The sequence below is a fragment of the Streptomyces sp. NPDC093568 genome (assembly GCF_044764945.1).
Taxonomy (GTDB): Bacteria; Actinomycetota; Actinomycetes; order Streptomycetales; family Streptomycetaceae; genus Streptomyces.
In genome coordinates, this window is sequence record NZ_JBIWJD010000002.1 from 726,245 (window position 1) to 812,985 (window position 86,741).

Here is an 86,741-nt window from a genome sequence, read left to right on the forward strand (position 1 = left end):
GCACCCCGCAGCTGCGCGGCAGCGCCGCTAATCCGGACGAGCGATGATCTCCACGGTCGGATCCAGGCACCAACCGAGCACGGCCGGCCAGGGACCGTAACCCGCGTCCCGGTCGAGGTGCGCGGCGCCCGGCAGGACGTCGGTGGGAAGGCCGAGCGGGGTGCCGTAGACGGTGTCGGCGCCCTGCGCGCAGTACGGGTCGTTGTCGCTCGCGACCAGGCGTGTGGGGCCGGGGAGGGTGAACTCCAGGGCGGGCGGGGCGAATCGGGCGACCGCCGGGTACCGGGCCAGCGTCTCGCCCGAGGGCGGGGCGACGAGCAGGACCCGGTCCACGGCGTCGAGCCCCGGCATCCCCCGCGCGGCGGCGTGCAGCCACAGCACGGCGGACAGACTGTGGGCCACCACGACCCGCTCCGCCCCCGCGTCCAGCCCGGCCAGATGCCGTTCCAACTCGGCCAGCCAGACCTCCGGTTCGGGAGCGTCCGGGTCCGGCAGCTGCGGGTAGGTCACCCGGTGGCCGAGCTCGGTGAGCCGGTCGGCGAGCCAGTGCTGCCAGTGGTCCTCGGGACGGTGGTTCTGCCAGCCGTGGAGGATGAGGTAGGCGGTCATGGCGCAGATGGTCGCACGGCCGCCGGTCTCACCACCGGGCCCGCAGCGCCCCGAACTCGTCGTGGAAAGCGGGGAAGGTCTTCCGTACGCACCCGGGGTCGTCGAACGACACCCCGGGCACCCGCAGCCCGGTCACCGCGAACGACATCACGATGCGGTGGTCGCCGTACGACTTGATCTCCGCGCCGACGGGGGCGCGCCCGGCTCCCGGCCGGATCTCGATCCAGTCCGGGCCGGTGGCCACCTCCACCCCCAGCCGCCGCAGGTTCTCCGCGCAGGCCTCCAGCCGGTCGCACTCCTTCACCCGCGTGTTCGCCACGTCCTCGATCCGCACCGGCCCGGAGGCGAACGGCGCGATGGCGGCCAGCGTCGGCATGGTGTCGGAGATGTCGCGCATGTTGACGGTGAGGCCGCGCAGTTCGCCGGTGCCCCGCACCGTCGTCGCGTCCGCGCCCACCGACACCCGCGCGCCCATCCGCCGCAGTACGTCGACGAAGCCCAGGTCGCCCTGGAGCGCCCCCTCACCCAGCCCGGGAACGGTCACCTCGCCGCCCGTGACGGCGGCCGCCGCGAAGAAGTAGCTCGCGGTCGAGGCGTCGGGCTCCACCGCGTAGGTCGTGGCGCGGTAGCCGCCGGGCGGGACCACGAAGACGTCGCCCTCGCGCCGCACCTGCGCCCCGAAGGCCCGCATCATCGCGATGGTGATCTCGACGTAGGGCGCCGAGACCAGGTCGGTGACGGTGATCCGCAGGCCCTCGCGGGTCAGCGGGCCGAGCAGCAGCAGCGCCGAGAGGTACTGCGAGGACTGGCCCGCGTCCAGCGTCACCGCCCCGCCCCGGACTCCGGCCGCCGTCACGGTCAGCGGATGGTGGCCCTCCTTCTCCTCGTGCCGCAGGTCCACGCCCAGGTCGCGCAGGGCGCGGGTCAGCGGAAGCAGGGGGCGGCGGCGCATCTGGGGCGAGGCGTCGAAGCGGTAGGTGCCGTGGCCGGTGGCGGCGAGCGTGGGCAGGAAGCGGGCCGTGGTCGCGCCGTCGCGGCAGTGGACGTCCGCCTCCGTGACCGCGGGGCCGTGGGGACGGCCGTCGACCTGCCAGCTGCCCGGGGTCCGGCCGACCCGGTAGCCGAGCCGGGTCAGGCCCTCGGCGAAGCCCTCGGTGTCGTCCGAGCGCAGCGGCCGTACGAGGGTGGTGACACCGTCGGCCGCGGCCGCCAGGAACAGGGCGCGGGCGGTGATGGACTTGGAGCCGGGCACGGCGACTTCGGGCATGCCCGCATGATCGCCCGCCGGCCGCCCGGATCGCCGGACCGTCCATGGGCTGGACTCTCCGCCGGCCCCCGGTCCCCCCCGGCCCCCTCCAGCCCCCGGCCCACCCGTCACGCTGAACCCCGCCTTACCAACTTCGCCGATTCCGGTCGCCACCGGGAACCCAGCCCCATCCCCGCTCGTCCAACCCGCAAGCTGCCGGAGAGTCACCGTGGTGCGGTGTCGGCCCTCGCTGCTGGCTGCGATCGCTGACCACCCTCTCCGCCGTGCCGCGGCCGGCAGCACGCCGTCATCGGCGCGCCCCCCTCCAACTGCGCCGATGGCGGCCCCTTTCCGGTGACGGCCCCTGTTCCGGTTGCGGCCCATTCCCTTGACTGGCAGAAACTTCCCGGTTATTGGTGACTTCTCGGAAGTTTCCTTCAGCGCACCACCTCCGGAAGGAGCGCACGTGCCCGACACCAGCACGGGAAGCACGGGAAGCACGGGAAGCACGGGGTACACCGCAACACCTTCGAGACGCACGATCCTCGCGGCCACCGCGGGCCTCTCCGGCGCGCTGGCCCTCGGCGGCACCGCCCACGCGGCCCGCCCCGACGACCGGAAACTGCGCGCCCTCATCGCCCGGATGACCCTGCCGGAGAAGGTCGGCCAGCTCTTCGTGATGCGGGTCTACGGCCACTCCGCGACCGCCCCCGACCAGGCCGACATCGACGCCAACCTCAAGGAGATCGGCGTCCGCACGGCCGCCGAGCTGGTCGCCAGGTACCGCGTGGGCGGCATCATCTACTTCACCTGGGCGCACAACACCCGCGACCCCCACCAGATCGCCGATCTGTCGAACGGCATCCAGCGGGCGTCCCTCACCGAGCCCCGCGGCCTGCCGGTGCTCATCTCCACCGACCAGGAGCACGGCATCGTCTGCCGCGTCGGCGAGCCCGCCACCCTCTTCCCCGGCGCCATGGCCATCGGCGCCGGCGGCTCGCGCGGCGACGCCCGCACCCTCGGCCGGATCGCCGGGCAGGAACTGCGGGCGCTCGGCATCCGGCAGAACTACTCCCCCGTGGCGGACGTGAACGTCAACCCGGCCAACCCGGTCATCGGCGTGCGCTCCTTCGGCTCCGAACCGGCGGCGGTGGCGGGCATGGTGGCCGCGGAGGTGGCCGGATACCAGCACGCGCGGCAGGTCGCGGCCACCGCCAAGCACTTCCCGGGGCACGGCGACACCGCCGTCGACAGCCACTACGGCTTCCCGGTCATCACCCACACCCGCGAGCAGTGGGAGTCCCTGGACGCGCCGCCCTTCCGGGCCGCCGTGCGCGCCGGCATCGACTCCATCATGACCGCGCACATCATGGTCCCGGCCCTCGACGACTCCGGCGACCCGGCCACCCTCTCCCGCCCGATCCTCACCGGCATCCTGCGCGAGGAACTGGGCTACGACGGGCTGGTGGTGACCGACTCGCTCGGCATGGAGGGCGTACGGACGAAGTACGGCGACGACCGCGTCCCCGTCCTCGCGCTCAAGGCGGGCGTGGACCAGCTGCTCAACCCGCCGAACCTCGCCGTCGCCTGGAACGCGGTCCTCAAGGCCGTCCAGGACGGCGAGCTGACCGAGGCACGCCTCGACGAGTCGATCCTGCGGATCCTGCGGCTGAAGGCGAAGCTCCGGCTGTTCGAGGAGCCGTACGTCACCCAGGGCGGCGTCGACCGGACCGTCGGCATCCCGTCCCACCTCAAGGCCGCCGACCGCATCGCGGAACGGACGACGACCCTGCTGGTCAACGAGCAAGGCCTGCTCCCGCTCTCCCGCCGGACCCACCCCAGGGTGCTGGTCGTCGGCGCCGATCCGGCCTCCCCGTCCGGGACGACGGGCCCGCCGACCGGCGTGCTCGCCGCGGCCCTCACCGAGCTGGGCTTCACCGCGACGGCCCTGTCCACCGGTACGTCGCCCTCCGCCGCCACCATCGCCCGCGCGGTCGCCGCCGCCGGGGAGGCGGACGCGGTGGTGGTGGGGACGTACAACGTCACGGCGAGCAGCGCGCAGAAGACGCTGGTCGAGCAGTTGCTGGCGACGGGCAGGCCGGTGGTGGCGGTGGCGATCCGCAACCCGTACGACGTGGCACACCTGCCGGCCGTCCGCGCCTGCCTGGCGTCCTACTCCTGGACCGACGTCGAACTGCGGGCGGCCGCACGGGTGATCGCCGGGCGGGCGGCGCCGCGCGGGAGGCTGCCGGTGCCGGTGCAGCGGGCGGACGATCCGACGCGGGTGCTGTATCCGGTCGGCCATGGCCTGTCGTACGGGAGCAGGTAGCGCCGTATGGCTCCTTGTACGTAGCACGCGTACGCCACACAACGGGCGTACTCCTCCCCAACCGACGCAAAGGACCCCGCACGTCTGGCGTGTGCCCGCCGCGACGGGCCACGCTGGACGGGGGTACCCGGGGGGAGTGCGATGCGTGGGAGAAGTGCTGTGGGGGCGGCCTGTGCGTGGCTCGTGCTGCTCACCCTGCTGTTGACGGGGTGCCAGAGTCCGTCGCCGGCCGCGGAGGAGGACGGGCGGCTCAAGGAGAGCGCGAGCACGACCGCGGGCGGACGGCAGGTGACACCGACGCGGGCTGCGGGCTACGGCACCGTGTTCCTCGGCGTCGACGAGTGCAGTTCGTTCGGCACGACGAGCTTCACCGAGGTGCCCTGCACCGGCGAGCGGGCGGCGGCGCGGGTGGTGGCCCGGCACGACGGCCGGGTGGGCGACGGACCGCTGTGCCCGGCGACCACGGACTTCGTGCTGCACATCAGCGAACAGAGCCGGACGTCCGACGAGGACGGCGACGGCGCGATCCCCCAGGGCTACGCCTGCATGCGCAACCTCACCGCGCCCCACCCGGGCGACCCCGGCGGCGGAGGCGGCCCCCGCACGATCGTCGGCGACTGCGTCTACAACTCCGGTGACGGCCAGGTCCGCGAGACCTCGTGCGACGGCAAGGCCGAGCAGAAACCGGAGTACAGAGTGACCAAGTCCGTCACCCGGCGCACCGACTGCCCGCTGTCGACGGCGCTGTACGTCCAACTGGGCGGCGACCGGCCGGTGGGGTGCGCCCGGCCGGTGTGAGAGCCGTCAGGCGCTCAGCACAGGATCCAGCCCTTGCTCACCGACCCCCGCCCCACCCGGCCCTTCACCCACACACAGCGCTGTCCGGCGTGAACGGTGACCGGGCCGGCGCGGCGGGTGTACAGGCCCTCGTCGATGACGGGGTTGGCCCGGTACGCCTGCACGCTGACCATCATCCACTGCTGCCGCCCCGGGTTCTTGGGGAGCGTGATGGCGCAGATGTGACCGCGCTTCTTGTAGACGTACAGGGTGCCGGTGGAGAAGGGGTACGTCTTGACCTTGCGCCCCGCACAGCTCGTGGGGGCGGCGGCCTGCGCCTGAGTCGGGGCCGCGACCGCGAGCAGTCCGGACGCGGTCAGCAACGCCAGGCCGACCGCCACCCGTCGGCGTATCGCACCTCTGTCCACTGTTTGTCCTCCCCGCACACCGGCAACGAGCGTACTGGTGTACGGACGCACGGCGTATGCCGGATGGTTGCACGCCCGTCAGGCCGGCACGGTCACCGGATGGCCCCGACCGGCTCCTCCGGCTCGGACTGCCCGAGGAAGGTCCGCCACAGCTCGGCGTACCGTCCGCCCCGGGCCAGCAGCTCCTCGTGGGTGCCGTCCTCGGCGACCCGCCCGTGGTCCATCACCACGACCCGGTCCGCCCGCGCCGCCGTCGTCAGCCGGTGGGCCACGACGAGGGTGGTACGGCGCCCCGCGAGGCGGTCCGTCGCCTGGTTGACCTGTGCCTCCGTGGCGAGGTCCAGCGCGGCCGTCGCCTCGTCCAGGAGCAGCACGTCGGGGTCGACCAGCTCGGCGCGGGCCAGCGCGATCAGCTGGCGCTGCCCGGCGGAGAGGTTGCGGCCGCGCTCGGCGACCTCGTGGAGGTAGCCGCCGTCGAGGGTGGCGATCATCTCGTGGGCGCCGACCGCGCGGGCCGCCGCCTCGACCTCGGCGTCGGTCGCCTCCGGGCGGCCGTAGGCGATGGCGTCACGGACCGTGCCCTGGAAGAGGTACGCCTCCTGCGGGACGACCCCGAGGCGGTGGCGGTACGACGTGAGGTCGAGCGCGCGCAGGTCGGTGCCGTCGACGGTGACCCGGCCGCCGGTCGGGTCGTAGAACCGCGCCACCAGCTTGACGAGCGTCGACTTGCCCGCGCCGGTCTCGCCGACGAACGCGACCGTCTGCCCGGCGGGGATCCGCAGGTCGATCCCGGTGAGTGCCTCCTCCTCGTCACCGTAGGCGAAGCGCACGTCCTCGAAGGCGATGTCACCGCGCAGCGACAGCACCTCCAGCGGCTCCTCGGCGCTCTTCGTCGACGTCGGCTCCCGCAGCAGCTCCTGGATGCGGCCGAGCGAGACGGTGGCCTGCTGGTAGCCGTCGAAGACCTGGGAGAGCTGCTGGACCGGGGCGAAGAACAGGTCGATGTACAGCAGGTACGCCACCAGCGCGCCGGTCGTCAGCGTGGCGTCGTCGATCCGGCCGCCGCCCACGATCAGCACCGCCGCCACGGCCGCCGACGACAGGAACTGCACGAACGGGAAGTAGACCGAGATCAGCCACTGGCCCCGGATCCGGGCCTGGCGGTAGCTGTCGCTGCGCTCGGCGAACCGCGCGCCGCCGTCCCGCTCGCGCCGGAAGGCCTGCACGATCCGCAGCCCGGACACCGACTCCTGGAGGTCGGCGTTGACCACCGACACCCGCTCGCGGGCGAGTTCGTACGCCTTCACGCTGGCCCGGCGGAAGTAGTAGGTGGCGACGATCAGCGGCGGCAGCGTCGCGAAGACGACGAGCGCGAGTTCGAGGTCGATCACCAGCAGGGCGCCCATGATGCCGAAGAAGGTGACGACCGAGACGAACGCGGTGACCAGGCCCGTCTGGAGGAAGGTCGACAGCGCGTCGACGTCCGTCGTCATCCTCGTCATGATCCGGCCGGTCAGCTCGCGCTCGTAGTAGTCGAGTCCGAGCCGCTGGAGCTGGGCGAAGATCTTCAGGCGCAGCGAGTACAGGACGCGCTCGCCCGTGCGGCCGGTCATGCGCGTCTCGCCGACCTGGGCCGCCCACTGCACGAAGACCGCGAGCAGGCCGAGCAGGGACGCCGCCCAGACCGCGCCGAGCGCCGCGGCGGTGACGCCGTCGTCGATGCCGTGCCGGATCAGGACGGGCAGCAGCAGCCCCATGCCGGCGTCCACCGCGACAAGACCGAGGCTGATCAGCAGGGGCCGACCGAACCCGCGGAGCAGCCGCCTGAGCCCGTAGGACTCCTCCGGGAGTACCGCCCGCCCCTCGTCGATACCGGGGGTGTCGGCCGCCGGGGGCAGCGCCTCGACCTGGGCGAGCAGCTCGGGCGTGGCCGGGGACTCCACGAGCGCCAGGTCCTTGGGCTCACGGTCGCCGGTCCACAGCCGCGGGGTCACACCGCGCTCGGCGTCGAACTCCGCGTCGAGTTCGTCGCGTACGGAGGTGTCCTCCCGGGGACAGGGGGGCTGGGCGTGGCCGGGTGAGACGCCGCCGAGCTCGTCGGGGTCGGTGAGCAGGCGGCGGTAGAGGGCGGAGCGCTCCTGGAGTTCGTCGTGCGTGCCGATGTCGGCGAGGCGGCCGGCCTCCAGGACCGCGATGCGGTCGGCGAGGCCGAGGGTGGAGCGGCGGTGGGCGATGAGGAGGGTCGTGCGGCCCTCCATGACGTGCTTCAGCGCCTCGTGGATCTCGTGCTCTACGCGGGCGTCCACCGCCGAGGTCGCGTCGTCGAGGACGAGGAGGCGGGGGTCGGTGAGGATCGCGCGGGCGAGCGCGACGCGCTGCCGCTGGCCGCCGGAGAGGGTGAGGCCGTGCTCGCCGACCTTGGTGTCGTAGCCGTCGGGCAGCTCGGCGATGAAGCGGTCGGCCTGGGCGGCGCGGGCGGCCTCGCGGATCTCCTCCTCGGTGGCGTCGGGGCGGCCGTAGGCGATGTTGTTGCGGACCGTGTCCGAGAAGAGGAAGGAGTCCTCGGGTACCAGCCCGATCGCGGCCCGCAGCGAGTCGGAGGTCAGCTCGCGCACGTCGTGGCCGCCGACGAGGACGGCGCCGCGCGTGACGTCGTAGAAGCGCGGCAGGAGGAGGGAGACCGTCGACTTTCCGGAGCCGGAGGAGCCGACGACGGCGAGGGTCTCGCCGGGGCGGATCTCGAAGCTGAGCCCGTCGAGGACCGGGCGGCCGTCCTCGTAGCCGAACGAGACGTCGTCGAACTCGACGGTGGCGGGGGCGTCGGCCGGCAGCGCCTTGGTGCCGTCCTTGATCGACGGCTCGGTGTCGATCAGCTCCAGTACCCGCTCGGTGCCGGCGCGGGCCTGCTGGGCCACGGTGAGCACCATCGCGAGCATCCGGACCGGGCCGACCAGCTGGGCGAGGTAGGTGGAGAACGCGACGAACGTGCCCAGGGTGATGTGCCCGCGCACCGCCAGCCAGCCGCCGAGCGCGAGCATCGCGACCTGCCCGAGGGCCGGGACGGCCTGCAGCGCGGGGGTGTACTTGGAGTTGAACCGGATGGTGCGCAGCCGCCCGGCGAACAGCCGCCGGCTGACCTCCCTGAGCTTCCCGGTCTCCTGCTCCTCCTGCCCGAACCCCTTCACCACGCGTACGCCGCTGACGGCCCCGTCGACCACGCCGGCGACGGCGGCGGCCTGGGCCTGGGCGTACCAGGTGGAGGGGTGCAGCTTGGTCCGGCTGCGCTTGGCGATCCACCACAGGGCCGGGGCGACCGCGAGGGCGACCAGCGTCAGCGGCAGCGACAGCCACGCCATGACGACCAGGGAGATCAGGAACAGCGCGAAGTTCCCGATGGTCATCGGGAGCATGAAGAGCAGGCCCTGGATCAGCTGAAGGTCGCTGGTGGCGCGGCCGACGACCTGCCCGGTGGACAGCTCGTCCTGCCGCCGCCCGTCGAGCCTGGTGATCGTCCGGAACATCTCGGTCCGCAGATCGTGCTGGACGTCGAGGGCGAGCCGGCCGCCGTAGTAGCGGCGCACGTAGGTGAGGACGTAGACCGCGAGGGCCGCGGCTACCAGCAGGCCCGCCCAGAGCGCCATGCCCCGGCTGTGGTCGCCGATGACGTCGTCGATGATCACCTTCGTGATCAGCGGCACGATCGCCATGACGGCCATGCCGGCGAGGGAGGAGCCGAGCGCGAGCACGACATCCCTGGGATAGCGCCAGGCATATCCCCACAGTCGCCTCGCCCACCCCTGCTGCGTCGCCACGCCGGTGCCCTCCGTTCGTCCTGATCTACCGGAAGGCACCAACGCGTCGGGCGGGGGATTTCATCCCTCCATGGCGCTCGGCGACCGATCAGATACGGACACGCAGGTAATAAAAGCGCGTGATCTGTGCCGCGTTCTGGTTGTCGTCGCTGACCAGCAGCACCTTCAGCCGGCCCGTCGCGTACCCGGTGACCGCCATGCCCTCGATGTTGTCGAGCAGCGGGTTCGGCTGGGGCTGCTTGGCGGTCGCTCCCAGTGACGGGCAGGTCACGAGGTCGGTGAGCAGCGTCTTCTTGATCAGGCGTACGCCGTCCTGCCCCGTGAGGTTCTCGACACCGCTGGTGTCCGTGGCGCGGCGCGGGTCGGCCAGATACAGACGGACGGTGTTGCCGACGCCGGCGGTGAAGCCGCGCTCCAGGACGAGGAGGCGGCCGTCGGGGAGGGCCTGGACCTCGGGGACGCCGAGGCCGGTGTCGGCGCGGTAGGCGTACTGCCGGCCGAGCTCGAAGTGACCGCCGTGGGTCCGCCGCCAGGTCTGGAAGCGGACGGTGCCCGCGCTGTCGCCGGAGAGGGCGTACTCCATCGACGCGAGCAGGGTACGGCCGCCCGGGAGCAGGGTCAGGCCCTCGAAGGTGCCGTTGGAGACGGCACGGCCGGCCGGGGCGACCCGCAGCGCGTCCGGCACGGGGAGACGGTCGAGGATCTTGCCGTCCGGGGAGTAGCGGCGGACGGAGGGCTCGGTCTCGCTGGAGACGAGCCGGGTGCCGTCGCGGTCGACGACCAGGCCCTCGGAGTCGAGGGCGGCACCGCTCTCGTCGGCGAGCGGGACGACGGCCTTCGGCGCGAGCGTCCGGGCATCGAGGCCGAAGAGGGCGGAGCGGTCGGAGACGGCCGCGAGCGAACCGTCCCGGTCGACGGCGAGCGCGGAGAAGTTACCGACGAAGGTGCCCTCGTACGTCTGCTTGTCGAGCGCGTCGGAAAAGCGGTCGATGGAGACGGTGGGCGAACAGTCGTTGCTCTGCACGGCGTTGGCGGGTCCGGCGGCCGTCAGGCAGGTGGCCGCCGCCAGGGCCGCGGTGGCGGTCGCGAGTACGGTTCTCAGGCGCATGGGGGTCACCGTAGGGCGGGCCGGTGAAGGAGGGGAGACCGGTTCGTGAAGCGTGGCCCCACGAAGGGTCAGTTCGCCGCCAGGTCCTTGTGGATGGCCTCGGCGACGCCCTGGATGGTGGCGATGCCGTAGTTCAGGGTGTCGCTGCCATGGGTGAGCACGGTGATGGTGTAGTCGTGGCCGCGCCCCTTGAAGGCGCCGACGCTGTGCACCCGCCAGCCCTGCGTGGCCCGCCGCAGCCAGCCGTTCTTGACGGCCACGGAGACACCGGACGGGGCTCCGTACGGCGTGCCCCAGCGCTGCGAGGGGACGACCTGCCCCATCAGTTTCAGGATGTAGGCGCGGGAGTTGTCGCTGAGCACCTCGTTGCCGGCCGTGACGAGCTTCAGCAGCTTCTGCTCGTCCTCGACCGTGATCCGGGTCAGGCCCCAGTACCCGTTCGCGCCGGGCTCGGTCCGGGTCATGCGGGCGGCGGCGAGGAACCCCTTGACCTTCTCCACACCGAGCTGCTTCCAGAGCACCCTGGTCGCGGCATTGTCCGACTTGGTGATCATCGCCCGGCTGAGGGCCACCTCGCGGTCGCTGAGATAGTGGTCGCGCCGCTTCGCGTCCCACAGCAGCGCGGCGAGCACGGTGACCTTGACGATGCTGGCGGAGTCGTAGGCGCTGAACGGGCGCAGGGCGCACGTGGTCTTCGTGGCACGGTCGTGCAGACCGACGGCGACCGTGCCCCTGCGGTTGGTCAGAGCGGAGGAGATCCCCCGCTCCAACTTGTCGGCGAGGCCGGCCTTGGCGGACGTACACGTGACGGATGGAGCGGCGGCGTCGGCGGCGGCTGCCGGAAGGGCGGCGGCGAGGGACGTCGCCATGACGAAACCGGCGCCCACACCTGTCGCGACGACGGCTCGCGCACGCCTGGAAACGCCTGTGGGCGGGGGTGACTTGAGCATCGCCGTCATGTTAGGGGAGCGGGGCCGTGAGCTCCGGGAACACGCCCGCCGGGGCCGTCACGCGCGGTCACCCCCCGCCCCGGCTCTCCGCGATACGCCGGACATCGGTCAGCGCCTCCCTCATCCGCGCGAGCAGGAACCGGAGCTGCGCGGGCGTCGCCCGTCTGTCGGCGAGTATGTCGGCCGCGTGTTCGAGGAGCTCGTCGGCCATCCCGAGTTGTACGCACTCGACGGCGTCGGCGACACGGGAGAGACGGCCGGTCCCGTCGGTGCCTAGGTAGCAGGGCTTGCCGCCCTCGCCGGTCCAGGGGAGCAGGCGTACGCCGTTCATCGGGTGATCACCATGCACGAGGCCGGGATCCCGCAGGAGCGCAGCAGCGGCGCGAGGAGGAGGGCGATGCGGTGGCTCATGTTGATCAGCTCTCACTTTCCGTAGCGAACTGCTCACAGCCTGCGTCACCCCGGGCTAGCCTCGCCAGAGGGGCGCAGGTGACAGGGGTTTTGTCGCAAGGGAGTTGATCCGGTGAGCACCATCTACGGCGACTGGCTGAAGCAGCAGCGGGAGACGGCGGGGCTGACGCAGCAGGAGCTGGCGGACCGGGCGTTCATGACGCGTTCGCACATCGCGCACATCGAGGCGGGGCGGCGGGTGCCGTCGAAGGAGGATGCTCGGCGGTTGGACATGGCGCTGGGTACGGGGAATGTGTTGAGCAGCTTTTTGCCGCAGGGCGACGAGGTGTCGATCGCGGACTACTTCGAGGCAGTGCTCGTACTCGAACAGCAGGCGGTGATGATTCGGGAGTTCGGCCTTACGTACTTCCCGGGCATCCTCCAGACGAAGGCGTACGCAACTGCGGTTCTGGCCTCGGCGTTCCCTCCGGTGAGTGAGGAGGAGCGTGACAGGCGGGTCGTCACACGACTTGAGCGCGCGAAGATTCTCGAAGACCCGGTGACGCCCGTCGTGTGGGCGCTGCTGGACGAGACACTGCTGCGGCGCCCGGTCGCCAGCGGAGAAGTCATGGCGGAGCAGCTCATGCACGTCGTCCGTCTCGCCGACGCTGGACGCATCCGCGCGCATGTGATGCCCTTCGGTGTGGGCCTGCATCCCATGATGCAGAGCATGCTCACGCTGATGTGGTTCGAGGACCAGCCGCCCCTGGCCTACACGGAGGGGCAACGGTTGGGGAAGGTGCACGACTCTCCGTCCGTGGTCCGCGAGTTGCAGAGTCGATACGATCTTGCGCTTAGCGACGCCCTGCCGTTGAAGGAGTCACTGGCCCTACTGAGGGCAACAGCGAAGGACTACGGAGCCCATGACTGACCGAACCATCTCGAATGCCGCCGCGCTGAGTGGCTGGCGGAAGTCGTCCTACAGCGGGAATGAAGCGGGCAGCTGCCTCGAAGTCCTCGACACCCACCCCGCCGGCATACCCGTCCGCGACTCCAAGGTCCCGAACGGCCCCGCACTGCTCTTCTCCCCCGCCCACTGGTCGGCATTCGTCAGGGCCGTGAAGACGAGATCGAGCGGTGACTCGACTCGTAGACCGTGACCGCTCTCTGGAGGAGCTTGAGCGCGTCCGTTGGCCGGCCCCGCCGGCTGATGCCAGTCGCCTGGTTGCGACGGTGCATGCCCTTCGGCATCGGCCGATCGGTGACCTGACCGTCGAGGACATGCGTCTGTTGATCGGGCAGAACGTGGGACTCAGCCATCTCCTGCCGCTCGCTCTGGAGGTGCTGCGCGACGATCCGATGGCCGAGGGCGACATGTACGAAGGCGATCTGCTGTTCGCCGTTGTGACCAGAAGTCCGGCCATCTGGAACGAGTGGCCCGAGCTCGGCCGAGAGCTGGCAGCGATTGTCTCGGAGTTGACCGATCTGTCGCCGTCCTTGACCCAGGTGACTGCGAGTTTCCTGGCCCAATAGGTGTTTGGCGCGGGCCGGCATGATCGCAGTGCCTACGAGGGCCACACAGAGGGCCGCCTGAACCCGTCGGACGTCAGCCGACCCACCCGACTCCCCACCCAACGGCCCCCGGCCCCCCCGGGGGGCCATTTCGTCACGTCAACTCGCGTAGACAAGAGGCGATTTGCCGCTCCCCGTCACCCAATGGACACGTGCGAGCCCTCGACAGCACACCATGTCCATGCCACGCTCCCGTTTGCCGCCTTCGCTCAACCCGCGTAGATCCCCGCGCAGATGGGAACCCCACATGCTGGCGACACACATACGCCACCGCCGCTGGAAGTCCGTGGCGATCACGACCGCCGCCGTCCTGGTCGGCCTCACCACCCCCGCGCTCACCGCCTCCCCGGCCGCCGCGACGACGACGGAGTACGACGACACCTACTACGCCGACGCGGTCGGCAAGACCGGTACGGCACTGAAGGACTCGCTGCACGCGATCATCAGCGACCAGACCACGATCTCGTACTCGGCCGTCTGGACCGCCCTGAAGGTCACCGACCAGGACCCGAACAACAGCAGCAACGTGAAGCTGCTGTACAGCGGCATCTCCCGCAGCAAGTCCCTGAACGGCGGCAGCACCGGCAACTGGAACCGCGAGCACGTGTGGGCCCAGTCCCACGGCGACTTCGGCACCTCCGCCGGCCCTGGCACCGACCTGCACCACCTGCGTCCCGAGGACGTCCAGGTCAACAGCATCCGCGGGAACAAGGACTTCGACAACGGCGGCAGCAGCTTCACCAACTCCGGTGGCAGCCTGACCGACTCGAACTCCTTCGAGCCGCGCGACGCCGTCAAGGGTGACGTGGCCCGCATGATCCTCTACATGGCCGTCCGCTACGAGGGTGACGACAGCTGGCCCGACCTGGAGCCGAACGACGCCGTCACCAACGGCAGCGTCCCGTACCACGGCCGTCTCTCGGTCCTCAAGGCCTGGAACGACGAGGACCCGCCGGACGCCTTCGAGGAGCGCCGCAACGAGGTCATCTACGACTCCTACCAGGGCAACCGCAACCCGTTCATCGACCACCCGGAGTGGGTCGAGGCGATCTGGTAGGCCACCGGGCCCTACCACCTGTACAGCGGAATGACCTGCGCCGATCCGCCGCCGTTGACCCGGCTATGAAGAAGATCAGCGCGCTCGCCGCGCTCACCCTCGCAACCCTCGTCCTCGCCACCCCGGCCCACGCCGACGACGGCGACCGCGGCCGCGTCAACATCGGCGGCTACACCACCGGCGGCCTCTGCCAGAAGGCACTCGCGCTCGTCCCCTGGGCCGTGCCGTGGACCGGCGCGGCCGTGAACGACGCCTGCTACGACCGCGACCACTACTACGCCGCGCGCGACGGCCGCTGAGGCATCACGTCCGGTCGGGCAACAGTCGACTCCCGGCAAGGCTCACAGCGCACGGCCCCCGACCCGCGACGGGTTCGGGGGCCGTGCGCCGTTTCATGCCCCCAGTGCCTGGTGCTGCGGGGAGGCGGAAGAGTGCTGTGTGGACTCGGCCCCGTGGCCCAGGCCCATGCGGTGGGCCAGGACGGCCGCCTGGACCCGGTTGGTGGTGCCGAGCTTGGCGTAGATGTTGCTGATGTGCTCCTTCACTGTCGCGCGGCTCAGCCGCAGTTCCCGGCTCATCTCGATGTTGGACATCCCCTGGACCAGCAGGGCCAGCACACCGCGCTCCCGGGTGGTCAGGGTCGCGGCCCGGCTGCGGACCTCGGCCGGCAGGTTCGTCGCCGACAGGCGCGCCAAAAGATCACGGAAGGCGGCGGGCGGCACGACGCTGCTGCCCGCGCACAGCACCCGCAGGGCGTGGACGAGGTTCCCCTCACTGATGTCGGGCCGCAGCAGCCCGTCCGCGCCCGCCAGCAGGGCGTCCGTGGCGAACCGCTCGTCCGCGGCCCGGGTCAGCAGGGCCACCCGGGGCCGCTTCCCCGTGCGGCGCAGCGCCGCGAGACGGGCGAGGGTCTCCTCCCGCGACGGCTCGTCACCGAGCAGGACCACGTTCGGGCGATGTTTCTCGACACTCTCCACGACGGCCTCCCGACGGCAGGTGTCGCGGACGTCGATGTCGTCGTGGTCCTCCAGGAGTCGGCGCAGGCCGGAACGGATCAGGTCTTCGTCGTGTGCGACGATCACGCACTCGGTGCCGTGCTGGCCCGGATGGAGACCGAACTCGCCTTCCCCGCGCTGCTGTCCAGGTTCCGCACGATCGAGTTCGCCTCGGACGAGGCTCTGCGGCCCACCATGACCTCGCTGAGTGGATACACCCGCCTGCCACTGCTGCTCGGCCGCTGAGCCCGGTGGGACCGCGGTGGAACCACGGCGCGAGGGGCCGGGAAAGTGATGGCACACACCGTCCCGGCCCCTCGCCCGTCGGAGCACCCGTCAGGACGTGGACCTGGTCTTCTTCTGCCGCGGGAACACGGTGTACGACCAGGACCAGAGGGTGTCGATGATCCAGATGGTCAGCCAGATACGGCCGATCCACATCAGCACGCCCCGCTCGTCCGGGATCGGCTCGTCCTGAATCCGGTACGCCAGCCAGTTGGCGTCCAAGGCCCACAGTCCCAGCTGCGCCACGGCGAACACCACCGTGTGGAACAGCCAGTCACGGCGTTCCTTGCGGGCGTGCTCCTTCGGTGACAGCGCGCCGGCCGATGGCGTGTTCTCGGTGCCCAACTCGTCGTCCTTATTCCTCACTCGGTCATGTTTCTGCTGCGGGGGCGCCGGCTCCGGCTCCCCCTGCCGTACGGATTGAGGTTCGGATCGCCGTACGGGTTCCGCCGCGGACGGCACGGACGCCCGCGGCCGGTCCTGCGCGGGCCGCTCGTGAGGTGGCCGCTCCGGCAGGCCCAGCACGTGTATCGCCCACGGCGCGGCCACGGCGGCCGCTGCCGACACCGCCGCCGAGGTCAGACAGGCCGCCGCCCATCCCCAGGCTTCGGACACCGTCCCGAGCAGCGGCGGTCCCACGAGCACCCCGGCCAGCCGGGCACTCTCGTACCGGCCCATGGCCCGGCCGAGCCGTCCCCCGGCGACTGCCGCGACGGTCGCCTGCTCCACCGGGATCTGCGCGGCGAAGCACGCGGCCACCAGCGTCCACAGCACCGCCACCGCCACCGGCGCCGAGATCACCGCCAGCCCGGCGGCGAAGAGCGCCGCCGCCGTGAACGAGACACCCATGGTCCAGCTACGGCCGACGCGGTCGGTGATCCGGTGGGCATGCTCGGGAAGCAGGATGAAGACCACGAATCCGGGGGCGAAGACCAGGGCGACCTCGGTGGGCGTCAGCCCGTACTCCCCCTGGAGCTGCAACAGCAGCAGCATCCACAGACCGGCCTCCGCCCCCGCCGTGACCGCGGCCAGCGCCATCAGCGGCAGCAGGCGGCGCGAGGGGCCGGCAGCGCCTGCCGCGGCACCGGACGGCTCCCCGGCATCCGCCTTCCCGGCGGCTTCCGACGGCCCTGCCATCAGCAGTACGGCGGCCACGGCACAGGCCGCGCAGCCCAGCCAGAACAGGGGCCGGTATCCGCCGCGTTCCAGCACGGTGAACGCGATCAGGTAACCGGCGAAGGCGCCCTGCCCGGAGACGGAGAGCAGCTTGCCGTAGGCGGCGGTGCCATTGCCCGCCGTGCGCCGTCCCGTCCAGGTGTCCAGGGCGACCCAGAACAGGGCACCGCCGACCCCGCCGAGCCCGGCCGCCACGAACGCCGTCCACAGCGCGTCCGCGACCGCGTACCCGGCGAAGGACAGCGCGTACAGGGCTGCGCCCGCGGCAGCCACCCGGCGCGGATCGAACCGGTCGGACAACTCGCCCGCCAGGGGGCGGACCACGAGCGACAGGACCGCCTCGACGGCGATCAGCGCGCCCACCGCGGAGGCCCCGGCCTTCAGCTCGGAGCCCGCCCACAGCGGGAGGAGGAAGTCCAGCACCTCCATCGGAGCACTGCCCAGCGCGGCCGCCGTGAGGACCCGCCGGCCGGACGCGTCGCCGGCGTCCGGCTCCTCGTCCGGCCCGGCCCCGCCCGGCGTGGCCCCGTCGGCAGTGCCCTTGTCCAAGGTGCTCACGAGGCCGCCACCAGCTTGGGAGAGATCACCCTGGTGGCGAAGGAGTTCTTGGTGATCCGCGCGAACACGGCGGGAAACCCCTGCGTGCCGGAGCTCGCCGTCCGCCCTGTCCCCGTAGTCGTTTCCCCGAAAGCGTTCGTCTCCCCGAAAGTGTCACTTTCCCCGAAAGTGTCAGCTTCCCCGAAAGCGCCCGTTCTCCCGAAGGTGTGCGAAGTCGTTGCGCCGAGCGGGCACGAACAGCGGCAGCCGTCGTCCCATGCGTCGTAATTACCCACTGAGCATTCCCCGTTTGGTCAGATACACCGGTCGGACATGGACTGGTCCTGTCCCGTCCGACCCGCACCACGGCTCCTGACGGCCCGATACATATCTCCGCAGGCAGCAAGACACTCGCACTCATGTTCGCCATGATCGGCAGTGTCCGCCCATGCCGTGGGCAGGTAGATGCGCCACTAGGTGATCACAGCCGTACGGGGTCTGTACACCCGCCATCAGGCGGGATCTGCACCCTCCAGATGCCCAGTGTGCGTCGCCGCGAACATCCGCAGCACCGCCGGGAGTACGACCACCGAGGGCCCCGGCGCGGACAGTGCCTTCGCGAGGTCGGCCTCCAGCGTCTCCGGGGTCGTACGGACCCCGGGGACGCCGAAGGACTCGGCGAGCGAGACGTAGTCCGGCCGGGTCAGCTCGGTGGCCGTCGCCCGGCCGAAGGCGTCGGTCATGTACTCGCGCAGGATGCCGTAGCCGCCGTCGTCGACGATGAGCCAGGTGACGTTCAGGTCGTACTGGCGGGCCGTCGCGAGCTCGGCGACGGAGTACAGGGCGCCTCCGTCGCCGGACACCGCGAGCACCGGGCGGGTCGGATCCGCCACCGCCCCGCCGAGCGCCGCCGGGAAGCCGTAGCCGAGGCCGCCGGCGCCCTGGGCGGAGTGCAGGCGGTTGGGGCCCATGGCGTCGAAGGCCGACCAGGCCCAGTAGGCCAGGATCGTCATGTCCCAGAAGGAGGGGGAGTCGGCGGGCAGGGCGCGCCGCACGGACGCCAGCACCTGCTGTTCCAGGGTGAGGTCCTGCGCGTCGATGCGCCCGGCGACCTTCGCGAGGACCGTCGCCACCCGCTCGGGTGCGGCGGGATCCGGGCGCTCGGACACCGTCTCCAGCAGCGCCTGCAACGCCAGGCGGGCGTCCGCGTGGATGCCCAGCGCCGGGTGGTTGGACTCCAGCTTGCCGAGGTCGGCCTCGATCTGGACGACCCGGCCGCGTGGCTTGAACGTGTGGTAGTTCGAGGACAGTTCGCCGAGGCCCGAGCCGACGACCAGGAGTACGTCGGCTTCCTCCAGGAAGTCCGTGGTGTGACGGTCCTCGATCCACGACTGGAGCGAGAGCGGGTGGTTCCAGGGGAACGCTCCCTTGCCGCCGGGGGTGGTGACCACCGGCGCCTGGATCAGCTCCGCGAGCTGCCGCAGCTTGCCGCTCGCGTCCGCCCGTACGACTCCCCCGCCGGCGATGATCGCCGGACGGGCCGCGTTCGACAGCAGGTCGGCCGCCACCGCCGTCAGTTCGGGGCGTGGGGGCAGTTCCTCCGGGAAGGCGTCGCCGCCCGTCACGACCGGGATCGACGTCTCGGCCAGCAGCACGTCCTGCGGGATCTCCACCCACACCGGGCCGTGCGGGGCCGTCAGCGCCGACTTCCAGGCCGCCTCGATCGCGGACGGGATCTGGGACTGGGTGCGGACGGTGTGGACCGACTTCACCACGCCCCGGAACGAGGCCGACTGGTCGGGGAGTTCGTGCAGGTAGCCGTGGCGGCCGCCGCCGAGGCCCGCCGTCGGGACCTGGCTGCTGATCGCCAGCACGGGGGCCGAGGCGGCGGCCGCCTCCTGCAGCGCGGCCAGCGAGGTGAGTGCCCCCGGGCCCGTCGACAGCAGCAGCGGGGCCGCCTCGCCCGTCAGCCGGCCGTAGGCGTCCGCCGCGAAGCCGGCGTTGTTCTCCACGCGCAGGCCGATGTAGCGCAGATCGCTGCGGCGCAGGGCGTCGAACATGCCGAGGGCGTGCTGGCCGGGGAGGCCGAAGACCGTCGTCGTGCCGAGCGCCGCCAGCGTCTCCACGACCAGGTCCCCGCCGTTGCGGCCGGGTGGAGGGTTCAGCGCGGCCTCCGTCTGGGCGGCGGTGGGGCGGAGTACCAGGTCGTGGTCGTGGGTCACTTGGCTTCCGAGTCCTTCCGGGCCGCCGCGATCTGGCGGGACATGATCGTGGTCAGTTCGTACGCGGTGTGCGAGGCCGCCACCGACGTGATCTCGGCGTGGTCGTACGCCGGGGCCACCTCGACGACGTCCGCCGACACCAGGTTGCAGGATGCCAGCCCGCGCAGGATCTCCAGCAGTTCGCGGGAGGTCATGCCGCCGGCCTCGGGGGTGCCGGTGCCGGGCGCGTGGGCCGGGTCGAGGCAGTCGATGTCGATGGAGATGTACAGCGGGCGGTCGCCGATGCGCTGGCGCAGCTGGTCGGCGACCTCGTCGGCGCCGCGCCGGTAGACATCGGCCGACGTGACGATGCCGAAGCCCATCTTCTCGTCGTCGGTCAGGTCCTGCTTGCCGTACAGCGGGCCGCGGATGCCGACGTGCGACAGCGCCGAGGTATCGAGGATCCCCTCCTCCACCGCGCGCCGGAAGGGCGTGCCGTGGGTGTACTCCGCGCCGAAGTACGTGTCCCAGGTGTCGAGGTGGGCGTCGAAGTGGAGCAGGGCGACCGGGCCGTGCTTCTTGGCGACCGAGCGCAGCAGCGGCAGGGCGATGGTGTGGTCGCCGCCCAGGGTCATCAGGCGGGCGCCGGTGCCGATCAGCTCGTCGGCGGCCGCCTCGACCGTCTCGACGGCCTCGTTGATGTTGAACGGGTTCACCGCGATGTCGCCGCCGTCCGCGACCTGCGCGAGGGCGAACGGGGAGGCGTCCTGCGCCGGGTTGTAAGGGCGCAGCAGCCGGGACGCCTCGCGGATGGCGTTGCCGCCGAAGCGGGCGCCCGGCCGGTACGAGACGCCCGAGTCGAACGGCACACCGACCACGGCGACGTCGGCGCGGCCGACCTCGTCGAGGCGCGGGAGCCGGGCGAAGGTCGCGGGTCCGGCGTACCTCGGGATGCGGGAGGAGTCGACGGGGCCGCGGGGCGTCTCGTTGCTGCTCATGAGGAAATACCTTCTTTCCTACGCTTCATCGCGTATGCGGGATATCTTCCTACGACTCTACTGGTGAGCCGGGACCGGTTCGGACACGAGTTCGGGATCCCGCCCGGCGAGACGCTCACGCCAGACGGCTAGTACGGCCGCGTCGGTCGGCTTCGTCATCAAGGAGACGGCGATGTACGCGGCGAGGGAAGACAGCAGGCCGTAGTAGACCGGTTCGTTGGCCAGGATGCCGTGGGTCGCCATCAGCGTGATCACCGCGACGCCGCCGACCACGACCGAGGCGAGCGCGCCCTGCACGGTCCCGCGCCGCCACAGCAGTCCGCCGAGGATGGGCACGAGCAGCCCGCCGACCAGCAGGTTGTAGGCCACGGTCAGCGCCTCGACGACGTTGTTGAGCGCGATGGCCGTACCGATCACGGCGATGCCCATGAGGAGGATGAAGGCGCGGTTGCCCTTGACCTCGTCGTGCGCGTCCCCGTCGGGGCGGACCACGCCGCGCAGACGTGACCAGATGTCGTTGTTGGCGACGGTCGCGCAGGCGATGAGCGCGCCGGAGGAGGTGGACATCACGGCGGCGAGGGCGGCGGCGAGCACCAGCCCGCGTACGCCGACGGGGAGTTCGTCCTTGACGATGGTCGCGAAGGCGTCGTCCGGGCTGCCGAGCCCCGGGTAGAGCACCTTGGCCGCGGTGCCGATCACGGCGCCGGCGAGGGCGTAGACGAGACAGTAGGTGCCCGCGACCGTGCCGCCCCACTTGGCCGTCCTGTCGCTGCGCGCGGTGAAGACGCGCTGCCAGATGTCCTGACCGATGAGCATGCCGAAGGTGTAGATCAGGACGTAGGTGAAGATCGTCTCGCCGCCGATGCCCAGCGGGTCGAAGTACTCGGTCGGCAGCTTCGCCTTCATCTCGCTGAACCCGCCGGCCTTGACGACGGCGATGGGCAGCAGCAGGAGCAGCACGCCGATGGTCTTCACGACGAACTGCACCATGTCGGTGAGGGTGATCGACCACATGCCGCCGAGCGTCGAGTAGGCGACGACGATCGAGCCGCCGAGGATGATCGCGACCGTGCGGTTCATGTCGAAGAGGACGTCGAAGATCGTGGCGTACGCGATGGTCGACGTGACCGCGAGCATGAGGGTGTACGCCCACATGACGAGTCCGGAGATGACGCCGGACCGGCCGCCGTAGCGCAGGTCGAGCATCTCGGAGACGGTGTAGACCTTCAGGCGGGCGATGCGCGCGGAGAAGAAGATGCTCAGCGCGAGCAGGCCGAGGCCGATGGTGAACACCATCCAGGCGCCGGAGAGTCCGTACTGGTAGCCGAGGCCCACGCCGCCGATGGTGGAGGCGCCGCCGAGGACGATCGCCGCCATCGTGCCGGAGTACATGGTCGGGCCGAGGCGGCGGCCCGCGACCAGGAACTCGCTCTTGGACTTGGCGCGGCGCATGCCCCACCAGCCCATGGCCAGCATGCCGGCCAGATAGACGACGATGACTGTGTAGTCGACGGCCATGGTGGGGCCTCCTTCACGAACATTCCGGTGGCGTGTCGTGCGTATGGGGGGTGGGGACGGTCGGCAGCGGCTCGCGGGGACATCCGCCCGTACCCGCGGCTGCCGGTCGGGAACGACAGTAGGTGGCCGGAAAGTGACTGCGAAGTGTACGTTTCATCCATTCGAGACTGCGCGAGTGTAGGAAACGTCCCATGCCGGATCCCGCTGTTCCGCCCACCCCACCGGTAGCGCTCTCGGCGCTCCTGGCCCGCGAGGACCTCGGCCTGCGCCAGATCGCCGGGCCGGACGACCGGGACACGGTCATCCACTGGGCGCACACCTCGGAGATGGCCGACCCCTATCCGTATCTGCTGGGCGGGGAGCTGCTGCTGTCGGCCGGGGTGCACATCCCGGAGGCGGCGGGGACGGGGACGTACTTCGACGACTACGTGTCCCGGATCGTCGCGGCGGGCGGCGCGGCCCTCGGCTTCGGCCTCGCCCCTGTGCACGACACGGTGCCGCGCGCCCTGGTGGAGGCCTGCGACACCCACGAGCTGCCCCTGCTGGAGGTCCCGCCGCAGACCACGTTCTCCGGCGTGGCCCGCGCGGTCTGGCAACTCATGGCCCAGGCCCGCCACGCCGAACTGCGCCGGGTGACCGAGGCCCAGCAGAGCCTGGCGGCGGCCGCCTCCCGCCCGGACCCGGTACGCGCGGTGCTGCGGCAGCTCGCCCAGCGGGTGGGGGGCTGGGCCGTGCTGTACGGGCCCGAGGGGGTGGAGGTCGCGTCGGCGGGGCGAGAAGTGAAGGAGACGGAGAGCGGTTCGCTGGCCGAGCTCGCCGATGTCGTCCGCCCCGCCGGCCCCGGGACCCCCACCTCCGCCACCGACACCGCGGCCGGCACCCACCTCGCCGCCTACGCCCTCGGTGCCGGTCAGGGCTTCGTGCTCGGGGTCGCCGCCCCGCACCGGGACACCGGTGACCACACCATCGCCTCCGTGGCGGCCGTGCTGCTCTCCCTGCTCACCGGCGAGCAACAGAGCGGATCCGGCGCCGCCCGCTCCACGGCCCTCGTGCGGCTGCTGCTGGGTGCCGAGCCGGAGGCCGTGGCCCCGCTGCTCGGCAGCGACCGCTGGCTGGTGGTGCACGGCAGCCCCGAGGCACAGCCCTGCGACCCGGTGGCGGCCTCCGCGCTGGGCGCCGCCCTCGGCTCCCCGCTGGTCGACCTCGCCCAGGACGTCGTACGCGTCCTCGTCCCGGCGGACCGCGAACCGGCCCCGCAGCCCGGCTGGATACTGGGCGTCAGCGCCCCCGCGGCCGCCCGGGACTGGCCGGCCGCCGACACCCAGGCGGCCCGTGCCCTGTCCCGCGCGCGGGCCACCCGCACGCCCCTGCACCGGCACGGCACCCACCGCCCCGCCCTCACCGACCTGCTCTCCCCCGGCGAGGCCGAGGCCCACGCCCGCGCGCTCCTCGCGCCCCTCACCCCGCCCCTCGCCGAGACGCTGCGCACCTGGCTCTCGCTGCACGGCAGCTGGGACCGCACGGCCGTGGCCCTCGCCGTGCACCGCAACACCGTCCGCCAGCGCATCGCCCGCTGCGCGGCACTGCTCGGCACGGACCTGGACGACCCGGACGTACGCATGGAGCTGTGGTTCGCCCTGCGGCACGGCGAGCGGTGATCGGCACAGTGACCCGCGTCGCACGCACCCCGGACGCGGCCGTTCCCGTAGTTGTCTGCCTCACAATGGGGACCATGCCGATACCCGGGACACCCAGCCGCGCCGAGCTCGTCGACCACCTCGTCAGAACCCGCATCGCGGGCGACGTCGCCACTCCCCGCGAGAACAACCTCTCCCACTACCGCAAGCTGGCGAACGGCGACCGCCACTACTGGCTCGGCCTGGAGCTCGGCGACCGCTGGACCGACGAGCAGGACGTCCTCGCGGTGATGGCGGAGCGCGTCGGCGTGAACGACGACGCCGAGCACCGCCACGGCCAGGACACCATCGACCCCGAGCTGACGGTGGCCGCGCTGGAGCGCATGGCGGCCCGGCTGCGCAAGGCGGCGGACGGCGGCCAGCGCGTCCTGTTCGCGACCGGCCACCCGGGCGGCCTGCTGGACGTCCACCGCGCGACGGCGGACGCGCTGCGCCGGACCGGCTGCGAGATCGTGGTGATCCCGGAGGGCCTGCAGACGGACGAGGGTTACGTCATGCAGTTCGCCGACGTGGCGGTCCTGGAGCACGGCGCCACCCTGTGGCACACCCACTCCGGCGAGCCCATGAAGGCCATCCTCACGGCGCTGGAGCGCGAGGGACGCCCGCTGCCGGACCTGGTCGTGGCCGACCACGGCTGGGCGGGCTACGCCGGGCGGCACGGCGTCGACTCCGTCGGATACGCCGACTGCAACGACCCGGCGCTGTTCCTGGCGGAGTCGGAGGGCACGGTCCAGGTGGTGGTGCCCCTGGACGACCACGTCGTCAGCCCGCGCTACTACGACCCGATGACGGCGTATCTGCTGAGTGAGGCCGGCCTGGCCGACTAGGGGGCACGGCCGCACCCCGCGTCACCGCGGGACGCGGACCACGCCCTCCTGGATCACGGAGACCGCGAGCCGCCCGTCCTGCGTGTAGATGCGGGCCTGCCCGAGGCCCCGCCCGCCGTACGCGGACGGCGACTCCTGGTCGTACAGCAGCCACTCGTCGGCGCGGAAGGGGCGGTGGAACCACATCGCGTGGTCCAGCGAGGCGCCGACGACGTCCCCGACCGCCCAGCCGCCGCGTCCGTGGGCGAGCAGCACCGAGTCGAGCAGGGTCATGTCGGAGACGTAGGTGGCGAGTACGACGTGCAGGAGCGGGTCGTCGGCCAGCTTGCCGTTGGTGCGGAACCACACCTGGGAGTGCGGTTCGCGGGGCTCGCCGAACCTCCCGTACGGCGGCTCCTCGACATAGCGCAGGTCGACCGCCTGGCGGGCCTCCAGGAACCGCTCGACGACCGCCGGGTCGAGGTGGTCGTAGCCGCGCAGCCGCTCCGCGGAGGTGGGGAGCGTCGCCGGGTCGGGCGAGGGCGGCATCGGGGCCTGGTGGTCCAGGCCCTCCTCGTACGTCTGGAAGGACGCCGACAGCGCGAAGATCGGCTTGCCGTGCTGGACGGCGACCACCCGGCGGGTGGTGAAGGAGCGGCCGTCGCGCATGCGGTCGACGTTGTAGACGATGGGCGCGCCCGGGTCCCCCATGCGCAGGAAGTACGCGTGCAGGGAGTGGGCGGGCCGGTCCGCGGGGACCGTGCGGCCGGCGGCGACCAGCGCCTGGGCCGCGACCTGACCGCCGAAGACCCGGGGGACGACGGCGGACCGGGACTGGCCGCGGAAGATGTTCTCCTCGATCTGCTCCAGGTCGAGCAGATCGAGGAGATCTTGAAGTGCCTCGTTCATGGCACCTTTTCTACTGGCAGGTAGTTGCAGGAGCCTTACAGGCCCATGTCCTTCGCGATGATCGACTTCATGATCTCGCTGGTACCGCCGTAGATGCGGTTGACGCGGTTGTCCGCGTACAGGCGGGCGATCGGGTACTCGTTCATGAAGCCGTAGCCGCCGTGCAGCTGGAGGCAGCGGTCGATGACGCGGTGCGCGACCTCGGTGCAGAAGAGCTTCGCGGAGGCGGCCTCGGCGGGGGTCAGCTCACCGGCGTCCAGGGCCTCCAGGGTGCGGTCGGCGACGGCCTCGGCCGCGTCGACCTCGGCCTGGCAGGCGGCCAGCTCGAACTTGGTGTTCTGGAAGGCGGCGACCGGCTTGCCGAAGACGGTGCGCTCCTGGACGTACTCCTTGGCGAACCGCACGGCGGCCTTGGCCTGCGCGTAGGCGCCGAAGGCGATGCCCCAGCGCTCGGAGGCGAGGTTGTGGCCGAGGTAGTAGAAGCCCTTGTTCTCCTCGCCGAGGAGGTCCTCGACCGGGACCTTGACGTCGACGAAGGCCAGCTCGGCGGTGTCGGAGGTCTTCAGGCCGAGCTTGTCGAGCTTGCGGCCGACGGAGTAGCCCTCGGACTTGGTGTCGACGGCGAACAGCGAGATGCCGTGGCGGCGGTCCTCGGCGGTGGGCGCCGAGGTGCGGGCGCAGACGATCACGCGGTCGGCGTGCACACCGCCGGTGATGAAGGTCTTGGCGCCGTTGAGGATGTAGTGCGTGCCGTCCTCGGAGAGCTTGGCGGTGGTCTTCATGCCCGCGAGGTCGGAGCCGGTGCCCGGCTCGGTCATCGCCAGCGCCCACATCTCCTCGCCGGAGACGAACTTCGGCAGGAACCGCTTCTTCTGCTCGTCGGTGGCGAGCATCTTGATGTACGGCAGGCCGAGCAGCACGTGCACACCGGAGCCGCCGAACTGCACACCGGCGCGGGCGGTCTCCTCGTACATCACCGCCTCGAACTTGTACGAGTCGATGCCGGCGCCGCCGTACTCCTCGTCGACGCGGATGCCGAAGACGCCGAGCTCGGCGAGCTTGTAGTAGAAGTCGCGGGGCGCCTGGCCCGCCGCGAACCACTCGTCGTAGACCGGGACGACCTCGGCCTCGATGAAGGCGCGGATGGTCTCCCGGAACGCCTCGTGATCCTCGTTGAACACCGTACGGCGCACGCCGTCCACCTCCACCGGTACATGTCTAAGCGCTTGCTCACTCAACCGTACCGGCGAGTATCCACAGGCGTCCAGGGGGCAAGGTCCGTAACGCTCGTCACGCTCGGAGCCGTGCGCCCCATGGGAGGGGACCACTCTAGGAGCGCCTCGCGGAATCCGACCCGGCCGTCCGCCGCCGCGCCCCTTGCCCCGCCCGGAGCAGCCGGACGGCCACGAAGGCCAGGGCCGCGACCGCCACGGCCGCCAGGATCACCTTGGAGTAGAGGCCGACCACGTCGGTGATCTCGTGCCAGCGGGCGCCGAGGGCGTAGCCGCCGGCGATGAAGGCGCTGTTCCAGATGAGGCTGCCCGCCGCGGTGAGGGCGAGGAAGACCGGCAGCCGCATGCGTTCGACGCCGGCCGGTATCGAGATCAGGCTTCGGAAGATGGGCACGAAGCGGCCGAAGAAGACCGCCCTGGTGCCGTGCCGGACGAACCACGCCTCGGTCCGCTCGACGTCCGCGACCTTCACCAGCGGCAGCCGGGCCGCCGCCGCGATCACCCGGTCCCGCCCGAAGAGCGCGCCGAGCAGATACAGCGCCAGCGCGCCGGCCACCGAGCCCGCCGTGGTCCAGGCGATCGCGGCGAACACATCCATCCGGCCCTGGCTCGCGGTGAACCCCGCCAGCGGCAGGATCACCTCGCTCGGCAGCGGCGGGAAGAGGTTCTCCAGGGCGATGGCCAGCCCGGCGCCGGGCCCGCCCAGCTTCTCCATGAGATCGGCGGCCCAGCCGGCGACTCCCCCGACCGGCGCCTCGGCAGCGGCAGCATTGATCATGCAGGCCACTTTACTAACTCTTGACCTAAAGGGGGCATGAGGAAGGGCGCCCGCCCAGCGCGCTCACTCCACCCCGGCCGCCGCGAAGGCCCCCCGGGCCATCCGGTGCAGCAGCACCGCGGTGACCCCGCGCCCCGGCAGCGACCCCGGCCGACCCAGGTGCGGTGTCGAGTTGAGCAGGCCGAACACCGAGTGCACCGCCGAGCGGGCCGTCGGCTCGGTCAGGTCCGGGTACACCTCGCGGACCACCTCCACCCACAGCTCGACGTACTGGCGCTGAAGCTGGCGCACCAGCTTGCGGTCGCTGTCGCGCAGGCGGTCCAGCTCGCGGTCGTGCAGGGTGATGAGGGGGCGGTCGTCGAGGGCGAAGTCGATGTGGCCCTCGATGAGGGAGTCGAGGACCGCCTCGGCCGGCACCCCGTCGGCCTCCGCGAGGCGCCGCTTCGCGCCGGTCAGCAGCTGGCCGCTGATGCCGACCAGCAGCTCCGCGAGCATCGCGTCCTTGCCGGCGAAGTGCCGGTAGAGACCGGGGCCGCTGATGCCCACGGCGGCGCCTATCTCGTCGACGCCGACGCCGTGGAAACCGCGCTCGGCGAAGAGGCGCGCGGCTTCCTTGAGGATCTGCTCGCGGCGGGTGGGGGCGTCGGTTCTGGTGGCCATGAAAGCAATTCTAGACAGGGAGGTTAGCGGTCGTTAACCTGAAGGAAATGGTTAACGCTCATTAACAGTCGATCACTGGGTGAGGGGACCGCAGGATGCATGAGGCACCGGAGCTTCACAGCGCGGCAGATCCCGCGTCGGAGGCCTTTCGGGCCAACGAGGAGGCCCATCGGGCGCTGGCCGAGGAGTTGCGCGGCAAGCTCGCCGCGGCCCGGCTCGGCGGCGGCGAGAAGGCGCGCGCCCGGCACACCGGGCGCGGCAAGCTGCTGCCGCGCGACCGCGTGGACACCCTCCTCGACCCGGGCTCGCCCTTCCTGGAGCTCGCTCCCCTGGCCGCCGACGGCATGTACGACGGACAGGCACCGGCCGCCGGTGTGATCGCCGGGATCGGCCGGGTCAGCGGCCGCGAGTGCGTGATCGTCGCCAACGACGCCACGGTCAAGGGCGGCACGTACTACCCGATGACCGTGAAGAAGCACCTGCGCGCGCAGGAGGTGGCCCTGGAGAACCGCCTGCCGTGCGTCTACCTCGTGGACTCGGGCGGCGCCTTCCTGCCCATGCAGGACGAGGTCTTCCCCGACCGCGAGCACTTCGGGCGGATCTTCTACAACCAGGCCCGCATGTCCGGCGCCGGCATCCAGCAGATCGCGGCCGTGCTCGGCTCCTGCACCGCCGGCGGCGCCTACGTCCCCGCCATGAGCGACGAGGCGGTCATCGTCCGGGGCCAGGGCACGATCTTCCTCGGCGGCCCCCCGCTGGTGAAGGCGGCCACCGGCGAGGTCGTCACGGCCGAGGAGCTCGGCGGCGGTGAGGTCCACTCGCGTGTGTCCGGCGTGACCGACCATCTCGCCGAGGACGACGCGCACGCGCTGCGGATCGTCCGGAACATCGTCGCGACCCTCCCCGCGCGCGGCCCGCTCCCGTGGGAGGTCACGGCCGCCACCGAGCCCAAGGTCGACCCCTTCGGCCTCTACGGCGCGGTCCCCGTCGACTCCCGTACCCCCTACGACGTCCGCGAGATCATCGCGCGCGTGGCCGACGGCTCCCGTTTCGCGGAGTTCAAGGCCGAGTTCGGGCAGACCCTGATCACCGGCTTCGCCCGGATCCACGGCCACCCGGTCGGCATCGTCGCCAACAACGGCATCCTGTTCTCCGAGTCCGCCCAGAAGGGCGCCCACTTCATCGAGCTGTGCGACCAGCGCGGCATCCCGCTGGTGTTCCTGCAGAACATCTCCGGGTTCATGGTCGGCAAGGACTACGAGGCCGGCGGCATCGCCAAGCACGGCGCCAAGATGGTGACGGCGGTGGCGTGCACGCGCGTGCCGAAGCTGACGGTGGTGGTCGGCGGGTCGTACGGCGCCGGGAACTACTCCATGTGCGGGCGGGCGTACTCCCCCCGCTTCCTGTGGATGTGGCCCAACGCCAAGATCTCGGTCATGGGCGGCGAGCAGGCCGCCTCCGTGCTCGCCACGGTCAAGCGGGACCAGCTGGAGGCGCGCGGCGAGGACTGGCCCGCGCAGGAGGAGGAGTCCTTCAAGGACCCGATCCGCGCCCAGTACGAGCGCCAGGGGAACGCGTACTACGCCACCGCCCGCCTGTGGGACGACGGGGTCATCGACCCGCTGGAGACCCGGCAGGTGCTGGGCCTGGCCCTGACCGCGTGCGCCAACGCGCCGCTGGGTGACCCCCAGTTCGGCGTCTTCCGGATGTGATGAGGGGACCCATGTTCGACACGGTACTTGTGGCCAACCGGGGCGAGATCGCCGTCCGCGTGATCCGGACCCTGCGCGCGCTGGGCGTGCGCTCGGTGGCCGTCTTCTCGGACGCGGACGCCGACGCGCGGCACGTCCGGGAGGCCGACACGGCGGTACGGCTCGGTCCGGCGCCGGCCGCCGAGAGCTATCTGTCGGTGGAGCGCCTCCTCGAGGCGGCGGCCCGCTCCGGCGCCCAGGCGATCCACCCGGGATACGGCTTCCTCGCGGAGAACGCCGCCTTCGCGCGGGCGTGCGCCGACGCCGGCCTTGTCTTCATCGGCCCGTCCGCGGACGCCATCGCGCTGATGGGCGACAAGATCCGCGCCAAGGAGACGGTGAAAGCGGCCGGGGTGCCGGTCGTGCCCGGTGGCCGCGACCCCGAACTGGCCGACGCGGCCCGCGAGCTGGGCGCGCCGGTGCTGCTGAAGCCCAGCGCGGGCGGCGGCGGCAAGGGCATGCGGCTCATCAGGGACCTCGCCGTGCTGGACGAGGAGATCGCCGCCGCCCGCCGGGAGGCCCGCGCCTCCTTCGGCGACGACACCCTCCTGGTCGAGCGGTGGATCGACCGCCCCCGGCACATCGAGATCCAGGTCCTGGCCGACGGCCACGGCAACGTGGTCCATCTCGGCGAGCGCGAGTGCTCGCTCCAGCGCCGCCATCAGAAGATCATCGAGGAGGCGCCGAGCGTGCTCCTCGACGAGGCCACGCGCGCGTCGATGGGCGAGGCGGCGGTCCAGGCGGCCCGCTCCTGCGGCTACCGGGGCGCGGGCACCGTCGAGTTCATCGTCCCCGGCGGCGACCCGTCGTCGTACTACTTCATGGAGATGAACACCCGCCTCCAGGTGGAGCACCCGGTCACCGAGCTGATCACCGGCCTCGACCTGGTCGAGTGGCAGCTGCGGGTGGCGGCGGGCGAGCCGCTCGCCTTCGGGCAGGACGACATCACCCTCACCGGCCACGCGGTCGAGGCCCGCATCTGCGCCGAGGACCCGGCGCGCGGCTTCCTCCCCTCCGGCGGCACGGTCCTGAAGCTGCGCGAGCCGCAGGGCGACGGCGTCCGCACCGACTCCGGGCTCAGCGAGGGCACGGAGGTCGGCAGCCTGTACGACCCGATGCTGTCCAAGGTGATCGCGTACGGCCCCGACCGCGCGACCGCGCTCAGGAAGCTCCGGGCGGCCCTCGCGGAGACGGTCACGCTGGGCGTGCAGACCAACGCCGGGTTCCTGCGGCGGCTGCTCGCGCACCCGGCGGTCGTGGCGGGCGAGCTGGACACCGGGCTGGTGGAGCGGGAGGTGGACTCGCTCGTGCCGGCCGACGTGCCCGAGGAGGTCTACGAGGCCGCCGCGGCCGTACGGCTGGACGCGCTGCGGCCTCGTGGGCAGGGCTGGACCGACCCGTTCTCCGTGCCGAGCGGCTGGCGGCTGGGGGGCGAGCCGAGGCCCGTCGGCTTCCATCTGCGGATCACCGAGCCCGTGGAGCACGCCCCGCGGGGCGCCCACACCGTCACGGACGACCTGGTGGCCGTCACCCTCGACGGCGTCCGCCACACCTTCCACCGTGCCGCCGACTGGCTCGGCCGGGACGGCGACGCGTGGCACGTGCGCGACCACGACCCGGTCGCGGCGTCCCTGACCCGCGCGGGGCACGCGGGCGCCGACTCGCTGACCGCGCCGATGCCGGGGACGGTGACGGTGGTCAAGGTCGCGGTGGGCGACGAAGTGACCGCCGGGCAGAGCCTGCTGGTCGTCGAGGCGATGAAGATGGAGCACGTCATCTCCGCCCCGCACGCCGGCACGGTCGCCGAACTGGACGTCACACCCGGCTCGACGGTCGCCATGGACCAGGTCCTGGCGGTCATCACGCCGACGGAGGAGGACTGATGACGCTGCCCATGACGGTGCCGGCCGCAGACCTGCCCGCCCGCGTCCGCATCCACGAGGTCGGCGCGCGCGACGGCCTGCAGAACGAGAAGTCGACCGTGCCGACCGAGGTCAAGGCGGAGTTCGTGCGCCGGCTCGCCGACGCGGGGCTGACGACGATCGAGGCGACGAGCTTCGTGCACCCCAAGTGGGTGCCCCAACTCGCGGACGCCGAGCAGCTGTTCCCGCTCGTGTCCGGCCTGGAAGGCGTGTCCTTGCCCGTCCTGGTGCCCAACGACCGCGGCCTGGACCGCGCCCTGGCTCTGGGCGCCCGCCGGATCGCCGTCTTCGCGAGCGCCACGGAGTCCTTCGCCAAGGCCAACCTGAACCGCACGCTGGACGAGTCGCTGGGCGTCTTCGACCCGGTGGTGCGCCGCGCCAAGGACGAGAACCTCCACGTCCGCGGGTACGTGTCGATGTGCTTCGGCGACCCGTGGGAGGGCGAGGTCCCCCTCCACCAGGTCGCGCGGGTCTGCAAGGCGCTCGTCGCGATGGGCTGCGACGAGCTGAGCCTCGGCGACACCATCGGCGTCGCGACCCCGGGACACGTCCTCGAACTCCTCTCCCTCCTCAACGAGGAGGGCGTGCCGACGAACGTCATCGGCGTGCACTTCCACGACACCTACGGCCAGGCGCTGGCCAACACCTACGCCGCCCTGGAACACGGCGTCACCACGATCGACGCCTCGGCCGGCGGCCTGGGCGGCTGCCCGTACGCCAAGTCCGCCACCGGAAACCTCGCCACGGAAGACCTCGTGTGGATGCTGCGGGGCCTCGGCATCGACACCGGAGTCGACCTCGACCGCCTCGTCGCCACCAGCGCGTGGATGGCCGAACAACTGGGCCGACCCAGCCCGTCCCGCACCGTACGAGCCCTCTCCCACAAGGAGCAGTGAACAGCCATGGACCACCGTCTCTCCCCCGAACTGGAGGACCTCCGCCGCACGGTGGAGGAGTTCGCCCACGACGTCGTGGCGCCGAAGATCGGCGACTTCTACGAGCGTCATGAGTTCCCGTACGAGATCGTGCGGGAGATGGGCCGCATGGGCCTGTTCGGACTGCCGTTCCCCGAGGAGCACGGCGGCATGGGCGGCGACTATCTGGCGCTGGGCATCGCGCTGGAGGAGCTGGCCCGGGTGGACTCCTCGGTCGCCATCACCCTTGAGGCGGGCGTCTCACTGGGCGCGATGCCGATCCATCTCTTCGGCACGCAGGAGCAGAAGCGCGAGTGGCTGCCCCGCCTGTGCGCGGGCGAGATCCTGGGCGCCTTCGGCCTCACGGAGCCCGACGGCGGCAGCGACGCGGGCGCGACGCGCACGACGGCCCGCCTCGACGAGTCGACGAACGAATGGGTGATCAACGGCACCAAGTGCTTCATCACCAACTCCGGTACGGACATCACGGGCCTGGTCACGGTCACGGCGGTGACGGGCCGCAAGCCGGACGGCAAGCCCCTGATCTCCTCGATCATCGTCCCGTCCGGCACCCCGGGCTTCACGGTCGCGGCCCCGTACTCGAAGGTCGGCTGGAACGCCTCGGACACCCGCGAGCTGTCCTTCCAGGACGTCCGCGTCCCGGCGGCCAACCTCCTGGGCGAGGAGGGCCGCGGCTACGCCCAGTTCCTGCGCATCCTGGACGAGGGCCGCATCGCCATCGCGGCACTGGGGACGGGCCTGGCACAGGGCTGCGTCGACGAGTCGGTGAAATACGCGAAGGAACGCCACGCCTTCGGCCGCCCCATCGGCGCCAACCAGGCCATCCAGTTCAAGATCGCCGACATGGAGATGAAGGCCCACACGTCCCGCCTCGCCTGGCGCGACGCGGCCTCCCGCCTGGTCGCCGGGGAACCCTTCAAGAAGGAGGCGGCCCTGGCGAAGCTGTACTCGTCGACGATCGCGGTGGACAACGCCCGCGACGCGACCCAGATCCACGGCGGCTACGGCTTCATGAACGAGTATCCGGTGGCTCGAATGTGGCGGGACTCGAAGATCCTGGAGATCGGCGAGGGCACCAGCGAGGTGCAGCGGATGCTGATCGCGCGGGAGTTGGGGCTGGCGGGCTGAGCCTCAGGCGGACATCAGACCCCGCTCGCGTCCTCGAAGACGATCCGGAGGTTCTCGCGGGCGGGGTCGTGCTCGGGGATGCCGGGCGGCAGGACCGGCGCCAGGGCACGGAACACCTTGCGCATCGCCTCGTCGTCGTACCCGGCGAGCGTCTCGGTCGCCTGCAACAGCAGCCCGCCGCCGCGTAGCTCCCGGACGGCGTGGAAGGCGCCGGTGTCCGCGACGCGCTGCGCGCCGCCGAGCCGGGCGGCGAGCTCGGAGGGTACGCCGGTGACCCAGGAGTAGCCGCGGAGGTAGGTGCGGGACTCGCGGAGATATCGGCGGTGGGTCCGGCGCAGAGCCGCTTCCAGATCTGGCGTGTCGTGGACGTTGAGATGGTCCACGCGCGCGAACACCGGGTTGGCGCCGTCGAGGGCAGTGGCCAGGAAGTCGAGCAGCCCTGCGCAGAAGACGGGGTCGGCGATCCGGTCTCCGCCCGGGAGGAAGGCGGAAAGCTCGGTGTGCGTACCGCCGCGGCCCTTGTGCTGGCTGCCGACGTGTCCGTATTCATCGACCCATTCGTCCTCGTCCACTGACGGCTCGTGGAAGCCGACGGCCGCGTAGAAGGGATGCTGACGCAATGCGTCGGCGAGCGTCGACCAGTTCTTCCGGACGTCCTTCAGCTTGGTATCCCGCCCGCCTCTGAGGGACTCCGCGACCACCGCGTACGAGTCGGCGGTCTCCTTCGCCCCGCTCGAGAAGAAGAAGTCGATCGCAGTCCGGAACCAATGGACGACGAGGTCCCCTCGCGGCGCGGCCACGTGTCCGTCGAGCGTGGCCCAGATGGTCACGTCCTTGATGGGACCGTCGTCCTCGATCACAGCTTTCTCCTCCATCGGTCGTCGCCGACCTTACTGACCGGCCACCCGCTAGGCGAAGGCCCCTCCGGTCAGGCCGTTGATGATGAACCCGGCCGTGAACAGCACACCGGCGAAGATCACCGCACCGGCTCCGGCCTTCTGCGCGTCCGGTGAGATTTCGAAGCCGCCCGCCGCCCCGCCGGCCGACGCCACTCCGGTCGGGCCCGGCGCCGGTTCCAGGGCCGGCGCGTCGACCGTTCCCGGTGCGGGTTCCTCGACCGGTGCCGCGGTGCTCGCGCTGGGCGTGGGAACTGGACTGGGTCCGGGCTTGGGCGTGGGGTTGTCCCGGTTCTTGCGTCCATAGAAGCGCATGCCTTGGTACTCAGGCTTGGACTTCGACCAGACATTCACTATGCCCTCCCGGGACGCCGCCCGGCCGGAGAGCAGGCCGGCCCCCCGTTCCACGGTCCGGTCGTCGCCCTCGTCCTCCAGATAGTCCTGCATGCCCTCGACATACCTGGTCAGGTCCTTGGGACCGTCCGTCTCGCCGTAGGCGTTCCCCGGCTTGACCTCCCAGATGTACACCTTGTCCTTGGTCCAGAGGATCACGTCAGCGGCACCGTCGTTGCCCGTGTCGTTACCGCTCGCGCCCGGAATGGAGTTGGCGGTCGTGCCGCCGTCGCCGATGTCCACCGTGACGTAGCCCTCGACCTTCATCTCCATGGCCCACACCTGTGCCGCGTAACCGGACTGGCAGACGGCGGCGTCGTGGCCACTCATGTGGAACGTCAGGGCGCAGGCGGAGCCGACATTGCTCTGGCCTCCGTTACGGACGACAGTCTTGCCGCTGTTGCCGTTGCCTCCGGAGGCCGAGGAGGACGTGGGGGGCTTCTTCTTGTGGTGGCTGACCGGCATCCCGCCCCGGCACTCGATCAGGCCCTGCGCGCACTCGATGAGCTGCTCACCGCTCGGGTCGGAGAAGGACACCGGGTTGTTCGCGGCGTAGGTGTAGCCGTTGAGGGTCTGCGGCTTGTCAGTCTCCAGGAGCGGGTCGGCGCTGATGAAGCGGCCCGTCGACGGGTCGTACTCACGGGCGCCGATGTGCGTCAGTCCGGTGCCGGCGTCCGCCGTCTTGCCGAGGAACGCCTTGTCGTCGGGCCAGCTTCCCGTCCCGCCGGAGCGGGTCGCGCCGAACGGCGTGGTGTAGCGCTTGGTGATCGCCTGGGTCGACGCGTTGAGCGCCACGCTGGACGTGCCGTGCTGGTCGGCGGCGAGCCAGCACAGGGAGTCGGTACCACTCTTGTTGGTACGCAGGGCGACCGCGTTGCCGTCGAAGCCGTAGTAGCGCTGTCCCCAGTACTTGCCGGTGGCGTTGTCGAGGTGTACCTCGGTCGTGCCGAGGTAGAGGACGGTCTCGCCGGAGGCGTTGCGCCGGATGAGCAGGCTGCCGTCGGCGTCGTAGACGTAGCCGGTGGTGGACGCGCCCTCCTTCAGCTCGGCGAGCTTGCCCTCGGGAGACCAGGTGAGGGACTGGGTGGCGCTGCCGTCGGGGCGGGCGGTGGTGTTGCCCGCGGTGTCGTAGGCGTATACGGGGGTGACGCCGGTACAGGACGCGGCGGCGGTGGTCGCGGTGAGGGAGTGCGGCTGGGTGGCGCTGTAGCAGTAGGTCTTCGTGGTGGTCGCGGACGTGGTGTGGGTGGTCTCCGTCGCGCGCAGGCCGGACTCGGTGTAGCTGTAGGAGGTCCAGTACGGGCTCGGCCCGCCGAGGCCGGAAGCGGTGCGCGTCGCCTCGCAGTTGCCGTCGGCCGGCGTCCAGGCCTCGGTCATGCGGCGATGGCCGTCGTACCCGAAGCACTGGTTGTCCGCCGCGGAGGTGCCGCCCAGCGTCGTCGGGTCCTTGATGGAGGTGACGTTGCCGGTGTCGTCGTAGGCGTAGTTGAGCTCCTGCACCTCGTACGGGTGGGTCTGGTCGGTCAGCACCGCCTGGGTGAGCCGCCCCGTGCCCTCCTCGTAGGTGTTGGTCAGGTAGGCCTTCTTGGTGCCGGTCGCGGCGGAGGTGCCCAGGGTGAGCTGTTCGGTCTGGCCCAGGGCGGAGTAGGTGACGCCCAGGACGTAGCCGGTGCTGCCGGAGAGGTTGGTGGGCAGGCCGACCCCGTTGTACTCGGAGGTGACCTTCTCGGCCGCGAGGCCTCCCGCCGCCGGTTCGTTGATGTACTGCTGGGTGCCGTCGATGTTGTAGTACGTCGAGAAGTCGAGCGTCGCCTTCACCGCACCGGAAGTGACCAGTGCGTCAGTCGAAGGCAGCACCACCTGGGTCCCGGTGGCGTGGTAGTTGGCGTCGTATGCGGTGACCCTCTTGATGTACGCCGTGCCGCTCACCCCGCCGACGTAACGGGTCGTGGAGTCCAGCTGGCCCTTGTAGAGGGTGTCGTAGGCCCAGGCGGTGAGCTTGTTGGCGTCGGTCTTGGAGCCGGACCACTCGCCCGTCTTGCGTCCCAGGACGTCGTACTCGTAGAGCAGGGAGTCGCCCCGCGAGTCGGTGACCTTGGCGACCTGGTCGAGAGCCGTGTACTCGGTGCTGGTCCTGCCCTTGTCCGGGTCGGTCGCGGAGACCTGACGGCCGAAGAGGTCGTAGCCGTAGCTCCACTTGGTGTTGTCCGGGCCGGTGATCGTCGACTGCTTGCCGTCGAGAGTGAAGGTGAACTTGGTGCTGGTGTAGGGGGCGCCGCTGCTCGCGCCGTAGTCGGTGTCGGAGGTGGCGGTGCCGGCGTACTCGCGGCGCTCGACGGTGCGGCCCAGTGCGTCCGTGATGTCGCGGGTGGCGGAGCCGCCGGACAGAGCGGTCACGGCGGTGGAGTCACCGGTGTAACTGGTGGTGGTCGACCAGCGCTTGACGCCATAGACGTAAAGGGTGTTGGTCGTGGGTCGGCCCGCCGCGTCGAACCCGGTCTCCGTCTGCTTGGGGGCCTCGCCGTACTCGGCGCGCGTGTAGGTGCCGGTCGGCGTGTGGTCCTGGTCGAAGATGTCCGCGTATGTCTCGTAGACCAGACCGCGGTTGTCGTAGCGGGTGTCGGTGAGGAGTCGGCCGCCCAGGGCGGTGGGTGACTGGATCTGCAGGGTGCGCAGAAGCGAGTCGTAGACGGTGTAGGCGGTGTTGTACGTGTCGCCGTCCGCCTTGAGCGAGCCGGTCGACGTCCAGGAGGGTTTGTCGCTGGAGACCGAGTAGTCGTAGATGTAGTTCGCGCTCTGTCCGCCCGAATGCGAGCGGTTGGGCAGCCAGACGGCGGTGGTGCGACCCAGCGCGTCGTACGAGGTCTCGGTCAGCTTGGTGTTGACGTCGTAGACCTTGGTGATCTGGCCGCTCGCCGGGTCGTGGTAGGTGTACGACTTCTGCGACTTGGGGTTGGTCACGACCATCCGCGTCAACGGGCCCGCCCCGGTGGGCGTGTAGGCGATGGTCGTGGTCTGGCGGCCGGCGTCTGCGGTGCTCACCACGCGGCCCAGGCCGTCGAAGGTGCTGGTACCGGTGGTCTGCCAGGAGGTGGGGTGGCGCTCACCGCTGGTGGCGCCGACCGGGTAGGCGGAGGCTCGGCCGGCCCAGGTCTTCAGGCCCTTGGTGGGGGTCTGGTTGGCGCTCCACGCGGTCGCGGAGGTGTTGTCGTAGTACGACGCCGTGTCCGACAGCACGTCGCCGCGGGTCGCGGACGAGGTCGGCAGGGAGAGCGAGGTCTCGGCCACCGAGCAGGCGCGGGCGACTGAACGGGTTCGGGAGACCAGGGAGTTGATGCCGACGGCGTCGTTTCGGGCGTACCAGGTGCGGGTGCAGGTCTCGTCGCCGCTCTTGGCGGTGTCGCCGGCGTCGTCGACGGTGGCGGCCATGCCGTAGTCGTCGTAGGTGGTCGCGGTGGTTCGGGTGCGCCAGTTGGAAGTGGCCGTCAGATGGGTGTGGGTGTACGTCTTGGCGGTACGGACGTAGTAGGCCTCGGAGTCGGCGTACGACTTGTGCTGGGTGGCGGTCCTCTTCGACCAGGGGTCGTTGACGGTGACGGTCACGGGGGTGGAGCCGTTGTAGGCGATCTGCTCGCGCAGCATGCCCGCGTACTGCTCGCTGTCGGTCTGGTCGGGCACATCGAGACCGGCGAAGTCGATGCCCTCGACGGTCGTGGTGCGGCGGGTGTCGGCGTCGAGCTTGCCGTCGGAGCCGAGCAGCCGGTCACCGTTCATGCCCTGCCGGTACAGCGACACCGTCTTGATGGCGGAGCTGCCGACTCCCTTGGTCGTGGTCACCTTTCCGTAGCCGCGCCAGATGGACCAGGTGCGCTCGTCGGCGGAGACCAGCGGGTTCTCGTTGTAGTGCCAGGCGGGGTCGGAGTAGCTGTAGGAGGTCTCCACGGCGTCGTTCTGGCCGGTCGGGTCGGAGACCGTGACGGCGAGGACGCGGTACTTGTGGAACCAGTCGATGCTCGACTCGCTCGCGCCGTTGATGCCCCAGTACTGCGGGTAGCAGGACTTGGCGTTGTCGTCCTCGGCGGCCGGCATGTTCGAGCCGCGCACGCACTCCGGCTGGGAGAGGCTGACGCGAGTGATCGAGCCGGTCTCCGAGGTGACGCTCTCGATGCGGGGGCGGCTCAGCGGGAGGATGTCGTCGGTGGCGTCGACCCGGTTCTCCCGCATCTGGTAGGTGAAGGTGATCGGGTCGAGGGAGATCGCGGTGCCGTTCTTGCCGGTCCGCTGGATGCTCTTCAGGGTGAGGGTCTGATCGGTGCTGTCGCCGATGTCACCGCCGTCCAGGTACTGCTGGGTCAGCGCCCAGGTGTCCACGGGGGTGAACGCACTGCTCGTGGCCGACCAGGCCCAGGTGTCGATCTGGGTGAGCCGCTTGCGGCTGAAGAAGGCCGGGCTGTGCGCGTCACAGTCGGCGTCCTTCTTGCAGATCGCGTCGTAGGGCACGTCGGGCCAGTTGGACGCGGTGGAGTCCTTCAGTTCGGAGCAGTCGGCGGCGGTGCAGCGCTCCTCGTAGGTGAAGGTGACCTTGTTGGAGGTGACGCCGGTGAACAGGGTGTCCTTGTTCTGACCGTAAAGGATCTTGGTGAGGTAGCCGCCGCGGGTGTACTCGGTGTTGGCGGTGGAGGCGCCGTTCTTGCCGTAGGCGTTGGTCTCGGTCGTGTACCAGTAGCTGGCCGCGTTGCCGCTCGGGTCCTCGACGTAGTCCAGGTTCCAGCGCCAGGCCTGGGTTAGCGCGCGGTCGGCGAAGGCGGAGCCCTGGTCGTAGCCGGGTTCGCCGGAGTCGTCGCCGTAGACGGGCGCGGTCCACACGGAGTTGGTGCGCTCGGTGCCGGCGCCGGGAAGCTTGTCGAGGCCGAAGACGTACTTGGTGCCGTCGCCGGTGGTGACGGTCCAGTACTCGCCGTTGCCGTCGTCGTTGTCGGCACCCGTGGAGTGGGTGACGGTGGACGCGTCGTCGCTCGCCAGCCGCCAGACGCCGGTGATGTCGTCCTTGACCAGCTCACTCGACTTGCCGTTGAGGACAAGGGAAGCGTTGTCGTACTTCCAGCACAGGTCGTGCTTGTCGTCCTGGCCGTCCTTGTCGCAACTGCCGTACGACCGCTCGATGTAGGAGGTCGTCGACAGGTCGAAGCCCTCGCCGACCTGTGTGGTCTGGTTGTTGGTGGAGGCGGTACGGCCGTCGATGCTCCCCGCGTCGTACGACAGCTGCAGCGAGGGCGCGGGACCAGCCGCGGCGGGCGGCACGCTCATCGGGTACGACCAGGTGAACGACCCGGCGCTGCCACCCGCCTCCCAGGTCGAGGACGAGGACAGGGGCGTCGCGGTGTAGGTGCCGGCGCCGGAGGAGGAGGTCGTTGAGGTGGCGGCGAGGGCGAGGACCGTGGGGCTCGCGGTGTCCGCGGCCATCGCGACGTCGGCGGAGACGGTCTGCTTCTCGACGTCGTTGACCGAGGCCAGCGGGGTGCCCGTGCGGCACTTCGCCTGCTCCGGTGTGGTCAGCGAGCAGGCCGGCAGCCGGACCAGCCCGAGCCGGCCGGACCAGCCGCCGCCGTAGGCCGAGGCGAAGTCGCCGTAGTCCAGGGCGAGTCGGGCCCGCCCCGGCTCGACGGCCGTGGCGGTGAGCAGGACGCCCTTGACGCCGGCCGCCGCGGTCGCCTTGCGGTCCAGCACCCGGATCGTCGACGCGCCGGCGGCCACGTTCCCCACGCTGCCCCGGGCGACGGTGACCGGCAGCCCGCCCGCCCGCGCCTTGGCACGGCCCGACCGGCTCCCGGGCACGGTGACGGTGTCCCGGCCCGGCTTCGGCCAGACGGCGTGCTGCTGCGCCGCGGCTCGGCCGGCCTGGGCGGCGTTCTCCTTGCGCGCCGCCGCGACGGCCGCGCGGGCCTTCTTCGCGCCCAGCCCGGTGACCGCCCGTACGTCACTGTCCCGCTGCTCGGGCACCTCGGGCCGTCCCAGTCCGCCCTTCGCCGCCGGAGTCACCGCCTGCGCGGCGGGCAGCGTGCCCGTGGTCAGGGCGAGCGCCAGGGTCACCACGACGCCCGCGCGTCTGCCGCGCAGCCGACGAACCACTCTCGTAAGGGAGTTCACGACATACCCCTGTCAAGGCACGGCCGCACACGCGGCCCCGGAAGTAAAGGAGTCGTAGGAGAAGGAGAAGGGAGCGAGGAGCGGCCGTCAGCCGCCCACCATCGTGTCCACCTGCGTGCCGTCAGCCGCCGCCCCCACCCAGATACGGATGTCCGAGATCCGGCCGGGCAGATAGTGGCCCCAGGAACTGTTCACGAAGCTCTTGCCGACGGCGAGTTCGCCGGAACCGAGGACGGCGGTGTACGGGGTGTCCGTGTCGTTCTGCGTGGAGTCGAGATAGAGGGCGATGGTGCCGGCCTGTGCGTCGTACACGCCGGTCAGCCGCACCCGGCTGCCGACCACGGCCGCGCTGTCGGAGTCGACGGCGGTGAAGGTGCCGTCGGCGGCGAGGCGGCCGAACCGCCAGAAGCCGATAGGGACTTCGTAGGGGTTGTCCTCGTCGTCGAAACGGGTCTCGGTGCCGGTCGTCTCGTACCACAGGCCCCAGGCGGAGCCGTCAGCGGTGCGCTGGCCGAGGACCTGGCCGATGAATCCGGTGCCCTTGGCGTTCAGGGCGGCCTGGTCGAGTTCGACCTCGGTGGTGACGGTGAAGGACCCGGTGTCGTCGACGACCGGTCCGGCGGTGGTGGCGGCGTCATCGCTGCCGTCCAGCACAATCGCCTCACCGTCCAGCGAGGCACCTCCGGTGAGGGCCAGGGAGCGTCCGTAGCCGGTGACGGAGTCGGTCAGTGTCGTGCCGCTCGCGCCCTCCGGGTTCCAGGAGGCGACCAGCTCGGTGGCCGTCGCGGTGTCCGTGGAGTCCAGCAGTCTGGCCTCGTTGGCGACCGCGGCCGGTGTGAGGGCTTCCTGGAAGACGGCGACCTCGTCGATGCGTCCCCGCCAGTACTGCGTGTAGGAGCCGTACACAGAGCTCCCGCGGCCGAACTGCAGTGTCCCGTCGGGGGTCTGCTTCTCCCCGCCGGCCGGGACGGCGACCGGCTCGCCCTGGGCGCGTCCGTTGACGTACAGCTGGATGGTTTTCTCGTCGGCGTCGTAGACGGCGGCCACGTGGGTCCACACCTTCAGCGGGGGTCCTTCGGCCGACGCGTTCTTCGTGACGTAGTGCCGGGTGCCGGAGCTGTCGGACCAGTTGAAGCGGTAGACCCAGCGCCTGACGCCGGCCGAGTAGTAGAGGACGAAGCCGGAGTGGTCGGTGCCGGTCTGGGAGAGAACGGTCCGGAACTCGGAGTTCTCCGTCAGGTACGCCCAGGCCGAAACAGTGTACGAGGACTGGGTGTTGACGGCCGCGGCCGAGGTGGCCGCGTACCCCGACTGCCGGGTGGTGTCGGAGGTGTCGTTGAGCCACAGCGAGCGGTCGCTGGAGCCGCGGCGCCCGAGGCCGGACCAGCCGGCGCCGGTGGTGTAGAGGGTGGCCGGGTGGCGGGTTCCGGGGGCCGTCGCGGAGTCCGAGGCTACGGTCTCGCCGGAACCGACGGCGCTGTCGTTGAAGTTCCAGCGACCGGTGGCGCCTTGGCTCTCCTGCACATTGAACATCACGCCGGCGATGGCGCCCCAGCGTCCGCTGCCCACGTTGTCCAGGGCCCGTACCTGGAGCACCTGGGTGCCCGCCAGATCGGGTGCGATCTCCTTGGTCACCGTCGCTCCGGAGATCGAGGACGACCAGGAGGTGGACGAAGACAGCTTGTAACGGTAGGCGACGTTGTTGGTGTCCCCGGACGCCGGGGAGAAGGTGAAGGTGCCCTTGACCCCAGGACCACCGGCCGGGGCGCAGGCATTGGCGGTGCACAGCGAGTACGGGCCGCCGAACGTGATCACCGGGGCCTTGGGTGCGGTCGTGTCGACCTTGAAATAGCACCAGCCCTTGGTCGTGACCGTGCTGTGCGACTCGATGTAGCTGCCGCCACCGTTGTAGTAGGAGCGGGTGAACACCGCCATCCGGTACGTCCCGCCGTTGGCCAGGGTCACCGGTGAACTGACGGAGACCTTCTGGTTGTCGTTGACGTATCCGCTGCTGGGCCGGACGGGTTCGGTGACCGCGTCCCAGCTGCTGCCGTTCTTCTTCTGCACAAAGAAGTGCGTGCGCAGGTCCGCCGAGCTCTCACCGCCGGCGAGCGTCTGGGCTACCGCGGAGAACGTCGGCGTGGGGTCGGAAAGCACGTCGGGGTCGCCGTCGTCGGTCTCGCAGGAGGAAATCTCGCCGGACAGGACTCCGGGGCTGGTGGGTGGCGCGGGGACGCCCACGTAGTCGACGTCCAGCACGGCGTCGTCGTCGAAACGCTTCCAGCCGTTTGGGTCCGACTCGTTGTACGCCTTCAGCATCAGTGTCAGCCGGGAGAAGTCACCAGCCGCGAAGGCCTTCACCGTGTTGGTGAGGTTCTCGTAGTTCTGCGCCGGGTCGTCGTTGAACTCGATGGGCGCGTCCGGCTGGCTCGGGTCGCACGCCGTACCCCGGCCCGCCGACACCGTGCGGTCGCCCATGATGTCCCAGTTGCTGGTCGGGCCAGGCCACCTCGTCGCCGACGAGATGTTCGGGGTGCGCACCAGCTGTACGGTCGTCTTGTCGCAGGACATCGACCAGCGCTCGGTCACCCGGAACGTGGCGTCCAGCACCCGCTTGCCGCGCAGCGCGGTCGGCGCGAACTCGAAGTACATGCGCTGCTTGTAGCCGGAGCCGCAGTAGTAGGAGTAGCCGCCGGTCACATAGGTGCCGCAGTAGCCGACGCCCTCGCCGTCGTCGCCACCGGAGAAGTTGTAGAAGGTGTCGCCGTCCGAGGACAGCAGTGTGCGCTCCGACTCGCCCCACGAGACGTCCGGGTCGATGTAGAGCGGGTACACCGTCTCCTCACCGGTCAGCAGACCGGCGTCCGGCACGACTGTGATCGAGTCGGCGTCCGCCGTGACCGGCAGCACAGCGGACGCATCGCCGTCACTGGGACCCGCCGCCGGGTCGGGGGTGTGGTCGCCGTCGGAAACGACCGGTTCGTCGGCCGCGCGCAGGGACATCATGGAGATCCCGGCTGACGTGGCGGAGTCACCGGCCGAGTCCCACTGGCGGGCCGTGGGACTGCGGAACACGGCGTTGCCGTTGTCGTCGACGGCGTTGAGACCGCCCCCGGCACCTTCGCTCAGGGTCAGCCCCTGAGCCTGCACCGGGAAGTCCAGCTTCTTCAGCTCATCGCTCGCAGCGGCTTGGGGCGTCTTGACGACGAGCACCTCGCGGTAGCCCTCGACGGTCGCGGTCATGCGCAGGTCCACCCCGGGCAGGACGTCCGCGTACACCGCCGAGGCGCCCTCGAGCGTCGGCTCGGGCAGCGTGCCCCGCCAGCCGACGGTCAGGGAGCGGCCGCCCTCGGCGACCGTCACCAGGTCGGCGCCGGCCCCGCCGCCGGAGAACGAGACGTCTGCGACAGCCGCCTTGGGGCCGACGGTGCCGTCTGCGCGGCGCTCCAGCGTGGCGTCCGGCTCGGCCCAGGAGCCGTCGGTCTGCCGAACACGGACCGGCACGGTCGACAGGCTGAGGGAGAAGGTATTGCCGTCCGGGTTGGCATAGGTGGTGGAGTATTCGGAGCGCTCGCTCTTCACTTCGACACGCTCACCGCTTTGCACGGCTTGCTGGGCGGCCTGCTGTGTGTCGGTGAGAGCGACCTGCGGTTCCTGTTTCTTCACGGCGAACGCCGGAAGCGCGGTGACAGTGCTCACACTCACCGCGAAGGCGGCGAAGAGACTCAACCACCCTCTTGCCAGCGGTCTTTGATGACATGCCAGAACACGCGTCGTTGCTACCCCCGCGATCCCCAAATCCCCAACAGGCGCAATTTCTACGCACCTTGATCGATCGCGGTCAAGATTTTTCCGTGAATTGCTCACACATTGAGCAATTCACGGAATGAAGACCAAAGAGCGGAAGAACAATCGGAAAACGAGACCCGAACGGGGTACGTCATGGTCACAGGAAGGGGGCGGCCACACAGCCACACACCAGGGGCACCTTCCAGCCACCCCCCCCTGGGAGATCAGCTCAGGTTAGGCTAACCTACCTTCGAAATCGTCCCGCGGGTGATCAGCCCTGTCCGAAAGCAGCGTAGCCATGTCCAACGCCAGCGCCACCCACCTCACCCGCCGCGGCATCCTCGCCGCCGGCGGTGCCCTCGGCCTCGGAGCCGTTCTCGCGGCCTGCGGGGACGAGGACGCGAAAAACGGTGGCTCCGGTGAGGAGACGACCGCTGCCAAGTCCGGCCCCTGGACGTTCAAGGACGACCGCGGCACCACGGTGAAGCTCGACAAGGTCCCCACGAAGATCGTGGCCTTCGTCGGTGTCGCGGCCGCCCTCCACGACTACGGCATCGAGGTCAAGGGCGTCTTCGGTCCCACCAAGACGCAGGACGGCAAGGCCGACGTCCAGGCCGGCGACATGGACGTCAGCAAGCTGACCGTCTTCGGCAACGTCTGGGACCAGTTCAACGTCGAGCAGTACGCGGCGTTCGCCCCCGAGGTCCTCATCTCCACGACCTTCGACGGCGCCGGCACCCTCTGGTACGTCCCCGAGGCGTCCAAGGACAAGATCGCCAAGCTCGCCCCGAGCGCCGCCATCTCCGTCTACGACCGTCAGATCACCCAGCCGCTGCAGAAGATGTGGGAGCTGGCCGAGTCGCTCGGCGCCGACCTGAAGGCCGACAAGGTCGCCCAGTCCAAGAAGGACTTCGAGGCCGCCGCCGAGCGCCTGCGCAAGGCCGCCAAGTCGCGCCCCGAGATCAAGGTGATGGCCGGCTCCGCGAGCCAGGACATCTTCTACGTCTCCGGCACCAACCTCTCCATCGACCTGGAGTACTTCAAGTCCCTCGGCGTGAACTTCGTCGAGCCGCCGGAGAGCGCCAAGAAGGAGGGCGGCGGCTGGTTCGAGAGCCTCAGCTGGGAGAACGTCGACAAGTACCCGGCCGACATCATCATGATGGACGACCGCTCCTCGACGATTCAGCCGGCCGACATCACCGAGGCGACCTGGAAGAAGCTGCCCGCCGTGAAGGCCGGTCAGGTCATCGCGCGTTCGCCCGAGCCGATCCTGTCGTACGCCAAGTGCACGCCGCTGCTGACCAGCCTGGCCGAGGCCATCGAGAAGGCCAAGAAGGTCGCGTAGGCGCTCCGCCGAGAGAGCCGGTTCAGCGCCGTAGGCCCATCGCACCGTGGTGAACCGCGCGTCCACTGTGGCTGGTCGCGCGGTTCCCCGCGCCCCTTCGGGGCGCGTCACCTCAGGAGCACACATGACGACCGCCGTAGCCGCCCCGTTCCGATTCTTCTCCCTCCAGGTCGTACGGACGAGGCGGCTCGGGCCGTCCATGGTCCGGGTCACCTTCGCGGGGGCCGACCTGCACGCCTTCCACTCCGACGGGCGTGACCAGTCCCTGTCGCTCTTCCTGCCGCACCCCGGCCAGACCGAGCCGCAGGTCCCCCTGGAACTCGGCGACGGCTGGTGGCAGGGCTGGCGTGAACTCCCGGACGACGTACGGGCCGTGATGCGGTCCTACACGCTGCGCGCCCTGCGCCGGGACCCCGACGAGGTCGACATCGACTTCGTCCTGCACACCCCGGCGGGCCCCGCCTCCCACTGGGCCTCCCGCGCCACCGCCGGTGACCGGGTGCTGCTGCTCGGGCCGGCCGTCGCCGACAACCGGGCGATCCGGTTCCGGCCGCCGCAGGACACCGACCTCGTGGTGATCTGGGGCGACGACACCGCCGTACCCGCAGTCTCCGCCATCCTCGAAACCCTGCCGGCCGGCATGCGCGCACAGGTGTGGCTGGAGGTGCACGACGCCGGGGACATCCAGGACCTGACGACGCGGGCCGACGCCGCGATCACCTGGCTGGTCGAGGAGGACGGCCTCGACGCCGTCCGCGCCGCCGAACTCCCCTCCGCCGAGCGTCCGTACGTCTGGATCGCCGGTGAGTCCGGCCGTGTGAAGGCGATGCGCCGGCACTTCGTCGGCGAGCGCGGGACCGACCGGCGCCGGGTGACGTTCGTCGGTTACTGGCGCCAGGGGATGACCGAGGAACAGCTGCGCGCCGCCGAGTAGTTACCGCCGGGAGCCACGTGATCACGGTCACGACCGAGGCTGCCCTGAACCCACGTTAGTTAGGTTAGGCTAACCTAAGTTCACGCGCGCATCGCCAGCACCACACGCGCCACAAGCACCACAAGCACCACACGCGCCACAAGCACCACGCATCACGCACCCCCCGCACCAAACGGCCCGTCCCCACCGGAGGACCTCCCCATGCGCTCGCACCTGCTCAACGACACGACCGCGGAGCGGTACCGCAGCTCCGTGACCGAAGGCATAGAGCGGGTGGCAGCCAAACTCGCCGCCACCGACCGTCCATTCACCGGTGTCACCGTCGACGCCCTCGCCCCGGCCATCGACGCGATCGACCTCGACAAGCCGCTGCACGACACCGCCGCGGTGCTCGACGAACTGGAGGACGTCTACCTCCGGGACGCGATCTACTTCCACCACCCCCGCTACCTCGCCCACCTCAACTGCCCGGTCGTCATCCCGGCGGTGCTCGGCGAGGCGATCCTCTCCGCCGTCAACTCCTCCCTCGACACCTGGGACCAGTCGGCCGGCGGCACCCTGATCGAGCGCAAGCTCATCGACTGGACGACGGCCCGAATAGGCCTCGGTGAGAACGCCGACGGCGTCTTCACCTCCGGTGGTACCCAGTCCAACCTCCAGGCGCTCCTGCTCGCCCGTGAGGAGGCCAAGAGCGACAGCCTGGCCAAACTGCGCATCTTCGCCTCCGAGGTCAGCCACTTCAGCGTGAAGAAGTCCGCGAAGCTCCTCGGGCTCGGCCAGGACGCCGTCGTCTCCATCCCCGTCGACCACGACAAGCGCATGCAGACCGTCGCGCTCGCCCACGAGCTGGAGCGCTGCACGAAGGACGGCCTGATCCCGATGGCCGTCGTCGCCACCGCCGGCACCACCGACTTCGGCTCCATCGACCCGCTGCCCGAGATCGCCGAGCTCTGCGAGCAGTTCGGCACCTGGATGCACGTCGACGCCGCCTACGGCTGCGGACTGCTGGCCTCCGTGAAGTACCGGGGCCGCATCGACGGCATCGAGCGCGCCGACTCGGTCACCGTCGACTACCACAAGTCCTTCTTCCAGCCGGTGAGTTCCTCCGCCGTGCTGGTCCGCGACGCCTCGACCCTGCGCCACGCCACCTACCACGCGGAGTACCTCAACCCGCGCCGCATGGTGCAGGAGCGCATCCCCAACCAGGTCGACAAGTCCCTCCAGACCACCCGCCGGTTCGACGCCCTCAAGCTGTGGATGACCCTGCGCACGATGGGCGCCGACGGCATCGGGCAGCTCTTCGACGAGGTCTGCGACCTGGCCGTGGAGGGCTGGCGGCTGCTGGCCGCCGACCCGCGCTTCGACGTGGTCGTGGAGCCGACGCTCTCCACCCTCGTCTTCCGCTACATCCCCGCCGCCGTCACCGACCCGGCCGAGATCGACCGCGCCAACCTGTACGCCCGCAAGGCCCTGTTCGCCTCCGGCGACGCCGTGGTCGCGGGCACGAAGGTCCAGGGCCGCCACTACCTGAAGTTCACCTTGCTCAACCCCGAGACGACGGCCGAGGACATGGCCGCCGTCCTCGACCTGATCGCCGGCCACGCCGAGCAGTACCTGGGAGAGTCCCTTGACCGCGCGTCCTGAAAACCCGACCCCTTTTCCCGCGACTCATGACTTCGTGGGGATCGGGCTCGGCCCGTTCAACCTCGGCCTCGCCTGCCTGACCGAGCCGATCGACGAGCTCGACGGCGTCTTCCTGGAGTCGAAGCCCGACTTCGAGTGGCACGCGGGGATGTTCCTGGACGGCGCCCACCTCCAGACGCCGTTCATGTCGGACCTGGTCACCCTGGCCGACCCGACCTCGCCGTACTCCTTCCTGAACTACCTGAAGGAGAAGGGCCGGCTGTACTCGTTCTACATCCGCGAGAACTTCTATCCGCTGCGGGTCGAGTACGACGACTACTGCCGCTGGGCCGCGAACAAACTGAGCAGCATCCGCTTCAACACGACGGTGACCCAAGTCCGGTACGAGGACGACGTGTACGTCGTCACGACGGCCGCCGGTGACACCTACCGCGCCCGTCACCTCGTCCTCGGCACCGGCACCCCGCCCTACATACCCGAGGCCTGCCAGGGCCTGGGCGGCGACTTCCTCCACAACTCCCGCTATCTGCAGCACAAGGCGGAGCTCCAGAAGAAGGAGTCGATCACCCTGGTCGGCTCGGGGCAGTCCGCGGCCGAGATCTACTACGACCTGCTCAGCGAGATCGACGTCCACGGCTACCGGCTGAACTGGGTCACCCGCTCCCCGCGGTTCTTCCCGCTGGAGTACACCAAGCTCACGCTGGAGATGACGTCGCCGGAGTACGTCGACTACTTCCGCGAGCTCCCCGAGGCCACCCGCTACCGGCTCACCGCCGAGCAGAAGGGCCTGTTCAAGGGCATCGACGGCGACCTGATCAACGAGATCTTCGACCTGCTGTACCAGAAGAACCTCGGCGGTCCCGTGCCCACGCGCCTGCTGACCAACTCCTCGCTGAACGGCGCGCGGTACGAGAACGGCACGTACACCCTGTCCTTCCGCCAGGAGGAGCAGGGGAAGGAGTTCGACCTCGAGTCGCAGGGCCTGGTCCTGGCCACCGGCTACAAGTACGCCGAGCCGGAGTTCCTCAAGCCCGTGCGCGACCGCCTGGTCTACGACTCCCACGGCAACTTCGACGTCGCCCGCAACTACGCCGTCGACGTCACCGGCCGCGGGGTCTTCCTCCAGAACGCCGGCGTCCACACGCACAGCATCACCAGTCCCGACCTGGGCATGGGCCCGTACCGGAACGCGTACATCATCCGCGAGCTGCTCGGCACCGAGTACTACCCGGTCGAGAAGACGATCGCGTTCCAGGAGTTCTCCGTATGAGCATCGGCACGTTCACCATCCGCGCCCTCGACCCGCTCCAGGACGCCGAGCTGCTGCACCGCTGGGTCACCGACCCCAAGGCGGCGTTCTGGATGATGCAGGACGCCAAACTCCAGGACGTCGAGCGCGAGTACATGCGCATCGCGGCCCATGAGCACCACCACGCCTTCCTGGGCCTGCACGACGGCGAACCGGCCTTCCTGATGGAGAGCTACGACCCCCGGTACGTCGAGCTGGTCGGCCTGTACGAGCCCGAGCCCGGCGATGTCGGCATGCACTTCCTGGTCGCCCCCACCGACCGGCCGATCAGCGGCTTCACCAGGGCCGTCATCACCGCCGTGATGAACGAGCTGTTCGCCGACCCGCGCACCCGCCGGGTCGTCGTGGAGCCCGACGTGGGCAACAAGGCCGTGCACGCGCTGAACGAGGCCGTCGGCTTCGTGCCCGTCCGTGAGATCGACAAGCCGGAGAAGCGCGCGCTGCTCAGCTTCTGCACGCGCGAGCGCTTCTTCAACAGGCACAGCCTGGCCGCCCGAGGAGTAGCCGTATGACCCTGTCCGACGCCGTAGCGCATCTGTCCCCCCACCGCTGGGCGCGGGCCAACCGCCTCCTGATCCGCAAGGGTCTCGCCGAGTTCGCCCACGAGCGGCTCATCACGCCGGAGGCCGCCGGCGACGGCGAGTACGTCGTCCGCAGCGACGACGGCCTGACCCGGTACACCTTCAAGGCGGTGATCCGGGCCCTCGACCACTGGCAGGTCGACGCCGACTCGATCACCCGCCACCGGGACGGGGCCGAACTCCCGCTCGCCGCCCTGGACTTCTTCATCGAGCTGCAGAAGTCCCTCGGCCTGAGCGACGAGGTCCTGCCGGTCTACCTGGAGGAGATCTCCTCCACCCTCTCCGGCACCTGCTACAAGCTCACCAAGCCGCAGGTCACGGTCGCCGAGCTGGCCAGAAGCGGCTTCCAGGCCATCGAGACCGGCATGACCGAGGGCCACCCCTGCTTCGTCGCCAACAACGGACGGCTCGGCTTCGGCATCCACGAGTACCTCTCGTACGCCCCCGAGACCGGCAACCCCGTCCGGCTCGTCTGGCTCGCGGCCCACCGCTCGCGCGCCGCGTTCACGGCCGGCGTCGGCATCGACTACGAGACCTTCGTCCGCGACGAGCTGGGCGCGGAGACCGTCGAGCGCTTCCACGGCGTCCTGCGCGAGCAGGACCTCGACCCCGCCGACTACCTCTTCATCCCCGTCCACCCCTGGCAGTGGTGGAACAAGCTCACCGTCACCTTCGCCGCAGAGGTCGCCCGGGGGCACCTGGTCTGCCTGGGCGAGGGCGACGACGAGTACCTGGCCCAGCAGTCCATCCGGACCTTCTTCAACACCTCGAGCCCCGAGAAGCACTATGTGAAGACGGCCCTGTCCGTCATCAACATGGGCTTCATGCGCGGTCTTTCGGCCGCCTACATGGAGGCCACGCCCGCGATCAACGACTGGCTGGCCCAGCTCATCGAGAACGACCCGGTGCTGCGCGAGACCGGCCTGTCGATCATCCGCGAGCGGGCCGCCGTCGGCTACCGGCACCTGGAGTACGAGGCCGCGACGGACCGCTACTCGCCGTACCGCAAGATGCTCGCGGCCCTGTGGCGCGAGAGCCCGGTGGCCTCGCTGCGCGAGGGCGAGTCCCTGGCGACCATGGCCTCCCTCGTCCACGTCGACCACGAGGGCGCCTCCTTCGCGGGCGCGCTGATCGAGCAGTCGGGCCTGACGCCGGTGGAGTGGCTGCGCCGCTACCTGAAGGCGTACTTCACCCCGCTGCTGCACAGCTTCTACGCCTACGACCTGGTGTACATGCCGCACGGCGAGAACGTCATCCTCGTCCTGAAGGACGGCGTCGTGGAACGGGCGGTCTACAAGGACATCGCCGAGGAGATCGCCGTCATGGACCCGGACGCGGTACTGCCGCCGACGGTCGAGCGGCTGCGCGTGGACGTGCCGGAGGACAAGAAGCTCCTGTCGATCTTCACCGACGTCTTCGACTGCTTCTTCCGCTTCCTCGCCGCGAACCTCGCGACCGAGGGGATCCTGGAGGAGGACGACTTCTGGCGCACGGTCGCCGAGGTCACCCGGGACTACCAGCACTCGGTGCCCGAACTCGCCGACAAGTTCAAGCAGTACGACATGTTCGCCCCCGAGTTCGCGCTGTCCTGCCTCAATCGCCTCCAGCTGCGCAACAACAAGCAGATGGTCGACCTGTCGGACCCGGCGGGCGCCCTCCAGCTGGTCGGCAACCTGAAGAACCCCATAGCGGGGCTCTGACACAGACAGGCGTGCACCCCCGGAGTACGGTCCTCCGGGGGTGCACGTCTTCACGTCCAACGAATCACCAAGGAACCTGAGGCGACCGGTAGAAGTCGATCCCGCGCGCCTCCCACCGCGGCCCCTGCGCGGCAAGCCGCACCTTGTACGCATCCCAGTCGTGCGTAGAGGCCGGAGACCACCCCAGCTCAGCCACCCCGGCCAGCCTCGGAAACGCCATGTACTCGATGTCGTCCGACTTCGTGAGCGTCTCCGTCCACAGGGGCGCCTCCACACCCCGGATGGCAGAACCCGGCACCCCCGGCAGATAGTTGCCCGGATCCCAGTCGTACGACCGCTTCACCTCGACCAGCCCTGCCCAGTCAAGCCCCAGCGGAGTGTCCGCCGTGTACTTCATGTCCAGGTAGATCCGGTCGGCCGGCGACAGAACAACGCCCGTCCCGTTCCGCGCGGCGGCCGCGACCTGCTCCTTCTCCTCGGCACTCGTACCGTCCAGCCCCCAGTACTGCGCCACCGCCCCCCGCGAGGGGTTCGCCCCGGTCAGCTGATGCCAGCCCACCACCGTCTTGCCGTACTCGGCGACGAGCGGCTGCACCCGGTCCATGAACTTCACATAGTCCTCGTGGCTGGTGGAGTGCGCCTCGTCACCGCCGATGTGCAGGTACTTGCCCGGCGTGAGCGCGGCGAGCTCCCGGATCACGTCGTCCACGAAGTCGTACGTGATGTCCTTGCCCACGCACAGCGAGCTGAAGCCGACCTCGGTGCCGGTGTAGAGCGGCGGCGCGACACCGTCGCAGTTCAGCTCGGCGTACGACGCCAGCGCCGCGTTCGTGTGGCCGGGCATGTCGATCTCGGGGACGACCTCCAGATAGCGGGAGGAGGCGTAGCGGACGATCTCCTTGTAGTCGGCCTTGGTGTAGTGGCCGCCGGGGCCGCCGCCGACCTGCGTGGAGCCGCCGTACGCCGCGAGCCGCGGCCAGGAGTCGATGGCGATGCGCCAGCCCTGGTCGTCGCTGAGGTGCAGATGCAGCTTGTTGATCTTGTAGGCGGCGAGCTGGTCGATGTAGCGCTTGACCTGGTCGACGGTGAAGAAGTGCCGGGAGACGTCGAGCATCGCGCCACGCCAGCCGTAGCGCGGGGTGTCCTGGATCGTGCCGCCCGCCACCAGCCAGGGGCCGGGCTGGACGGAGTCCTTCTCGACGGCCGCCGGGAGCAGTTGGCGCAGGGTCTGCACGCCGTGGAAGAGGCCGGCGGGCGCCGTGGCGGTGATGGTGACGCCGCCCCGGCCGCTGTCGAGGCGGTAGCCCTCCGCGCCGAACGGGCCTTTGGCCAGGCGCAGCCGGATACCGCCGCTGCCGTGGGCGGTGACGGGGACGGGGTAACCGGTGGAGGGGCGCAGGACGGACGCGAGGTACTCGCCGACGCGGCGGCTCGCACGGGAGTCGTCCACGCGTATCCGGGTGTCGCGGGTGATCCGGTAGGGGGAGCCGCCCGGGGCGACCGAGGCGGGCGCGGGGACCACCCGGTCGAGCGGGGTGGGCGACGCGGCCTGCGCGGGCGTGGCCCCCGTGACGCCGACGCCCATCGCGACCAGCAGCAGGGATCCGAGAAGGCGCAGTGTCCTGTGTCTGACCAATCCGTGTCTCACAAAACCGTCCCTTCCATGGGCCGTTGAGCTCCAAGAGGTCTGGACCACTCTCTCGTGAGACTGATGGAACAATCCACCCCATGGCGGAAATCATCCAGAAGGACGGCACGTGGGTCTTCGACGGCGACGCACTGCGGCTGACTCCCGGCCGGGACAAGAACGTCAGCCTGTTCCGCAAGACGCTGGGTGAACTGGTCGTCCCCCTGGGGGCGTTGGCGGGGGTCTCCTTCGAGCAGGGCAAGAAGGCGGGACGGCTCAGGCTGCGGCTGCGCGACGGCGCCGACCCGCTGCTGCACGCCAGTGGCGGCCGGCTCACCGAGCCCCACGATCCGTACCAGCTGATCGTGGAGTCCGACCGCTACGGCGTCGCGGAGTACTTCGTGGACGAGGTCCGCAACGCGCTGCTGCTGGACGAGGTCCCGGGCGATCCGGTCGACAAGTACCTGCTGCCGGGGCCTTCGGTGCCCCTGTCGGTCTCCGCCGGGGACGCGACGGCCAGCTTCGACGGGGAGCACGTACGGCTGGAGTGGAACTGGAAGACGGAGGACGCCAAGGCCGCTGCCGGCGCCCGCTCCCTCACGCTCGCCGACATCTCCGCCGTGGAGTGGCATCCGGCGGCGGGCCTGGAGAACGGCTACCTCCGCTTCACCGTCAAGAACGCGCCCACCAAGGCCCCGCCCAAGTACGACCCCAACTCCGTGGAGCTGTGGGGCTTCAAGAAGGACCCGCTGATGGCGCTGGTCGCGGCGGCGGTCCAGGCCCGCCTTCCGCATCCGGCCGCGCCCGTCGCGGCCGCCGCTCCGCAGGAGGACACCGTGGTGCAGGACCACGACGCCCTCCTGCGCCGGCTGCGCGAACTCGGCGAGCTCCATCGCACGGGGGTGCTGACGGACGACGAGTTCACGATGGCCAAGCAGGCGGTTCTGAAGCGGTTGTAACCGGCTCACTTGGCCTTGCGGGCGACCGTGAAGTGGTCGATGCGCGCACCGGTCTCGGCGATGCCCTGCACCTTCAAGGTGGCGTAGCGGCCGCGCGGGGCGGGGTTCACGTCCACGCGCAGGAACGAGTAGTTCAGGTAGCGCACGCGCGACCAGGCGACCGTCTCGTTCTTCTTGCCGTCCTTGAGGTTGACGAAGGAGGCCACGGAGTCGACCTCGTTCTCGTGGCCCTCGTAGGAGTCGGGAGCGGTGAACGCGTACAGGCTGCGGCCGGCCGCTCCGGCCGTGACGTAGACGACACCCTCGCTCTCGGGGTAGGCCGTGCCGCCGATGGGCAGCTTCTTGGCCACCTTGTCGCCCTTGATCACGTCGGTGCGCTCGTACTGGTGGTTGTGGCCGTTGATGACCAGGTCCACCTGGTACTTCTCGAACAGCGGCACCCACTCCTGGCGCACGCCCCCCTCCGAGGCGTGCGCGGTGGAGGTGCAGTACGCGCAGTGATGGAAGAACACGATGACGAAGTCGATGTCATGGGCCGCGCGGAACTTCCTCAGCTGCGCCTCGAACCATGTGGTCTGCGTGCCGCCGGAGATGCCGAGGTTGGCGGGGATCTCGTACGACACGTCGTTCGGGTCGAGCGAGATGACCGCGGTGTTGCCGTAGACGAAGGAGTAGACGCCCGGCAGGTTCTTCCGGTCCGGCCCGTTGTCGGGGAGCGTGAAGCGGGCCTCCTCGCCGCCGTAGCCGTTGGGCGAGTACCACGCCTCCATGTCGTGGTTGCCGTAGCTCACCATCCACGGCACGGACTTGGCGACCGACTCGGTCTGGGCGAGGAACTGGTCCCACACGCGCGAGTCGAAGCCGGTGTCGGCGGTCTTGCCGGCGCCGGACGGGTCGGCGTACGCGATGTCGCCGGCGTGCAGATGGAAGGCCGGGTTCTGGCCCAGGAGCAGGCTGTCGTTGGCCAGGCCGTGGTAGCTGACGCCCTGGTCGCCGAAGGCCGTGAAGGTGAACGGCTCCTTGTGCGAGGGCGCGGTGGTGAAGGTGCCGAGGGTGCCCAGGAGGTGCGCCTCGGCCGGGTCGAAGCCCTGGTGGCCGACGCCGTAGTAGTACGTCCGCCCGGGGCGCAGGTGGCTCAGCTTGGCGTGGACGTAGTACTGCGTGTGGTCGGCACTGGCACCGACGCCGGCCGGGGTGTGGAGGGAGCGGACCTCGGCCTCGATCTTGCGGGAGAGGTCCCAGGGGTGGGCGCCGATCCGGACGAACGGCTTCTTCACGGCGACCGGCACCTGCCACGAGACGGTCATCTCGGTGCGCGGGTCGTTGCCGTAGGCGAGGTGGCGGCCGAAGGGCGCGACGAAGGCGCCGTCGACGGACTCGGTGTGCGAGAGCGGCTGGATCCTGGGGGCGGCCTGGGCGGTGCCGCCCGGCACGAACGCGCCACCGGCGACGGCGCCGAGCGTGACGGCTCCGCCTCTCATCATCGTGCGCCGCGAGAACTTGGTGTGCAGGTACTCGTGCTGCTCGGCCATGCTCATGCGCTCGGCGAGCCGCTGGGGTACTCCCATGCGAGGAATGTCCATGGCGTCCGAAACTCGTCCCCTCAGGCAACGAGATACGGACCGCGGTGTGGACTGCTCCGGAACAGGCTCCCATGAGACCCTCAATGTTCTTCCAAGGAGGTTCAACAGGAGATTGCCAGCCGATTACCAGGCGACTGCCCGAAATCGGGCAGGATTCTTGCGAACCGGCCCCCCATACCCCAGGATCTACCGAGTGCACGACGACCTTGTTGATCACCTGACCCGCACCACGCCCCTCAACCGGGGCGAGGCGCTGCGGGTGGTCCAGGACGTGCTCGCCTACTTCGACGAGACGACCGACGAGTTCGTCCGTCGCCGCCACCGCGAACTCCAGGCCCAGGGCCTGGTGAACGCGACGATCTTCGAACAGATCGAGGCGGACCTGAAATACCGGACGGTGGCACCGCCTGAGCTCACGCTCCGGCAGCTGCGCCGGATCGTCTACGGCTAGGGATACCTATATATATGTGCGGAATCGTCGGATACATCGGGAAGCGTGACGTGGCCCCGCTGCTGCTGGAAGGCCTGCAGCGACTGGAGTACCGCGGCTACGACTCGGCCGGCGTGGTCGTCTCCTCCCCGAAGGCGCCCGCCCTGAAGATGGTCAAGGCCAAGGGCCGGGTCCGTGACCTGGAGGCCAAGGTCCCGGCGCGCTTCAAGGGCACGACCGGTATCGCCCACACCCGCTGGGCCACCCACGGCGCCCCGTCCGACGTGAACGCCCATCCGCACCTGGACGCCGAGGGCAAGGTCGCCGTCGTCCACAACGGCATCATCGACAACGCCTCCGACCTGCGCCGCAAGCTGGAGGCGGACGGCGTCGAGTTCCTCTCCGAGACCGACACCGAGGTCCTCGTCCACCTCATCTCCCGCTCGCAGGCGGAGAAGCTGGAGGACAAGGTCCGCGAGACGCTGCGCCTGATCGAGGGCACGTACGGCATCGCGGTGCTGCACGCCGACTACCCGGACCGCATCGTCGTCGCCCGCAACGGCTCCCCGGTCGTCCTCGGCATCGGCGAGAAGGAGATGTTCGTCGCCTCGGACATCGCGGCCCTGGTCACCCACACGCGCCAGATAGTGACGCTGGACGACGGCGAGATGGCCACCCTGAAGGCCGACGACTTCCGCACCTACACGACGGAGGGCACGCGTACGACCGCCGAGCCCACCACCGTCGAGTGGGAGGCCGCCTCCTACGACATGGGCGGCCACGACACCTACATGCACAAGGAGATCCACGAGCAGGCCGACGCCGTGGACCGCGTGCTGCGCGGCCGCATCGACGACCGCTTCTCCACCGTGCACCTCGGCGGCCTGAACCTGGACGCCCGCGAGGCCCGTCAGATCCGCCGCGTGAAGATCCTCGGCTGCGGCACCTCGTACCACGCGGGCATGATCGGCGCCCAGATGATCGAGGAGCTGGCCCGCATCCCCGCGGACGCCGAGCCGGCCTCGGAGTTCCGCTACCGCAACGCGGTGGTGGACCCCGACACGCTCTACATCGCCGTCTCCCAGTCCGGTGAGACCTACGACGTCCTCGCCGCCGTCCAGGAGCTGAAGCGCAAGGGCGCCCGGGTGCTGGGCGTGGTGAACGTGGTCGGCTCCGCGATCGCCCGCGAGGCCGACGGCGGCATCTACGTCCACGCCGGCCCCGAGGTCTGCGTGGTCTCGACGAAGTGCTTCACCAACACCACGGTGGCCTTCGCCCTGCTCGCCCTGCACCTCGGCCGCACCCGCGACCTGTCCGTCCGCGACGGCAAGCGCATCATCGAGGGCCTGCGCAAGCTGCCCGCCCAGATCGCCGAGATGCTGGAGCAGGAGGAGGAGATCAAGAAGCTGGCCCAGGAGTACGCCGAGGCCCGCTCGATGCTCTTCATCGGCCGTGTCCGCGGTTACCCGGTCGCCCGCGAGGCCTCCCTCAAGCTCAAGGAGGTCTCCTACATCCACGCCGAGGCCTACCCCGCCTCCGAGCTCAAGCACGGCCCGCTGGCCCTGATCGAGCCTGCCCTCCCCACGGTCGCGATCGTCCCCGACGACGACCTGCTGGAGAAGAACCGCGCCGCGATGGAGGAGATCAAGGCCCGCAGCGGCAAGATCCTGGCGGTGGCCCACCAGCACCAGGAGAAGGCGGACCAGACGATCGTGGTCCCGAAGAACGAGGACGAACTCGACCCCATCCTGATGGGCATCCCGCTCCAGCTCCTCGCCTACCACACGGCGTTGGCCCTGGGCCGGGACATCGACAAGCCGCGCAACCTCGCGAAGTCGGTGACGGTGGAGTAGCCGGCCCGACGGTTCAGCAGTCGACCCGACGAGCGCGGGGCCGCAGTCGATGCGGCCCCGCGCTTCGTCGTGTCGGCATCAGGGGCGCAGCCCCAGCCGCCACCGCCGCTCCCCGTCCTGCTCCTCGTCGGTCGCGGTCAGCCCGGCCGCGGCGGCGACCGCCGCCGAAGCGTGATGGTCGGGATGGATGTGGGCGACGACCGTACGCACGGACGTCCGCCCGAGCCATCCGACGAGCCCCCGCGCCGCCTCGGACGCGAACCCCCGCCCCTGCCACGGCGTGCCGACCACCCACGCGATCTCGGCGCTGTCGCCGCCGGTGATCGTCGCCTGGACCGTCCCCACCAGACATCGCTCCGCCCGCGGCCGCAGCACCCAGTTGCACCAGGAGACGCCCGGCTCGGGGGATCCGGCGACGAGCCGTTCATAGCGGGCGCGCAGTCCGTCGGGGGTGTGGGGGACGCCGCCGATGAAGTGGTGCAGCGCCGGGTCGGACAGGACGGCGGCCATCTCCCGCGCGTGCTCGACGCGCAGGGGCACGAGATCGAGGCGGTCGGTGGGGATGGGTTCGGCGGGTATACGGGGCTCGGACATCGCCCGCAGCCTACGGCCCGCACAAAAAGGTTCAGCCGGTGACTTCCATGAAGTCACCGGCTGAACACCAAGGGTGAGTGACGGGACTCGAACCCGCGGCATCCTGGACCACAACCAGGTGCTCTACCAGCTGAGCTACACCCACCATGCCCGGTTGTTGACTTCCGTGGAGTCCCCGACCGGCCGAGAAAAAGTGTACAGGGTCCGAAGGGGTGCTCGCGCACGCCTTTTACGGCGCCCGTGTGCGACCCCTCTCGCACACCTACTGAGCAGGCAGAACGTACTTCGCCGCGATCGACTTCGCGGTGTCGGAGTCCGGGCCGGGCTGGGGCACGAAGACGGCCTCGCGGTAGTAGCGGAGCTCGGCGATCGACTCGCGGATGTCGGCGAGCGCCCGGTGGTTGCCGTTCTTCTCGGGGCTGTTGAAGTAGGCGCGCGGGTACCAGCGGCGGGCCAGCTCCTTGATCGAGGAGACGTCGACGATCCGGTAGTGGAGGTAGTCCTCCAGCGTCGGCATGTCACGCAGCAGGAACCCGCGGTCGGTGCCGACCGAGTTCCCGCACAGGGGGGCCTTGCCGGGTTCCTTGACGTGTTCGCGTACGTACGTCAGGACCTGGTCCTCGGCGTCCTTGAGGGTCGTGCCACCGGCGAGCTCCGCCAGCAGCCCGGACGCGGTGTGCATCTGACGCACCACCTCCGGCATCGTCTCCAGCGCCGCGTCCGGCGGACGGATGACGATGTCCACACCGTCGCCGAGGATGTTCAGCTCGGAGTCGGTGACGAGGGCGGCAACCTCGATGAGCGCGTCGTCGGACAGCGAGAGGCCGGTCATCTCGCAGTCGATCCACACCATGCGATCGTTCATGCGACCCACCCTAAAGCTGACGTCGCCTTTTGGGATGCCCGGCGGTGCACGTCCTCGTGACGCCGGACGGGCGGGATGCCCGTCCGGCGTCACGAGGTCACGATCCGCTGCGCTGCCCCGGCAGGCTCGCCCGGCTCGCCGCGTACGCCTCACGGCCGTTGTCCGACCCGACCGACAGCGGCGCGGACGTCCCCAGGGGCGCCGGCGTGCGCCGGGTCTGGAGCGGGACCGGACCGGCGTCCGGGTACACCGACGGCGGCGGGCCCTGCGGCGCGGCCGGGCCGACCGTCGGTTCCGTGTCCGCCGGCCGCTCGCTCTGCGGGCGCCGGGCACGGTACGCCGCCCGGTACGCGGCCGGCGACGAACCGAGCTGCCGGCGGAAGTGCCCGCGCAGCGCCACCGGCGAGCGGAAGCCGCAGCGACCCGCGACCTCGTCCACCGAGTAGTCGGACGTCTCCAGCAGACGCTGCGCCTGCAGGACCCGCTGCGTGATCAGCCATTGCAGCGGGGCACTGCCGGTCAGCGAGCGGAAGCGACGGTCGAAGGTGCGACGGCTCATGTACGCGCGTGCCGCCAGCGTTTCGACGTCGAACTGCTCGTGCAGATGCTCCAGCGCCCAGGCGACGACCTCCGCGAGCGGGTCGGCGCCGATCTCCTCTGGTAAAGATCGATCGAGGTAGCGCTCCTGACCGCCGGATCGGCGCGGAGGCACCACCAGACGGCGGGCCAGAGCCCCGGCCGCCTCGTTGCCGTGGTCCGTGCGCACGATGTGCAGGCACAGGTCGATGCCCGCCGCCGTGCCCGCCGACGTCAGCACGTCGCCGTCGTCGACGAACAGTTCGCGCGGATCCACGTGCACCGACGGATAGCGCTTGGCCAGCGTCGGTGCGTACATCCAGTGTGTTGTCGCGGGACGGCCGTCCAGCAGGCCCGCCGCCGCCAGGACGAAGGCGCCGGTGCACAGCCCGACGATGCGGGCGCCTTCCTCGTGCGCCCGGCGCAGCGCGTCGAGCGCCTCCTCGGGCGGCGGCGAGGTGATCGAACGCCAGGCCGGCACGACGACCGTGCCTGCCCGGGAGATCGCCTCCAGGCCATGTGGTGCCGTGAGTTCCAGGCCCCCTGTGGTCCGCAGTGGGCCGTCCTCACCGCCGCACACCAGTAGGCGGTAGCGCGGTACGCCGGCGTCCTGGCGGTCTATCCCGAACACCGACAGCGGTATGGAACTCTCGAAGATGGGGCCGCCGCTGAACAGCAGCACCGCGACGATCTCCTTGCGGCGTCGCCCGGAAAGCTTCCGGGCCGCGGCTTCCGGCGCGGCAGTGGAGTCGTGGCTCATACTGCTAAGCCCCCCTCGGTGGTCGCGGCTCCTCGGTTGTGTCGCTCCTGCACGTTTCCCCTCGGTCCTGCACGAGTCCCCCGCCGTAGACAGTCAAGATCGAATCTACTGTGTCGCGTCGCGCCGCAGTGGCCGGTTCGGCACTCGGCACATTGTCGACTTGGCAACTTGGCGTGAAGCATTCGATCACGAAGCGTTGCACTCGCGGGCCGTGCAGGGAAGTGCGCCTTGTCGCAGTGGCCAATCCACGTAGGGTGCGCAGACCCCCTGAGGCCCTTTCCGTGCAGGTGGAACGGGGGTTGGGGGGTGTTCTGGGCAGGGGATGCATGCGCGCCAGAAGTTGGCTGAAAAGTAGCGTGCCTGTGCGCGGAAACCGGTCAGCCGACCGGTGTATTTCCCCCAGTGTGACGTCCGCCTCTATGGGCCCCGGTTCCCGTCCTGTGGTGGCGCCCGCGACGCCGGGGCGAGGGGCCGTGGCGCTGCTCCTGCCTCAGCCGCGCCGCGCCGCGCTCCGACTGACGCAGCAACAGCCGGCACGCCCCGGTCACGGCCGCGAGGCCGAGGGCGGTGCCGGCGGCGCCGGCGAGCGAGGTGCCGTACCAGAGGAGGACCACGGGGACCAGGACACAGCTGAAGGCCGCCCAGCGGACCACGTCGGTGACGCTGTCCTCGGCGGGGATGCGAGGTCCGGACATGGATGTGTGCTCCTGGGCTGCCTGGGCGGTGGCTCGTGGTGATCAACGCGAGTCCGGGCAGTCGGTCACTGGTCGAGGGCCGTCCGTGCGGCGCACGCAAGTGAATCCTGTGCAAACCGCCTGTACACCGCAGCAACCATTGCGTTACGGGCGTCCCCTCGTGCATGCTCCCTGGAACCCGCACCGACCGTGAGCGGGTATCTGGGCTAAGGAGGCGTGCCGCCGTACCCTTGGGGTATGGGGTTGGGAAGACCATTCCCGGACACAGCTCCGCCGCACACTGCCGCATCCATCAACGAGCTCCGCTCGCGGGCCCCCATATAAGGATCAATACGCCGAGACAGCCATGGCCGGTCACGAATTCTTCGAACCAGCGGACCGCAAGCGGCCCGTCGCCGACCCCACGGCGGCCGAGCCCCTGGCGGCGGAAGAGTCACGCCATTCCTGCGATCCCGCCTTCAAGCACGGCGTCGTCGTCGGCTTCGACGGCTCCACCTCCAGTGAGCGCGCCCTCGCGTACGCCATCGGCATGGCCCATCGCTCCGGGTCGGGCCTGATCATCGTCCACGTCGCCAACCGGCTGCCCACCACGGTGTGGGCCGGCTGCGAGCCACCGGTCTTCGTCGACGTGCCGGACCACCGCACCGAAGTACTCGGCCTCGAACTCGCGTGTGCCGACTACCTCGCCGAGGTGCCGTGGATCCTCGTCGAGCGCGGCGGCGACATCTGCCACGAGCTCGAAGAGGTCGGGCGGGAGTACGAGGCGGACGCCATCGTCGTCGGCTCCACGCACGGCATCGTCGGGCGGATCTTCGGATCCGTGGCGGGCCGCCTCGCCAAGCGGGCCAAGCGTCCGGTCGTTGTCATTCCGTAACTCGCCGTTGTCCCTGGTGAGATGAGCCGTTCGAGACGGCGGACTCCTTTCTGCGCCGCGTGAACCTACTCACGCGTAGAGGTGTTTGTGCCTTTGTGAAGGGCATATATCGCACACCGCACAACTGCACATGCATGAAGGGAGCCCGCCGTGGACAACGACGTCTCTGCGGGAAGCGGAATCACCACCGTGGTCGGCCGACTCGCCCTTGGTATCACCCTGTTGGCCTTCGGCCTCGGGTACACCGAAGTGATCGACGGCGTATCGGCCGCTGACGCGGTATCAATCGCCCAGTACGTGGGCGGCATTGCCCTCTTCGTCGCCGGCCTGATGGCACTGCGCGACCGCGACTCCGCGAACGGAACCGCGTTCGTGACACTCGGCGCCCTCTGGTTCACCTGGGCCGTCGCCGCCGGTGACCAGGTCTCCGCCAATGCCGCGGGGCTCTTCCTGCTGCTGTTCGCCCTCGTGGCGCTGTCCCTCACCCTCGCCGGTGGCGACCAGCTCGGTCAGGGCACCTACGGGCTGTTCTTCGTCGGCCTGGTGCTCATGGCCATCGCCAACTTCGCCGACAACGACGGGCTCACCAAGGTGGGCGGCTGGTTCGCCGTCGCGGCGGGCGCGCTCGCCTGGTACGCCGCGACCGCGGCCCTGGCCCACTGGCCGACGGCACTTCCTCGACGCGCTGCGGGCCGGGGGGTGACGGCCACCGGCTAGCTGCGCGGGCTGGGGAGTTGGGCGGCTCCCCGGCGTTCGGACGGACCCCCCGTGATAGGTGGCATCACGTGGGGGTCCGTTGGTGTTCGTTGGCCTCTGCGGGTTCGATGGGGCTGGTCGCGCCCGCGCGGCGGAGCCACAGATCGATACAGCCCCGCGCCCCTTCAGGGCGTTGGTCCCCCGTCCAGCGCGGAGGTTCCCGGCGTGCAGGTCTCCCTCAGCTCCGCGTATTCCGCTGCCGGCAGCCTGCTCGCCGAGCCGCGTCTGCTGTGGTCGAGCATTGCGGAACCCGTGGCCAGCCACTGTGGCAGTGGGGCGACTTCGATGAACTCGGCCAGGCGGGACAGTTCTTCGTCGGGGTGGTCCAGGAGGGCCTCGTAGGACAGGGTGGTGCGTTGGGCGGGGGGCAGTTCGGTGAGGAAACGCGTGCCGTGTGCGACCAGTTCGGACCACAGTTCGCCGAACCTGCGCAGCGGGAGGTCGCGGTCGCGTACCAGGGCGGGGTCGAAGCGGTCGTCGAGCAGAGGGGCCAGGTCCGCCGGCAGGGCGCGTACGTGGGCGGGAGTCAGGTCGGCGAAGCTGTCGATGCCGGCGCGGTCCTTGATCTCACGCAGCAGCAGGATCGTGCGGTACCCGGGATGGCGGCTCATGGACAGGGCGCAGTCCGGTCCGTCCCTGAACAGGTGCACGAACCTCGCGTCCGGGAACGCCTCCCTGAGCCTCGGTGCCCAGCCGGTCGAGTAGCCGGACCGCTCCACCACGGCCGTCCGTCCGAACCGGCCGCAGAGCAGGCCGTACAGCTCGCGGTGGTGCTCGGGGGCGGTGCGCTCGGGCCAGCGGACCACGGCGGCGCCGAGCTCGTCCAGCAGCGCGTCCGGGTCGTCGGTGAGGTGGGGCAGCACCATCAGGGAGAGCGCGGGGATACCGGTGGTCTCGGCCGAGTACCTGCCGGGGTTACGGGTGTAGAGGAACTCCGGCAGCGGCAGCCCGCTGCGGATCATCCGCTCGAAGTGCGGGGCGGGCCGGTACAGGGTCTGCCAGAACTCCTCGCCGCTCAGCTTCCCTTCGGGGAAGGAGGCGTCGCCGACGGAGGCCATGAACTCGTTGAGGCTCAGTACGTCCGGGTGGGCGTTCAGGATGCGGGAGAGCGCTGTCGAGCCGCTCCGTCCGGTACCGATGACAAAGGTCAGCGAACGCATGGCCACCCTCCGCGTCTCACGCCGGACCCGTCGGTGGGGTCGCTCGGCGCGCGTGCTGTACAACCCTGCCCGGCCCGGAGGGTCACCTACCCGTACGGCACGGCCTTGTCGCCGGTCACGAGGACGCCCGGGTCACCAGCTCCGTCGCCAGCACCGCCTGGGTCCGCTCCAGCTCTCTCGAGACCGCCGGGCGGCGGTCCGCGATCTCGCTGAGCAGGAGGTCGATCATCCGGCGGCCCATCTCCTCGATGGGCTGGCGGACGCTGGTGAGGGGCGGCTCCATGTGCCGGGCTATGGCGGAGTCGTCGTAGCCGACGAGGGCGACGTCCTCGGGGATGCGGCGGCCCACCTCCCGCAGGACCTGGCGGGCGCCCGCCGCCGTCACGTCCGAGCCCGCGAAGACCGCGTCCAGGTCGGGGCAGCGTTCCAGCAGCGCCGCCATCGCCCGCGCGCCGCCCTCCTCCGTGAAGTCGCCGGGCTCGATCAGCCGCTCGTCGACCTCGCGCCCGGCGTCCCGAAGCGCGTCCCGGTAGCCGTCGACGCGGCGCTGGGCGCCGTAGACGTCGAGGCGGCCGGTGATGTGGGCGATCTTCCCGCGGCCGCGGGCCACCAGGTGCTCGACGGCCGAGCGGGCGCCGCCGTAGTTGTCGGAGTCCACCGAGGTCAGGGTCTCCGCGGCGGAGCGCGGGCCGCTGATCACCGCCGGGATCTCCAGCTGGGCCAGCAGGTCGGGCAGCGGGTCGTCGGCGTGCACCGAGACCAGCAGGACGCCGTCGACGCGGTGGGCCGCCAGGTACTGGGCCAGTCTGCGGCGCTCCTTGTCGCTGCCCGCGAAGATCAGCAGCAACTGCATCTCGGTGTCGGCGAGTTCGGCGCCCACACCCTTGACCATGTCCGAGAAGTACGGCTCCGCGAAGAACCGCGTCTCCGGCTCGGGCACGACCAGTGCGATGGCGTCGGTGCGGTTCGCCGCGAGGGCCCGGGCGGCCGTGTTGGGGACATAGCCGAGCTCCGCGACCGCCGCCTCCACCGCCGCGCGGGTCGCGTCACTGACCCGGGGCGAGCCGTTGATCACCCGGGAGACGGTGCCCCGGCCGACGCCCGCGCGTGCCGCCACCTCTTCGAGGGTCGGCCGACCGCCGCTCCGGCTCCGCGCTCCGTGGCTTGCCATGGGCTCCGCCTCCCGCCGTATTGCTGATCTGGCCTGGAATGTAACAGCCCCGGCTGCTGTACTGACCGCCCCTGGGGATTACCTCTCCCAGGCCCCTCGCCGCGGCCCGGACGACCTCCTCCTCGGTGCCGGACCGGCTGAGGTGGGTCCAGTTAACGTCCCGATAACTGAACGCATCTCTCCGCTCCCCCACCCTTGACACCCCCGCCCGGACCGACGAACCTTCAACACATCACCTGTGGGAGCGCTCCCACAGTACCTGACACATACACATCCCGCACGTTCCCCGCCCGAGCCGCAGCGAGAGAAATGAACGGGCCCAACAGTGCAGTTGGCCGGGGGGTCGGCACGTCAGGCAACAGGAGGACGCAATGCGCACGTCTACCCGCCGGTCCCGCCGGCTGATGGCCCTCGCGGCCGCGGCCGCGCTCACGACAGGGCTGCTCGCCGGCTGCGCCGAGGACTCGGACGACGGCTCTTCGGGCGAGGGCGGTGGCAACGGCGGGGGTGGCAAGACCACACTCACCATCGGCACCTTCGGTGTCTTCGGCTACAAGCAGGCCGGTCTCTACGACGAGTACATGAAGCTCAACCCCGACATCAACATCAAGGAGAACGTCACCACCCGTACCGACGTCTACTGGCCCAAGACGCTGACGCGTCTGCAGGCCGGTTCCGGTACCGACGACATCCAGGCGATCGAGGTCGGCAACATCACCGAGGCCGTGCAGACGCAGGCCGACAAGTTCGTGGACCTCGGCAAGGAGGTCGACAAGTCGCAGTGGCTGGACTGGAAGAACTCCCAGGCCACCACGGCGGACGGCAAGATGATCGGGCTCGGCACCGACGTCGGCCCGATGGCGATCTGCTACCGCAAGGACCTCTTCCAGAAGGCCGGTCTGGAGACCGACCGCACCAAGCTCGCCGAGCAGTGGAAGGGCGACTGGAGCAAGTACGTCGAGGTCGGCAAGGAGTACATGAAGAAGGCGCCGAACGGCACCAAGTTCGTGGACTCGGCCTCCTCCGTGTACAACGCGGCCCTCGGCGGCGCGACCGAGCGCTACTACGACAAGGACGGCAACGTCGTCTGGGACAAGTCGAAGGGCGTGAAGGACTCCTGGGACGCCGCCATGGAGGTCGCCACCAGCGACATGTCGGCGAAGCTGAAGCAGTTCGACAAGCCGTGGGACCAGGGCTACGCCAACGGCACCTTCGCCACCGTGGCCTGCCCGGCCTGGATGATCGGCTACATCCAGGAGAAGTCCGGTGAGGCCGGCAAGGGCAAGTGGGACGTGGCGGCGGCGCCGACCGCGGCCAACTGGGGCGGTTCGTTCATCGGTGTGCCGACGGCGAGCAAGCACCAGAAGGAGGCCGTCGCGCTGGCGAAGTGGCTGACCGCGCCCGAGCAGCAGGCGAAGGTCTTCGCCAAGCAGGCCAGCTTCCCGTCGACCCCGTCGGCGTACTCGACCCTGAAGCCGGCGACCGACACCACGGCGTACTTCTCCAACGCGCCGATCACGGAGATCTTCGCCGAGTCGGCGAAGACCATCCCGGTCCAGTACTTCGGCGTCAAGGACCAGCCGATCAACACCGCGCTGACCGACATCGGCATCCTCCAGGTCGAGCAGAAGGGCAAGAGCCCCGAGCAGGGCTGGGACGCCGCGACCAACGAGATCAAGGACGTGCTCGGCCAGTGAGCAGTTCCAAGCAGGCCCTCGCGCATCCCGCGTCGAGCGCCGACGCCGCGCCCGGTGACCAGCCGGGCGCGGCCGGCCGCGCGAACGGTCGCGGTACGCCGCCGCCGGGGAGCAGTTCCTGGCGGAGCCGGCTGTACCGCTGGGACATGAAGGCGTCGCCGTACGCGTTCGTCGCCCCCTTCTTCATCGTCTTCGGGGCGTTCTCGCTCGTCCCGCTGCTGTACACGGCGTGGTACTCGCTGCACAACGTGCAGCTGTCGAACCTGGACGGCCAGTCCTGGGCGGGCCTGGACAACTACGAGAACCTGCTGTCGTCGGACTTCTTCTGGAACGCGCTGTGGAACACCTTCACCATCGGCCTGATCTCCACGGTGCCGCAGCTCGTGATGGCGATCGGCCTGGCGCACCTGCTCAACTACAAGCTGCGCGGCTCGACCGTGTGGCGGGTCGTGATGCTCACTCCGTACGCCACCTCGGTGGCGGCGGCGACCCTGGTGTTCGTGCTGCTGTACTCCTGGGACGGCGGCATGATCAACTGGCTGCTGGACTTCGTCGGCATCGACCCGGTCAACTGGCGTGAGTCCGACTGGGGTTCGCAGTTCGCGGTGTCGTCGATCGTGATCTGGCGGTGGACCGGCTACAACGCGCTGATCTACCTGGCGGCGATGCAGGCGATCCCGGCCGACCTGTACGAGTCGGCGTCGATCGACGGCGCCAACCGCTGGCAGCAGTTCCTGCACGTGACGATCCCGCAGCTGCGCCCGACGATCCTGTTCACCGTGGTGGTCTCCACGATCGGCGCGACCCAGCTCTTCGGTGAGCCGCTGCTGTTCGGCGGGGTCAGCGGGTCCAAGGGCGGCTCCGAGCACCAGTACCAGACGCTCGGCCTGTACATGTACGACCAGGGCTGGATCATCGGCAACCTCGGCAAGGCGTCCGCGATCGCCTGGTCGATGTTCCTGATCCTGCTGATCGTCGCCGTGATCCAACTGCTGGTGTCCCGACGGCTGAGGAAGTCCCAATGACCGCAACCGAACTGAAGGCTCCCGCGGCCGAGAACGTACGGCCGTCCCGGCGCCCGCGGGTCATGGGCGCGGGCAAGCAGCTGCACGCCGGCCCCCTCACCTACGTCGTCCTGACCGTCTTCGCGCTGGTCTCGCTGGCCCCGCTGGTGTGGACGGCGATCGCGGCCTCGCGCACCAACCAGCGGCTCGCGGAGACCCCGCCGCCGCTGTGGTTCGGCGGGAACCTGTTCAAGAACATGGAGCGGGCGTGGGAGGAGGGCGGGCTCGGCACGGCGATGTTCAACACCACGTTCGTCGCGGGCACGATCACCGTCAGCACCGTGCTGTTCGCCACGCTGGCCGGCTTCGCCTTCGCCAAGCTGCGGTTCCGGTTCTCCGGTCTGCTGCTGATGCTGACGATCGGCACGATGATGATCCCGCCGCAGCTGGCCGTCGTACCCCTGTATCTGTGGATGGCCGACCTCGGCTGGGCGAACCAGCTCCAGACGGTGATCCTGCCGACCCTGTGCACGGCCTTCGGTACGTTCTTCATGCGGCAGTACCTGCTCCAGGCGCTGCCGACCGAGCTGATCGAGGCGGCGCGGGTGGACGGCGCGAGCAGTCTGCGGGTCGTCTGGCACGTGGTCTTCCCGGCCGCCCGGCCCGCGATGGCCGTACTCGGCCTGCTGACCTTCGTGTTCGCCTGGAACGACTTCCTGTGGCCGATCATCGCCCTGAACCAGGAGAACCCGACGGTGCAGGTCGCCCTCAACTCGCTGGGCACCGGCTACGTACCCGACCAGGCGGTCATCATGGCCGGCGCCCTGCTCGGCACGCTGCCGCTGCTGATCGCCTTCCTGCTGTTCGGCAAGCAGATCGTCGGCGGCATCATGCAGGGCGCGATCAAGGGCTGACGCCCTCGCGCTCCGCCCCGCCCGTACGGCCTCCGGGGGCCGCGCCACCGCCGCCTCGGCCCTCGGACCACTCCCCCCTCGCCTCCTTCTCTCCCTCTCTCCCCTCTACTCGTACCCGTCGGTCTCCGAGACCTCCAATGGGAGCGCTTCCATGCCTGAGCCCATGTCGTCCTCCGTGTCCTTTCCCCCCGCGTTCCTCTGGGGCGCCGCGACCTCGGCGTACCAGATCGAGGGGGCGGTGCGGGAGGGCGGCCGCACCCCCTCCATCTGGGACACCTTCAGCCATACGCCGGGCCGCACGGCCGGCGGCGAGCACGGTGACATCGCTGTCGACCACTACCACCGCTACCGCGAGGACGTGGCGCTGATGGCCGACCTCGGCCTGAACGCGTACCGCTTCTCGATCTCCTGGCCGCGCGTCCAGCCGACCGGCCGGGGCCCCGCGGTGCAGGTGGGCCTGGACTTCTACCGCCGCCTGGTGGACGAGCTGCTGGCGAAGGGCATCAAGCCCGCCGTCACGCTCTACCACTGGGACCTGCCCCAGGAGCTGGAGGACGCGGGCGGCTGGCCGGAGCGGGACACGGCGTACCGGTTCGCGGAGTACGCGCAGATCGTCGGCGAGGCGCTCGGCGACCGCGTGGAGCAGTGGATCACGCTCAACGAGCCGTGGTGCAGCGCGTTCCTGGGCTACGGCTCGGGTGTGCACGCGCCGGGCCGCACGGAACCGGCGGCCACCCTGCGGGCCGCCCACCACCTGAACCTGGCCCACGGCCTGGCCACGTCGGCCCTGCGCTCGGTGATGCCGGCCCGCAACTCGGTGGCGCTGAGCCTCAACTCCTCGGTGGTGCGCCCGCTTTCGCAGGATCCCGCGGACCTGGCGGCGGCCCGGAAGATCGAGGACCTGGCCAACGGGATCTTCCACGGACCGATCCTGCACGGCGTCTACCCGGAGACGCTGTACACGGCGACGGAGCTGCTGACGGACTGGTCGTACGTACTGGACGGCGACCTGGCCGCGATCCACCAGCCGCTGGACGCGCTGGGCCTGAACTACTACACCCCGGCGCTGGTGTCGGCGGCGGAGACGGAGCTGTCCGGACCGCGGGCCGACGGTCACGGAGCGAGCGAACACTCGCCGTGGCCCGGCGCGGACGACGTGCTGTTCCACCAGACGCCGGGCGAGCGCACGGAGATGGGCTGGACGATCGACCCGACCGGCCTGCACGAACTGATCATGCGCTACTCGCGGGAGGCCCCGGGCCTGCCGCTGTACATCACCGAGAACGGCGCGGCCTACGACGACAAGCCCGACCCGGACGGCCGCGTCCACGACCCCGAGCGCGTCGCCTACCTGCACGGCCACCTGTCGGCGGTACGCCAGGCCATCACGGACGGGGCGGACGTGCGCGGGTACTACCTGTGGTCGCTGATGGACAACTTCGAGTGGGCGTACGGCTACGAGAAGCGGTTCGGGGCGGTGTACGTCGACTACTCGACGCTCGCGCGGACGCCGAAGTCGAGTGCGTACTGGTACGGGCGGGCGGCTCGGACGGGGGCGTTGCCGGAGGTGGGGGTCGAGATCTAGGGGGCCCTTCCCGGGAGGGGACGGGTGCGGCAACGAGGGCCGCTGGAGGAGACACGCGTGCCCCGGCCGGATGGGGGGAAGACCGGCCGGGGCACGCCCCCCGTGGTTCGCGAGCCGTTCGGTCAGTTGTAGGCCGCGAACGCCTTCGAGAAGGCGAACTTCTCCTGGAGGATCGAGCTGCACGTCGCGTCGGCCGCCGGCTTCTCGCCGCCCGCGCAACTCTTGTCGCGGGTCGCCGACCACATCGACAGCCAGCCGAGGCCCTTGGACTTGGCGAAGTTCACCAGCTGGGTGGCGTCGTCGACCTTGAAGATCTCGGTGGTGACGTCGTTGACGCCGATCATCGGGGTGACGGCGACCGTCTTCCAGGCGGCGCTGTCGGAGAGGGCGAGGACGCTCTTGACCTGGGCCTGGGTGGCGGTGGCCGCCTGTTCGGCGTAGGTGCCCATGTCGCCGCTGTACGCGGGACCGTAGTCCATCGCCATGATGTTGACGGTGTCGATCCTGACGCCGTTCTGCTTGGCGTCGGCGAGGAGGTCGACGCCGGGCTGGGTGAGGCCCTCCGGCATGACCGGGAGGGTGAAGGAGACGTCCAGGTCCGGGTGCTGCCGTTGGAGCTCGGCTATCGCCTGGGCGCGGCGGGTGTTGGCCGCCTTGTCCGGGAGCGCGCCGCCCTCGACGTCGAAGTCGACCTTGGTCAGCTTGTAGGCGTCCACGACCTTGGCGTATGCCGCCGCCAGCGCGTCCGCCGAGGCGCAGGTCGTGGCCAGCTCGCTGCCGGCCGCGCCGCCGAAGGAGACCCGGACGTCGCCGCCCTTGGCGCGCAGGTCGCCGATCTGCGCGGCCACCGCGTCGGCGCCGAGGTCCGTCACGCCGCCCCACTTCGGGGTGCAGCCGCCGCCGTCGGTGACGAAGGCGAGGTTGTAGTTCTTCACGCCGGTCGCCTCGGCGCTCGCCGCCAGGTCGAAGGCCGGGTAGAGGGAGGTGTCGATGTACGGGGCGAAGCCGGCGGACGCCGTCGTTCCGGTGCCGGAGCTCTCCGACGGTTTGACGGTGGGCGTCGAGGTGGGCTTGGGCGTCGCGGTGGGCTTGGGCGTCGTCGTGGCGGTGGCCGTCGGGGTCGGCTTCGGTGACTGGGTCGGGCGGCCGCTCGGTTCCGGCGTCGCCGTGTCGTCGGCGGAACACTTGGCGCCGTCGATCAGACAGGCGGTCGGCGCGGCCGTGCCGTTGACCACGAACCCGACCGTCACCGACTCGCCGGCCGCGAGGCCGTCCGTGTCCCACTTCGGCGGGGTCACGGTGACACGCCGCCCGCTCACGCTCGACTCGGCGTTCCACAGGGAGCTCAGCTTCGAGCCGGAGGGCAGGTCGAACTCCAGCTTCCAGTCCTTCTTCGCCTGGCCGCTGTTGTTCGTGACCACGTACTGCGCGGTGTACCCCGTCGACCAGTCACTGGTCTTCGTGTACGCCGCCCCGATCCCGGCCGCCTGGGCAGTGCCGGTGAACAGGAGCGCGCCACCGCCGGCCACGGCCGCGGCGACCAGGCCGCCTATCGCCTTGTTCCTGCCACTGACCTTGCGCCGGTGGGTGCTGCTCATCACGTGCCTGCCTCACTGTCACGGTTCACGGGGTGGGTGCGGCAGCACGCTAGCGATTCGGAATCGGGCAAAGTGCCTGTTCCGGACGGGGGTTGGCGGTCTTAGGGCGCGCTTAAGGAAGGGATCGGGGACGGTTAAAGGTCGAGACCAATCTGCCCCGGCGGCGGCGTCGTACCGCCCCTCGATGACCCCTGCGCACCGGCTCCCTGCCGTCCAGCTGGATCCAGATCCGCACCTCGGTGCCGCCCAGCACCGACGACCCGATCCGCACGTCCCCGCCCGTCGACTCCGCGAGCCGGCGCACGATGTCGAGCCCGAGCCCGGTCGATCCGGCACTGCCCGAGCCCCGCCCGCGCGCCATCGCCGCCTCGGGGTCGGATATGCCGGGCCCGGCGTCGGAGACCAGCACGATCACCGCGTCCTCGCCGTTGTGCACGTCGACCGCGAAGGCGGTGCCCTCGGTCGTGTGCCGGAAGACGTTGCCGAGCAGGGCGTCCAGCGCGGCCGCCAGATCGGCGCGGGCCACGGGTATCCGCACCGGCCGGTCCACGCCGGCCACCCGGACCTTGCGGCCCTCGTCCTCCGCCAGCGCCGACCAGAACGCCATGCGCTCGCGCACCACCTCGGCGGCGTCGCACCCGGCGCCCGGCCCGGCCGCCACCGTCTGCGGCTTGGCCTCCCTGGCGGTGCGGATGATGGTGTCGACCTCCCGCTCCAGCTGGGCCACGGCGGCCCGGGTCTGCTCGGCGGCCGGGCCGTCGCCGAGCGAGGCGGCGTTCAGCCGCAGTACGGTCAGCGGGGTGCGCAGGCGATGGGACAGGTCGGCGGCCAGCTCGCGTTCGTTCGCGAGGAGTTGTACGACCTGGTCGGCCATCGAGTTGAACGCGACGGCCGCCAGCCGCAGTTCGTTCGGCCCCTCTTCGGGGACGCGGGCGCCCAGCTTGCCCTCCCCCAGTTCGTGCGCGCCCTCGACCAGCCGCTGTGCGGGCCGCACCATCCGGACGCCCAGCCGGTCCGCGACCGCGACGGATCCGACGATCAGCGCGAGGCCGACCCCGGCGAGCACCGTCCAGGCCGTGGTGAGGCCGTTGGTGACCTCCGCCTCGGGCACGTACACCTCCACGACGGCGATCTCGCCCGAGCTCAGCGCGACCGGCTGGAGCAGGGTGGACCCGCCGGGGACCTCGGTGGTCGAGGCGCGGCCCAGCCTCCGTACGGTCGCGATGTCCTGGTCGGCGGCGCGCTGCCGGCCGAGGTCGACCGCGGTCGCGTCCCCGGACGCCGGGATGTGCACGGCCATGCCCGCGTCCGAACCGGCGGAGGCGACGACCCGCTCCAGCTGGTCCCGGTCGGTGGTGATGGACAGCGCCGGGGCGACGGCCGCGGCCTCCCGCTCGGCGTTGGAGAAGGCACGGTCGCGGGCCATCTCCCTGATGACCAGCCCGAGCGGCACGGCGAACGCGACCACGACCATGGTGGTGACCGCCAGACAGACCTTGACCAGTGCCCATCTCATCGCGGCGACTCCCCGGCGGGTGGTTCGAGCTTCACGCCGACGCCTCGCAGGGTGTGCAGATAGCGCGGTCGCGCCGCCGTCTCCCCGAGCTTGCGCCTGAGCCATGACAGGTGGACGTCGATCGTCTGGTCGTCGCCGTACGACTGCTGCCACACCTCGGCGAGCAGCTCCTTGCGCGGCACGACCACTCCGGGCCGGGCGGCCAGGAAGGTGAGCAGGTCGAACTCGCGCCGGGTGAGGTCGAGTCGGGCGCCGTCCAGCTCGGCCTGGCGGCGCAGCGGGTCGACGGTGAGGCCGCCGACGCGCAGCACGGTCTCCGAGGGCACGTCACCGGCGGCGGCACGGGACCGCCGTAGGACCGCCGCCATGCGCGCGGAGAGGTGCTCGACGGAGAAGGGCTTGGTGAGGTAGTCGTCCGCCCCGGCGTTCAGCAGCCGGACGATCTCCGTCTCGTCGTCGCGCGCGGTGGCGATGATCACAGGGACGTCGGTGATTCCGCGCAGCATCTTCAGGGCCTCGGAGCCGTCCAGATCGGGCAGACCGAGGTCCAGGATGACCACGTCGAAACGGAGATGGGCGACCTCGCGCAGCGCCTCCAGCGCCGTCCCGACACTGCGTACGGTGTGCGCCGCGTCGGTCAGGTGCCGGATGAGCGCCGAGCGAACGAACGGGTCGTCCTCGACCACGAGCACACTTGCCATGCGCCGCACCGTACGCCATGCGGGGGACGCTCATCCCGGCCTGTGGATAACTCAGTCCGTGTGCGACCCGTGAGGTGCGTGAGGCAGTATGGCCCGCGATGCGCAGAGGACTCGTACACGTACTGGCTTGGTCGCTCGCCACGGGCGCGGCGGTCACGCTGTCGTGGTGGGGGGTCCACACGGTGATGGCGGGCACGGTGTACGACCGCCCGCGCGCCCTGCCCATCACGGCGGCCGACGCGACCACCCAGGAGTCGAAGCCGCTGGCGTCGTCGACGCGGTCGCCGAAGCGCCCGGCCCCTTCCAAGAGCCCCTCCCCGAAGCCCACCGGGACGCCCCGCACACCCACCCCCTCGAAGCCGCCGACGAACAGCCCGAGCCCCTCCCCCACCACGTCCGGCCAGGTCAAGAGCTACGACACCGACGGCGGCCGGGTGGTCTTCGACATCGGCGACGCCTCCGCGACCCTGGTCTCGGCCACCCCGGGCGCCGGCTGGTCGATGCAGGTGTGGAAGACGGAGACCTGGATCCGGGTGGAGTTCGGCTCGGGCGCGGACCGGGTGTCGGTGTTCTGCACGTGGCACGACGGTCCGCCGCGCGTGGAGATCGGGAACTACTGAGTCACCGGAACACCGACGGCGGCGGGGCCGGGGAGGCCACCGCCGCGAGGTCGGTCACGGGGGCGGCCCCACCGGTGAAGTCGGTGAGCGCCTTGCCGTGCTCGACCCGGGCGGGGTGCGGGTCGGAGGCGGCGCCACGGGTCAGTTCGGCGACCGGGAGCGGCCGGTCGGAGGCGACGAGGACGGCGTTGCCGAAGCGCTTGCCGCGCAGCACGGCGGGGTCGGCGACCAGGGCGAGTTCCGCGAACCGGTCGGCGGCGGTGGCGATCTGGCCGCGCAGATGCGCGAGCGGGGGCCCGTCGGCGAGGTTGGCGGCGTACACACCGCCCGGCGCCAGTGCCCTGCGTACGTCGTCGAGGAACTCCGTCGAGGTCAGGTGGGCGGGGGTACGGGTCCCGCTGAAGACATCGGCGATGACGAGGTCGGCCCATCCCTCGGGCACCTTGGCGAGCCCGTCCCGGGCGTCGGTGGACCGGACCCGGATGCGGGCGCCCGGATCCAACGGCAGCTCGCGCCGGACCAGTTGGACGAGGGCCGCGTCGCGCTCGACGACCTGCTGGGTGGAGCGGGGCCGGGTGGCGGCGACGTAGCGGGCGAGCGTGAGGGCGCCGCCGCCGAGGTGGACCGCCCGGACGGGTCTGCCGGGCGGGGCGGCGAGGTCGATGACATGCCCGAGGCGCCGCTGGTACTCGAAGGAGAGGTACGCCGGGTCGTCCAGGTCGACGTGCGACTGCGGGGCGCCGTCGATGAGGAGCGTCCAGGCGCGGGCGCGATCCCGGTCGGGTATCAGCTCGGCGAGCCCGCCGTCGACGCGCTCGACGACGGCTTCGGCAGCCGCCGGCCGGCGCCGGGCGTTCCTGGACTTTCCCATTGGGTCATTGTCGCAAGCGCGAGGCCGTGCCGCCCGGGCAGCCGGGTCAGCGGCAGTTGTCGGCGGCCGCGATCATCCGGGCCGCCTCCCCCAGCGCCGCCCGCAGCATCGCCGGGTCGGTCGCCGGGTCCGCCTCGCCGGGCGGCAGGAGCCAGCCCGAGCCCTCGACCGGGGGCTCGGGGTGCAGGTCCAGGCTGAGCCCGCGGCCGTCGGTCTCGGTGCAGGTGCTGCCGGGGACGTCCCAGGCGGCCGCCGTGCCCGGCGGGACCACGAAGCCGAGGGTGTCGCAGCCGTCGTCGTGCAGGACGGGTCCCACCGCCTCGCCGGGACCCCGGCGCAGGATGTCCACCGCCTCCAGGCCCTGCCGGGCCGGCACGGTGACCACGTCGCACCCCGTCTCCGGGTCGCAGCCCGCGCCCGGCGGCGCGCTGCACTCAGCGGTCGGCGCGTGCCCCGCCGTGGTCGACGGCGTGCGAGGAACGATGCTCTGGCTGGTCTCCATCCCGACCTCCACCACGGAACCCCTTTGCAGTCCGAAGAGTTCAACGCGGTCCGAAGTCAACGGCTACGGCGGAAGTCCGCCGCAAAGGATGGCAGTTCATGGCAGATCACGTATGAGATATCCGGTTTGTAGCCAAACCCTGCGTACCGGGTCCGCTACAGCAGGTACGTTCTTGCCCGCCGGACACAAGGGCACCACACGGATATTCGGTACGGATAACCGGTTCAATTCGCCCTCGTTCCGGCATGGTTCGACGGTTCGCACGAGAGGACCCGGCCATGGCGTCGTCAGAGCTGACCTCGTCCCAGCCCACCCGGCCACCGCGGCCGAATCTCGCGTTCCGGCAGTTGCGCGGACAGCGCTCGCCGGCCGAGTTCGCCGCGATGGTGCGACGGGCCGCTCGCGAGATCGGCGAGCGGGTCAGCTGTGACGCCCGTTACGTCGGCCGAGTGGAGGCCGGCGAGATCCGCTGCCCCAACTACGCGTACGAACGGGTGTTCCTGCACATGTTCCCCGGCCGCACGCTCACCGACCTCGGCTTCGCGCCCCGCTCGTCCGTACGCGGACGCCGGGCGCGGGACGAGGAGGACGCGCCCCCGGCCCGCACCACGCGCCCGGCGTACGCCACAAGTGAGAACCGGGGAGCACATGAGCCGTACGAACCGGGGGACCCGCAGGACCCGTACGACCCCCATGGCGCGTACGGGACAGAGCAGAACCACGAGAACCACGAGGAGAGCGACGTGCTACGTCGCGCATTCATGACCGGCGGAGGCGCCACGGTGGCCGCCGCCTCGCTGAGCCCGCTGGGGCTCACCTTCGACGCCGTGGCCGCGGAACGTCCCGTCCGACGTGTCGGGGGACGCGAGGCCGACGCGCTCGAGGAGGCCGTACGCCGTATCCGGCTGCTCGACGACCGGCACGGCGCCGACGGCCTCTACCGGCGCGCGGCCACTCCGCTGCGGGCCGCGTACGCGCTGCTCGACGCCGGTACGACCCGGCAGGCGGTCGGCGACCGGCTCCACTCGGGCGCGGGTGAACTGGCCATCTCGGTGGGCTGGCTGGCGCACGACTCGGGGCGGTTCGACGACGCGCGCTCGCACTACGCGGAGGCGTTGGCGACGGCCCGGATGGCCGGCGACCCCGCGCTCGAGGCGCACGCCTTCTGCAACACGTCCTTCCTCGCGCGGGACGCGGGCCGGCCGCGCGAGGCGGTGCGGGCCGCGCAGGCCGCGCAACGCGCCGCGCGCCCCCTCGGCTCCGCCCGCCTGATGTCGCTGCTCGCGCTGCGCGAGGCCGGCGGCTGGGCGGGGCTCGCCGACCGCACCGGCTGCGAACAGGCCCTCGTGCGCGCGCAGGCCCTGTTCGAGCGGGGCCGCTCGGAGGCCGATCCCGAGTGGATGAGCTTCTACGGCGAGGCCGAGCTGGAGGTGCTGGAGGCACAGTGCTGGTCGGTGCTCGGCAACTGGCAGCGCGCGGCACGGCACGCTGGGCGGGCGGCCCAGCTCCAGGATCCGCACTTCACGCGGAACATCGCCCTCTACACCGCGCAGCTGGCCGACGACCTGGCCAGAGGCGGGCGCCCCGACGAGGCGGCCGCCGCCGGGATGCGGGTGCTGGATCTGCTGGACCAGGTGCAGTCCTCGCGGGTGCAGACGATGCTCGCGGGGACGGCGCGGGTGCTGCTGCCGCACCGGCGGGCGAGCGGGGTGTCGGCGTTTCTGGAGCGGCACGCGGCCACGCCGCGGATGGCCTGACCCGCGCGCCGCGAGCGGAGACGGGGGGGCTAGCCCGCCAGGTGCCCCAGGTCGTTCCAGCTCTCGATGGCCGGCTCCCCGTAGGCCCATCCCAGCGCCGACAGCGACGTCGGGTTCAGCCGTATCCGTGCCGCGAAGTCCAGCGGCAGCCCCAGCCAGCGCGCGCCTATGGACCGCAGGATGTGCCCGTGCGCGAACACCAGCACGTCCCGGTCCGCCTCGCGCGCCCACGCCACCACCTCGTCGGCGCGGGCGGTCACCTCGGCCAGGGTCTCCCCCTCGGGCACGCCGTCGCGCCAGATGAGCCAGCCGGGGCGGATGGCCTGGATGTCCGCGGGCGTCATGCCCTCGTAGGCACCGTAGTCCCACTCCATGAGCGTGTCCCAGGTGCGCGCGCGTTCGCCGAAGCCGGCCAGTTCGCAGGTCTCACGCGCGCGTGCCAGCGGGCTGGTGCGGATCTCGACGCCGTCCAGGCCGTCGAGCGGCGGCCGGTGCAGGCGCTCGCCGAGCAGCTTGGCTCCCCGGCGGCCCTCCTCGAGAAGGGGCACGTCGGTCCTGCCGGTGTGCTTGCCGGACAGCGACCACGCCGTCTGTCCGTGCCGGGCCAGCAGGATGCGCGGTGCCATGAGGGGCCTTTCCGGGAGAAATGAGAGACGGAACACGTCCATCATCGCGCACGCCGTGCGCGGGCAACCCGCCGGGCGATCTCTGCGTCTAGAGGGCCAGGGCGCCCGAAACGGGCGCGCGCATACACCGTAAAGTAGTACGACCCGTCAACCGGCGGTGACGAGAAGGGGGAGGCGATCGGATGCCGCACGCCGAGACAGCTGGCGTGGAGGCGACGCCTCGGACCCGCCTGCGTTGGTGGACCGAGCTGCCGCTGATACTGCTCGTCTACGCCTGCTATTCGGCGGGCCGGCTCCTCGCCCGGGGCGATGTCAGCACGGCCGTCGACCACGGCCTGGCGATCCTGGACATCGAGAAGGCCCTGCGTCTGAACGCGGAGCACCCCCTCAACCGCCTCTTCACCCGCGAGCCCTGGATCGGCATACCGGCCGACTTCTGGTACGCGTCCCTGCACTACCTGATCACGCCCGTGCTCCTGGTCTGGATCTTCCGGTCCCGGGCCGTGCACTACCGCGCGGCCCGCACCTGGCTGATGACGTCGACCTTCATAGGCCTGATCGGCTTCACCCTGCTGCCGACCTGCCCGCCCCGGCTGCTCGCCGAGGGGCACGGCTTCGTCGACACGATGGCCCACTACAGCTCGTACGGCTGGTGGGGCGGCGAGGCGAGCGCGCCCAAGGGCCTGGGCGGCATGACCAACCAGTACGCCGCGATGCCGAGTCTGCACGTCGGCTGGGCGCTGTGGTGCGGGGTGATGCTGTGGCGGTTGGGCGGGACCCGGCTGACGAAGGTGGCCGCGGTCGCCTACCCGCTGATCACGACGGTCGTGGTGATGGGCACCGCCAACCACTACTTCCTGGACGCGCTCGCGGGCGCCGCGGTGATGGGCGCCGGGCTGCTGCTTGCGCCATTCGTCATGCGGACCATGGACCGGCTGCGGGTGCGGCTCGGGCTGGGCGCGACGGCGCCCGTCGTGGCCTCCGCCGGCCCGGTCGCGGGGGACACCGCCGTGCCCGTCCCGGTCGGCTCCGGCCGCACTCCTTCCTCAATTGTCAGTGGCGGATGCCAGACTTCCGCGGGTGAGCGAATTCCACGGCAGCGCGAGTCCCGGTTCGGATCCGGAGCCGAGCCGAGTGCCTCTCCCCAGGCCACGGGGGACGGCGCTCCGGCAGCGGCTCGCTGAGCTGCGCGGTCCCGACGTACCGGCCAAGGCGCTGGACGCGCGCGCCCTGGCCGCCCTCGCCGCCAACCCCGGGTGCAAGCGGCGCGCGATCCTGGACGGCGCCGGGGTGAACAAGACGGCGCTGGCGAGCGCGCTGGGCTCGCCGTCGGCGTTCGGGCAGTCGCAGTTCGCCCTCACGCGCGGGAACGCCTTCGAGGCCAAGGTCAAGGCGGACGGCGGCGCCGAACTGCTGCGCCTGGTCCACGAGAAGCTGGACCGCCGCGCCGAACCGCCCGCGCACGCGCGCGTGCCCGAGCTCACCGCGACCGGCCCCGAGGGCCGCACGGCCCGTACGGCACTGGCGTTGCGCGAGGCCGCCGAGGCGCGCGGCGGCTGGACGCTGCTGGACCATCCCATGCTCGCGCTGGACGTCGCGGGCTCGCCCGCCTTCCTGGAGCCGGACGCCGTGGTGGTGCATCCGGACGGCGACTGGACGGTCGTGGAGATCAAGTCCTTCCCGATGCTGGACGGTTCGGCGGACCCCGCGAAGGTCGGCGCGGCCGCGCGGCAGGCGGCGGTGTACGTGCTGGCGCTGGAGGAGGTGGCCGCCCGGCTGGAGCCCGCCCCGCGCGTGCGCCACCGCGTCCTGCTCGTCTGCCCGAAGGACTTCTCCAACCTCCCCACCGCCTCGGCCGTCGACATCCGCAAGCAGCGGGCGGTGACCGCCCGGCAGCTGGCCCGCCTCACCCGCATCGAGGACATCGCCGACACGCTGCCCGCCGGTACCTGCTTCTCCCCCGAGCTGCCCGCGGCCGATCTGACGGCCGCCGTCGAATCGGTGCCGGCGACCTACGCGCCCGAGTGCCTGTCCGCCTGCGAGCTGGCCTTCCACTGCCGCGCCCGCTCCCGCGCGTCCGGCGCGGTCACCTCGCTGGGCCGCTCGGTGCGGGCCGAACTGGGCGGTCTGAGCACGGTCGAGGACGTCCTGTCGGCCGCCCGCGGCGAGTCCGGCGACCCGGACGACCCGGCGGTCGCGGCCCTGCGCAGGGCGGCCCGCCTGCGTGCCGAGGCCCTCGGCGAGGAGGCGGTGGCCGCGTGTCGCTGATCTCCACCCTGGCCCGCCTCGAAGCCGTCAGCACGGGCCGCGCCCAGCGCACCGCGACCGTCCGCCACCGGCACCTTTCCGACCGGCCGCTCGTCTTCGTGCCCCTCACCACCGCCGGTGAGGCCGGTGCCCCGCTCGGCGCGCTGGTCGGCACCGACCGGGACGCCCCGCACCTGCTGGTCGTGGCGCAGCCGCGCGACCGCGACCTCAGGTTCACGTTCCTGTCCGAGCTGGCGGACGTCGTCCTGCCGTACATCGACGCCCACGCCGAAGCCGTGGAGGCCGCCGAGCGCAACGAGACCGACCCGGAGACCGGCAAGCGGGTCAAGGTCGAGGTCGAACTGTGCGCGGACGCCCCGCAGTTGATCGTCCCGAGCCGCGCGGGCATCGACTTCGTACGGCTGCTGGGCCGTTCCATGCGCTTTCGGCGTACGGCCGATCAGGACCCGGAGACCCCCTATCCGGCGCCTCCGCGCGTGCCGTTGCTCGGCCGCTGGCTGACGCACTTCGGCGAGCGGGCCCGCGTCCCCGGCTCGTCGCTGCTGCTCGCCATGACCGACGTGCTGTCCCGCCACTGGGCGACCGGGCAGTCCACGCTTGAGGACCAGCACCTTGGCGCGCTGCTCGCCTGGATCGCCCCGCCGCAGGGCGAGACCGGCGCCGAGGCGGCGCTGCGGGCGGAGCTCGCCCGGGACGACGACGGCCAGTTGCTGTGCCCGCCGGCCGGTCCCGCGACGGACCCGGCGTTCGACAACAAGCTGCTCGCCCCCGCCATCGAGCGCTACGACCGCGCGCGTACCGCGCTCGCCGCCGCCGAGGACGGCTTGGAGGCCGACGACCGGCTCGCTGACCTCACCGCCGCCGAGCAGGCGATCCGCGCCCTGGTCGAGAGCCGGACCCGGCCCACATGGGACGCGGTGTGGCACGGTCTCGACCTGCTGCGGGAGCTGCCCGAGGCCGGCCGGGCCGAGGAGCGGTGGACCCGCGACCGCTGGTCGTTCACCGGCCACCGCGACCGCGTGCTCGCCGGCGAACCTCCGCAGCCGCGCCGTGACGACGCGGTCGGCGCCGCGGGCAAGCTCGCCGCGCGCGAGCGCGAACAGGCCCGGCTGGAGGCGCAGGAGGCGCTCGACGACCCGCTGGTCATGGCGGGGCGGCGGCTGGCCGGGGAGGCCTTCGCCGGTGAGGTCACCGATGTCGTGATGGCGTACAGCGAGGGCAAGCGGCCGAGTCCGCGCCCCTTGGTCACCGTCCGCACGGACGACCGGCCGCATCTGGGCGAGCGGGCCAAGGTGTTCCGCTCGCTGGGCGGCAAGCCGCAGTCCGCGGAGTTCGTCGGGCATGAGGAGGACGGCGAGGACGGCGGTGCGCTGCTGGTCCTGCGTGTCCTGGACAAGATGGGCCGCGGCAAGGAGCCCGAGGCGGGGTCGGTGCCGGAGAAGGGCGACCTGGTCTGCTTCACGCTGTTCGAGCACGACCAGCGGGGTGGCGCGAAGCTGCCCGACCCGGAGCAGACGCCGTGGACGCATGGCGGGCCGCCCGGGGAGCAGGTCTTCGAGACCGCCGATCCGCAGACCGAGGAGGACGTCCTGTGACCGCCGTGTTCGACCCCGGTACCGCGGCGGCCGAGGCCACCGGCGCGATCCTCGCCGACACCCTGCACGGCACCGCGCGCGGTGTCGTCGTCGACTCCCCGCCCGGCGCCGGCAAGTCCACGCTGGTCGTCCGTGCCGCGCTGGAACTCGCGGACGCCGGGCGCCCCTTGATGGTCGTCGCGCAGACCAACGCGCAGGTCGACGACCTGGTGCTCAGGCTGGCCGAGAAGAGCCCCGAGCTGCCGGTGGGGCGCCTGCACAGCAGCGACGCCGACCCCTACGACAAGGCGCTGGACGGCCTGCCGAACGTACGCAAGTCGGCTAAGGCGGCCGACCTCGCGGGCCTGGCGGTCGTGCTGTCCACGGCGGCCAAGTGGGCGCATGTGAAGGTCGACGAGCCGTGGCCGCACGCGATCGTGGACGAGGCGTACCAGATGCGCTCGGACTCGCTGCTCGCGGTGGCGGGGCTGTTCGAGCGGGCGCTGTTCGTGGGCGACCCGGGTCAGCTGGACCCCTTCTCGATCGTCGGCAGCGAGCAGTGGGCGGGCCTGTCGTACGACCCGTCGGCCTCCGCCGTCACCACTCTTCTGGCCCATAACCCGGACCTTCCTCAGCACCGCCTGCCGGTCTCCTGGCGCCTGCCGGCCTCGGCGGCGCCGCTCGTCTCCGACGCCTTCTACCCGTACACGCAGTTCCGCAGCGGCACCGGCCACGACGACCGCCGGCTCACCTTCGCGGTCCCGTCGGACGGCTCGGGCCCCGACCGGGTGATCGACGAGGCGGCGGTCTCGGGCTGGGGCCTGCTGGAGCTGCCCGCCCGGCACACCCCGCGCACGGATCCCGAGGCGGTGCGGGCGGTGGCGGCGGTCGTACGACGACTTCTGGACCGGGGTGGCGCGGCGACGTCGGAGCGCTCACCCGACCCGGCCCCCCTCACCGCCGACCGGATCGCGGTGGGCACCGCCCACCGGGACCAGGCCGCGTCGGTCCGGGCGGCCCTGACCGAGCTGGGCGTGACCGACGTCACCGTGGACACGGCGAACCGGCTCCAGGGCCGCGAATACGACGTCACCGTGGTCCTGCACCCCCTGTCCGGCCGCCCCGACGCGACCGCCTTCCACCTGGAGACCGGCCGCCTGTGCGTCCTGGCCTCCCGCCACCGGCACGCGTGCATCGTGGTGTGCCGGGCGGGAGTGAGCGACCTGCTGGACGACTACCCGTCGACGGAGCCGGTGCAGTTGGGGACGGTGGTGAAGTTTCCGGATGGTTGGGAAGCGAACCATGCGGTGCTGGCACGGCTGGGAGAGCATCGGGTGGCTTGGCGGCCATGAGCGGCACGACTCACACTCCGACCGGCGCAGACCACAACACCGCCCACCCGCCGGACGGAGTCCGGCCCGCCGCCGGAGGCGGCCAATGAACACAGCCCGGATGGTTGGGAAGCGAACCATGCGGTGCTGGCACGGCTGGGGGAGCATCGGGTGGCTTGGCGGCCATGAGCGGCACGGCTTGCGGTGCGTCGGGTGGCTTGGTGGCCCGCGCGAGCGCTGACCTGTCCCGACGCCCACTTGCGCGGGCGCGGGACAATGGACGGTGGACCGGTTACGTACGAGGAGGACCAGACATGGCGGAGCCCAAGCCGCGTCGGAACGAACCGCGGCTACGCCCCGCGCCCCTGCTCTTCGAGCCCGCGCAGGTGGCCGAGGACCCGGAGCACTTCTTCGACCTGGAGTCGATCGACGACCCGCGCGCCCTGCTGGCGCGGGCGACCGAGCTGACCCAGGCGTTCCGGGCGGCGACGGACCGTGCGGTGGAGTTCCAGGCCATGGCGGCGGCCCAGCTGGCCGACCCCCGGCGCTTCGACCGGCTGACGCCCGCCGACATCGCCGAGCAGGCCGAGTGGACCGAGGACTACGCCAAGAAGATGGTCGAGTTCGGCCGGGATCTGATGCGAGGGGTCGAGGGACCGGGGCACGTCGACCCCGTGTGAGCCCCTGGGCACCCCGCAAGCCCCTCTCCAGCTCCCACACCCCCGATGGCATATGCCAGGCGGGCAAGATACCCGCTCCCACCCACTCCTGTCCGGCGTTTCCGCAACCCTCGGAGATCGCGTCGTCACGCCCGGTAGATGTATGTGTCATGAGCCGCACACAGGACGACCTCTTCTCCGAGCCCCTCGACCACACCGCCCCCCGCGATCACTCCGCCGCCCGCCTCGACACCTCCGGCGTCACCCCCGACGGCGCCGCCTGGCTCGCCTCGGCAGGAACGTATCCGCGCAGCACGCTCTCCCTCTGGGCGGAGCGCCCGCAGGCCCCGGTCGTCCTGCCCTGCGGCTCCGTCTTCGACGTCGTCAGCACCCCCGCGATCTTCGGGCGCCGGATGCTGGACCGGCTCTGGGACGAGGGGCCGGGCTCGGGGCCGGTGGCCGTCTTCCGCGGGCGGATCCTGATGTTCGCCGCCCCCGGCACCGCCCAGCGGCTGCCCTCGCTGCTGCGCTGGGAGGAGTTCGGCCGCACGGACGGCATCCCTCCGCTCCTCTGCCACGGCACCGGCGACGCGGTCACCGTCCCGGCCCCGACGGACCTCGACGAGCCGGCCCGGACGCCCGCCGGCTCCCGCTGGCTGGTGGCCCCGGACACACGTAATCCCTGGTTACCGGGCCCCGAGGTGCTGCTCTGGGCGGCCGTGCGGGCAGCTCGGGCCGCCGTGCGGATATCGATTTTTCCCCACCCCGATCAGGGTGCTAAGGTCTACGACGTCAGCAGGCGCCGCTAGCTCAGTTGGTTAGAGCAGCTGACTCTTAATCAGCGGGTCCGGGGTTCGAGTCCCTGGCGGCGCACAGACAGTAAAGGCCCCTCGCGACTGCGGGGGGCCTTCGCTTTTGAGGCCCTTCCTGCAGGGGCGGCTGGGGGTCCGGGGGTTACCCCCCGGAGAATGCAGCATCAGCGGGTCCGGGGTTCGAGTCCCTGGCGGCGCACAGACAGTAAAGGCCCCTCGCGACTGCGGGGGGCCTTCGCTTTTGAGGCCCTTCCTGCAG

General features: G+C 70.8%; 70 protein-coding genes and 2 tRNA genes. 38 read left to right on the top strand and 34 right to left on the bottom strand.

Annotated features, from left to right (window positions below):
- Window positions 1–27: 27 nt before the first annotated feature.
- Together ACIRD7_RS12735 and aroA are read right to left on the bottom strand one after the other, a co-directional pair.
- Entirely contained in the window at window positions 28–609 is a 582-nt protein-coding gene (locus ACIRD7_RS12735) for an RBBP9/YdeN family alpha/beta hydrolase (RefSeq protein WP_403452797.1), read from the bottom strand.
- A 28-nt stretch (window positions 610–637) separates the two neighbouring features.
- Entirely contained in the window at window positions 638–1,876 is a 1,239-nt protein-coding gene (gene aroA / locus ACIRD7_RS12740; RefSeq protein WP_403452798.1) for a 3-phosphoshikimate 1-carboxyvinyltransferase, read from the bottom strand.
- Between the two features lie 445 nt (window positions 1,877–2,321).
- On the opposite strand from aroA, the gene ACIRD7_RS12745 reads away from it, so the two are divergent.
- Together ACIRD7_RS12745 and ACIRD7_RS12750 are read left to right on the top strand one after the other, a co-directional pair.
- Entirely contained in the window at window positions 2,322–4,184 is a 1,863-nt protein-coding gene (locus ACIRD7_RS12745; protein ID WP_403452799.1) for a glycoside hydrolase family 3 protein, read from the top strand.
- A gap of 141 nt (window positions 4,185–4,325) precedes the next feature.
- Complete coding sequence (locus tag ACIRD7_RS12750) at window positions 4,326–4,982, top strand: hypothetical protein (protein ID WP_403452800.1); 657 nt, start codon at window positions 4,326–4,328, stop codon at window positions 4,980–4,982.
- Between the two features lie 14 nt (window positions 4,983–4,996).
- Here ACIRD7_RS12750 and ACIRD7_RS12755 read toward each other — a convergent pair whose 3' ends face one another.
- The 5 genes from ACIRD7_RS12755 to ACIRD7_RS12775 all read right to left on the bottom strand — a co-directional run bounded on the left by ACIRD7_RS12755 (window position 4,997) and on the right by ACIRD7_RS12775 (window position 11,590).
- Window positions 4,997–5,389, bottom strand: coding sequence for a hypothetical protein (locus tag ACIRD7_RS12755; protein WP_403452801.1), 393 nt, complete (start codon window positions 5,387–5,389; stop codon window positions 4,997–4,999).
- 92 nt (window positions 5,390–5,481) lie between these two features.
- A complete protein-coding gene (locus ACIRD7_RS12760) occupies window positions 5,482–9,201 on the bottom strand; it encodes an ABC transporter ATP-binding protein (protein ID WP_403452802.1) in 3,720 nt (1,239 codons plus the stop codon).
- Between the two features lie 88 nt (window positions 9,202–9,289).
- Window positions 9,290–10,309, bottom strand: a complete 1,020-nt coding sequence (locus ACIRD7_RS12765) for an esterase-like activity of phytase family protein (RefSeq protein ID WP_403452803.1) — start codon at window positions 10,307–10,309, stop codon at window positions 9,290–9,292.
- Window positions 10,310–10,377: 68 nt separating this feature from the next.
- Window positions 10,378–11,178 (bottom strand): serine hydrolase, encoded by an 801-nt coding sequence (locus ACIRD7_RS12770; protein WP_403453077.1) that lies wholly within the window; start codon window positions 11,176–11,178, stop codon window positions 10,378–10,380.
- 148 nt (window positions 11,179–11,326) lie between these two features.
- Window positions 11,327–11,590: a hypothetical protein gene (locus tag ACIRD7_RS12775; RefSeq protein WP_403452804.1), complete on the bottom strand. Its 264-nt coding sequence runs from the start codon at window positions 11,588–11,590 to the stop codon at window positions 11,327–11,329.
- 192 nt (window positions 11,591–11,782) lie between these two features.
- On the opposite strand from ACIRD7_RS12775, the gene ACIRD7_RS12780 reads away from it, so the two are divergent.
- The 5 genes from ACIRD7_RS12780 (at window position 11,783) to ACIRD7_RS12800 (ending at window position 14,577) form a co-directional block, all read left to right on the top strand.
- The gene (locus ACIRD7_RS12780; protein WP_403452805.1) at window positions 11,783–12,580 is read left to right on the top strand and encodes a Scr1 family TA system antitoxin-like transcriptional regulator; all 798 of its coding nucleotides are present in this window, start codon (window positions 11,783–11,785) and stop codon (window positions 12,578–12,580) included.
- The gene (locus ACIRD7_RS12785; protein WP_403452806.1) at window positions 12,573–12,809 is read left to right on the top strand and encodes a DUF397 domain-containing protein; all 237 of its coding nucleotides are present in this window, start codon (window positions 12,573–12,575) and stop codon (window positions 12,807–12,809) included. Before ACIRD7_RS12780 ends, ACIRD7_RS12785 begins: the two co-directional genes overlap by 8 nt.
- Window positions 12,787–13,182, top strand: a complete 396-nt coding sequence (locus ACIRD7_RS12790; RefSeq protein ID WP_403452807.1) for a contact-dependent growth inhibition system immunity protein — start codon at window positions 12,787–12,789, stop codon at window positions 13,180–13,182. The genes ACIRD7_RS12785 and ACIRD7_RS12790 overlap by 23 nt, the downstream gene beginning before the upstream one ends.
- Before the next feature lie 286 nt (window positions 13,183–13,468).
- A complete protein-coding gene (locus ACIRD7_RS12795) occupies window positions 13,469–14,278 on the top strand; it encodes an endonuclease I family protein (RefSeq protein ID WP_403452808.1) in 810 nt (269 codons plus the stop codon).
- A 65-nt stretch (window positions 14,279–14,343) separates the two neighbouring features.
- A complete protein-coding gene (locus tag ACIRD7_RS12800) occupies window positions 14,344–14,577 on the top strand; it encodes a hypothetical protein (RefSeq protein ID WP_403452809.1) in 234 nt (77 codons plus the stop codon).
- A 93-nt stretch (window positions 14,578–14,670) separates the two neighbouring features.
- Here the strand turns inward: ACIRD7_RS12800 and ACIRD7_RS12805 are convergent, their stop codons facing one another.
- Entirely contained in the window at window positions 14,671–15,336 is a 666-nt protein-coding gene (locus ACIRD7_RS12805) for a LuxR C-terminal-related transcriptional regulator (protein ID WP_403453078.1), read from the bottom strand.
- On the opposite strand from ACIRD7_RS12805, the gene ACIRD7_RS12810 reads away from it, so the two are divergent.
- On the top strand, window positions 15,235–15,519 hold the full coding sequence (locus ACIRD7_RS12810; protein WP_403453089.1) for a hypothetical protein: 285 nt from the start codon (window positions 15,235–15,237) through the stop codon (window positions 15,517–15,519). The two genes, ACIRD7_RS12805 and ACIRD7_RS12810, sit on opposite strands and share 102 nt — an antisense overlap.
- 90 nt (window positions 15,520–15,609) lie before the next feature.
- Here the strand turns inward: ACIRD7_RS12810 and ACIRD7_RS12815 are convergent, their stop codons facing one another.
- From ACIRD7_RS12815 to ACIRD7_RS12830, 4 genes are all read right to left on the bottom strand, one after another.
- A complete protein-coding gene (locus ACIRD7_RS12815; protein ID WP_403452810.1) occupies window positions 15,610–17,292 on the bottom strand; it encodes an MFS transporter in 1,683 nt (560 codons plus the stop codon).
- 491 nt (window positions 17,293–17,783) lie between these two features.
- Complete coding sequence (locus tag ACIRD7_RS12820; RefSeq protein WP_403452811.1) at window positions 17,784–19,493, bottom strand: thiamine pyrophosphate-binding protein; 1,710 nt, start codon at window positions 19,491–19,493, stop codon at window positions 17,784–17,786.
- Window positions 19,490–20,470 (bottom strand): agmatinase, encoded by a 981-nt coding sequence (gene speB / locus ACIRD7_RS12825; RefSeq protein WP_403452812.1) that lies wholly within the window; start codon window positions 20,468–20,470, stop codon window positions 19,490–19,492. The genes ACIRD7_RS12820 and speB overlap by 4 nt, the downstream gene beginning before the upstream one ends.
- Before the next feature lie 57 nt (window positions 20,471–20,527).
- Window positions 20,528–21,988 carry a sodium:solute symporter gene (locus ACIRD7_RS12830; protein ID WP_403452813.1) on the bottom strand — a complete coding sequence of 487 codons (1,461 nt, stop codon included), beginning with the start codon at window positions 21,986–21,988 and terminating at the stop codon, window positions 20,528–20,530.
- Between the two features lie 191 nt (window positions 21,989–22,179).
- Between ACIRD7_RS12830 and ACIRD7_RS12835 the strand changes: the two genes are divergently transcribed.
- Complete coding sequence (locus ACIRD7_RS12835; RefSeq protein ID WP_403452814.1) at window positions 22,180–23,646, top strand: PucR family transcriptional regulator ligand-binding domain-containing protein; 1,467 nt, start codon at window positions 22,180–22,182, stop codon at window positions 23,644–23,646.
- 74 nt (window positions 23,647–23,720) lie between these two features.
- Window positions 23,721–24,512 (top strand): phosphatase, encoded by a 792-nt coding sequence (locus ACIRD7_RS12840; protein WP_403452815.1) that lies wholly within the window; start codon window positions 23,721–23,723, stop codon window positions 24,510–24,512.
- Between the two features lie 21 nt (window positions 24,513–24,533).
- Here the strand turns inward: ACIRD7_RS12840 and ACIRD7_RS12845 are convergent, their stop codons facing one another.
- The 4 genes from ACIRD7_RS12845 to ACIRD7_RS12860 all read right to left on the bottom strand — a co-directional run bounded on the left by ACIRD7_RS12845 (window position 24,534) and on the right by ACIRD7_RS12860 (window position 28,070).
- Entirely contained in the window at window positions 24,534–25,400 is an 867-nt protein-coding gene (locus ACIRD7_RS12845) for an acyl-CoA thioesterase (protein WP_403452816.1), read from the bottom strand.
- Window positions 25,401–25,435: 35 nt separating this feature from the next.
- Window positions 25,436–26,593 (bottom strand): acyl-CoA dehydrogenase family protein, encoded by a 1,158-nt coding sequence (locus tag ACIRD7_RS12850; RefSeq protein WP_403452817.1) that lies wholly within the window; start codon window positions 26,591–26,593, stop codon window positions 25,436–25,438.
- Between the two features lie 136 nt (window positions 26,594–26,729).
- A complete protein-coding gene (locus ACIRD7_RS12855) occupies window positions 26,730–27,410 on the bottom strand; it encodes a DedA family protein (protein ID WP_403452818.1) in 681 nt (226 codons plus the stop codon).
- 63 nt (window positions 27,411–27,473) lie between these two features.
- Window positions 27,474–28,070 (bottom strand): TetR/AcrR family transcriptional regulator, encoded by a 597-nt coding sequence (locus tag ACIRD7_RS12860; protein WP_403452819.1) that lies wholly within the window; start codon window positions 28,068–28,070, stop codon window positions 27,474–27,476.
- 95 nt (window positions 28,071–28,165) lie between these two features.
- On the opposite strand from ACIRD7_RS12860, the gene ACIRD7_RS12865 reads away from it, so the two are divergent.
- Genes ACIRD7_RS12865 through ACIRD7_RS12880 form a run of 4 tightly spaced genes read left to right on the top strand, consistent with a single transcriptional unit; the run spans window position 28,166 to window position 33,806 of the window.
- Window positions 28,166–29,782, top strand: a complete 1,617-nt coding sequence (locus ACIRD7_RS12865; RefSeq protein WP_403452820.1) for a carboxyl transferase domain-containing protein — start codon at window positions 28,166–28,168, stop codon at window positions 29,780–29,782.
- 11 nt (window positions 29,783–29,793) lie between these two features.
- Window positions 29,794–31,704: an acetyl/propionyl/methylcrotonyl-CoA carboxylase subunit alpha gene (locus ACIRD7_RS12870; RefSeq protein WP_403452821.1), complete on the top strand. Its 1,911-nt coding sequence runs from the start codon at window positions 29,794–29,796 to the stop codon at window positions 31,702–31,704.
- Window positions 31,704–32,639 (top strand): hydroxymethylglutaryl-CoA lyase, encoded by a 936-nt coding sequence (locus ACIRD7_RS12875; protein ID WP_403452822.1) that lies wholly within the window; start codon window positions 31,704–31,706, stop codon window positions 32,637–32,639. The genes ACIRD7_RS12870 and ACIRD7_RS12875 overlap by 1 nt, the downstream gene beginning before the upstream one ends.
- 6 nt (window positions 32,640–32,645) lie before the next feature.
- Window positions 32,646–33,806: an acyl-CoA dehydrogenase family protein gene (locus tag ACIRD7_RS12880; RefSeq protein ID WP_403452823.1), complete on the top strand. Its 1,161-nt coding sequence runs from the start codon at window positions 32,646–32,648 to the stop codon at window positions 33,804–33,806.
- A 14-nt stretch (window positions 33,807–33,820) separates the two neighbouring features.
- Here ACIRD7_RS12880 and ACIRD7_RS12885 read toward each other — a convergent pair whose 3' ends face one another.
- From ACIRD7_RS12885 to ACIRD7_RS12895, 3 genes are all read right to left on the bottom strand, one after another.
- A complete protein-coding gene (locus tag ACIRD7_RS12885) occupies window positions 33,821–34,681 on the bottom strand; it encodes a hypothetical protein (RefSeq protein ID WP_403452824.1) in 861 nt (286 codons plus the stop codon).
- Window positions 34,682–34,714: 33 nt separating this feature from the next.
- Entirely contained in the window at window positions 34,715–41,242 is a 6,528-nt protein-coding gene (locus ACIRD7_RS12890) for an RHS repeat domain-containing protein (protein WP_403452825.1), read from the bottom strand.
- Between the two features lie 87 nt (window positions 41,243–41,329).
- The gene (locus ACIRD7_RS12895) at window positions 41,330–44,971 is read right to left on the bottom strand and encodes a LamG-like jellyroll fold domain-containing protein (protein WP_403452826.1); all 3,642 of its coding nucleotides are present in this window, start codon (window positions 44,969–44,971) and stop codon (window positions 41,330–41,332) included.
- Window positions 44,972–45,329: 358 nt separating this feature from the next.
- Here ACIRD7_RS12895 and ACIRD7_RS12900 point away from each other — a divergent pair, with 358 nt between their 5' ends.
- The 6 genes from ACIRD7_RS12900 (at window position 45,330) to ACIRD7_RS12925 (ending at window position 52,544) form a co-directional block, all read left to right on the top strand.
- Window positions 45,330–46,376, top strand: a complete 1,047-nt coding sequence (locus ACIRD7_RS12900) for an ABC transporter substrate-binding protein (protein ID WP_403452827.1) — start codon at window positions 45,330–45,332, stop codon at window positions 46,374–46,376.
- A 124-nt stretch (window positions 46,377–46,500) separates the two neighbouring features.
- Complete coding sequence (locus tag ACIRD7_RS12905) at window positions 46,501–47,310, top strand: siderophore-interacting protein (protein WP_403452828.1); 810 nt, start codon at window positions 46,501–46,503, stop codon at window positions 47,308–47,310.
- A gap of 201 nt (window positions 47,311–47,511) precedes the next feature.
- On the top strand, window positions 47,512–48,954 hold the full coding sequence (gene desA / locus ACIRD7_RS12910; protein WP_403452829.1) for a lysine decarboxylase DesA: 1,443 nt from the start codon (window positions 47,512–47,514) through the stop codon (window positions 48,952–48,954).
- The gene (locus ACIRD7_RS12915) at window positions 48,938–50,224 is read left to right on the top strand and encodes a lysine N(6)-hydroxylase/L-ornithine N(5)-oxygenase family protein (protein ID WP_403452830.1); all 1,287 of its coding nucleotides are present in this window, start codon (window positions 48,938–48,940) and stop codon (window positions 50,222–50,224) included. Before desA ends, ACIRD7_RS12915 begins: the two co-directional genes overlap by 17 nt.
- Entirely contained in the window at window positions 50,221–50,775 is a 555-nt protein-coding gene (locus tag ACIRD7_RS12920) for a GNAT family N-acetyltransferase (protein ID WP_403452831.1), read from the top strand. The genes ACIRD7_RS12915 and ACIRD7_RS12920 overlap by 4 nt, the downstream gene beginning before the upstream one ends.
- Window positions 50,772–52,544, top strand: coding sequence for an IucA/IucC family protein (locus ACIRD7_RS12925; protein ID WP_403452832.1), 1,773 nt, complete (start codon window positions 50,772–50,774; stop codon window positions 52,542–52,544). Before ACIRD7_RS12920 ends, ACIRD7_RS12925 begins: the two co-directional genes overlap by 4 nt.
- Before the next feature lie 64 nt (window positions 52,545–52,608).
- Here the strand turns inward: ACIRD7_RS12925 and ACIRD7_RS12930 are convergent, their stop codons facing one another.
- Entirely contained in the window at window positions 52,609–54,129 is a 1,521-nt protein-coding gene (locus ACIRD7_RS12930; RefSeq protein ID WP_403453079.1) for a beta-N-acetylhexosaminidase, read from the bottom strand.
- A 143-nt stretch (window positions 54,130–54,272) separates the two neighbouring features.
- On the opposite strand from ACIRD7_RS12930, the gene ACIRD7_RS12935 reads away from it, so the two are divergent.
- Window positions 54,273–55,130 carry a DUF4429 domain-containing protein gene (locus ACIRD7_RS12935; protein WP_403452833.1) on the top strand — a complete coding sequence of 286 codons (858 nt, stop codon included), beginning with the start codon at window positions 54,273–54,275 and terminating at the stop codon, window positions 55,128–55,130.
- Window positions 55,131–55,135: 5 nt separating this feature from the next.
- Here ACIRD7_RS12935 and ACIRD7_RS12940 read toward each other — a convergent pair whose 3' ends face one another.
- A complete protein-coding gene (locus tag ACIRD7_RS12940; RefSeq protein WP_403452834.1) occupies window positions 55,136–56,698 on the bottom strand; it encodes a purple acid phosphatase family protein in 1,563 nt (520 codons plus the stop codon).
- A 208-nt stretch (window positions 56,699–56,906) separates the two neighbouring features.
- On the opposite strand from ACIRD7_RS12940, the gene ACIRD7_RS12945 reads away from it, so the two are divergent.
- Complete coding sequence (locus ACIRD7_RS12945) at window positions 56,907–57,164, top strand: hypothetical protein (RefSeq protein ID WP_403452835.1); 258 nt, start codon at window positions 56,907–56,909, stop codon at window positions 57,162–57,164.
- Window positions 57,165–57,178: 14 nt separating this feature from the next.
- Entirely contained in the window at window positions 57,179–58,996 is a 1,818-nt protein-coding gene (glmS, locus tag ACIRD7_RS12950) for a glutamine--fructose-6-phosphate transaminase (isomerizing) (protein ID WP_403452836.1), read from the top strand.
- Window positions 58,997–59,074: 78 nt separating this feature from the next.
- Here glmS and ACIRD7_RS12955 read toward each other — a convergent pair whose 3' ends face one another.
- From ACIRD7_RS12955 to ACIRD7_RS12975, 5 genes are all read right to left on the bottom strand, one after another.
- A complete protein-coding gene (locus tag ACIRD7_RS12955) occupies window positions 59,075–59,590 on the bottom strand; it encodes a GNAT family N-acetyltransferase (RefSeq protein ID WP_403452837.1) in 516 nt (171 codons plus the stop codon).
- Window positions 59,591–59,662: 72 nt separating this feature from the next.
- A tRNA-His gene (locus ACIRD7_RS12960) sits at window positions 59,663–59,735 on the bottom strand.
- Window positions 59,736–59,852: 117 nt separating this feature from the next.
- A complete protein-coding gene (orn, locus tag ACIRD7_RS12965) occupies window positions 59,853–60,455 on the bottom strand; it encodes an oligoribonuclease (protein WP_403452838.1) in 603 nt (200 codons plus the stop codon).
- Between the two features lie 97 nt (window positions 60,456–60,552).
- Window positions 60,553–61,791, bottom strand: coding sequence for a helix-turn-helix domain-containing protein (locus tag ACIRD7_RS12970; RefSeq protein WP_403452839.1), 1,239 nt, complete (start codon window positions 61,789–61,791; stop codon window positions 60,553–60,555).
- 377 nt (window positions 61,792–62,168) lie between these two features.
- Entirely contained in the window at window positions 62,169–62,486 is a 318-nt protein-coding gene (locus tag ACIRD7_RS12975; protein ID WP_403452840.1) for a hypothetical protein, read from the bottom strand.
- 346 nt (window positions 62,487–62,832) lie between these two features.
- Here ACIRD7_RS12975 and ACIRD7_RS12980 point away from each other — a divergent pair, with 346 nt between their 5' ends.
- Complete coding sequence (locus tag ACIRD7_RS12980) at window positions 62,833–63,360, top strand: universal stress protein (protein WP_403452841.1); 528 nt, start codon at window positions 62,833–62,835, stop codon at window positions 63,358–63,360.
- Window positions 63,361–63,510: 150 nt separating this feature from the next.
- Window positions 63,511–64,077, top strand: coding sequence for a GPR1/FUN34/YaaH family transporter (locus tag ACIRD7_RS12985; protein ID WP_403452842.1), 567 nt, complete (start codon window positions 63,511–63,513; stop codon window positions 64,075–64,077).
- Window positions 64,078–64,241: 164 nt separating this feature from the next.
- On the opposite strand, the gene ACIRD7_RS12990 is transcribed toward ACIRD7_RS12985, so the two are convergent.
- Together ACIRD7_RS12990 and ACIRD7_RS12995 are read right to left on the bottom strand one after the other, a co-directional pair.
- Window positions 64,242–65,276, bottom strand: coding sequence for a sulfotransferase family protein (locus tag ACIRD7_RS12990; RefSeq protein ID WP_403452843.1), 1,035 nt, complete (start codon window positions 65,274–65,276; stop codon window positions 64,242–64,244).
- A 115-nt stretch (window positions 65,277–65,391) separates the two neighbouring features.
- Window positions 65,392–66,447: a LacI family DNA-binding transcriptional regulator gene (locus ACIRD7_RS12995; protein ID WP_403452844.1), complete on the bottom strand. Its 1,056-nt coding sequence runs from the start codon at window positions 66,445–66,447 to the stop codon at window positions 65,392–65,394.
- A gap of 371 nt (window positions 66,448–66,818) precedes the next feature.
- Between ACIRD7_RS12995 and ACIRD7_RS13000 the strand changes: the two genes are divergently transcribed.
- From ACIRD7_RS13000 to ACIRD7_RS13015, 4 genes are all read left to right on the top strand, one after another.
- Entirely contained in the window at window positions 66,819–68,144 is a 1,326-nt protein-coding gene (locus tag ACIRD7_RS13000) for an ABC transporter substrate-binding protein (RefSeq protein ID WP_403452845.1), read from the top strand.
- Window positions 68,141–69,169 (top strand): carbohydrate ABC transporter permease, encoded by a 1,029-nt coding sequence (locus tag ACIRD7_RS13005; RefSeq protein WP_403452846.1) that lies wholly within the window; start codon window positions 68,141–68,143, stop codon window positions 69,167–69,169. The genes ACIRD7_RS13000 and ACIRD7_RS13005 overlap by 4 nt, the downstream gene beginning before the upstream one ends.
- Window positions 69,166–70,062, top strand: a complete 897-nt coding sequence (locus ACIRD7_RS13010) for a carbohydrate ABC transporter permease (protein WP_403452847.1) — start codon at window positions 69,166–69,168, stop codon at window positions 70,060–70,062. The genes ACIRD7_RS13005 and ACIRD7_RS13010 overlap by 4 nt, the downstream gene beginning before the upstream one ends.
- Before the next feature lie 151 nt (window positions 70,063–70,213).
- Entirely contained in the window at window positions 70,214–71,647 is a 1,434-nt protein-coding gene (locus ACIRD7_RS13015; RefSeq protein ID WP_403452848.1) for a GH1 family beta-glucosidase, read from the top strand.
- Window positions 71,648–71,769: 122 nt separating this feature from the next.
- Here the strand turns inward: ACIRD7_RS13015 and ACIRD7_RS13020 are convergent, their stop codons facing one another.
- The 3 genes from ACIRD7_RS13020 to ACIRD7_RS13030 all read right to left on the bottom strand — a co-directional run bounded on the left by ACIRD7_RS13020 (window position 71,770) and on the right by ACIRD7_RS13030 (window position 75,462).
- On the bottom strand, window positions 71,770–73,245 hold the full coding sequence (locus ACIRD7_RS13020) for a cellulose binding domain-containing protein (protein WP_403452849.1): 1,476 nt from the start codon (window positions 73,243–73,245) through the stop codon (window positions 71,770–71,772).
- Window positions 73,246–73,357: 112 nt separating this feature from the next.
- The gene (locus ACIRD7_RS13025; protein WP_403452850.1) at window positions 73,358–74,761 is read right to left on the bottom strand and encodes a sensor histidine kinase; all 1,404 of its coding nucleotides are present in this window, start codon (window positions 74,759–74,761) and stop codon (window positions 73,358–73,360) included.
- Window positions 74,758–75,462, bottom strand: a complete 705-nt coding sequence (locus ACIRD7_RS13030; RefSeq protein ID WP_403452851.1) for a response regulator transcription factor — start codon at window positions 75,460–75,462, stop codon at window positions 74,758–74,760. Before ACIRD7_RS13030 ends, ACIRD7_RS13025 begins: the two co-directional genes overlap by 4 nt.
- Window positions 75,463–75,560: 98 nt before the next feature.
- Between ACIRD7_RS13030 and ACIRD7_RS13035 the strand changes: the two genes are divergently transcribed.
- The gene (locus tag ACIRD7_RS13035; RefSeq protein WP_403452852.1) at window positions 75,561–76,082 is read left to right on the top strand and encodes a hypothetical protein; all 522 of its coding nucleotides are present in this window, start codon (window positions 75,561–75,563) and stop codon (window positions 76,080–76,082) included.
- Window position 76,083: 1 nt separating this feature from the next.
- Here the strand turns inward: ACIRD7_RS13035 and ACIRD7_RS13040 are convergent, their stop codons facing one another.
- Together ACIRD7_RS13040 and ACIRD7_RS13045 are read right to left on the bottom strand one after the other, a co-directional pair.
- Window positions 76,084–76,953, bottom strand: coding sequence for a spermidine synthase (locus tag ACIRD7_RS13040; protein WP_403452853.1), 870 nt, complete (start codon window positions 76,951–76,953; stop codon window positions 76,084–76,086).
- Window positions 76,954–76,999: 46 nt separating this feature from the next.
- The gene (locus tag ACIRD7_RS13045) at window positions 77,000–77,470 is read right to left on the bottom strand and encodes a hypothetical protein (protein WP_403452854.1); all 471 of its coding nucleotides are present in this window, start codon (window positions 77,468–77,470) and stop codon (window positions 77,000–77,002) included.
- Window positions 77,471–77,733: 263 nt separating this feature from the next.
- Here ACIRD7_RS13045 and ACIRD7_RS13050 point away from each other — a divergent pair, with 263 nt between their 5' ends.
- Window positions 77,734–79,212 (top strand): hypothetical protein, encoded by a 1,479-nt coding sequence (locus ACIRD7_RS13050; RefSeq protein ID WP_403452855.1) that lies wholly within the window; start codon window positions 77,734–77,736, stop codon window positions 79,210–79,212.
- A 29-nt stretch (window positions 79,213–79,241) separates the two neighbouring features.
- On the opposite strand, the gene ACIRD7_RS13055 is transcribed toward ACIRD7_RS13050, so the two are convergent.
- Window positions 79,242–79,838, bottom strand: coding sequence for a histidine phosphatase family protein (locus ACIRD7_RS13055; RefSeq protein WP_403452856.1), 597 nt, complete (start codon window positions 79,836–79,838; stop codon window positions 79,242–79,244).
- A 182-nt stretch (window positions 79,839–80,020) separates the two neighbouring features.
- On the opposite strand from ACIRD7_RS13055, the gene ACIRD7_RS13060 reads away from it, so the two are divergent.
- The 7 genes from ACIRD7_RS13060 to ACIRD7_RS13090 all read left to right on the top strand — a co-directional run bounded on the left by ACIRD7_RS13060 (window position 80,021) and on the right by ACIRD7_RS13090 (window position 86,543).
- On the top strand, window positions 80,021–81,022 hold the full coding sequence (locus tag ACIRD7_RS13060) for a phosphatase PAP2 family protein (protein WP_403452857.1): 1,002 nt from the start codon (window positions 80,021–80,023) through the stop codon (window positions 81,020–81,022).
- Entirely contained in the window at window positions 80,973–82,106 is a 1,134-nt protein-coding gene (locus tag ACIRD7_RS13065) for a hypothetical protein (RefSeq protein ID WP_403452858.1), read from the top strand. The genes ACIRD7_RS13060 and ACIRD7_RS13065 overlap by 50 nt, the downstream gene beginning before the upstream one ends.
- A complete protein-coding gene (locus tag ACIRD7_RS13070) occupies window positions 82,097–83,701 on the top strand; it encodes a hypothetical protein (protein ID WP_403452859.1) in 1,605 nt (534 codons plus the stop codon). Before ACIRD7_RS13065 ends, ACIRD7_RS13070 begins: the two co-directional genes overlap by 10 nt.
- Window positions 83,698–85,032 (top strand): AAA domain-containing protein, encoded by a 1,335-nt coding sequence (locus tag ACIRD7_RS13075; protein WP_403452860.1) that lies wholly within the window; start codon window positions 83,698–83,700, stop codon window positions 85,030–85,032. The genes ACIRD7_RS13070 and ACIRD7_RS13075 overlap by 4 nt, the downstream gene beginning before the upstream one ends.
- A 293-nt stretch (window positions 85,033–85,325) precedes the next feature.
- Entirely contained in the window at window positions 85,326–85,691 is a 366-nt protein-coding gene (locus ACIRD7_RS13080) for a hypothetical protein (RefSeq protein ID WP_403452861.1), read from the top strand.
- A gap of 149 nt (window positions 85,692–85,840) precedes the next feature.
- Window positions 85,841–86,479 (top strand): bifunctional DNA primase/polymerase, encoded by a 639-nt coding sequence (locus ACIRD7_RS13085; RefSeq protein WP_403452862.1) that lies wholly within the window; start codon window positions 85,841–85,843, stop codon window positions 86,477–86,479.
- Window positions 86,470–86,543, top strand: a tRNA-Lys gene (locus ACIRD7_RS13090). Before ACIRD7_RS13085 ends, ACIRD7_RS13090 begins: the two co-directional genes overlap by 10 nt.
- Window positions 86,544–86,741: the final 198 nt, after the last annotated feature.

Excerpts from the sequence above, each read along its gene's own strand:
- ACIRD7_RS12995 (WP_403452844.1), bottom strand. The coding sequence starts at position 66,447 with ATGGCAAGCCACGGAGCGCGGAGCCGGAGCGGCGGTCGGCCGACCCTC.
- ACIRD7_RS12935 (WP_403452833.1), top strand. The coding sequence starts at position 54,273 with ATGGCGGAAATCATCCAGAAGGACGGCACGTGGGTCTTCGACGGCGAC.
- ACIRD7_RS12955 (WP_403452837.1), bottom strand. The coding sequence starts at position 59,590 with ATGTCCGAGCCCCGTATACCCGCCGAACCCATCCCCACCGACCGCCTC.
- ACIRD7_RS12970 (WP_403452839.1), bottom strand. The coding sequence starts at position 61,791 with ATGAGCCACGACTCCACTGCCGCGCCGGAAGCCGCGGCCCGGAAGCTT.
- ACIRD7_RS13020 (WP_403452849.1), bottom strand. The coding sequence starts at position 73,245 with ATGAGCAGCACCCACCGGCGCAAGGTCAGTGGCAGGAACAAGGCGATA.
- ACIRD7_RS12930 (WP_403453079.1), bottom strand. The coding sequence starts at position 54,129 with ATGGGCGTCGGCGTCACGGGGGCCACGCCCGCGCAGGCCGCGTCGCCC.
- ACIRD7_RS12800 (WP_403452809.1), top strand. The coding sequence starts at position 14,344 with ATGAAGAAGATCAGCGCGCTCGCCGCGCTCACCCTCGCAACCCTCGTC.
- ACIRD7_RS12845 (WP_403452816.1), bottom strand. The coding sequence starts at position 25,400 with ATGAACGAGGCACTTCAAGATCTCCTCGATCTGCTCGACCTGGAGCAG.
- ACIRD7_RS12810 (WP_403453089.1), top strand. The coding sequence starts at position 15,235 with ATGTTTCTCGACACTCTCCACGACGGCCTCCCGACGGCAGGTGTCGCG.
- orn (WP_403452838.1), bottom strand. The coding sequence starts at position 60,455 with ATGAACGATCGCATGGTGTGGATCGACTGCGAGATGACCGGCCTCTCG.
- ACIRD7_RS13050 (WP_403452855.1), top strand. The coding sequence starts at position 77,734 with ATGGCGTCGTCAGAGCTGACCTCGTCCCAGCCCACCCGGCCACCGCGG.
- ACIRD7_RS13035 (WP_403452852.1), top strand. The coding sequence starts at position 75,561 with ATGCGCAGAGGACTCGTACACGTACTGGCTTGGTCGCTCGCCACGGGC.
- ACIRD7_RS12920 (WP_403452831.1), top strand. The coding sequence starts at position 50,221 with ATGAGCATCGGCACGTTCACCATCCGCGCCCTCGACCCGCTCCAGGAC.
- ACIRD7_RS13010 (WP_403452847.1), top strand. The coding sequence starts at position 69,166 with ATGACCGCAACCGAACTGAAGGCTCCCGCGGCCGAGAACGTACGGCCG.
- ACIRD7_RS12940 (WP_403452834.1), bottom strand. The coding sequence starts at position 56,698 with ATGGGAGTACCCCAGCGGCTCGCCGAGCGCATGAGCATGGCCGAGCAG.
- glmS (WP_403452836.1), top strand. The coding sequence starts at position 57,179 with ATGTGCGGAATCGTCGGATACATCGGGAAGCGTGACGTGGCCCCGCTG.
- ACIRD7_RS12750 (WP_403452800.1), top strand. The coding sequence starts at position 4,326 with ATGCGTGGGAGAAGTGCTGTGGGGGCGGCCTGTGCGTGGCTCGTGCTG.
- ACIRD7_RS12785 (WP_403452806.1), top strand. The coding sequence starts at position 12,573 with ATGACTGACCGAACCATCTCGAATGCCGCCGCGCTGAGTGGCTGGCGG.
- ACIRD7_RS13000 (WP_403452845.1), top strand. The coding sequence starts at position 66,819 with ATGCGCACGTCTACCCGCCGGTCCCGCCGGCTGATGGCCCTCGCGGCC.
- ACIRD7_RS13080 (WP_403452861.1), top strand. The coding sequence starts at position 85,326 with ATGGCGGAGCCCAAGCCGCGTCGGAACGAACCGCGGCTACGCCCCGCG.
- ACIRD7_RS12880 (WP_403452823.1), top strand. The coding sequence starts at position 32,646 with ATGGACCACCGTCTCTCCCCCGAACTGGAGGACCTCCGCCGCACGGTG.
- ACIRD7_RS13015 (WP_403452848.1), top strand. The coding sequence starts at position 70,214 with ATGCCTGAGCCCATGTCGTCCTCCGTGTCCTTTCCCCCCGCGTTCCTC.
- ACIRD7_RS12795 (WP_403452808.1), top strand. The coding sequence starts at position 13,469 with ATGCTGGCGACACACATACGCCACCGCCGCTGGAAGTCCGTGGCGATC.
- ACIRD7_RS12735 (WP_403452797.1), bottom strand. The coding sequence starts at position 609 with ATGACCGCCTACCTCATCCTCCACGGCTGGCAGAACCACCGTCCCGAG.
- ACIRD7_RS13040 (WP_403452853.1), bottom strand. The coding sequence starts at position 76,953 with ATGGGAAAGTCCAGGAACGCCCGGCGCCGGCCGGCGGCTGCCGAAGCC.
- ACIRD7_RS12975 (WP_403452840.1), bottom strand. The coding sequence starts at position 62,486 with ATGTCCGGACCTCGCATCCCCGCCGAGGACAGCGTCACCGACGTGGTC.
- ACIRD7_RS12980 (WP_403452841.1), top strand. The coding sequence starts at position 62,833 with ATGGCCGGTCACGAATTCTTCGAACCAGCGGACCGCAAGCGGCCCGTC.
- ACIRD7_RS12900 (WP_403452827.1), top strand. The coding sequence starts at position 45,330 with ATGTCCAACGCCAGCGCCACCCACCTCACCCGCCGCGGCATCCTCGCC.
- ACIRD7_RS12765 (WP_403452803.1), bottom strand. The coding sequence starts at position 10,309 with ATGCGCCTGAGAACCGTACTCGCGACCGCCACCGCGGCCCTGGCGGCG.
- ACIRD7_RS12925 (WP_403452832.1), top strand. The coding sequence starts at position 50,772 with ATGACCCTGTCCGACGCCGTAGCGCATCTGTCCCCCCACCGCTGGGCG.
- ACIRD7_RS13025 (WP_403452850.1), bottom strand. The coding sequence starts at position 74,761 with ATGAGATGGGCACTGGTCAAGGTCTGTCTGGCGGTCACCACCATGGTC.
- ACIRD7_RS12905 (WP_403452828.1), top strand. The coding sequence starts at position 46,501 with ATGACGACCGCCGTAGCCGCCCCGTTCCGATTCTTCTCCCTCCAGGTC.
- ACIRD7_RS12875 (WP_403452822.1), top strand. The coding sequence starts at position 31,704 with ATGACGCTGCCCATGACGGTGCCGGCCGCAGACCTGCCCGCCCGCGTC.
- ACIRD7_RS13055 (WP_403452856.1), bottom strand. The coding sequence starts at position 79,838 with ATGGCACCGCGCATCCTGCTGGCCCGGCACGGACAGACGGCGTGGTCG.
- speB (WP_403452812.1), bottom strand. The coding sequence starts at position 20,470 with ATGAGCAGCAACGAGACGCCCCGCGGCCCCGTCGACTCCTCCCGCATC.
- ACIRD7_RS12860 (WP_403452819.1), bottom strand. The coding sequence starts at position 28,070 with ATGGCCACCAGAACCGACGCCCCCACCCGCCGCGAGCAGATCCTCAAG.
- ACIRD7_RS13060 (WP_403452857.1), top strand. The coding sequence starts at position 80,021 with ATGCCGCACGCCGAGACAGCTGGCGTGGAGGCGACGCCTCGGACCCGC.
- ACIRD7_RS12990 (WP_403452843.1), bottom strand. The coding sequence starts at position 65,276 with ATGCGTTCGCTGACCTTTGTCATCGGTACCGGACGGAGCGGCTCGACA.
- ACIRD7_RS12885 (WP_403452824.1), bottom strand. The coding sequence starts at position 34,681 with ATGGAGGAGAAAGCTGTGATCGAGGACGACGGTCCCATCAAGGACGTG.
- ACIRD7_RS12835 (WP_403452814.1), top strand. The coding sequence starts at position 22,180 with ATGCCGGATCCCGCTGTTCCGCCCACCCCACCGGTAGCGCTCTCGGCG.
- ACIRD7_RS12870 (WP_403452821.1), top strand. The coding sequence starts at position 29,794 with ATGTTCGACACGGTACTTGTGGCCAACCGGGGCGAGATCGCCGTCCGC.
- ACIRD7_RS12855 (WP_403452818.1), bottom strand. The coding sequence starts at position 27,410 with ATGATCAATGCTGCCGCTGCCGAGGCGCCGGTCGGGGGAGTCGCCGGC.
- ACIRD7_RS12770 (WP_403453077.1), bottom strand. The coding sequence starts at position 11,178 with ATGGCGACGTCCCTCGCCGCCGCCCTTCCGGCAGCCGCCGCCGACGCC.
- ACIRD7_RS12840 (WP_403452815.1), top strand. The coding sequence starts at position 23,721 with ATGCCGATACCCGGGACACCCAGCCGCGCCGAGCTCGTCGACCACCTC.
- ACIRD7_RS12775 (WP_403452804.1), bottom strand. The coding sequence starts at position 11,590 with ATGAACGGCGTACGCCTGCTCCCCTGGACCGGCGAGGGCGGCAAGCCC.
- ACIRD7_RS12865 (WP_403452820.1), top strand. The coding sequence starts at position 28,166 with ATGCATGAGGCACCGGAGCTTCACAGCGCGGCAGATCCCGCGTCGGAG.
- aroA (WP_403452798.1), bottom strand. The coding sequence starts at position 1,876 with ATGCCCGAAGTCGCCGTGCCCGGCTCCAAGTCCATCACCGCCCGCGCC.
- ACIRD7_RS13085 (WP_403452862.1), top strand. The coding sequence starts at position 85,841 with ATGAGCCGCACACAGGACGACCTCTTCTCCGAGCCCCTCGACCACACC.
- ACIRD7_RS13030 (WP_403452851.1), bottom strand. The coding sequence starts at position 75,462 with ATGGCAAGTGTGCTCGTGGTCGAGGACGACCCGTTCGTTCGCTCGGCG.
- ACIRD7_RS12830 (WP_403452813.1), bottom strand. The coding sequence starts at position 21,988 with ATGGCCGTCGACTACACAGTCATCGTCGTCTATCTGGCCGGCATGCTG.
- desA (WP_403452829.1), top strand. The coding sequence starts at position 47,512 with ATGCGCTCGCACCTGCTCAACGACACGACCGCGGAGCGGTACCGCAGC.